General features: G+C 45.1%; 86 protein-coding genes, 1 pseudogene and 1 other annotated feature (1 of these 88 cut by a window edge). Of the genes and pseudogenes, 27 read left to right on the top strand and 60 right to left on the bottom strand.

Annotated features, from left to right (window positions below; translation table 11 throughout):
• Window positions 1–215, top strand: a 215-nt coding sequence (locus AC0YOD_RS14310) for a hypothetical protein (protein ID WP_475799967.1), incomplete at its 5' end; no start/stop codon positions are given.
• On the opposite strand, the gene AC0YOD_RS14305 is transcribed toward AC0YOD_RS14310, so the two are convergent.
• From AC0YOD_RS14305 to AC0YOD_RS14265, 9 genes are all read right to left on the bottom strand, one after another.
• Entirely contained in the window at window positions 212–1,057 is an 846-nt protein-coding gene (locus AC0YOD_RS14305) for a MetQ/NlpA family ABC transporter substrate-binding protein (protein WP_475799966.1), read from the bottom strand. The genes AC0YOD_RS14310 and AC0YOD_RS14305 overlap by 4 nt on opposite strands.
• A gap of 57 nt (window positions 1,058–1,114) precedes the next feature.
• Window positions 1,115–1,777 carry a methionine ABC transporter permease gene (locus AC0YOD_RS14300; RefSeq protein ID WP_475799965.1) on the bottom strand — a complete coding sequence of 221 codons (663 nt, stop codon included), beginning with the start codon at window positions 1,775–1,777 and terminating at the stop codon, window positions 1,115–1,117.
• Complete coding sequence (locus AC0YOD_RS14295) at window positions 1,774–2,763, bottom strand: methionine ABC transporter ATP-binding protein (RefSeq protein ID WP_475800001.1); 990 nt, start codon at window positions 2,761–2,763, stop codon at window positions 1,774–1,776. Before AC0YOD_RS14295 ends, AC0YOD_RS14300 begins: the two co-directional genes overlap by 4 nt.
• Before the next feature lie 309 nt (window positions 2,764–3,072).
• Entirely contained in the window at window positions 3,073–3,513 is a 441-nt protein-coding gene (locus tag AC0YOD_RS14290) for a hypothetical protein (protein WP_475799964.1), read from the bottom strand.
• Between the two features lie 136 nt (window positions 3,514–3,649).
• The gene (locus AC0YOD_RS14285) at window positions 3,650–6,679 is read right to left on the bottom strand and encodes an efflux RND transporter permease subunit (protein ID WP_475799963.1); all 3,030 of its coding nucleotides are present in this window, start codon (window positions 6,677–6,679) and stop codon (window positions 3,650–3,652) included.
• Window positions 6,680–6,989: 310 nt separating this feature from the next.
• Entirely contained in the window at window positions 6,990–7,484 is a 495-nt protein-coding gene (gene bcp / locus AC0YOD_RS14280; protein WP_475799962.1) for a thioredoxin-dependent thiol peroxidase, read from the bottom strand.
• A 53-nt stretch (window positions 7,485–7,537) separates the two neighbouring features.
• Window positions 7,538–8,329 (bottom strand): ABC transporter permease, encoded by a 792-nt coding sequence (locus AC0YOD_RS14275; RefSeq protein ID WP_475799961.1) that lies wholly within the window; start codon window positions 8,327–8,329, stop codon window positions 7,538–7,540.
• A gap of 5 nt (window positions 8,330–8,334) precedes the next feature.
• A complete protein-coding gene (locus AC0YOD_RS14270) occupies window positions 8,335–9,129 on the bottom strand; it encodes an ABC transporter permease (RefSeq protein WP_475799960.1) in 795 nt (264 codons plus the stop codon).
• Complete coding sequence (locus AC0YOD_RS14265) at window positions 9,126–10,151, bottom strand: ABC transporter ATP-binding protein (RefSeq protein ID WP_475799959.1); 1,026 nt, start codon at window positions 10,149–10,151, stop codon at window positions 9,126–9,128. Before AC0YOD_RS14265 ends, AC0YOD_RS14270 begins: the two co-directional genes overlap by 4 nt.
• 272 nt (window positions 10,152–10,423) lie before the next feature.
• On the opposite strand from AC0YOD_RS14265, the gene AC0YOD_RS14260 reads away from it, so the two are divergent.
• Entirely contained in the window at window positions 10,424–11,473 is a 1,050-nt protein-coding gene (locus AC0YOD_RS14260) for an LCP family protein (RefSeq protein ID WP_475799958.1), read from the top strand.
• 79 nt (window positions 11,474–11,552) lie between these two features.
• Window positions 11,553–12,866, top strand: coding sequence for a glutamate-1-semialdehyde 2,1-aminomutase (locus AC0YOD_RS14255; protein ID WP_475799957.1), 1,314 nt, complete (start codon window positions 11,553–11,555; stop codon window positions 12,864–12,866).
• A 78-nt stretch (window positions 12,867–12,944) separates the two neighbouring features.
• On the opposite strand, the gene AC0YOD_RS14250 is transcribed toward AC0YOD_RS14255, so the two are convergent.
• From AC0YOD_RS14250 to AC0YOD_RS14225, 6 genes are all read right to left on the bottom strand, one after another.
• Complete coding sequence (locus AC0YOD_RS14250) at window positions 12,945–13,799, bottom strand: inositol monophosphatase family protein (RefSeq protein ID WP_475799956.1); 855 nt, start codon at window positions 13,797–13,799, stop codon at window positions 12,945–12,947.
• A gap of 113 nt (window positions 13,800–13,912) precedes the next feature.
• Window positions 13,913–14,731 carry a sulfite exporter TauE/SafE family protein gene (locus AC0YOD_RS14245; RefSeq protein ID WP_475799955.1) on the bottom strand — a complete coding sequence of 273 codons (819 nt, stop codon included), beginning with the start codon at window positions 14,729–14,731 and terminating at the stop codon, window positions 13,913–13,915.
• Between the two features lie 110 nt (window positions 14,732–14,841).
• Window positions 14,842–15,861 carry a UV DNA damage repair endonuclease UvsE gene (gene uvsE, locus AC0YOD_RS14240; protein ID WP_475799954.1) on the bottom strand — a complete coding sequence of 340 codons (1,020 nt, stop codon included), beginning with the start codon at window positions 15,859–15,861 and terminating at the stop codon, window positions 14,842–14,844.
• A gap of 3 nt (window positions 15,862–15,864) precedes the next feature.
• Window positions 15,865–16,182: a hypothetical protein gene (locus AC0YOD_RS14235; RefSeq protein WP_475799953.1), complete on the bottom strand. Its 318-nt coding sequence runs from the start codon at window positions 16,180–16,182 to the stop codon at window positions 15,865–15,867.
• 460 nt (window positions 16,183–16,642) lie between these two features.
• Window positions 16,643–17,755 (bottom strand): D-alanine--D-alanine ligase, encoded by a 1,113-nt coding sequence (locus AC0YOD_RS14230; protein WP_475799952.1) that lies wholly within the window; start codon window positions 17,753–17,755, stop codon window positions 16,643–16,645.
• A 23-nt stretch (window positions 17,756–17,778) separates the two neighbouring features.
• Window positions 17,779–19,203 carry an amidase domain-containing protein gene (locus tag AC0YOD_RS14225; protein WP_475799951.1) on the bottom strand — a complete coding sequence of 475 codons (1,425 nt, stop codon included), beginning with the start codon at window positions 19,201–19,203 and terminating at the stop codon, window positions 17,779–17,781.
• A gap of 161 nt (window positions 19,204–19,364) precedes the next feature.
• Here AC0YOD_RS14225 and acnA point away from each other — a divergent pair, with 161 nt between their 5' ends.
• On the top strand, window positions 19,365–22,076 hold the full coding sequence (gene acnA, locus AC0YOD_RS14220) for an aconitate hydratase AcnA (protein WP_475799950.1): 2,712 nt from the start codon (window positions 19,365–19,367) through the stop codon (window positions 22,074–22,076).
• A gap of 87 nt (window positions 22,077–22,163) precedes the next feature.
• Here the strand turns inward: acnA and AC0YOD_RS14215 are convergent, their stop codons facing one another.
• A complete protein-coding gene (locus tag AC0YOD_RS14215; protein ID WP_475799949.1) occupies window positions 22,164–22,907 on the bottom strand; it encodes an IclR family transcriptional regulator in 744 nt (247 codons plus the stop codon).
• Window positions 22,908–23,156: 249 nt separating this feature from the next.
• On the opposite strand from AC0YOD_RS14215, the gene AC0YOD_RS14210 reads away from it, so the two are divergent.
• The gene (locus AC0YOD_RS14210; RefSeq protein ID WP_475799948.1) at window positions 23,157–24,212 is read left to right on the top strand and encodes an alpha/beta hydrolase; all 1,056 of its coding nucleotides are present in this window, start codon (window positions 23,157–23,159) and stop codon (window positions 24,210–24,212) included.
• 82 nt (window positions 24,213–24,294) lie between these two features.
• Window positions 24,295–25,383 (top strand): Fe-Mn family superoxide dismutase, encoded by a 1,089-nt coding sequence (locus AC0YOD_RS14205; protein WP_475799947.1) that lies wholly within the window; start codon window positions 24,295–24,297, stop codon window positions 25,381–25,383.
• 101 nt (window positions 25,384–25,484) lie between these two features.
• On the opposite strand, the gene folE is transcribed toward AC0YOD_RS14205, so the two are convergent.
• From folE to AC0YOD_RS14170, 7 genes are all read right to left on the bottom strand, one after another.
• Window positions 25,485–26,078 carry a GTP cyclohydrolase I FolE gene (folE, locus tag AC0YOD_RS14200; RefSeq protein ID WP_475799946.1) on the bottom strand — a complete coding sequence of 198 codons (594 nt, stop codon included), beginning with the start codon at window positions 26,076–26,078 and terminating at the stop codon, window positions 25,485–25,487.
• Between the two features lie 45 nt (window positions 26,079–26,123).
• Window positions 26,124–26,345, bottom strand: a complete 222-nt coding sequence (locus AC0YOD_RS14195; RefSeq protein ID WP_475799945.1) for a YneF family protein — start codon at window positions 26,343–26,345, stop codon at window positions 26,124–26,126.
• 137 nt (window positions 26,346–26,482) lie between these two features.
• Entirely contained in the window at window positions 26,483–27,679 is a 1,197-nt protein-coding gene (gene queG, locus AC0YOD_RS14190; RefSeq protein WP_475799944.1) for a tRNA epoxyqueuosine(34) reductase QueG, read from the bottom strand.
• Window positions 27,680–27,682: 3 nt separating this feature from the next.
• The gene (gene rnhA, locus AC0YOD_RS14185; protein ID WP_475799943.1) at window positions 27,683–28,117 is read right to left on the bottom strand and encodes a ribonuclease HI; all 435 of its coding nucleotides are present in this window, start codon (window positions 28,115–28,117) and stop codon (window positions 27,683–27,685) included.
• A 153-nt stretch (window positions 28,118–28,270) separates the two neighbouring features.
• Window positions 28,271–28,891 carry a signal peptidase I gene (gene lepB / locus AC0YOD_RS14180; RefSeq protein WP_475799942.1) on the bottom strand — a complete coding sequence of 207 codons (621 nt, stop codon included), beginning with the start codon at window positions 28,889–28,891 and terminating at the stop codon, window positions 28,271–28,273.
• Window positions 28,888–29,445 carry a DUF402 domain-containing protein gene (locus tag AC0YOD_RS14175; RefSeq protein WP_475799941.1) on the bottom strand — a complete coding sequence of 186 codons (558 nt, stop codon included), beginning with the start codon at window positions 29,443–29,445 and terminating at the stop codon, window positions 28,888–28,890. Before AC0YOD_RS14175 ends, lepB begins: the two co-directional genes overlap by 4 nt.
• Window positions 29,446–29,555: 110 nt before the next feature.
• Window positions 29,556–29,978, bottom strand: coding sequence for a GNAT family N-acetyltransferase (locus AC0YOD_RS14170; protein WP_475799940.1), 423 nt, complete (start codon window positions 29,976–29,978; stop codon window positions 29,556–29,558).
• A 353-nt stretch (window positions 29,979–30,331) separates the two neighbouring features.
• Between AC0YOD_RS14170 and AC0YOD_RS14165 the strand changes: the two genes are divergently transcribed.
• Together AC0YOD_RS14165 and AC0YOD_RS14160 are read left to right on the top strand one after the other, a co-directional pair.
• Window positions 30,332–30,943 (top strand): superoxide dismutase, encoded by a 612-nt coding sequence (locus AC0YOD_RS14165; protein WP_475799939.1) that lies wholly within the window; start codon window positions 30,332–30,334, stop codon window positions 30,941–30,943.
• Window positions 30,944–31,088: 145 nt separating this feature from the next.
• On the top strand, window positions 31,089–31,880 hold the full coding sequence (locus tag AC0YOD_RS14160; RefSeq protein ID WP_475799938.1) for a hypothetical protein: 792 nt from the start codon (window positions 31,089–31,091) through the stop codon (window positions 31,878–31,880).
• An 80-nt stretch (window positions 31,881–31,960) separates the two neighbouring features.
• Here the strand turns inward: AC0YOD_RS14160 and AC0YOD_RS14155 are convergent, their stop codons facing one another.
• The 8 genes from AC0YOD_RS14155 to AC0YOD_RS14120 all read right to left on the bottom strand — a co-directional run bounded on the left by AC0YOD_RS14155 (window position 31,961) and on the right by AC0YOD_RS14120 (window position 41,394).
• The gene (locus tag AC0YOD_RS14155; protein ID WP_475799937.1) at window positions 31,961–33,079 is read right to left on the bottom strand and encodes a S1C family serine protease; all 1,119 of its coding nucleotides are present in this window, start codon (window positions 33,077–33,079) and stop codon (window positions 31,961–31,963) included.
• A gap of 12 nt (window positions 33,080–33,091) precedes the next feature.
• Window positions 33,092–34,348: an FxLYD domain-containing protein gene (locus tag AC0YOD_RS14150; protein WP_475799936.1), complete on the bottom strand. Its 1,257-nt coding sequence runs from the start codon at window positions 34,346–34,348 to the stop codon at window positions 33,092–33,094.
• 164 nt (window positions 34,349–34,512) lie between these two features.
• On the bottom strand, window positions 34,513–36,183 hold the full coding sequence (locus AC0YOD_RS14145) for a ribulokinase (RefSeq protein ID WP_475799935.1): 1,671 nt from the start codon (window positions 36,181–36,183) through the stop codon (window positions 34,513–34,515).
• Between the two features lie 15 nt (window positions 36,184–36,198).
• Complete coding sequence (gene araD / locus AC0YOD_RS14140) at window positions 36,199–36,894, bottom strand: L-ribulose-5-phosphate 4-epimerase (protein ID WP_475799934.1); 696 nt, start codon at window positions 36,892–36,894, stop codon at window positions 36,199–36,201.
• A gap of 170 nt (window positions 36,895–37,064) precedes the next feature.
• Entirely contained in the window at window positions 37,065–38,174 is a 1,110-nt protein-coding gene (locus tag AC0YOD_RS14135) for a substrate-binding domain-containing protein (RefSeq protein ID WP_475799933.1), read from the bottom strand.
• 156 nt (window positions 38,175–38,330) lie between these two features.
• Entirely contained in the window at window positions 38,331–39,209 is an 879-nt protein-coding gene (gene galU / locus AC0YOD_RS14130) for a UTP--glucose-1-phosphate uridylyltransferase GalU (RefSeq protein ID WP_475799932.1), read from the bottom strand.
• Between the two features lie 122 nt (window positions 39,210–39,331).
• Window positions 39,332–40,723 (bottom strand): sensor histidine kinase, encoded by a 1,392-nt coding sequence (locus tag AC0YOD_RS14125; RefSeq protein WP_475799931.1) that lies wholly within the window; start codon window positions 40,721–40,723, stop codon window positions 39,332–39,334.
• Window positions 40,720–41,394 carry a response regulator transcription factor gene (locus tag AC0YOD_RS14120; RefSeq protein WP_475799930.1) on the bottom strand — a complete coding sequence of 225 codons (675 nt, stop codon included), beginning with the start codon at window positions 41,392–41,394 and terminating at the stop codon, window positions 40,720–40,722. The genes AC0YOD_RS14125 and AC0YOD_RS14120 overlap by 4 nt, the downstream gene beginning before the upstream one ends.
• A gap of 172 nt (window positions 41,395–41,566) precedes the next feature.
• Between AC0YOD_RS14120 and trxB the strand changes: the two genes are divergently transcribed.
• Window positions 41,567–42,508 (top strand): thioredoxin-disulfide reductase, encoded by a 942-nt coding sequence (gene trxB, locus AC0YOD_RS14115; RefSeq protein WP_475800000.1) that lies wholly within the window; start codon window positions 41,567–41,569, stop codon window positions 42,506–42,508.
• Between the two features lie 281 nt (window positions 42,509–42,789).
• Window positions 42,790–44,409, top strand: a pseudogene (locus AC0YOD_RS14110) (glycoside hydrolase family 13 protein); the annotation flags it as partial.
• A gap of 1,006 nt (window positions 44,410–45,415) precedes the next feature.
• Here the strand turns inward: AC0YOD_RS14110 and AC0YOD_RS14105 are convergent.
• From AC0YOD_RS14105 to AC0YOD_RS14070, 8 genes are all read right to left on the bottom strand, one after another.
• Window positions 45,416–46,606: a GerAB/ArcD/ProY family transporter gene (locus AC0YOD_RS14105; protein WP_475799929.1), complete on the bottom strand. Its 1,191-nt coding sequence runs from the start codon at window positions 46,604–46,606 to the stop codon at window positions 45,416–45,418.
• A gap of 20 nt (window positions 46,607–46,626) precedes the next feature.
• Window positions 46,627–46,851: a hypothetical protein gene (locus tag AC0YOD_RS14100; protein WP_475799928.1), complete on the bottom strand. Its 225-nt coding sequence runs from the start codon at window positions 46,849–46,851 to the stop codon at window positions 46,627–46,629.
• A 4-nt stretch (window positions 46,852–46,855) separates the two neighbouring features.
• On the bottom strand, window positions 46,856–48,055 hold the full coding sequence (locus AC0YOD_RS14095; protein WP_475799927.1) for a Ger(x)C family spore germination protein: 1,200 nt from the start codon (window positions 48,053–48,055) through the stop codon (window positions 46,856–46,858).
• A gap of 34 nt (window positions 48,056–48,089) precedes the next feature.
• Window positions 48,090–49,601: a spore germination protein gene (locus AC0YOD_RS14090; protein ID WP_475799999.1), complete on the bottom strand. Its 1,512-nt coding sequence runs from the start codon at window positions 49,599–49,601 to the stop codon at window positions 48,090–48,092.
• A 132-nt stretch (window positions 49,602–49,733) separates the two neighbouring features.
• A complete protein-coding gene (locus AC0YOD_RS14085) occupies window positions 49,734–51,437 on the bottom strand; it encodes an alpha-amylase family glycosyl hydrolase (RefSeq protein ID WP_475799926.1) in 1,704 nt (567 codons plus the stop codon).
• Window positions 51,438–51,441: 4 nt separating this feature from the next.
• Window positions 51,442–52,290: a sugar ABC transporter permease gene (locus AC0YOD_RS14080; RefSeq protein ID WP_475799925.1), complete on the bottom strand. Its 849-nt coding sequence runs from the start codon at window positions 52,288–52,290 to the stop codon at window positions 51,442–51,444.
• The gene (locus tag AC0YOD_RS14075) at window positions 52,287–53,600 is read right to left on the bottom strand and encodes a carbohydrate ABC transporter permease (RefSeq protein WP_475799924.1); all 1,314 of its coding nucleotides are present in this window, start codon (window positions 53,598–53,600) and stop codon (window positions 52,287–52,289) included. Before AC0YOD_RS14075 ends, AC0YOD_RS14080 begins: the two co-directional genes overlap by 4 nt.
• A 132-nt stretch (window positions 53,601–53,732) precedes the next feature.
• Window positions 53,733–55,046, bottom strand: coding sequence for a sugar ABC transporter substrate-binding protein (locus AC0YOD_RS14070; RefSeq protein WP_475799923.1), 1,314 nt, complete (start codon window positions 55,044–55,046; stop codon window positions 53,733–53,735).
• A gap of 503 nt (window positions 55,047–55,549) precedes the next feature.
• Between AC0YOD_RS14070 and AC0YOD_RS14065 the strand changes: the two genes are divergently transcribed.
• The 3 genes from AC0YOD_RS14065 (at window position 55,550) to AC0YOD_RS14055 (ending at window position 59,449) form a co-directional block, all read left to right on the top strand.
• Window positions 55,550–56,581, top strand: a complete 1,032-nt coding sequence (locus AC0YOD_RS14065) for a LacI family DNA-binding transcriptional regulator (protein WP_475799922.1) — start codon at window positions 55,550–55,552, stop codon at window positions 56,579–56,581.
• 4 nt (window positions 56,582–56,585) lie between these two features.
• On the top strand, window positions 56,586–58,568 hold the full coding sequence (locus AC0YOD_RS14060; RefSeq protein ID WP_475799921.1) for a glycoside hydrolase family 15 protein: 1,983 nt from the start codon (window positions 56,586–56,588) through the stop codon (window positions 58,566–58,568).
• Between the two features lie 440 nt (window positions 58,569–59,008).
• Window positions 59,009–59,449 carry a Dps family protein gene (locus tag AC0YOD_RS14055; protein WP_475799920.1) on the top strand — a complete coding sequence of 147 codons (441 nt, stop codon included), beginning with the start codon at window positions 59,009–59,011 and terminating at the stop codon, window positions 59,447–59,449.
• Between the two features lie 244 nt (window positions 59,450–59,693).
• Here AC0YOD_RS14055 and AC0YOD_RS14050 read toward each other — a convergent pair whose 3' ends face one another.
• From AC0YOD_RS14050 to AC0YOD_RS14000, 11 genes are all read right to left on the bottom strand, one after another.
• Window positions 59,694–59,846 carry a hypothetical protein gene (locus tag AC0YOD_RS14050; RefSeq protein WP_475799919.1) on the bottom strand — a complete coding sequence of 51 codons (153 nt, stop codon included), beginning with the start codon at window positions 59,844–59,846 and terminating at the stop codon, window positions 59,694–59,696.
• Window positions 59,847–60,354: 508 nt separating this feature from the next.
• A complete protein-coding gene (locus tag AC0YOD_RS14045) occupies window positions 60,355–63,120 on the bottom strand; it encodes an ABC transporter permease (RefSeq protein WP_475799918.1) in 2,766 nt (921 codons plus the stop codon).
• Window positions 63,117–63,800: an ABC transporter ATP-binding protein gene (locus AC0YOD_RS14040; RefSeq protein ID WP_475799917.1), complete on the bottom strand. Its 684-nt coding sequence runs from the start codon at window positions 63,798–63,800 to the stop codon at window positions 63,117–63,119. The genes AC0YOD_RS14045 and AC0YOD_RS14040 overlap by 4 nt, the downstream gene beginning before the upstream one ends.
• Window positions 63,801–63,904: 104 nt before the next feature.
• Complete coding sequence (locus tag AC0YOD_RS14035) at window positions 63,905–65,239, bottom strand: sensor histidine kinase (protein ID WP_475799916.1); 1,335 nt, start codon at window positions 65,237–65,239, stop codon at window positions 63,905–63,907.
• Window positions 65,240–65,247: 8 nt separating this feature from the next.
• Window positions 65,248–65,949 (bottom strand): winged helix-turn-helix domain-containing protein, encoded by a 702-nt coding sequence (locus AC0YOD_RS14030; protein ID WP_475799915.1) that lies wholly within the window; start codon window positions 65,947–65,949, stop codon window positions 65,248–65,250.
• A gap of 108 nt (window positions 65,950–66,057) precedes the next feature.
• Window positions 66,058–66,690: a fumarylacetoacetate hydrolase family protein gene (locus AC0YOD_RS14025; protein ID WP_475799914.1), complete on the bottom strand. Its 633-nt coding sequence runs from the start codon at window positions 66,688–66,690 to the stop codon at window positions 66,058–66,060.
• A gap of 72 nt (window positions 66,691–66,762) precedes the next feature.
• Window positions 66,763–68,697, bottom strand: coding sequence for an ABC-F family ATP-binding cassette domain-containing protein (locus AC0YOD_RS14020; RefSeq protein WP_475799913.1), 1,935 nt, complete (start codon window positions 68,695–68,697; stop codon window positions 66,763–66,765).
• 128 nt (window positions 68,698–68,825) lie between these two features.
• On the bottom strand, window positions 68,826–70,211 hold the full coding sequence (gene fumC / locus AC0YOD_RS14015; RefSeq protein ID WP_475799912.1) for a class II fumarate hydratase: 1,386 nt from the start codon (window positions 70,209–70,211) through the stop codon (window positions 68,826–68,828).
• Window positions 70,212–70,439: 228 nt separating this feature from the next.
• Window positions 70,440–70,583 (bottom strand): hypothetical protein, encoded by a 144-nt coding sequence (locus AC0YOD_RS14010; protein WP_475799911.1) that lies wholly within the window; start codon window positions 70,581–70,583, stop codon window positions 70,440–70,442.
• Window positions 70,584–70,695: 112 nt separating this feature from the next.
• Complete coding sequence (locus AC0YOD_RS14005) at window positions 70,696–71,364, bottom strand: bifunctional 2-keto-4-hydroxyglutarate aldolase/2-keto-3-deoxy-6-phosphogluconate aldolase (RefSeq protein WP_475799910.1); 669 nt, start codon at window positions 71,362–71,364, stop codon at window positions 70,696–70,698.
• Between the two features lie 96 nt (window positions 71,365–71,460).
• Window positions 71,461–71,772: a Dabb family protein gene (locus AC0YOD_RS14000; RefSeq protein ID WP_475799909.1), complete on the bottom strand. Its 312-nt coding sequence runs from the start codon at window positions 71,770–71,772 to the stop codon at window positions 71,461–71,463.
• 312 nt (window positions 71,773–72,084) lie between these two features.
• Here AC0YOD_RS14000 and AC0YOD_RS13995 point away from each other — a divergent pair, with 312 nt between their 5' ends.
• Window positions 72,085–74,157, top strand: coding sequence for an acyltransferase family protein (locus AC0YOD_RS13995; protein ID WP_475799908.1), 2,073 nt, complete (start codon window positions 72,085–72,087; stop codon window positions 74,155–74,157).
• A gap of 39 nt (window positions 74,158–74,196) precedes the next feature.
• On the opposite strand, the gene AC0YOD_RS13990 is transcribed toward AC0YOD_RS13995, so the two are convergent.
• Entirely contained in the window at window positions 74,197–75,408 is a 1,212-nt protein-coding gene (locus tag AC0YOD_RS13990) for a DUF418 domain-containing protein (RefSeq protein ID WP_475799907.1), read from the bottom strand.
• Between the two features lie 138 nt (window positions 75,409–75,546).
• Here AC0YOD_RS13990 and AC0YOD_RS13985 point away from each other — a divergent pair, with 138 nt between their 5' ends.
• Together AC0YOD_RS13985 and AC0YOD_RS13980 are read left to right on the top strand one after the other, a co-directional pair.
• The gene (locus tag AC0YOD_RS13985; RefSeq protein ID WP_475799906.1) at window positions 75,547–76,275 is read left to right on the top strand and encodes a response regulator transcription factor; all 729 of its coding nucleotides are present in this window, start codon (window positions 75,547–75,549) and stop codon (window positions 76,273–76,275) included.
• Entirely contained in the window at window positions 76,272–78,008 is a 1,737-nt protein-coding gene (locus AC0YOD_RS13980) for a sensor histidine kinase (protein ID WP_475799905.1), read from the top strand. Before AC0YOD_RS13985 ends, AC0YOD_RS13980 begins: the two co-directional genes overlap by 4 nt.
• Window positions 78,009–78,099: 91 nt before the next feature.
• Here AC0YOD_RS13980 and AC0YOD_RS13975 read toward each other — a convergent pair whose 3' ends face one another.
• Window positions 78,100–79,260, bottom strand: a complete 1,161-nt coding sequence (locus AC0YOD_RS13975; protein WP_475799998.1) for an aminotransferase class I/II-fold pyridoxal phosphate-dependent enzyme — start codon at window positions 79,258–79,260, stop codon at window positions 78,100–78,102.
• 95 nt (window positions 79,261–79,355) lie between these two features.
• Window positions 79,356–79,592, bottom strand: a binding site (T-box leader).
• A gap of 230 nt (window positions 79,593–79,822) precedes the next feature.
• Between AC0YOD_RS13975 and AC0YOD_RS13970 the strand changes: the two genes are divergently transcribed.
• A complete protein-coding gene (locus AC0YOD_RS13970; protein WP_475799904.1) occupies window positions 79,823–80,512 on the top strand; it encodes a class I SAM-dependent methyltransferase in 690 nt (229 codons plus the stop codon).
• 104 nt (window positions 80,513–80,616) lie between these two features.
• Here AC0YOD_RS13970 and AC0YOD_RS13965 read toward each other — a convergent pair whose 3' ends face one another.
• The gene (locus AC0YOD_RS13965) at window positions 80,617–81,297 is read right to left on the bottom strand and encodes an S-layer homology domain-containing protein (protein WP_475799903.1); all 681 of its coding nucleotides are present in this window, start codon (window positions 81,295–81,297) and stop codon (window positions 80,617–80,619) included.
• 209 nt (window positions 81,298–81,506) lie between these two features.
• Between AC0YOD_RS13965 and AC0YOD_RS13960 the strand changes: the two genes are divergently transcribed.
• The 6 genes from AC0YOD_RS13960 (at window position 81,507) to pstA (ending at window position 87,163) form a co-directional block, all read left to right on the top strand.
• Entirely contained in the window at window positions 81,507–82,010 is a 504-nt protein-coding gene (locus tag AC0YOD_RS13960; RefSeq protein WP_475799997.1) for an N-acetyltransferase family protein, read from the top strand.
• 94 nt (window positions 82,011–82,104) lie between these two features.
• Window positions 82,105–82,602 (top strand): DUF1648 domain-containing protein, encoded by a 498-nt coding sequence (locus tag AC0YOD_RS13955; protein WP_475799902.1) that lies wholly within the window; start codon window positions 82,105–82,107, stop codon window positions 82,600–82,602.
• A 324-nt stretch (window positions 82,603–82,926) separates the two neighbouring features.
• Window positions 82,927–84,339 (top strand): stalk domain-containing protein, encoded by a 1,413-nt coding sequence (locus AC0YOD_RS13950; RefSeq protein WP_475799901.1) that lies wholly within the window; start codon window positions 82,927–82,929, stop codon window positions 84,337–84,339.
• Between the two features lie 19 nt (window positions 84,340–84,358).
• The gene (locus AC0YOD_RS13945; protein ID WP_475799900.1) at window positions 84,359–85,222 is read left to right on the top strand and encodes a phosphate ABC transporter substrate-binding protein; all 864 of its coding nucleotides are present in this window, start codon (window positions 84,359–84,361) and stop codon (window positions 85,220–85,222) included.
• Between the two features lie 79 nt (window positions 85,223–85,301).
• Window positions 85,302–86,261, top strand: coding sequence for a phosphate ABC transporter permease subunit PstC (gene pstC, locus AC0YOD_RS13940; RefSeq protein ID WP_475799899.1), 960 nt, complete (start codon window positions 85,302–85,304; stop codon window positions 86,259–86,261).
• Window positions 86,258–87,163 carry a phosphate ABC transporter permease PstA gene (gene pstA / locus AC0YOD_RS13935; RefSeq protein WP_475799898.1) on the top strand — a complete coding sequence of 302 codons (906 nt, stop codon included), beginning with the start codon at window positions 86,258–86,260 and terminating at the stop codon, window positions 87,161–87,163. The genes pstC and pstA overlap by 4 nt, the downstream gene beginning before the upstream one ends.
• Before the next feature lie 200 nt (window positions 87,164–87,363).
• Here the strand turns inward: pstA and AC0YOD_RS13930 are convergent, their stop codons facing one another.
• Together AC0YOD_RS13930 and AC0YOD_RS13925 are read right to left on the bottom strand one after the other, a co-directional pair.
• Window positions 87,364–88,452, bottom strand: coding sequence for a YhgE/Pip domain-containing protein (locus tag AC0YOD_RS13930; protein WP_475799897.1), 1,089 nt, complete (start codon window positions 88,450–88,452; stop codon window positions 87,364–87,366).
• Window positions 88,453–88,479: 27 nt separating this feature from the next.
• Window positions 88,480–88,914 carry a MarR family winged helix-turn-helix transcriptional regulator gene (locus tag AC0YOD_RS13925; RefSeq protein ID WP_475799896.1) on the bottom strand — a complete coding sequence of 145 codons (435 nt, stop codon included), beginning with the start codon at window positions 88,912–88,914 and terminating at the stop codon, window positions 88,480–88,482.
• A gap of 168 nt (window positions 88,915–89,082) precedes the next feature.
• Between AC0YOD_RS13925 and AC0YOD_RS13920 the strand changes: the two genes are divergently transcribed.
• A complete protein-coding gene (locus tag AC0YOD_RS13920; protein WP_475799895.1) occupies window positions 89,083–89,859 on the top strand; it encodes a 3'-5' exonuclease in 777 nt (258 codons plus the stop codon).
• Between the two features lie 77 nt (window positions 89,860–89,936).
• On the opposite strand, the gene AC0YOD_RS13915 is transcribed toward AC0YOD_RS13920, so the two are convergent.
• Entirely contained in the window at window positions 89,937–91,013 is a 1,077-nt protein-coding gene (locus tag AC0YOD_RS13915; RefSeq protein ID WP_475799894.1) for a Gmad2 immunoglobulin-like domain-containing protein, read from the bottom strand.
• Between the two features lie 211 nt (window positions 91,014–91,224).
• On the opposite strand from AC0YOD_RS13915, the gene AC0YOD_RS13910 reads away from it, so the two are divergent.
• On the top strand, window positions 91,225–92,109 hold the full coding sequence (locus AC0YOD_RS13910; protein ID WP_475799893.1) for a DMT family transporter: 885 nt from the start codon (window positions 91,225–91,227) through the stop codon (window positions 92,107–92,109).
• A 130-nt stretch (window positions 92,110–92,239) separates the two neighbouring features.
• Here AC0YOD_RS13910 and AC0YOD_RS13905 read toward each other — a convergent pair whose 3' ends face one another.
• The 3 genes from AC0YOD_RS13905 to AC0YOD_RS13895 form a co-directional block, all read right to left on the bottom strand.
• Window positions 92,240–93,136, bottom strand: coding sequence for an AraC family transcriptional regulator (locus AC0YOD_RS13905; protein WP_475799892.1), 897 nt, complete (start codon window positions 93,134–93,136; stop codon window positions 92,240–92,242).
• A 162-nt stretch (window positions 93,137–93,298) separates the two neighbouring features.
• Complete coding sequence (locus AC0YOD_RS13900; protein ID WP_475799891.1) at window positions 93,299–94,654, bottom strand: GAF domain-containing sensor histidine kinase; 1,356 nt, start codon at window positions 94,652–94,654, stop codon at window positions 93,299–93,301.
• Between the two features lie 265 nt (window positions 94,655–94,919).
• The gene (locus AC0YOD_RS13895; RefSeq protein WP_475799890.1) at window positions 94,920–102,449 is read right to left on the bottom strand and encodes a pullulanase; all 7,530 of its coding nucleotides are present in this window, start codon (window positions 102,447–102,449) and stop codon (window positions 94,920–94,922) included.
• Between the two features lie 453 nt (window positions 102,450–102,902).
• Here AC0YOD_RS13895 and AC0YOD_RS13890 point away from each other — a divergent pair, with 453 nt between their 5' ends.
• Together AC0YOD_RS13890 and AC0YOD_RS13885 are read left to right on the top strand one after the other, a co-directional pair.
• A complete protein-coding gene (locus tag AC0YOD_RS13890) occupies window positions 102,903–104,234 on the top strand; it encodes a cytochrome ubiquinol oxidase subunit I (RefSeq protein WP_475799889.1) in 1,332 nt (443 codons plus the stop codon).
• A gap of 4 nt (window positions 104,235–104,238) precedes the next feature.
• Entirely contained in the window at window positions 104,239–105,288 is a 1,050-nt protein-coding gene (locus tag AC0YOD_RS13885; RefSeq protein ID WP_475799888.1) for a cytochrome d ubiquinol oxidase subunit II, read from the top strand.
• A gap of 14 nt (window positions 105,289–105,302) precedes the next feature.
• On the opposite strand, the gene AC0YOD_RS13880 is transcribed toward AC0YOD_RS13885, so the two are convergent.
• A protein-coding gene (locus tag AC0YOD_RS13880; RefSeq protein WP_475799887.1) for a bifunctional diguanylate cyclase/phosphodiesterase crosses the window boundary here: on the bottom strand, window positions 105,303–107,288 show its 3' portion. Its footprint extends 549 nt past the window's final position; 1,986 of the gene's 2,535 nt are visible here — the last part of the coding sequence; its start codon lies off the right edge, out of view — the gene reads right to left on this strand; it ends in the stop codon at window positions 105,303–105,305.

Below are 107,288 nucleotides of genomic sequence, written 5' to 3'. Positions count from 1 at the left end.
GTTTGTTGGTTTGTTGGTTTGTTGGTTTGTTGGTTTGTTGGTTTGTTGGTTTGTTGGTTTGTTGGTTTGTTGGTTTGTTGGTTTGTTGGTTTGTTGGTTTGTTGGTTTGTTGGTTTGTTAGTCCAACTCCTCAAAGAAAAAAAGCGCCTCCGCTAATTGAGCGGAGACGCTTTTTCCAATCATATATTCGCTTACGCTTAAACGCTAATGCCTAAAATGCAGGAATAGTTGCGTCGCCGTAGGTATCTTCGATGAATTTCTTCATTTCTGGTGAACGAAGTGCCGCAGCAAGCTTCTGAATAGCTTCTGAATCTTTGTTGTCTGGACGTGCAACAAGAACGTTCACATACGGTGTTTCATTGCCCTCGATGAACAAAGCATCCTTCGTTGGCACAAGACCTGCTTCAAGCGCATAGTTCGTATTGATCAGAGCAAGATCAACCTCACCAAGCACACGCGGAAGCGTCGCAGATTCTACTTCTCTTATATCAAGCTTCTTTGGATTATCCACAATGTCTGACACTGTGCCGCTTACGCCAACGCCATCCTTCAATGTTAACAAGCCGTTTGCCGCCATAAGCGCAAGCGCGCGACCGCCGTTGGATGGATCATTTGGGATAACCACTTTAGCACCTGTTTTCAGATCCTCAATTTTCGTTATCTTTTTGGAGTAAGCGCCAAAAGGCTCGATGTGAACGTCAGCAACACTAACGAGGTCATAGCCTTTATCCTTGTTGAATTGATCTAGGTAAGGCTGATGTTGAAAGAAGTTCGCATCAATATTCTTTTCATGCAATTGTGTGTTCGGTTGGATATAATCGTTGAACTCGAGAATCTCCAAGTTCACGCCTTGCTCCTTCAGCATCGGCTGAATAAATTTCAACATTTCTGCATGCGGCTTTGGTGATGCTCCAACTTTCAACGTAACCATAGACGGCGTTTCTTCGCCGGTTCCTTGGTTAACATCAGCACCGTTTGTATTGTTTTTGTCTTGACCACATGCTGTCAATGCGAACATCAGCATCATGATCACAACTGCATAGCTTGTCTTCTTCATGTTCATTCCTCCGTTACTTCTGTTATTTCTTTCTATGATGTGATAAATCAGAAAGAACTATTTTCTGCTATAGCGGCGTACGAGTACATCACCCAGCGTTTGCAGCAGTTGAACAAGGACAATAAGCAGCGCTACCGTAACAAGCATAACATCGGTTTGGAAACGCTGATAGCCATAACGAAGCGCCAAATCTCCGAGCCCGCCTCCGCCAATTACACCTGACATAGCTGTATAAGACACAAGCGTTACGGCAGTAATGGTCACTGCAGCAATTAGTCCTGGTCTTGATTCACGCAAAAGAACGCGTCTCACAATATCCCATTTGGATGCGCCCATCGCTTGAGCCGCTTCGATAACGCCTCTATCCACCTCGCGCATAGACGTTTCCACGAGCCGAGCAAAGAAAGGCGTTGCCGCCACAATTAGCGGTGGAATGGAACCTTCTACGCCAAGCGTTGTTCCGGTTATGAACTTCGTTACAGGCATAATTAAGATCATCAAAATAACGAATGGAACCGAACGCAATATGTTAACCACTACTGATAGCATACCATAAACAATTGGCTGCTGTAGCAATTGTCCACGTGAAGTCAGAAACAGAACGACGCCAAGAATCAAGCCAAATAGTATCGTAAACACCAAGGATGCTGTCATCATGTACAGCGTATCCCTCGTTGCTTCCCCTATTTCCGGCCATCGAACATTTTCAAAGCTCATCATAGTGTATCTACCTCCAGCCCTTCCTCACGCAATACAGCAATAACGTGCTCAACCTCCGCAGCATCACCAATCAACTCTACAATCAGTTGACCATATGGTGTCTGCTTCATGCGCGATACAGTACCTTGTAGAATTGCAAATTGCACCGATGTTGGCTTCACCGCATTAAAAAGAATCGGTTCATACGTCAAATCACCAATATAGGTCATGCGCAGCAAGCGGCCCTTTCGTTCACGCAGCAAACCGCTATTTGCACCACTATCGGAAACCTGTTCGACAAAATCACGAGTTACTGGATGCTCCGGCTTCAAAAATACATGAAGCACATCCCCAAGCTCAACAATTTCCCCCTGATCAATGACGGCAACACGATCACAAATAGAACGAATGACATTCATTTCATGGGTAATCAGTAAAATGGTAATGCCTAGCTTTGCATTAATATCGAGCAGCAAGCTTAGGATCGCATTCGTCGTTTGCGGGTCTAACGCCGACGTTGCCTCATCGCAAAGCAGCACGTCAGGGTTATTTGCAAGTGCTCTTGCAATGCCCACCCTTTGCTTCTGACCGCCTGAGAGCTGTGCCGGATATTTATCCCCATGCTTCTCCAACTGCACAAGCTTTAATAGCTCGTCCACACGCTTATTCAGCTCACTCTTTGAAAGCTTGGCAAGCGAAAGTGGAAAAGCGATATTCTCACGAACCGTAGACATTGAAAGCAGATTAAAATGTTGAAAAATCATACCGATACGACGCCTTTGTTTTTGCAGCTGTCCCTCTGACAAACCTGTCAGCTCGACATCACCAACGATCACGGAACCTGACGTTGGTTTTTCAAGTAAATTAACGCAGCGGAGCAATGTGCTTTTGCCCGCTCCTGAATGACCAATAATACCAAATATTTCGCCTTTTCGAACGTTCAAACTAACGTCTCGAATGGCTTCAACAGAAACAGCACCTACTCGGTAAGATTTCTTGATGTTCATTAAGCTAATCAGTTGAATAACCCCCTTTCGGACAAGCAAGAACATATTGTATAAATGTGTTAGCATCCTGTCAACAGTAATAAATTACCATTGCGTTAAATTCCAACTATTCGCATTAGTCTACTCATGTATTGTACCATTTTGAAATCCATGAAATGGTTCAAGTAATACGCCGGTATTAAGCACTACTAACATTAAAATAAACTTCTCCTATTGTTTCCACTATGTATTCATTTACTCTCTTACACTCCTTATAAACAAAAAAAGAACGTATTCAGCGATAACTGCAGAATACGTTTCCTTCTCTTTTCATTTCTTTTTCCTAACTGAATTTTTGACCAGCAAAAAGGCTAACAACACTAACATACATCCGATTACATAGGGAATTATCGTTAGCAAATCCATTTTCCCGCCCGCATATTCACCACGATATTCAGCTTTCATGTACTTATCATCATTATCTTTAATGGCAATAGCTTTGCTGACTTCAACATCTTTAATGGAATAGTAAGCTGTACCTTTTGGATAATGATTCGAGAAATTACCTCGATACGTACCTTCACGATCCGAGTATTTGGTTACCTTGCCGATTTTCTTGCTGATTAAGCTTTTATCAACCTCAAGATCAGAGATAACATAGCTGCTTCCATCATACACAACAAACTTATGCGCCCAATCTCCATATGCTGTTTGAATAAATATACTAAACCCAATTAGAAGAACGAACAGGATGCTCATTCCTTTGTTCAATTCAATCAGCCCCTTTTATTGAATAGACTAAATCGAATTCAATAATGTTGCGAGCATCCTTGTAAAAATCTTTTTTGCAAAAAGTAAAAGTAATTCTATTACGCGCCTGCGTTTCGTCGCTCTTTGCTCAGGAGCATTAAGCTGCAGCGTTTAGATTTTCTTTATTTAAGAGCTGCTTCCGTGCGCGTTTGAAATAGAGCAACTCATACATGACTGGCACGACAACAAGAGTGAGCAATGTCGAGCTAGTGAGACCGCCGATTACGACTACAGCTAGACCGCTTGAAATAATGCTTCCGCCTCCCAAACCAATAGCTAGCGGCATGAGTGCACAGATCGTAGCAATCGCAGTCATCAGAATCGGACGAAGACGAGTTCCACCCGCTTCAAGCAGCGCATCGCGAATGCTCAGCCCATGCTCAATCTGCTGCTGTACACGTTCGATCAATACGATCGCATTCGTTACAACAATTCCGATTAGCATGAGGAAGCCGATCATACTGGAAACAGATAACGGTTCGCCTACAGCCATCGTTCCGACTAAACCACCGATTAATGCAAACGGCAAGGAGAATAGTACGGCTAGCGGTGCTCTGCCTTCACGGAAGGCAATGACCATAACGATATATACCATGCCGACTGCGACCAGCATCGCCATTAGCATATCCCCAATCATTTGCTGTACATCCTCATTGCTGCCGCCGAGTGAATATTGCACACCCGCTGGCAGAGTCAATCCTTCTAACGCTTTAATTAAAGCATCATTTACTTTATTTACGTTCTTATCCGTAATCTGAGCTGATATAGTTGCATATTCTGCTCCATTTTTGTATTGCAGTGTGCTAGGCAGCTGTACTTCCTTCACATCCGCGATATCTTTCACGGTTATAAATGTCCCCATTGGAGAGAGAAGCTTTAAATTTGCAATGTCAGTCGTTGAAGCAATCGATGTACCGCTAAGCGCTAAAAATAAATCGCTAGCCTTGGAGCCATCCCCAATTCGACCTACATTCGTTTCTGTTAGGAAAGGCCGCAGCATGAAGGAAGCCTGAGCCGCGGACAAGCCGTATTTACTTGCATCCTTCTCTCTAACCTCGATAGCGATACCTTGGGTTCCGTCCTGCAAGTTGTTGCTTACGTTATCCGTACCTTGCAGATCTTGAACAGCTGTCGTAATTTGCTTTGTCGCATCTCTTATATCGTCCATTGATGATCCGGTTACGGTGACGCCAATCATTCCGCCGCCGCCCATATCATCCTTAACTAAGCTGAATTCACTGTCAGCAGGAATTTTAACTTTATCTCTCATATCGTCTATGAATACATCAAGATCAGCCTTCGAATCCAGCCCTATGAACCAAACGGCGATATTAGGCGCACCAGCATCACCGCCGAATTGCGCACCCACCGTAATATTCGTGTTCTCTACATCCTTATAAGCGCGAATAACCTCATCCATACGCTTAGATTCAGATTCAATTGTTGCAAGACTTGATCCTTTAGGCATTTCGAGTGTAGCAAAAAGGTATTTATAATCTGTTTGAGGCAGCAGGATAACCCCTACCTTGCCGGCGAAGATCGGCACAAGACTTCCGATGAAAAGCATAAAGGATACAACAAGAACAATCGCTTTATGACCTAATGACCATTGCAACACTCGCTTGTAACCGCGGCTTATCGCTGACTCCTTAGGCTCTGACAGTTTGCCATTTCTCATTAATGCCCAGGCCATTAGCGGTACAACGGTTAGCGCTACAAGCAGAGATGATAATAATGCAAAACCAACAGTCCATGCAAATGGACGGAAATAACCGCCAACCATTCCTGAAAGCAAGCCAAGCGGCGCGAAGACAGCAACCGTTGTAATCGTAGATGAGGTAATGGCTCTGCCTACCTCTGCTGTCGCCGACAAGATCAAGTCCTTGCTAATTTTCTCGCCCCTTGTTCTGCGTACAATATTCTCAATGACTACGATACTATCATCCACAACCCGACCTGTTGCTACCGCCAAACCGCCAAGCGTCATAATATTTAACGTTACATCCGTAAAATATTTGAGACAGATCATAGCGATCAGCATGGAGAGCGGAATCGAGACAATCGCAATCAACGTAGCTCTAAAGTTTCGAAGGAAGAATAGAATCAGGATGGAGGCAAACAGTGCGCCCAGCGCTCCTTCACGAGCAAGCGTGTTTACCGAATCCTTAACATCGGTAGCACGGTTATACATGATCAATGCTTTGATTTGACCATCCTTTTCGGCATTTTCATATACTTTAAGCACCTTCTCTGACACTTCTACCGTGTTGGCATCCCCGGACTTTACGATGTTCAGATTAACGCTTGCTCCTCCATTGGTCCTGTTAAGTATGCTGAGATCCTTGCCTTCTTTCACCTCTGCGATATCTGTCAATTTGACTCCGTCAGGGGTTAGATTCCATTCTTTCAATTTATCAATCGTGCGAAGATCACCCTGAACGAAAACCGGCAAATTAGTTTGATTGATTGTTGCTTCTCCAAGCGGAATGCTCAGATTATTAGCCTGCAAACCATTCGTGATTTGATCAAAAGTGATTCCTTTATCAGCCATCTTGGCAGCATCAAGAGTGATATACACACCCTCATCCTTAAGGCCAACAATTTGCACATCGCTTACACCTTCAATAGCTTGAAGATCTGGGAGCAATGAATTTTTCACAATATTCGCTAATTGTTCCTCCGTCACTCCACCTTGCGCTGTGACACTAGAATACATAATGGGCTGATTTGTAGTAGAGAAATATTTCGCCTCTGGTTTGCCCACACCCTCTGGAAGCTGAACCTCACCTAATGCTTGAGATACCTCCGCTTGCTTCTTCTTCATGTCATCATTGTAACTAAATTCGAGCTGAAGCATGGAGACGCTATTTGCGGATTGCGACGTTACACTTTTGACGCCCTCCATATTTCGCAGTACCTTCTCAAGAGGCAACGTAACCTGATTCATGACTTCATTTGGTGCAGCTCCAGGATAGACAGCAGTGACCATAATTCCTGGAAAAGCAATTTCCGGCTGCTGTTCTTGCTTAAATCCTAATGTGGCATACACGCCACCTACTGTGATCAAAATGACCAGCAGTACAATTGCTACCGGATTGCGAAGTGAAAAACTTGTAAAAAATTTCATTCTATTCTCTCCTTTTCTCTTTCAAACCATTTGTTAATCTTTCGTCTCCAATTTCTGCCTGTGGGATTTATTGTAATTTGTTTAAGCACTTCGCATAATGGTCTGCAGAATGTAGTCTTACCTAGACCTTAGTCGTGCCTTGTCGGGACTGGGGACTAGGGACTGAGAGAGAAGCTGGTATACAATTGACTCTTATAAATAAGCAAAGAGGGTATCTCCGCAGCTCTTAAGCTCTGGAAATACCCTCTTTATTCACTAACCATATTTTATATAAATGCCATCTCTTCTCTGTATGGAGAAAGACTTTGTATTACAAAGAACCCGTTGAAGCTGTGGCATGAAGTCCCTTTACAGCCTCAAGAACCTGCTCCGTATGACCCTTTACCCTCACTTTTCGCCATTCCTGAATGAGCTTCCCTTCCGCATCAATCAGAAAGGTTGACCGGACAAGTCCCATATACTCCTTGCCATAGAGCTTTTTCAATTGCCATACGCCATAGGCATCGCAAACGGCATGATCCGTATCTGCTAAAAGAAGAAAATTCAGTTCTTTCTTCTCAATAAATCGTTGATGAGATTTTACGGTGTCCATGCTGATCCCCAATATAACCGTATTGCAGCGCAGCATTTCTGCATTGGCATCACGGAAATCACATGATTCCTGTATGCATGCTGTTGTCATATCCTTTGGATAAAAATAGATGACAACATTTTTCCCGCGATAATCGCTTAATGAGACATTTTCCCCATTCGATGCTGGCAATGTAAAATTTGGTGCTGATTCCCCTATTCGCAATTCCGTCATTAGATTAATCTCCTCTTGAATGTGTTCTCTGCAGTAAATGATGACGAGCTAATCTAAGAGCCTGCTCCCCGATATTTCTTCACACCGTGATTCCACAGCAATAATCCCAATGTGAACACCGTAACACCCATAACAGGTGTCAGCAGCGCGAGCTGAGACAAATCATCCGCTTTTTTCTCAAGAAAATAGGATGCGGGGATGACGCCAACAAATGCGAATGGCAGCAGCCATGTAAGTACAAATCGAATGATCTTGTTATAAATGTTAACTGGATACCGGCCGTAGTTTTGAATATTGTACATAAGCGGTACGATACCTGTCGGTGCATCGGAATAAAATGAAATAGCGCTCAGCGCCGTATAAAGCCCTCCATAAATGAGTACAGCTCCTATGACTAGAAGAAGGAGCATAATGATATCCAAAAACTCGAAAGGCAAGCCTAGCTGAACCCAGCATATCCCCATAATAATGGTGCCGACAAATGATCCGATGAGCGATGGAGGATCAACATTTTCGAGCAGAACCTGGTATAGGCTATGTGCCGGTCTTGTCAGAACCCTGTCCATTTCTCCTTTTACAATGTAACGCTCACTGAAATTCCAAATGCTGAAGAAGGTGCTGAACACGCCATATGGAATCATAAAGAACCCATAAACAAACACAACCTCTGCCTCAGACCAGCCCCCAAGCGACTCCGTATGCTGGAACACAATTAAAATAAAGATTAGATTCATCCCTTGGAACAGGAGATCCGAGAGAACCTCGATCCAGAAATCCGCCCGGTAGGTCAGCTTTGATTTTGCGTAATTTTTAATGTATTCCCAGAACAATGATGCATATCTCATCTCTATTAACCCCCTTGCACGAACAGCCGCTTGCGAGCAGCACGCCACGTCCACCATATCGGCAATAACAATCCTACGAACCAAAGAAGCTGGATGACAAATACATGCATCGCTTCATTAAGCGGTGTACGCCCTGTAAAGACAGAGCTTGGCAAGTACGTAATCGCTTGGAACGGCAGCCATTGCATCGTTGCGGACAACCAGCCTGGGAAGAAGGCAATCGGCACCACTACTCCGGAAAATAAATCGACCATCACTCGCTTCATACGCATCATACCCTCGTTGTTTTCAACGAAAAAAGCGAATAAGCCGGTCAAAATATTTATCTGCGAATTGATTAAGAAACTAAAGAACAACATGACTAAATAAATAGCCCAGGTTGCCGGATCAGTCGGCAGTGTGACCGGGAATATAAGACAAACAATAATCATACCCGGCACCATGAACAGGAGCATACGGAACAAGCCTTCGCCGAAGCCCTGCATCATTTTCACAAGCAAATAAGAATAAGGTCTTATGAGTTGTACAGCAACACTTCCGTCGCGAATTTCATTCGCTATTTCTCGATCCAAGTTATTGAAATAAAAGGCGCGAGCCATCCAAGAGACTGCGACATAAGTGGTCATTTGGTTGACGGTAAAGCCGGCAAGCAAATCTTTGTCCCCATAAATAGCCTGCCATAAAAAATAATACGCACCTATATTAATGGCATAAATAATAATACCGCTATAATAATTAACGCGATAAGCAAGCATCATAATAAAACGAATGCGAATAAAATCAATATAAGCGCTCATCATGATTTAACCGTCTCCTCGGATGTAGACGCCGAACCTGAGGAATAGATGCTGCGGACGATATCATCCGTATTGGTTTCAAAAATTTTGATATCTCGAATCGAAGTCCCGCTTACGACACAAGCAAGCGCATCCGACACATTCACAGCATGCGGCAGCCACATTCTAGCAGTCAATTCATTTTCAACAGTCCATGAGACATCCAATGATGCCGTAAGCTGCTGCAGCTTGGCAAGCGGAGTGTGAACAGCAAATTGAAACTGAATTTCACGGCCCTTGCTCCAACGATTCTTAAGATCATCAAGACCGCCATCATAAATGATGCGACCATCATCGAGCATAATTACACGCGAGCATAATGCCTCAATGTCTTGAAGATCATGTGTCGTTAAGAGGATAGTCGTCCCCTGTTCTCTGTTCATCTGCATGAGAAAATCACGAATTTCCGTTTTTACCACGATATCAAGACCAATCGTAGGTTCATCAAGAAATAAAATAGATGGATTATGGAGCAAAGAAGCTACAATTTCACAACGCATCCGTTGACCAAGACTCAGCTTACGAACGGGACGATTTAGCAAATCACCGAGTTGAAGACGCTCAACGAGCTCATTTAATCTTTTGCGGAAATCAGGCTCAGATACCCGATATACTTTGCGTAAAAGCTGGAAGGACTCGATTACACCGATATCCCACCATAGCTGGGAACGCTGACCGAATACAACACCAATACCGTTGACGAACTTCTCACGATCCTTGAAAGGTACATAACCGTTAACCTTGATATCGCCTGATGTTGGTACCAAGATACCAGTCAGCATTTTAATCGTGGTCGATTTTCCAGCACCATTCTCACCGATATAACCGCAAATTTCGCCTTGTGGAATCTGAAAGGAAATATCTTTAACCGCAGTCACTTCATTATACTCGCGTTGAAACAAGTCTTTGAGCGCTCCGGATAAGCCTTCTCGGTTTTTCTGAACTTTAAATTGCTTTCTTAAATCTTTTACATCAATCGCTAACATGAAGGTATTCATGCTCCTCTCGCTTCGACATTTCCTAGGAAATACCGCTCTCTTTTTACTTAAAACGATAAAACTTGCTTCTGCATGTCGTTCAGCTTTATAATTTTATGATATGTAATCATACAGCACTTCACGCATTGCGTAAACGATTTCGCTTACCTAGTTTTTGTAAAGTGAAATAATGACTGTGCCTTATTGATCTCATTATAAGCGTATAAAACCATTACTCTCAAAACCATCCAACAGAACCTGAAAGGAGCGCTTCTAACCAAATGCGCACTAAGAAAAAACTCTCAAAAAAATGGAAATGGTTCTTCATCAGCCTTTCCACCATAGTAGGCGTTGTACTTGTATTCGCGATCTACTGGGGGATTGGCGTATATAATGCACTTGATAATTTCAGTAATGATAGTAAAGCAACACCTCCTGCAGAAGGCACATCAGAGGTACCTATTACTGTTCCGGAATGGGAAGGCAAGGAGCGCGTTAATATTTTGCTGCTTGGCGGGGATGTGCGAGGCGTTGAAGAGGGAACGAAGCCGCGCTCCGATTCCATGTTAGTGGCTTCATTTGATCCCGTTACAAAAAAAGCGCATCTATTTTCGATTTTGCGAGATACTTACGTTAAAATTGAAGGCTATGGACGCGGTCGAATAAATACGGCAATTACACTCGGAGATTATCCGCTTGCAATGAAAACAGCCGGCGACCTACTCGGTCTTGATATCCAATATTATGCATACACCGACTTTGAAGGCTTTAAAAGTCTGATCGATACGATGGGCGGCATCTACTTTGATGTAGAGAAGGATATGCATTACACCGATAATGCCGACGGTAATCGCTATGATATTGATTTGAAAAAGGGCTATCAACTGCTTGACGGAGATAAAGCGCTCCAATATGTGCGCTTCCGTCATGATGCTATGAGTGATTTCACTCGTACAGAGCGTCAGCGCAACTTGCTTAAAGCCGTAGCCAAAGAGCTTCAATCCACATGGAACATTGTCCGTATGGCTAAAATATTGGAAAGTGTTGAGCCATATGTAAAAATGAACATTAGTGTGTCAGACATGCTGAAGCTCGGTCAGCTAGGCGTCAAAAGCCATGTAGCCGGAACAACACAAATCCCGCCTATGGAGCTCATTCAAGAAGATCGCGTTGGCGGCGCATCTGTCATTGGAATCAGCGACGAAGACGATCTTCGTGCTTATGTTCAAGAAGTATTACAGAAGGATGATACGATTCCAGAACCTACAGAATCACCAACACCTTCTGGCAGTCCATCCAGCAATGCCGCTAACAGCAATACACAAGAGTAGCTTATAGATACACGCAGCGGCTTATGCTTGTTGCGTGTATTTTTATTCATAAATTATAAGTAAGTGGAGGTTTCTATTCATGACTACGCAAAGACCTAATTCCGAAAAGCTTTACGAAGAAGCGCTGCAGCATATTGTCGGCGGCGTTAACAGCCCTTCCCGCTCCTATAAAGCGGTTGGCGGCGGTGCTCCTGTTTTTATGAAACGCGGTGAAGGCGCCTATTTCTGGGACGTTGATGACAATCGCTACATTGACTACTTGGCTGCATACGGCCCTATTATAACTGGACATGCTCATCCCCATATTACAGATGCCATTATTCGAGCTGCTCAAAATGGCACCCTTTACGGAACGCCTACCGAACTCGAAATCAAATTGGCACGTATGCTCAAGGAAGCTATACCTTCACTTGATAAGGTTCGCTTCGTCAATTCCGGCACAGAAGCGGTAATGTCGACAATCCGCGTTGCTCGCGCCTTTACAAAACGTTCAAAGATTATTAAATTCGCTGGCTGCTACCACGGCCATTCCGATTTGGTGCTGGTAGCTGCTGGTTCTGGTCCATCAACGCTTGGCATTCCCGATAGCGCTGGCGTACCAAGCAGCATTGCTAGTGAGGTCATAACGGTACCGTTTAACGATTTGCCTGCTCTAGAAGCTGCTCTATCGCGTTGGGGCAACGAAACAGCAGCCGTTATGGTTGAGCCAATCGTTGGCAACTTCGGCATGGTCATGCCTCATGAGGGCTTCCTGGAGGGTCTCTGCAAGCTAACGCGCGAGGCTGGTGCGCTCGTTATTTATGATGAAGTCATCAGTGCTTTCCGCTTTCACTACGGCTCGGCACAAACCTATGCCGCATTCCCGGATCACCAAGCCATTGAGCCAGACTTAACGGCGCTTGGCAAAATTATCGGCGGGGGACTTCCGATTGGCGCATACGGCGGACGCCGTGAGATCATGGAGCAGGTTGCGCCTCTTGGTCCTGCTTATCAGGCTGGTACGATGGCTGGCAACCCTGCCTCTATCTCTGCAGGTATTGCTTGCTTAGAGGTGCTGCAGGAGCCTGGTATTTACGATCGAATGGATGCCCTTGCCTCAAGACTCGCAGCAGGATTATCTGAAGCAGCAAAAGAAAATGGCATACCGCTGACAATCAATCAAATCCGCGGCTCCTTCTCCGCTCATTTCTGTGATCATAAGATTACAAATTATGACGAAGCACAGGATACAGACGGTGAAATATTCGGCAGATTTTTCAAGTTGATGCTTGAGCAAGGCATTAACCTCGCCCCATCCAAATATGAGGCATGGTTCTTCACAACAGCACATACTGAAGCAGATATTGATGCAACAATCGACGCTGCTAAAATTGCTTTTTCAAAACTTAAATAGCAATGGGACAGCCGATAGATAATCAACCCGGTTAATAAAAAAGGACAGCTTCCGCTAAGCGGAATGCTGTCCTTTTGTTTATTTATTCGCTTCCGCTTCCGTAAGCGCAGCAATAAGCTCTTCTTGAATTAATCCATTTGTTGCAACTACATTTCTTACGCCCAAATCATAAGGATTCCCCAGTGTATCTCCTACGACACCGCCTGATTCCTGTATGAGAAGCGCCCCCGCTGCTAAATCCCAACTATTAAGGCCAATCTCCCAGAAACCGCTCAACCTTCCAGCAGCTACATAAGCCATATGTAATGCCGCTGAGCCTGCTATACGAAGGTTTCGAACCTGTGGAGCAATAGCTCCAATTCCCTTCAGATTTAACGGCAGCGCATAGTGATGATCAGCTGGAAGACCAGTTGCAACTAAGCTTCCGCGCAGTGTTTCATCCTTAGAAACGACCATTCGTTTGCCATGAACGTATGCGCCTTTGCCTTTTTCAGCTACAAAAAGCTCATCCTTCATGGGATCATAGACAACCCCGACAATGACCTCCCCTTTATAAGCCAGTGCGATGGACACACAGAAGAATGGAAAGCCATGCACAAAGTTCGTCGTTCCGTCTATGGGATCAACAATCCATAAGTATTCTGCATCCCGTATATTCTCCAGCGCACGTGTCGAGGCTTCTGGACCGGGTTCTACTCCTTCTTCGCCTAGAAAGGAATGATTCGGAAAATGAGTTAAAACTAAATTTTTAATGAGACGCTCTGACCCCTTGTCTACCTCAGTTACCAGATCATGCGAGGAATATTTTATATCAAGGCTTGCGTAATTTCCAAGCTTCGTCTTGATCCATTCTCCTGCTTTCGACGCGCAGTTGATAGCGACAGCAGTAAAGCTTTTCCCGCCAACAACGGAATTGTTGTTCTGATCACTCACGAGTCTTCACTCTCTCTCTTTGTGAATTGTATATTCATACATGTTCCGCCCGAGCTATAATTGGATTGGTATAATTTTCATTCCAGGTTTTGCATGTGAATAGTACAACCTTATCAAAACGATCTCAAACCTTCAATGATTAATTGTGCTGCAAGCACCAATAATGTTATTCTTAACAGCCATAACAAACCTTTCCCACTCATTTTCACCGCTATCGCTGCGCCTAGCTTGCCGCCAATCCAAGCACCAGGCACAAGTGCAAGCACAAGCAGCCAATCAATTTCTCCGAGGTAGATGTGCATGCTGCTTCCAAGTATCGACGATAAGAAAATGACGAACATCGAGGTCGCACTAGCAAGATGCGGAGGAAATTTGAACAATAACACCATAAGCGGTACAAATAATGATCCTCCGCCTATTCCAAAGAGCCCCGACATAACCCCGACGCCAAATCCAATAAGCAATACCGGAACAATCCCGTAGCTATAAGTATGAACCTGCCCTGTTGCATCGGTCATCGTGCGCTCAATTGGCCATTTTTTCGAAAACGGTTTCATATAGTCACGAGCAACCAGCAAGGAGGCCATCAGCAACATAAAGACGCCAAATATAAGCTGGAACAAACCAGCAGGCAGCAAACCTGTAAGCGCTGAGCCCAGCATCGCAGCAGGACCGCTCGTAATAAATAAGAGCCAGCCACTGCGAAAATCTACAATTTTCCGCTTTGTATACGCTAGTGTTGAGGATAGCGCTGTAACAACTAATACCGTTAATGAAATACCGACAGCTGTTGCATGTTCAATCTCACTGCCCGTCAATACGGGGCCAAGAAGCATGAGCATAGGTACTATGATAATACCTCCGCCTAGTCCCACTATGCTGCCGAACATAGCGGCTACAACACCTAACAATACAAGTAATATCCATTCCACTAAGCATTCACCTTTTTCTAATGCGTAATCATGCTGACTCGCGTTTTATAGGGAAAATGGACAACAGCACCGCCAAGGCTCATCCTGGACGGTGCTGCTATCAAACAAGCTTATATCTTTATTTCCACGCTGCCACCATCTAATACTCTAACACCTTCGCCGTTCTCTTCCATTTCTTTGAGATCGGCCATGAGCTTCAATACTGCTTTATCCTTACTCTTGGCTTCCAGCATACAATCCAAATAATCTGTCGTACGTGCAGCTTGCCGCAAAAAATCCACAAGCGGTTTTGCGTCAACAAAATCAGCATGAGCGCGAATATCGGCAGCACTCTTCGGACTAGAAGCATGAATCTTTGGAGGAAGCTGATCGGTGCTAGTGAAGCCCAAACGCTCACGTTCCTTGCGCCATGTTTCATTTATCCGAGGCCATAATTCATTGTACAGCTCGTCCTCATCGGTGTCGCCGGAATTAACCGCATGATGATGAATATCAAGCACCATCGGTACATTTACTAGCTCCGCTGCATCCAGCGTTTCGCGTACCGTAAACGTTTTATCATCATTTTCAAGAGTGATCCTGTTTCTAAGTCGCGGTGACAACTCACCAAATTGTTTGACAAACCGTTCACTAGATGCCGCTTTATCACCGTATGCCCCGCCCATATGTATATTGCATTTGGCCGCTTCATCAAGCCCCATGGCTTCAAGCATCTGAACATGATTGATTAGATCCAGCTCAGACTTCGCCAATACTTCCGGTCTAGGCGTACTGAGTACGCAGAAGTGATCGGGATGGAACGACACTCTAATGTTATTTTCCTTTACAAATTGTCCTACCTCTTGGAAGGCAGGCACTAGCGTAAGATAAGGATCCCAATCAACGAGATTCTCATGTGTAGCAAGAGGAATGATCTTGGACGAAAAGCGGTACATCCCAATTTCGCATGCTTTACATAGCTTTAGAATACGAAGCGTGCTGCGCAAATTATCCTCCGTAATTCTCTCTAGTTTCCTTAGGCCCGCTTCGCGGTCATCCAACTTGGAGAAACTTGCGAACGTCATCGTTCTAGAAGGAGTCACATTCTCCAGCTGCAAGCACATCGCAACAAAGCCAAATCTCACAATCATCGTTTAGTTTTGCTCCCCAAAAAACATTTCAAAGGCAAGTGCTGTTTGTACTCGCGCTTCTTCTTCAGTCAGTTTCCTTACTAACTCAAGCTCGACGCCTGTTACTTCCTCGCCTTGAAAATTAATTTCAGCTGTTGAAGCTGAAATACGGACGATCGCAACCGCTTCGTTCGAGAGCGTATAGGCAATTACCTTCTGGCCTACAGGATAGACACGAAAGCCGCTCTTAACCATTTTGCCCCGACCATACTCTAACAATTCATACAGCTCTTGTTCCGACTTGAACTTACATACCGAGTTAAATTCAGTTGCAAAACCCATATATTTTCCCTCCTTGAGTGAAATTTCTACCTTGTGCCTTCAAAGGAACTAACTACCGGACCTTCAAAGGGCATTTACTACCAGACCTTTAAAGGCTTTTACTACCAGACCTTAAAGGCTATTTACAACCAAACCTTAAAGGCTTTTACTGCCAGACCTTCAAAGTCCATTCACAACCAAACCTTTAAGGCTTTTCGAACCCACCCAAACCCTCCCTTCCAAGGGAGGGCCCCAAGGGTTGCACCCTCTGGACACCCGCAATTGGAGGAACGATGGAGATAAAGTGACGTTTTAGAGCCTCGTTAGTGTATGATCGCTTTCGTCCCTTGCGGGACACGCTTAACGTCCCTAATAGTTAGCTATACAGGATAAATCCCGTGTAGCTAAACAAAAAGATAGAAAATTTATTAGAGTAAATTAAACCTGAACTTGATTTAGTAACCAGTTATATTAACTTAACTTACGCTATTGTGCCGCCAGTGAAGTCTATGCGTTGCTTTTCGGTGTGGCGAGCTAGCGCTAGGTTGATTAGGGTGTCTAGAAGCTGCTTGTATGGCACTCCGGTTTCTTTCCATAGCAGCGGGTACATGCTGAATGGGGTGAAGCCCGGGAGCGTGTTTACTTCGTTGATAAAGATTTGATTGTCGTTTTTGCGAATGAAGAAGTCTACGCGGGATAGTCCTGATCCGTCGATAGCTTGGAAAGCGCGGATCGCCATTTCACGTACCGCTTCTGATACTTCAGGCGTTAGTATGGCTGGTATTTGTACAGTTGATGCTCCATCAATATATTTGGCTTTGTAATCGTAGAATTCATTGGACGGGGCAATTTCACCCGGGACAGATGCTTTGGCATCGTCATTTCCAAGCACAGCGACTTCAATCTCTCTAGCATCTACGAATTCTTCCACAATAACCTTCCTGTCGAAACGGAAGGCAAAATTAATAGCTGCAACTAGTTCCTCACGATTTCTAGCCTTGGATACACCAACGCTTGAACCTAGATTCGCTGGTTTAATAAAACAAGGATAGCCTAGGGCCACTTCGCACTCCATAATAAAGAATGGAGAATCCTTCTCCCACTGCGTGCGATTGAAATAGCGGAATACACATTGCGGCAAGCCCTCTTGCGCAAATACCTTTTTCATCAAAATCTTGTCCATCCCAACGGCAGAAGCGAGAACACCCGCACCTACGTATGGAATGTTAGCCATCTCAAAGAGACCTTGAATAGTGCCATCCTCGCCGAATGTACCATGCAATAGCGGGAATACAACGTCGACGCTGGACTCGTCGCCTGCCCCTCCTCCATTCAAGCTCGCAAACAATGGAGCGAGCGCGAAGCCTGTTTGCTTCGCCCCGCTCGATTCGTAACGTAGTTCTTCTACCGAAGCTGGACGGGCGTGAAGAACATCACCCGTAACCCATTCGCCTTGCTTCGTAATATAGAAAGGTTTAATTTCATATTTGCTGTAATCAAACTCTCCCATTACCGCAAATGCTGTTTGAAGAGAGACTTCATGCTCTCCTGATTTCCCCCCGTAAACTAAACCTACACGAACCTTGCTATTCATGGCATATCCTCCGGTATAATAAATTATAAAAGATCATTAATATGAAAAAAACGATATTTCGTTTGTTCCGTCCAAGCATAAGAATCACGATAATCCCAATAACGATGCCTGCTGGCAACCGTATTTGCATTGACTAGGGGCATACCGAAGGAATCAAAAGCGGTCACTACTGAACTATGTTGAAAGCGATGATCGCCATTCCAATCATAAGTAATGACATCGCCAAGCTGAAGCTCCTCTGCCGATTGCATGACAGTAGCACGCAGACCCGAGGTTCTCGAAGCAGTTAAGTAATTGGTCAGAGCATTAGATACGGCCCAGCTATAGCTCCACCACTCGCTCCCCTTATTGCGGCCCTTGTACCACCAGCCTGTTTCCCTTTTACCAGTATAGTTCATCGGGGCATTGCCTGCAAAGATGCACTGCGATACATAGTTTGTGCAATTCACCTCAAAAAGCTCGTAGGACGGGTTCCCCTCGTTCCACCATTTATCCGCAAATGCCGCGACCAAATCTCTCCTGTACCGAATACCCGCTGGACGGTGTTTGAATTGCGGTATTAGGTCATAATTTAAGTAAGGTGTTGAAGGTGAAGAAATATCGCCAAACATTTCTGAATAGTCGTCTACTGTCATCCAGTTGTCAGTGGACGCGCCAAAACGCGGTCTGCGCTCTGCAATAATGGGCTCAACCCGCATGATATCCCAGCCCGTACTTTGCAAGCCAAGCCAGATTCGTTCAAATTCAGATCGTTCCTCCATATAGTAACGACCTGACTGTTCCATTTTTCTTTTTATATGAAGCTTAATTAACACAGACACCTCGCTGGATGATTCATTCACCCGAATCAGCTCAGCTTTTGTCTCGCTTCCAGCTGGAATCGCCCCTCTGAGCAGATCCCGGTGACGAAGCCGTTCTAGTCTGCCTCTCAGCCGAGAGCAATGATCTCCATCCGTTACAAAATCAGTCAGGACCGCAGCATGCTGCTCTGTTTCTGCTTGGTTGTATAGGCTCACATAGCGATGCACAGCAGATTGCCAGCCTTGGAGCTTTCCAAGCTGTCTAGTTGGATCGTAATCCGATGAACGCAGCAGCGAATTGAGCTTTGAATGCCCGCGCATCTCTTCATTAGGCTGCTTGACGTTTTTATTAACGGCCATCTTCTTGCTCAGCAATCCATCCATTGATGTCGCGTCGCTTTCCTTTTGCTGACTTGATGCAAGTGGAGATGTCCCATTGTTCACAGCATTTAACACAGCCTTCTGCTGAGGCTGGCGCGGTCTTGAATCCTTTTTTGAGGCCGTTCCATTGCTCTTCTTTGTCTGACTGCTCGGTCCACGGTTACCCGTACGCGGCATCCCAATCCCTCCCAAACCATGTGGTGATGCGATAGCAGGCGGCTGACGCTTATTAACTGCTTCATTATATGAAGCCAATGTTCTTTTCATGTAATATTCGTCTCGCTCATTTTCCATAAGAAATACAGGTAGGAAGGACATAATTGGACTTTACGTAGTGGCTATTTTAAAGATATACTATGTATATAGCATTTTTTGAAATTGTGTTTCACTAGATGAAACGCAGACTATATTCAAAAAGGAGAATGACGATGTCTAATCAAAATCATTATTCTGTTCGCTCCAAACTTGACGTAGGTGACAAATCCTATGCGTACTATCGTTTAGACGGACTAGAAGCTCAAGGTTTGGGCAACATTTCAAAGCTGCCTTTCTCAATCAAAGTATTGCTGGAGGCTGCTGTTCGTCAATTTGACGGTCACGCCATTACAGCTGAACATGTAAAGCAGCTCGCAACATGGGCTGACGGACGCGTAGATAAAGAGATCCCTTTCATTCCTGCACGTATTGTACTGCAAGATTTCACCGGTGTACCCGTTGTTGTTGATTTAGCAGCAATGCGTGACACTGTGAAAAGAGCTGGCGGAGATCCAAAACAAATCAATCCGCTTGTACCTGTTGATCTGGTTATTGACCACTCCGTTATGGTTGATGCATTCGGCTCACCTGAAGCTCTTGAATACAACACTAAAATTGAATTTGAACGTAACGAAGAGCGTTATCGCTTCCTTCGCTGGGCTCAAACGGCATTCGATAACTTCCGCGCGGTTCCACCGGGCACAGGTATCGTTCACCAAGTTAACCTTGAGTACTTGGCATCTGTAGCAGCTACAAAAACAATTGACGGCGAAACTGTCGTTTATCCTGACTCCCTTGTTGGTACGGACTCCCATACAACAATGATCAATGGTCTTGGCGTTGTTGGTTGGGGCGTAGGCGGTATCGAGGCTGAAGCAGGTATGCTTGGTCAACCGCTTTACTTCGTTATGCCAGAAGTTATTGGTATCAAACTAACAGGCAAGCTGGCAGAAGGCTCCACAGCTACTGACCTTGCACTTACTGTTACTCAAATTCTTCGTAAAAAAGGCGTTGTTGGTAAATTCGTTGAGTTCTTTGGTCCTGGTTTGTCCAACATCAGTCTTGCTGACCGTGCTACAGTTGCCAACATGGCTCCTGAGTATGGCGCAACAGTTGGTTTCTTCCCTGTTGACAGCGAAACACTTAGCTTCTTGCGTCAAACTGGCCGTTCGGAAGATTTGATTGAACTTGTTGATGCTTACTACCATGAGCAAGGCATGTTCCGTACTGACGAAACGCCAGATCCAGTATTTACGGATATTGTTGAGCTTGATCTATCGACGATCGTTCCTTCGCTTGCAGGCCCTAAACGTCCACAAGACCGTGTAGAGCTTACTGCAATGAAAGAATCTTTCAATGATATCATTCGCACGCCAATCGAAAAAGGCGGCTACGGATTGAGCGATGAGAAAATCGAGCAAGTCGTAACTGTAAAACATAATGATGGCCAAGTGAGCAAAATGGGCACAGGCGCTGTTGTTATCGCTGCGATCACAAGCTGTACGAACACTTCTAACCCGAGCGTTATGGTCGGTGCCGGCCTTGTTGCTAAGAAAGCAGTAGCACTTGGACTTAAGAAGCCAGCTTATGTTAAATCATCCCTGACACCGGGCTCGCTTGTTGTAACTGATTATTTGATCAATGCTAACCTAATGGAGCCGCTTGAAGCTCTTGGCTTCCACGTTGCTGGCTACGGCTGCGCAACTTGTATCGGTAACTCCGGTCCGCTTCCAGATGAAGTAAGCAAAGCAATCATTGACAATGATATGACAGTTTCAGCTGTTCTATCCGGTAACCGTAACTTTGAAGGTCGTGTTCATGCTCAAGTAAAAGCCAACTACCTGGCATCTCCTCCGCTAGTTGTTGCTTATGCTCTAGCTGGTACGACAAACATCGATCTTACTAATGACCCAATTGGCTATACAGAAGACAACAAACCTGTATACCTGAAAGATATCTGGCCAACATCGAAAGAAATTAACGATGCCATGTCAGCAGCACTTAATCCGCAAATGTTCCGCGACAAATACGAGAATGTATTTACGCAAAACGAACGTTGGAACGCAATCTCCGTTCCAAAAGGCGAAAGCTATGAGTGGGATACAAAATCCACTTATATCCAAAACCCGCCGTTCTTTGAACAATTGGGTCCTGATCTTGATGATATTTCCGACATTCATTCGGCAAATGTTCTTGCGCTATTGGGCGATTCCGTAACAACGGATCACATCTCACCTGCAGGTAACATTACGGTAAACAGCCCAGGCGGCCAATACTTGATCGAAAATGGCGTTGAACGTCAAGACTTCAACTCATACGGCTCACGTCGTGGTAATCACGAAGTTATGATGCGCGGTACTTTCGCGAACATTCGGATTCGTAACCAAGTGGCTCCTGGCACGGAAGGCGGCGTAACAACTTACCTTCCTACAGAAGAAGTTATGTCCATCTACGATGCTTCCATGAAATATCAAAAATCCGGCAAAAACCTAGTTGTTCTAGCTGGTAAAGAATACGGAACAGGCAGCTCCCGTGACTGGGCGGCAAAAGGTACTTACCTTCTTGGCGTAAAAGCTGTAATCGCTGAAAGCTTCGAGCGTATTCACCGCTCAAATCTGGTTGGTATGGGCGTATTGCCACTCCAATTCCCAGAGGGCCAAGGCTGGAAAACACTTGGTATTACGGGTCGTGAGACTTTTGACATCGTTGGCTTGTCCAATGACGTTAAGCCAAGCGAGCAAGTTACCGTTACAGCTACTCGCGAAGATGGTACAACATTCGAATTCCCAGCAATCGTGCGCCTAGATTCCATGGTTGACGTGGATTACTATCGCAATGGCGGTATCCTTCAAACCGTGCTTCGCCAAATGATTGCTAACATGTAATAATCAGCCTTAAACAAGCAGTAAACAAAAAGCAGGCTCAGGGGATAATCCCTTGAGCCTGCTTTTTTTTGTATATTTATATAGCTGTTATACGATCATAATTCCCATTCGCTTAGCCGACTCCATCATAACAGGCGCATACTCGTTCATCGTCTCTATCGTCATCCTGCTCGCAGGACCAGAAACAGACAGAGCCGCTGCGATTTCGCCTTTCCGATTAAAGATAGGCGAGGATAATGCAGCCGCCCCCGGCTCCCTCTCCTCAAAGCTAGTCGCATAGCCCTTGGCGCAAATATCCTCCAAAAGCTCCTTATATTGATCCAAATCAATGGAATACAACCATTCCGGATGGCCAAAGATACTCTCTTGCACGACAGGATCGGAATAAGCGATCAGTACCTTGCTGGATGCCCCTGCATAAAGCGGCAATCTTACGCCAACTGGCGCTACTCGCCTAACAGGCTGGTTGCTCTGTACTGCCTGTATCCGAATTCTTTCCGAACCATCTCTTACATATATGCTGACTGTCTCCCCGAGTCGGTCACGAAGCCGTTCCATTTCAGGCAGCCATATCGTTGCTTGATCATCCGTACGCGATAAGTTGGCAGACAGTTCCCACACCTTTAGCCCTAGATGATAACGGTCTGTTGAACGATCCCGCTCAATAAAGCCTTTATCCTCCAGAGTAGCCAGCATGCGGTGTACGGTGCTTTTATGCAATCCAACATGTTCAGCTATCTCCGTCATCGCCCAATCCGTTTTGGAAGTAAAGCAAAGCAATATATCAAGTGCTCGATCCACTGCTCGAACCGTCGATTTTCCATCCTCCATGCAACCGCGCCTCCCTATCATATGGTTTCATCCAATGAAACCGATTCTCATCTAGTATAACTCATTGGCGTTCGTACCGTAAAGAAATGTTCCTTACATTACAGATATATTACAAGTGCATAACAGTATCTCGACATCAATTGACAGGCATATAGGACCGTCCTAAGATAAAAGTACTAGATAAGAACGCGCTTTCAATTATGAAGGATGAAAGAGCATCTAAAGTTGCATCCGAGGGAGGAAACCGACATGAGCACAACAACAATGACACCCTTGCCGCTAGAAGGCGGTATGACGGGGAACCTGAACCCCTTTCCTTTGGGAGATGCTAATAGTCTCTTTCAATTTCGCAAATCCAAAAGTCGTGGCAAACATCTGTTAGTTGCTTCAATTGCCGCTCTATTGGCTATGTGTCTGCTAGTTGTCATTATATTCCACGGCTATGTCGCTTGGCTGCTGGCCTACCCTTTTGTTGCTCCACTATCATCTAACCCACAGGCAGCCATTGGCCTGAGCTATGAAGATGTCATTTTCCCTAGTAAAAGCGGCAATACAACGGTCAGCGGATGGTTTATCCCAGCTGATGCGGAGGAAAGCCAATCGGATCCTTCGGCTCGTACTGTTGTTTTCAGCCATGGCTATGGTGCTAACCGTGAAGAGAATTGGGTGCCGATGTATGAGCTTTCAAAGCTGCTTCACGAATTAAATTATAATATATTGCTATTTGATTATGGATACGCCTCTAAGGAATACAAAGCACCAGCCACTGGCGGGCTCGAGGAGTCACAGCAGCTGCTGGCCGCTGTAGATTATGTGAAAAGCCGCGGCGCTGAGGATATCGTCGTCTGGGGCTTCTCAATGGGCGCTGGAACAGCACTGCAAGCAGCACTTCAAACCGATGAGATAGATGCTATGATCTTGGATAGTCTTTTTATACCAAGTCCTGAAGCGCTCTTCGATAATTTGAATCAGTTTGTTTCCTTGCCGAGGTTCTCTTTGCCGCTCATAGAATCGCTAATTCCACTCTGGACAGGAACAAGCTTCGGCTCTATCCCTGCTAGTGAGGTTATTGCAAATACTTATAAAATACCGCTTTATATTATTCATGGGACTAACGATGTGAAGGCACCTTACCAGACAGCGGAAGCCATTGCCGCAGATCAAGGCAATATGTTGTCTCGTTCATGGATTGTGCCTAATGGTCAGCACGAGATGCTGTTCCAAGTTCACCCGAAAGAATATATTCAAAGAGCAGCTCTATTCCTGAGCCAAGTGGATCAACAGCTTCAAGCGGATCGAATATAAGTAGAAAGCACGACATATCCCTTAGGGGCAACGAATACATCTAGCATAGATGAACTTGTTGTCATTAAAGGAGGCGATGGTCGTGCTTTTTGTTTATGGAACGCTCATGCCCGTGAGAGTCATGGAATTGATTCGTCATTGGAAAATGCAAGAAAAAGAACATACCGCCGTTATTTTGCAAGCCGCACCCGAGCTTGATCGTCAATACGTGCAGCTGCTCCAATCCTGGGAGCCCGTTTTTTCTCATACCGCTCATTATGCCACGCAGTGGCTAGATGAATGGCTGCCCTTCCCTTCCCGTCTGCCAGCGCATGTCGAGAATACAGTAGAAAGCTTGGTAGACGCAGCGCTTGAACAGTCGCGTACTTACGTAGATCAGCTGGCTCAGGTTATTGATCGAACAACCGCTTCACATGAAAATTCCAATATTCGAACGGTCATCACACACTCCATCCGTGAATCAAACTATTATGTCGGCTTAATGAGCGCCTATCGCCAGGCTGCTAATAGTCCTGGAAACTCCGAATATCGTGCTCAGCTTCAGCAAGTACCCATAGGCGGGCATACACTGCCCCCCCTTCCTTACGCTTATGATGCCCTTGAACCCTATATTGACGAAGAAACGATGAGAATTCATCATGATATCCATCATCAGTCCTATGTGGATGGACTTAACAAAGCGGAGTCACAGCTGCAAATCGCTAGAGATACCGGCAATTTCGATCTTGTAAAGCATTGGGAACGCGAGCTTGCGTTCAATGGGGCAGGACACTATTTGCATACGTTATTTTGGAGCAATATGTCCCCTAACGGCGGGGGGGATGCCACAAATAACATTGGTGTCCAAATTATTAATGATTTCGGCAGCTATGCTGCATTTAAAAAACAGTTCAGCGAGGCGGCAGCTAAAGTAGAAGGGGGCGGCTGGGCTATTCTCGTCTGGAGCCCGCGCAGTAGAAGACTTGAAATTTTAACTGCCGAAAAGCACCAAAATCTATCGCAGTGGGATGTCGTACCTCTGCTCGTTCTCGACGTGTGGGAACATGCTTACTATTTAAAACATCAAAATAGGCGGCCGGAGTATGTGAAGGATTGGTGGAACGTCGTCAACTGGCCTTACGTGAATGATCGATTCGAAGAGGCAAGGCGACTGGTTTGGCAGCCTTTTTGAGGCTATTTACCCCCGTAAAGCATCTATCCTATATTTAGGATGAAAATAAAAAAAGAGGTCTGCTGGGAGCCATATCCCTGCAAACCTCTTTTTTTGTTCAATTACACTTTTAACAATGTGAGAAACTCGGAACGAAGCGCCGCATTGCTGCGGAAATCACCGCGTACTGCAGACGTTACCGTCTTGCTGCCAGGCTTCTTGACGCCGCGGGCGCACATGCAAAGATGCTCACCCTCTACGACAACCATGACCCCATGCGGCTCTAACTCCTCAGTCAAAATGTCTGCAAGCTGCGAAGTAATACGCTCTTGTACTTGCAGACGCCGAGTAATTGCCTCAACAAGACGAGCAAACTTGCTTAGACCCGCTATTTTACCGCTAGGAATATAACCTACATGCACTTTTCCGAAGAACGGAGCCATATGATGCTCACATTGGCTATAGTAGACGATATCCTTTATGATCACTAGCTCCTCATGCTTCTCATCAAACGTAACGCCTAATACATCACGAGGATCAACCTCATATCCAGCAAATATCTCCTCATACATGCGAGTTACGCGCGCCGGTGTTTCAAGCAGCCCTTCACGCTCTACATCCTCGCCCATGAGTCTTAGTATTTCTTTAATATGGTGTTCGATCTGTTCTCGGTTTCTCGTTACATTGGAATTGACGTAATCCTTCAATCCTGCCATTTGCGACTTCTCCTTCCGCCCTGCTGCACCCTTGCCCTAGTTCTATTATCTACGAGGCATTTTTTGATTTTTCATCATGTGCTGTGCTTTTTGCATTTGATTCTTATTCAAATTATAACCCATTTGTTTAGCCATTTTTTGAATCATTTCAGGGTCGTTTTGCATTTTCTCAAGCTGCTTGCGCAGGTAGAATACTCCGATAAAGAAGCCCCCAACAGCTCCTGCTAGTAATGTAACGATAGGCACTACAATGTTAACCCAACTCATAAATGTCACCTAACCCTTTCCAATCTCCTGCTGTTTATAATGTTCCCATGATAGCATGTTCATCTCGTGTTCGCAATGAACTGCTTATGGCTTGTTTATATCATTTTCAAAAGCTATTTTGTACACGTAGAAAGCTCTCATCGGTCAACGTTTTCAGCTTCCTTTTCTACTGCCTGCTGTTGCTGCTCCAACTTGCTGCGATTGATCTGCTCTATCGCATTGGTTATGGCAGCCAGCGCTTCTTCATCCTGTTCTTTGCTCGCAGCATGCAATAACGCCTCTTCTGCTTCCGCTCCTCCAATTCGGGAGAGAGACCAGGCTGCTGTCCCCCGAAGCACAGGTCTCGTATCCTGCTCCAACACCCGAATCAAATCAGGCACGGCGCTGGACTCTTTGAAATTGCCAAGCCCAATAACTGCATTGCGTTGTATGGGTTTCTTGCCGCGCCATGCAGATGAAGTGCGCCCATATCTAGCTTGAAACTCCTTGTTTCCTATTGTTAGTAGTGGAATAAGCAGTGGCTTAACCAGCTCCATATCTGGCTGCAGCTCAGGCTGATGCGTCCAGTTTTTGCCCCTGTTCACTGGACAAACGGTCTGGCATGTATCACAGCCATACAAGCGGTTTCCTATTTTGCGCATGAACTCATCGGTTAACATTCCCTTGGTCTGAGTGACGAATGAGATGCACCGACTTGAATTCAATTGACCCGGACCGACCAGTGCATCTGTCGGGCAAGCATCTATACATTTCGTACAAGAGCCGCAGCCTTCCGTTATGGGCTCGTCCGGAGGCAACGGTAAGCTCGTTATCATTTCCCCCAAATAAATCCATGAGCCAAGCTCGGGGGAGATGATAGAGCAATTCTTGGCGCTCCAGCCGATGCCTGCCCGTTCTGCCACCGCTCGATCGGAAAGAGCACCAGTATCGACCATGCTCTCCGAACGCATATCTGGAACGCGTTCTCTCAGCCACGCCTCCAGCTTCGCAAGACGGTCACGCAATACGCGGTGATAGTCATCTCCCCATGCCGAACGCGACATGATTCCCCGCCTAGCACCAGGCTCAGACTTTGGCGGATTTTGCAGCTTTGAAGGATAGGCAATCGCAATCGCAATAATAGACTGAGGGTTTTCAAGCAGTAGCGACGGAGTGGTCCGCTTCTCAATGTCCGGCTCTTCAAAGCCGGATTCTCTTCCAAGCTCCCGATGCCGAATGAGTATTTGCTTAAGCGATAGAAAAGGATCGGCTGAAGCGACGCCTATTTTGTCGATGCCCAGACTCTTCGCAGCCGCCTGCATCTCTTCCTTTAATTTCAACCAACGATCTGTCATTGGCTATAACCGTTTAATAGCTTCACGAGCTAGCTCGTCACAGCGATTATTCCATTCATTGTCGCTATGGCCTTTTACCTTCACATACTCGACCTTATGCTTGCTCATAAGCTCCCAAAGCTCTTTCCACAGGTCTTGGTTCTCGACCGGTTCCTTCTTGCTGTTCTTCCACCCGTTGCGCAGCCAGCCTTTGATCCAGCCCTTCTGAAAGCAGTTCACAACATAAGCAGAATCGCTGTAAACCTTCACATTGCAAGGCTCCTTCAACAAGGCTAGTCCTTCAATAACCGCTTTGATCTCCATCCGATTATTCGTCGAATGCTTCTCACCGCCGGATATCTCCTTCCGATGCTCGCCAAAAAAAAGCACCGACCCCCAGCCCCCCGGACCTGGATTGCCGGAGCAAGCGCCGTCCGTGTAAATCATAACGTCCTTCACTTTTATCCTCCTAAAAAGTTTTGCGAATGCAAAACTTGTCTTCGTAATAAGCATAGGCCTATTTTAGCGGATGCAGTTCAGCATTGTAAGCGTATGCTAAAATTTGCTAGAGCAAATCTGTTTTTATAAGTCTGCCCTTATTTCCTATCATGACTAGTTAAGTGATCTTATTTCTTTGAACGGCCACAAAATAAAATCAGCACGCCCTCGGATCATCTCATCCGCAACCGCTTGGAATGATCGGCTGTCTAGACTGGCCCTCGCATGGCGATTATCACCCATGACAAAGTAATGCCCCGCTAATATCACTTCCGGTCCATAGCTCAAATCCTCAATCAAAGAATCCGTATACGGCTCTTCAACCAGATTACCATTTCGGTACAAATGCTTATCATGCACCTCAATTTGGTCTCCTGGAAGCCCGACTACCCTCTTCACAAGAAATTTCTTCTCTGCGGCAAGAGTGCCCGGTTGCTTTAAAATAACGACATCACCAAATTTGGGCTCACTAACTAAATATACGATTTTATTAACAAAAAGCCATTCCTTCTCCTTCAACGTCGGTTCCATGGAATGACCTTCAACCTTCGACAAATTAAATACAAACAGGTGCAAAATAAGCATGATCCCAAAAGCTATCGAAATTGTCTTCAACCAGTCCTTCAGCTCCGTTTGCCAATTCGTTTTGTTTCCGTTTGGCAAAATAGAAGATGGTTGACCGTTTTCAGCCCACTTTTTCCCATGCTCCATATCATTATTTCCATCCAAGCTCATTCATCCACCTTATCCATATATCTTAGCCATTCCTCATAGTAAAGAATTACAAGATTATCCTGAAACGGCGCTTCACCATTATCCACTCGCTGCAAAAGCGCAGCTAATCCTTCTTGCACCTTATCATCCACCATTTTCGGATAGTGATAAGCTGTCTTATGGAGCTCATATTCATCTTGATCAACAACAAATCTTTCACCATCAAGCGGACGTATGACATCCAAATCATAATCAATATAGGTTAGAACGTCCCCTTGCAAATAAGGCGGCGAGGCAAGATTGCAATAATATCGAACGCCCCCTTCTTCCATTAAAGCGACGACATTGAACCATTGTCCGGGTATAAAAAAGGAGACAGCCGGTACGCGGCTGATCCATACCTTGCCATCAGCTTCTTGGATTGGCGTTTGACGATTAATAAGTACCGTCATGGATTCACTCCTATGCTCAGGAGCGAGCAGCTCGTCTGGAATAAGCCAGTTTTGTTGCCATGTTCGATGGATATGACCGTTATGCTTAAAGCTTTTAATGACACAATGTCGATATGTTTCCATCTGTTCACCCCAGTAAAGCATATATTAATAAGAAAAGCATATCTCACCGCCAAAAGCAATGGCGATGCAGATATGCCCTGCGTACAAACTTACATGCAGTAAAGTTCGCGTTAACCGGCTACAATAGCTAGTTTCTGAAAAGATTTGATAAAGTCGTTTGCAACGTACCCCATCGACTCATACAACGGCAGAACCGGCTCATTGTGCTCGTCCGCGGTAATTAGTATCTTTGTAACATGACGTTGCTCGAAGCGCTGACGCAAAGCTTGAACAAGCGCTTTGCCTATTCCCTTCCGTTGATGGAGAGAAGAGACTGCAATACGATAATAATAACCTTTGTTATTATCAATTGTACCGATAATCATGCCAACAATCTCTGAATGTTCGACAGCGACTAGAACTAAATCACTATCCCATGACAATTGGCGGGCAAATGCTTCCATTGTTTGTTCATAACACTCTTCGGTAAGAACATCCTCTAGTAAAGCGGTAATCAGTCGGTAATCGGACAACTGGAAGGAACGAACATTCATTAAAATTACACCTTCTATACCATGTCATAGTCCTGCATTATGAATATATTACGACAAATTTTAACGAAATCCTGCTTGAATCTTTAATATTCCTTAAAAAAGTTAAAGAAATCATCGATTTACTCTTGAAAGCGCTTATATTTAAGCGCTTTCATTCATTTAATCGCTTTTTTTGTAAATTTTATGTATCGAACTTGTGGTTTTGTATAATTAATGGAACTCAGAGAAATGCTATTTTAGGTTATGTCAAATGCACCGTTCCCTGGCGACTTTTGAAACAATAATGTTGATTTATTCGATCGGATAAGGGATAATAGAATGGAATAACTACATATTATAGGAGGCTGTTAAACATGGCACATCAACTACCAGCTTTGCCGTACGCGCACAACGCACTTGAGCCGCATATCGATGCGACTACTATGGAAATTCACCACGGCCGTCACCATAATGCATACGTGACTAACCTTAATGCAGCTTTGGAGTCCGCTCCAGAATTGCAAAGCAAATCAATCGATGAACTAATCTCTGATCTTGCAAGCGTTCCTGAAGCTATCCGTACTGCTGTTCGTAACAACGGTGGCGGACATGCTAACCACAGCTTGTTCTGGGAAACAATCGCACCAAATGCTGGCGGAGCACCAACTGGCGCTCTTGCAGCAGCAATCGACAGCGAGCTTGGCGGCTATGAAGCATTCAAAGCTGACTTCGCTAAAGCTGCAACAACTCGCTTCGGCAGCGGCTGGGCTTTCCTAGCAGTTGCAAACGGCAAATTGAAAGTATACAGCTTGCCTAACCAAGACAGCCCAATCATGGAAGGCGAAACGCCAATCCTTGGTTTGGATGTTTGGGAGCACGCTTACTACCTGAACTACCAAAACAAACGCCCTGACTATATCGCGGCGTTCTGGAACGTAGTTAACTGGGATGAAGTTGGCAAACGTTACGAAGCAGCTGTAAAATAATAGTTTTTCATTAAGCAGCGCTGTCCTCTAATAGAGGCAGCGCTGTTTTTTTGTGTACCTTCTCCGCACACCGATAGGCATTGACCGCATAGGATACATAAGGATAAATGCCTAATCTGTTTCTTGAAGGAGACTGAGTGCTTGCATGGAAAATACTTATACCAACGAGCAACAATATCTCGTTAATCCTTATCAAAATGCGCGTACCAGCCGTGATTGCGGCTGCGGCGGTCCGCGAATGTTAATGCCTGGTATGCCCGGTGGTCCCGGTATGCCTGGTGGTCCCGGTATGCCGGGCGGTCCGGGCGGTGGCTTTGGCCCGGGCGGTCCGGGTGGCGGCTTCGGCCCTGGCGGTCCGGGCGGTGGCTTTGGCCCGGGCGGTCCGGGTGGCGGCTTCGGCCCTGGCGGTCCGGGCGGTGGCTTTGGCCCGGGCGGTCCGGGCGGCGGATTCGGCCCGGGCGGTCCAGGCGGTGGCTTTGGCCCTGGTGGTCCAGGCGGTGGCTTTGGCCCTGGCGGTCCAGGCGGTGGATTCGGCCCGGGCGGCCCAGGTTTTCCACCGCCACGTCCACCATTTCCGATATTTCCAATATTCCCGCTGCCGCTCCCTTTCCCTCCAGGTCCACAATCGTCAGTAACAGTCTTCATTAATGGTGGAATATCATTCCCGAATGTAACGCAAGCTTACCGTATACCATTCCGTCCCGGATTAACAATCTATCAAGCGCTCGCTGAAACCGGTACTGTTCGTTTCGACAATAATGGTCAAATCATAGCGGTCAGCGGGATTCCGATTGGCGGGAATATTAGCTTCCAGCTTCAATTGAATGGGCGCGTCATTCCCTCAACATTGCTTAGCTTCCCTCTTCAACGAAATGACACCCTCACACTTCAGCTCTTTTTCACACCATTCCCTCGTCAAGAAGAAAACGAAGCTTGAGCTTGCATGACCAAATAAAAGCGAGAAGAATTTGTCCCCCCCCGGACGATTTCTTCTCGCTTTTTATTTACATATCTCTGTTACTTAATAGCCTTGCCTTTGCCGCTTAGCAGCTTGAGCTGATCATTCTCATAACCAACCTCATACGTTACTTGATATTTGCTAAGCACGTATTCTCCGTCAACCCGCTCATCCACCGAAATAACCGCAATGACTAACGCATTGCCATTACTGCCATCCTTGACATGCATATTATCAATGACAACGTTGCGGGTAGCTAAATAACCCTCACGGAATTTTTCATAGGTTTTATTTTCCTTCCAGCTTCCGCCTAGCAGCGAATAAGCATACACATAATCAGCGTTATTCAAGCTATCATAGAAGTGCGTGACGAGATAGCCTGCGAATTCTTCGACTGAAGCTTCATTCCCAGGAGCAGTTACATCATCTGTCGCCTCCAAATCCGGCAGCTCCTTCATCGGCTCCTTCGACCACGCCTCCACGATCTCTATTACATTAATGATCGGAATGCTAAAACCTATTGAGCCTTGCTCGTAGCCTGCTGAATTGATCCCGAGCACTTCACCTGTTTTCTGATCTACGAGCGGACCACCGCTATTTCCAGACGTAATAGGTGCAGAGATTTGATATAAATCAGAATAAAAATACGGCTCAATTTCAAAACTTCTGCCCAAACCGCTAATGATGCCTGTCGTAACCGTATTTTGTAAGCCAAGCGGACTTCCGACAGCAAGCACATCATCACCAACTGCCGCCTTCTCTTCACGCACAACTTGTAAAGGGGTTGTACCTGCCAAATCAGGGACACGAACGACAGCTACATCCGTATCCGAGCTAATGCCAATAACCTCACCGGCAAGCTCACGCGCATCCGCTGTTTTTATTTTCACCTTGCGAGAACCAGCAACCACATGTGCATTCGTAATTAAATCCCCATCTAAATTATAAAGAAAACCAGATCCTTGTGTTCCATTCTCCGTCTCAATCATGACGACCAGCTTCTGTGTTTCAAAAATAATATCCTTAAGCGTCTTCGCCTTTTTCGCCTCGGCAACAGCAAGCAGCGGCTTTTCCGTTAGCCTGCTCGGAATTTCGGTATGAACGATATAAATACCGCCCACACCCCCGCATATGATTGCAAGTGAGGCGATGAAGCTAAGCCATGCTCGTTTACTCATCTTCTCGCCCCCTTAATCTAGATACCAAGTCGTAGGATCAACGACTACTGTTGTATTTTCATCCTGAACACCCTTCACTGTCGCTTTGAAGCTCATCTTCTCTCCCGGTTCCACGTACTCCGGAGTGGCAGTCGCTTCGCCGAAGCCCACTTTATTACCTGTTTTATCAAATACCGTATACTGCACTTTTATTGAATAAATAGCTCTAGTAGCCACATTTCGCAGCTCAGCTTCTATATTAAGATCCCCCAGCTCATCAAGCTTCGATTCAATCTTCACAACCTCGACGGCTGCTGTCTGGTTTTTTAAATCCTCAGCCGCTGCCTTTTGCATCGCTTGCTCCAGTCGCTGCTGTTCAGATTTCTCGTATTGTGTCTGAGAACCTTTTATCTTTTTTTCCAGAGCTATCAATCGATCATCGCCATTTGCAAAAGTAAGAGCTTTGTCGATTACTGCTAATGCTTCGGAATAGTTTTTCTTCTTAAGCAGCTCCTCCCCTTCTTTTAAGCAAATGTTAACAATTCGCTCAACAATATCGGCTCTTACCGCTGCTGCTTCTTCGCTATTCAAATGGCTTGCAATGCTTAGCTTTGTCGCAAGCTCATCCACTGTTTCAAGCCCAACCAGCTCATCCGTCAGCTTCATAACACCAAATTTATTATTTATAGCCTTCAAAGACTCTCTAGCCTTCTTATAAATGGGCTCTGTATGACCCTTCAGCTCGTCTTTGATCTGCTCAAGCGCATGCTCCGATTCACTCAAGCTCTGGCTATGCTCTTCAAGTGCTTTGACCGCTTCGTTAAGCAAATTCTCCAGCTCCGCTGCGTGAGCGATTACATCCATGTCCTTCCCAATCGCGACATATGCCGGACGCGCCTCGGCGGCTTCCTTCAGTTTCACGAGCGCCTCGTCATACTTTCCTGCAAGCGCAGCTTCCTTTGCCTCATTTTGCAGTCGAAGCACTCTATCATTTATCCCCATTTCATATCTATAGTAAGTAAATACAGAAGCAGCCATAACGATCGCCAGCACGCTGGGCGTCAACCATGACCAGACTGACCCACGCTTGCCTCGCTTCTTCCGAAGTCTATTAGATGGAAATCCTATTAATTCTGGTTCAGCAGATGCTGCGGCAGACTCCGACAACTCAACAGGTAACATAGCATCTGATGCCGCTATAGCAGGCTCATCAGCAGACAGCTGTCTACCGCATTGGCTGCAATAGATCGCATCATCCGACCGTTTTTTCTCGCAATGATGGCAATACAATTCCGTTCAACTCCCAACTAAAGCTCTCTCTATGTACATATCTATCTATTTACACATCTATCTATTCTATATTAAAAAGTAAATGTTCTCTATTTTTTATTAATGGGAAATGTATACTTCAAAAAAAAGAGCACAGTCTATTCGACTATGCCCCTCATTTTATATTATGACTGCTCTTCTTTGATCGCTTTCAGACGTTTCATAACATCATTAGCGCCGCGTCCGTAGTAGTCATGAAGCAAATTGTATTCTGCATAAAGCTTCTCATACACAGCTACATTTTCAGGAATTGGCTTGAACGTTTCTTCACGTACGCGTGCCATCTTCTGCGCCGCATCTACGATGTTGTCAAAGCCGCCCTTCTCTGCGCCAGCAGCAACCGCGCCAAACATCGCTGCGCCAAGCGCAGGCGTTTGCTTAGAAGCAGCTACTTTGATCTCACGGTTCGTTACGTCCGCATAAATCTGCATAAGAAGTGCATTCTTCTGCGGCAAACCTCCACAAGCATACAATTCATTCACTTCTACGCCGTTATTATGGAATGCATCAACAATTTTCCTTGTACCAAATGCAGTTGACTCTAGCAAAGCGCGATAGATTTCCCACGGCTTAGTAAGCAATGTCAAACCAACAAGCGTACCGGTTAGATCTGTATCCACCAATACCGAGCGGTTACCGTTCCACCAGTCCAAAGCCAGCAGCCCGGATTGACCGACCTTCAACTCATTTGCTTTGCGTGTCAAATAGACGTGCACATTCTCGCCGGCTTCCTCTGCTTCTTTCAGCACGTATGCCGGAACTGCTTCTTCAACATACCATTCGAAGATATCTCCTACTGCAGATTGACCCGCTTCATAACCGTAATATCCAGGGATGATTCCGTCTTCCACGACGCCGCACATGCCTTCCACTTCCTTCTCCTCCGTACCAAGAAGCATGTGGCAAATCGACGTCCCCATTGCCATAACAAGCTTGCCTGGCGTTACAACACCTACACCCGGTACAGCCGCATGTGCATCTACATTGCCGACGGCAATAGCTGTTCCAGCCGTTAGACCGATGCGAGCTGCCATATCAGCTGTCAAATCACCAGCTTTGGAGCCTAGAGGAACAACTTCCCCGCGCAGCTTCGTTTCCGTTAGGTTCTCAAGGTCTGGATGCAGCGCTTTGAAAAACGCCTTGCTCGGGTAGCCATCTTGCTTATGCCACATTCCTTTGTAGCCTGCTGTACAGCTATTGCGAACAATATTGCCAGTCAATTGTCCAATGACCCAGTCCGTTGCTTCTACAAATTTATCAGCCGTATTATAAATTTCAGGTGCTTCATTCAAAATTTGAAAAGCTTTCGCCATCATCCATTCCGATGAAATCTTGCCTCCGTAGCGCGGTACCCATTTCTCGCCGCGTTCCGCCGCCAGCTCATTAATCAGATTTGCCTCATCCTGTGCTGCATGATGCTTCCAAAGCTTCACCCAGCTATTTGGATTGTCTTTGTATGCATCCTGTACGCAAAGCGGTTGTCCAGCTTCATCAATAGGAAGCATGGTGCACGCTGTAAAGTCGATACCTAGACCAATAACATCAGCAGGATTAATGCCTGATTCCTTCATCACTGCAGGAACAGACAGCTCAAGCACCTCAATATAATCAAGCGGATGCTGAAGCGCCCAATCATGCTCCAGCTTAATACCGGAGACCGGAAGCTTCTCATCAATGACATGATGGGTATAAGGGGTAACATGCTCCGCTACCTCTGCACCATTAGATAGATCAACAAGAACGGCACGACCGGATTGTGTGCCATAGTCTACACCTATTGCATACTTTTTGCTCATTTCTCGAAGTCCTCCTTATTTTTGGCCATAATAGGCATTTGCACCATGCTTGCGTAAATAATGGCGGTCAAGTAAATCTTGATCCATCGGCTGAACATTAGGGTTTAATTGGAAGGTGTGCAGTGCCATTTTCGCACATTCCTCAAGAACAACAGCGTTATGCACTGCTGTATGAGGATCTTTGCCCCAGCAAAAAGGAGCGTGGCTGTTCACAAGCACTGACGGCACTTGATTAGGATCAATGCCTTTGGACTTGAATGTTTCTACGATTACATTACCTGTCTCATGCTCGTATGCGCCTTTAATTTCCGCTTCCGTCATTGCACGTGTACATGGCACTTCGCCGTAGAAATAATCGCCATGCGTCGTTCCAAGCGCCGGTATTGCACGACCTGCTTGCGCCCAGCTTGTCGCCCAAGGTGAATGGGTGTGCACGATACCGCCAATTGCAGGAAAAGCTTTATACAATAAGACATGGGTTGCTGTGTCCGATGATGGACGCAGATTGCCTTCAACGACATTGCCCTCTAGATCAACAACGACCATCTGATCCGCCCGGAGCTCCTCGTAAGGTACACCGCTCGGCTTAATAACCGCAAGTCCTGACTCTCTATCCATACCGCTTACATTTCCCCAAGTAAATGTGACAAGTCCGTATTTTGGAAGATCCATATTGGCTTCCCAAACCGCCTGCTTCAACGATTCCAACATGTAATCGTTCGCTCCCCTCAAGTTGCTTCCATTTCATGTCCGCTCCCAGAATCACTTATACGGACATCATTAAATATTTTACTTAGTTTTATTATAAGTTGTACGTACAAGTGTGTCACGTATTTTTTGTAAATAATTCTTTAAAAATAAATGCAAGCTTTAAGCTCGCGCTATATTCTAGGAGACTGTGTAGATTCCCTTATGACAAGCTCAGGATCATAAACCTTGTCCTGAGTCAATCGACGCTGCTGCTTCTCCACCATGCTGAGCAGCAGAGCTACAGCATCCTCGCCCATTTCTGTTTTGGGATGAGCAACGGTCGTCAGCTTCACTTCCGTCGCGGTTGCCAGGTTAGAGTCATCGAATCCAATAATCGATAGATCCTCCGGTACAGCGAGTCCAATCTGCCGCACGATATCCAGCATCCTCACTGCAAGCTCGTCATTGTAGCAAATGATAGCTGTCGGCCGTTGACCATGCTCGCGCAGCAGCATATCCGATAAGGCTTGTGCAGGCTTGGCCCCTTTCTCTTCAGAAGAGTAGCGCAGAAGATAATCTGGGGGAACGGTCAAGCCGTGCTCACGGTGAGCTCTTAGAAAGCCCCGCATCCGATGCACGCCTTGAAAATCATCGGTTTTGAAAAAACCGGCAATACGACTATGGCCTAACTTAATGAGATGCTCCGCAGCTCGAAATCCGCCCAGTTCATCGTCTACGCGAAGACAAGGCGCATCGACATCACTATATCTTTCATTCAACATAATATAAGGAATTTTCAGCGCTTCAAGCGCCAAAAAGTAATTGAAATTCGGGTTTCCTTCCGCGCTCTTAGTAGGCTCGATAATGAGACCTGTAAGCGGCTCGCGCAGCATAGATTCCAAGCTGTCCTTTTCCTTGTCCTTCTCATTGTCCGTGCTCGCAAGCAGAAGTCTTGCCCCTACAGCCCGCAGGCTGGATTCAACCCCTCTAACAATCGTCGGGAAAATATAATCTGAAATATGTGTCGTGATCATTCCGATAGTCATCCCCTGCGAGGTGTTGCGCCGCTCGGCGACAGACTGATCCGATACAAAGGTTCCTTTGCCCTGTGCGCGATAGAGCCAGCCTTCCTGCTCCAAATCACCCAGCGCCTGCCGCACCGTTTGACGGCTCATTTCAAATTGCTTTCCGATCTCATTTTCTGATGGCAGCTTATCATGCGGCTTGAATTGCGCAGTGACAATCCAAGACAAAATTTGTTGCTTTAACTGCATATATTTGGGCGTTTGTTGTTCCTTCACACCGCACCTCAATCCGTTAGTTGTATGCCTAGTAGTATAGCATAATCAAAACTTGTACGTACATGATCGATTAACTTCTTCAAGCCACTCACACTTATCTACCGCTTATAAAAAGAAAGAACCGCCCGAAGGCGGCTCTCTTCCACAATATTTAATTTATAAGTGCGTTTCCTTCAATCTCTCTATCAGGTAACGTCTCACATCATCACCAAGATCAGCCCGCTCAAGAGCAAAATCGATGGTCGCCTGCACGAAGCCCAGCTTGTCACCAACATCATGGCGTCGGCCATCAAAGCGGAATGCCGATAAGGATGCGATACGATTCAATTCCTGCAAGCTGTCCGTTAGTTGGATCTCTCCACCCTTGCCAGGTACTGCCCGCTCCAGTAAATCGAAAATAGCAGGACTCAGCACGTAGCGGCCAACAACCGCAAAATTAGAAGGTGCTTGTCCAGGCGCCGGCTTCTCAATAATGTCCTTCACCCGGGATACCTGCTGTCCAGCTTCAATGTCAACAATACCGTATTTGTGGGTTTGATCCCACGGTACCTCCATAACCGCTACAACAGAAGTATCCTGCTGCTCATATACATCCATCATTTGGCGCAGGCATGGCGGATTAGATTTCAAAATATCATCACCAAGCAGCACCGCGAAAGGTTCATCCGCTATAAAGCGCTTAGCACATAATACGGCGTGGCCAAGGCCTAGCGGCTCTCTTTGACGCACATAATAAATATCGGCAAGCTGTGATATTTTACGAACCATCTCCAGCATTTCTTCATTATGCCGTGCTTCAAGCTCCATCTCCAGCTCAGCAGACTTGTCAAAATGGTCTTCGATGGCTCGCTTATTTCTGCCGGTTACTATAATGATACTTTCAATACCGGATTGCACCGCTTCTTCTACTATATATTGAATGGCTGGTTTATCTATAATCGGAAGCATTTCCTTCGGCTGCGCTTTTGTAGCCGGCAGGAACCGCGTTCCTAATCCCCCAGCAGGAATAATTGCTTTTCTTATTCGCTTCTCCATTATATGACTCCCCCCATTTTGCACATTATGCTTTCCTTCCATCATAACCTCTCCACCCTGAATTATCCAATGAAGTAATGAAGAAATTGGGGTTGCTACGCTCATATATGGAGATTTAACACTTATAAAGACATCTTTTGAAGCGGCAGCCGGATGGTAAAGCATGCCCCTGCTTGCTCCTCATTACTTGGATCTAGTGAAATAGTACCTCCATGAATGTTAACGATTTTTTGAGCAATAGATAGACCTAGTCCGCTTCCGCCTTGGCTTCTGTCCCTTGACATATCTCCTTTATAAAATCGTTCAAACACGCGCTCACGCTCCTCAGGGCTAATCCCAATCCCCGTATCGGATAAGCGAACGACTGCAAAACCGTCCTGCTCCGTCAAGGAGAAGGAAATCTTACCGTTCTCAGGCGTAAACTTCATGCTATTGGCAAGCAGATTAATCCACACCTGACCGAGCTGATCCTGGTCCGCTAAAATAATGGTTTCCTCCATTAAAAGCTCAACCGTCTGACTTTTGGCTAACCAATGCGGCTCGCACGCAATAACGACATCTCGCAATTGGCTATCTAATCGATAGGCCTTAGGATGAAAAGGATGCTGCTGCGAATCCAGTGATGCCAAATTAAGCAGGTTTTCACTCAAGCGCGATAATCTTGTGCTTTCTTGTTTTATGATGTTGATATAATGCTCCCGTTCTACATCCGTAACCTCTTCGCTTCTCAGTGCTTCTGCAAATCCACCTATCGAGGTAAGCGGCGATTGAATCTCATGCGACACATTAGAAACAAAATCTTGACGCATGGCTTCAATCTGTGACAAGCTAATCGCCATCTGATTCATGCTTGCTGCAAGCTCATCCAGCTCCCCGCCTCGTTTTACCGGCAAGCGGACGTTGAAATCGCCCTCTGCTATTTGCTTCGCCGCATTCGTCATACGTTTAAGCGGTCTCACTAAATAACGAGCAGCTATTAGTATAAGAAGAGATCCAACCACTAGCAGCGTAAAGAGCAGGGTAACAGCTGTCCAAATGAAGTTGCTGTTTTGCGGAAAATCATTCGACTTCACGAACAAAGCCCATCTCTCATTGCCGAACTGAACCATTTTGCCAATGGCTGGAGGTGATGGCGGACCTTCTCCGTCTCTCTCAAATCGATCAAGCCTTACCGTTTCGCCATTAAACACTCTGGATAAGAGCATATAATTGAGCTGATCTACCATAGCTTCGCTTTTCTCCCCCACAGTAACTAGACGATTCGAGCTGCTTACAGCAACTATGGACAGCCCTTGCAGCTTCGACATTTCCTCTAAAAACTTCTGCATGGAGGCAGGTTTGGATACCGCATACAGCTGCTCAATCCGATCGATTGAATTGCCCATTTGATCAGACAACTGTCCCCTAGCACCCTGTTTAAACAATTGATTTGTGAAAAGAAAGGCAACGGCAATGCTCACAAGAACAATAATGAGAAAGGTTGCTGTTATACGAACGTATAGACTGCGGATCATGCCCACTCCTCCAATCGATAGCCAAGTCCACGAATGGTTACAATACGGAAGCGATATGGTTCCTCAGGAAAGCGATCCCGCAATCTTTTGATATGTACATCAACGGTTCGTTCATCGCCCTCATAGTCGATTCCCCACAGCTGTTCAATCAGCTGATCCCGCGAGAAGGTTTTCCCTGGATAGCTGCCCAGCTTAAAAAGCAGCTCAAACTCCTTAGGCGGCAACGTAACCGTATCTCCTCTGGCAGACATATGAAAGTCCGTTTGATTCATGACTAGTTCTCCGAATTCAACCGTTTGGGAAGCGGCAATCCGGTATCTTTTGAGCAATGCCTTCACCCTAACAATCAGCTCAGGCGGATCAAACGGCTTGACCACATAATCATCTGCTCCCAGCTCAAAGCCCTTCACCTTCTGCGAAGTCTCCCCTTTTGCCGTCAGCATCAGCAAAGGAATATCATAGCTTGCGCGAATAGCCGAGCATAATGCCCATCCATCCATTCGGGGCATCATTACATCAATAATCGCAAGGTCAGGACGAACACTCTCCAGTTTCTCTAATGCATCTATACCATCTGCAACGCCAATAACCTGATAACCCTCGCGCTTCAAAAAAAGACTGACCAGCTCGCGAATGTTGGAATCATCGTCTGCTACTAAAATTTTTGGCATATCCTGTTCCTCCAGTTGTGCTTTAAAAAAGTTATGATGAAATGATTTCTTCAATCATACAGCACCAACATGAACATCACATGAACAATATTGACATTAGATCCAGTTTGTAATAATTTTAAACTAGTATTCATTACACTCATTTAACAATCGAATGGAGGATATATATATGATCTACAAAACGATTATTATCGGAACTGGTCCCGCTGGTCTAACATCAGCTATTTATCTCGCTCGCGCTAACATGGAGCCGCTCGTTATTGAAGGCTGGCAGCCGGGTGGTCAGCTTACTACGACAACTGAGGTTGAGAACTTCCCGGGTTTCCCTGAGGGAATTTTGGGCAGTGAATTGATGTCTAACATGCGTAAACAAGCTCAACGCTTTGGTGCGAAATTCAAGACTGGTTCTGTAAAAAGCGTCGACTTCAGCAAACGTCCTTACACGCTTGATGTTGAAGGTATCGGCGAGCTTCAAGCCGAGTCAATCATTATCTCAACTGGCGCATCGGCGAAATATTTGGGTATTCCCGGCGAGCAAGAAAATATCGGACGCGGCGTAAGCACTTGCGCTACTTGCGATGGTTTCTTCTTCCGCGGCAAAAAAATTATCGTTGTCGGCGGCGGCGATTCCGCTATGGAAGAAGCCGTGTTCCTTACACGCTTTGCTTCTGAGGTTCGTCTCGTTCACCGTCGTGATGATCTGCGCGCTTCAAAAATCATGCAGGACCGTGCTCGCGCCAACGAAAAAATTACGTGGAGCCTTAACCGTACACCACTTGAGGTAACTGCGACAGGCATGGGCTTGCAAGGGTTGAAAGTACGCAATAATGAAACAGGTGAAGAAGAGCTGCTGGAAACAGATGGTGTCTTCATTACTATCGGCCATACACCTAATACTGCTTTCCTCGGCGGTCAAATCGACACGGATGAGCAAGGCTACATTATTGTGAAACCAGGAACTTCGGAGACGAACATCCCAGGCGTATACGCATGCGGCGACGTTCAGGACCGCAACTACCGTCAGGCGATTACAGCTGCAGGCAGCGGATGTATGGCTGCTCTTGATTGTGAGCGTTACTTGGAATCACAAGTGCATGAAACGGTTAAAGCTTAATTTTTTTCTAAAAAGCTCTAGTACAATTCATGCAAATTAGTTATAATTATTTTGTTGAGAGATACAATATAAAGGCAATGTTACCAAAACCATATGTTCATAATGGACCTCGTTTTCGAGACCTGAACATTTTTGGGAAAAAGGTACAACCTCGGCTTTCGAGAGCAGAGGTTGTGCCTTTTTTCGCGTTTCAAGCGAAATCTCCTCTCTCTAGAATTCCGGCATCTTCCATCAACAGTAAAAGATTAGTATCATACCAATCTCTGAGGAGCGATGAAAGCATGTTATTAGAAGCCATTTATCACAGACCAAAGCAAAACTGGGCTTATGCCTACGATGGTAAGACGCTTCACCTTCGATTACGCACCAAAAAAGACGATATCTCTGCAGTATCCGCAATTGTCGGTGATAAGTACGCATGGGAACAAACGATAACAACAGTTGCGATGCGTATTTTATCTTCTGATGCCTTATTCGACTATTGGGAAATCGCCGTTATTCCTCCTTTCCGCCGTCTCCGCTATGCGTTTCAACTAACTAGCGGCGCAGAAACGATATGGCTGACAGACAAAGGCTTTGAGCTAAAGCTTCCCGAAAATTCCAATACAATGTTTGATTTCCCTTATATTAATCCAATCGACGTATTTACGCCCCCAGCATGGGTTAAGGACGCGGTATTCTATCAAATATTCCCTGAACGTTTTGCGAATGGCGATCCATCTCTTGATCCAGAAAATGTTGAGCCTTGGGGCGGTGTGCCAACACCTAAAAACTTTTTTGGCGGAGATCTTCAAGGTGTTATCAATCATTTGGATCACATCGCTGAGCTCGGCATCAACGCCGTCTATTTCACACCTCTGTTTGAGGCTACAACCAATCATAAATATGATACCGAGGACTATATGAAGGTGGATGTTCATTTTGGTACGAACGAGAAGCTGAAGGAACTGGTTGAAGCTTGCCACGCTCGCGGCATTCGCGTGCTGCTGGACGCCGTATTCAATCATTCCGGCAAAACATTCCCGCCATTCGTAGATGCTCAGAAAAATGGCCAAAGCTCCAAATATGCGGATTGGTTTCATGTTCGGGAATGGCCTTTGCAGGTCATTGACGGCATTCCTACTTATGAGACATTTGCGTTCGAGCCTCTTATGCCCAAGCTGAACACCGAGCATCCAGAAGTGAAGCAATATTTATTCGATGTAGCGCGGTACTGGATTGAGGAGATTGGCATTGATGGCTGGAGGCTGGATGTTGCAAATGAGGTAGATCATCAGTTTTGGCGCGAGTTCCGCCAAACCGTGAAATCCGTAAGCGCAGAAGCTTATATTTTGGGGGAAATTTGGCATGACTCCATCATGTGGCTGCAGGGTGACCAATTCGATGCCGTCATGAACTATCCGTTCACGAACGCCGTGCTGGACTTCTTCGCCTACCAAACGATTGATGCAAAGACATTCGCGAATGCAATCGGTGCCCAGATCGCTGCTTTCCCGCAGCAGGTTACAGAGAGTGCCTTTAATTTGCTCGACAGCCATGATACGCCTAGACTGCTCACGATCTGTGACGATAATACCGAAGCAATGAAGCTTTCTGCTTTGTTCCAGCTGACCTATCCGGGGACGCCTTGTATTTATTATGGCGACGAGGTAGGCATTAACGGCGGGGGAGATCCTGAATGCCGCAAATGCATGGTCTGGGACCCAGCCGAGCAAAACTTAGAGCTGCTTCACTTCTATAAGGAAGCTATCAGTCTTCGCCACACTCATACCTCTCTTCGCAGCGCCGATATTCGCTTCGTTGCCGCCGACAATGTAGGTGGCACGCTCGTCTACGAACGCCGTGACGGTGATGAGCGCTTACTGATCGCAATGAATGCGCGAGGAGAAGCAGCAGATTTAACCTTTAAGATTGAGGCTACGCCGACGGACAATGGTATTTCAGAACCGCAAACTGTAGTTTTTCAAAGATACGCTAACGCTTTGAAAGAAACCGCTGTTATCGCTTCCAGTACCTTTGATTCTGCAAGTGCGAGTGCAAGTGCAAGTGCAAGTGCAAGTGCAAATGAAATTATAAATACAAATGCAAGTGCAAATTCAAATTCAAATGCAAATACAAATTCAAATTCAAATTCAAATGCAATTACCATGACTTCAAGTACCGCAACAACTAACACACTTGTCTCTTCAGGAGTCGAGATATCTCGCTGGTCTACGCTCCTCTCGAGCGACAGCAAGACAGGTCTAGATTCCGATCTCGATGCGGTTAAATCCAGTGATGGTTTACTAAGCAATGCTGAAGGTGAACTGCAGCTTACTCTACCCGCTTATGGTTTCATCGTGTTGAAACAAACTAAGGTGTAATGTAATGCCTTAAGATGATTAGCTTTTTCACTTCAAACTAACTCAAATCCCCAGGCCGGAATAGAGCTAGAAACTAGCTCTATTCTGGCTTCTTATGCCTCCAAATGACCTTTGGGGCGGCATATCCGATCAAATAGAGCTAAATTTTAGCTCTATTCTCAATAAACTAACCATATTCGCCTCATTAGAGCTAGAAACTAGCTCTATTCTGGCTCCTTTCACCGCCAAATGACCTCTCGGCGCCATATCTGATCAAATAGAGCTAGAATTTAGCTCTATTCTCAATAAACTAACCATATTCGCCTCATTAGAGCTAGAAACTAGCTCTATTCCGGCTCCTTACACCGCCAAATGACCTCTCGGCGGCATATCCGATCAAATAGAGCTAGAATTCAGCTCTATTCTCAATAAACTAACCATATTCGCCTCATTAGAGCTAGAAACTAGCTCTATTCACAAATCCTACCGCCGCTGCTGGCGCTATTACGTGAAAAGTTAAAACTCCACAATACTAGTACAATAATCAGCAATTAGAAATTGGAAATCATGAATTTGTTACCCTTCCGCCTGCTCCTGTTTCTGCTTCTGACCTTGCCCCTTCAGCCTGCTCCTGCTCCTGTGTCTGCTTCTGGCCTTGTCCCTTCTGCTTGCCAAACCGCTGCTTTATCCAATGAACACCATAGATGATGATCATTAACACCAATAGCTCTGTCACTTCCCACAACGCCCATCCTGGAGCGAGGCTCGAGAAAAACACGACATCTGATGAAATAAAGTAGGAAAATCCGTACAGAAGCAGCAATATGGGAAAGGTCAGCACACGATGATCTTTGAGCCCAAACAGAATTTTCAAGCCATGACATAAGGCATAGATGGTGATTACGCATTTGAAGTAGGTTGATAATAAGTAGCTAATAACCAATATAGCCTCCAACCGCTGAAGAAAGTTGCCTATATTTATTTTTTTCGCCATAGCGTAAGTGGAGTATATTTGATGCTCCGTCATATAAGAACCCAGCACTAGTATGGATAATACAATTAAAATCATACTCATGATTCCACCAATAATGACAGCGCTCAGAAAGCTTCTATACATAGCTTTATCCTTCTCTATTAATGGAAACAGCATCAAAAATACCGTTAACTGACAGAATGGAAAAGCGATCTCGTAAAAAGCGCCCCTGGCAATATCCGCTGCGCTGTGACTGAATACAGGAAGTATTCTCGCAGGGTCCACTTCTGAAAAAAGCAGAACAACCAATAGAACAAACAATAAAATAAAGATGGCGAAAAAAACCTGCCCCGTTCGCGCTATGACTGGGAAGCCTGTTCTAACGGCAATGAGCGTAATCAGTCCGAACAAAAGCAGAACAATCAGCATTGGTGTTTCCGGCATCATTTGTGTCGTCATGAAATCACTAACTATCCGGACTTGTGCGCCCCCTTTCGCGAAAATATGAATGAGAAACAACAAGGAAAAAATACCGCCTACGAACCGACCGAGTACTTGGCGGTGTATATCGACAATGGTTTTTCCGGGAAATTGCTTGCCAAACCAGTAGATGAGCGAGGCAACTCCAACACCTATGCAAAGTCCTATTATCACTGAGATCCATGCGTCCTGCTCTGCCATACTCGTTGTAAGAGAAGGCAGATACCACATAATATCGCCGACGATGAAAAAAATAAGAAGCACCTTCATTTGCTTGACGGTGATGTTTTGCCCAACATTCATACTGATTCCTCGCTCCCCCGCTATAGTCCCAAGGCTTTTATGATAGGACCGTAAATAATTTGCAATACAACCATCGGACTCTGAATCTTAGCTTCATTCATGGCGAAGAAGCTAAGAACAGCTCCTCCTAGAAAGATGACGGAATAAAAACCAACATCCTTCACACAGCCCTCCTTTATGAGCGGTACGATATCACGTGCGATCGCGTAAACCAAGCAGAGAAAAAGCACAAAAACAGCGGTCATGAAATCACTCCTTTATATAATTTTGAAAGGAATCATTTGTCGTTCCAATTTTATGAATTTGAACTTCTACATCGTATTTAACTTTGAGCCCCTTAAACGTTTCACTCCAATTCCCCTTCATTTTGTTCCAATCGCGAGGATGTGATTGATAAAGAGCTTGTCCGAAACCAAAAATATCAAAGCCATATTTTTTCTGAACGTGTACGACAACGTCATTCATTAAAGTGATCATATTCTTCTCTGCTTCATTCTCTAGAAGTCTAATCGTCTCGGGCTTCTTCAGATCAATTCTGCACTCCACATCTGCCACCGAACTCACGTTTTTCATTTTAACGCTAATGACCGGCTCCCCATTCACCATATCCGCCTTCACCTTCGTATTATTTAGTGAGGTTTCCAGCACAATGTAGCCGCCTTCTGGGCATGCCAGATGTCCTGCAGAGCTTTGTACATTATTCATCAAATAGTTAAAACCCTTGCTTTGATCCTCGTTAAGCCATCCCTTCAGCTTGTCCTTCCGGAATACGGCCAGCCCGCGAAACTTGGATTGAGCACCGGGATCTATGACCTGTATATTTTCCAGTTCCCCCCCTTTTTTGCGAGCGCCAGCTACCTCTACACCAGTTAATACAGGATTAAGTCCCTCCGTAACCAATTCTTCAACAAGCTTTTCTATGGATACTGTAGTCGTAGGCGCCCATGTTTTTGCAGAAGCATCCAGTGTAGAAAAAAGGTTTTCTGCAGGAATTTTCTCCAATGAGGTTAACATCTTAAGCACATCGAGCCCCGAGCTCCCCCGAGCTACCATGAGATAGAAATCTGTTCTAGTCTCTGGATTTCTCCAGAACATGTCCAGTACATCTGCTATACCTTCTCTGGCCAGCGATTCACCTAGAACGACAATTCGGATATGAGCAGAATAAATTTTCCGCGGGCTCGTTTCCGTTAGCTTTCGAAACGCTTCGAATATGGTAGGTGCCGTTGCTTCATAAAGTGTAACAGGGGAAATACCGCTGCTGCTCGTTCTTATAGATACCTCCCCCGGTAAGACCACCTGAACCGCTACACGATATTGCCCTTCGATCTTATCAATGGATGTTCCCATTTGGATGCCTAGCTGATCAAGCTCTCTTCTATCCCAGCAGCCAGTAAGAAGGGATATCGAGCAAGCTATTGCCATGCATAGCGCAATGGCTCTTCTCATATCAGTCACTCCCCATCCCTAGCATTCATTCATTTTATTTATTCGTTTTCTTCATTGGCTTTTGACGAATTGGATTGCGATTTCCCGTAACGGACGGTCTTCTTATCATCCGAGTCCATGGCAAACGAACAAGGGTATCCTTCTGATCACTCCAGACAAATGGGGAGAATGACTGCATGTAAGGAACACCAAAGGAATACAGCGTGTTCAAGTGAATAACAAGCAAGACCACACCAATAAATAGACCTAGCAAACCAAAGGATGCACCCAAGCCCATAAGCCCAAAGCGAATCATGCGCACAGATATTGATAAATTGACCGCGGGAATGACAAAGCTGGAAATAGCCGTAATGGAGACGATAATAACCATCCCCGCAGATACGATCCCAGCTTCAACAGCTGCCTGCCCAATGACGAGCGTACCTACTATTGATACAGCTTGCCCTACCGTTTTGGGCATTCGCACGCCAGCTTCCCGCAATATTTCAAACGTTACCTCCATCAGCATCGCCTCAACAAAGGCTGGGAATGGTACGCCCTCACGCTGTGCAGCTAGATTAATAAGCAGTGCGGTAGGAAGCATCTCTTGATGAAAGGTCGTAATCGCAATATAGACAGCAGGTGCAAGCATCGTGATTAGAAAGGCTACATACCTTAGAAATCGCAGCAGTGTGCTTACATCAGCGCGTTGATAGTAGTCTTCAGACGATTGAAAAAACTGTACGAATAATGCCGGAACAAGCAGTACGAACGGTGTGCCATCCACCAAAATCGCAATCTTACCTTCCAGCAGGCCTGCAGCAATCGCATCGGGTCGTTCCGTGTTATAAACCGTGGGAAAAGGTGAATATCCCTTCTCTTGTATAAACTCCTCGATATAACCGCTCTCCAGAATACCGTCAATATCAATTTCGCCCAGTCTGCGGAAAACCTCATCGACCAATCTCTTCTCCGCAATCTCATTCAAATACATGACTGCAACATTCGTTTGCGTTACCGTGCCGATCGTTTTCTCAACCATCCATAGCTGCGGATCTTTGATTTTTCGTCTTATCAACGCTGTATTTGTTCGAATATTTTCTGTAAAAGCTTCCATCGGGCCTCGTACAACACCTTGCGAGGTCGGCTCACTCACGCTGCGATCCTTCCAGCCTCCCGCGCCGATCGTTAGACATTTGGAGCAATCCTCAAGCATGAGAATGGCAGCACCCGACAACAAGCTTGCGAACAAAACATTAAATTGCTCAACTACACTGATATCACCAGCTGCGAGTACAGTATCTTTCAAATAATGAAGGGTATCGATACCAGATTGCTGAAAGAATCGTGTGTGTTTTTGCTGATCGGATACAAGAAAATCAAGAATTAACTGATGAATAACAGTGGAGTCTGTTAAGCCGTCTATATATAGGAGTACACCGTGCCAGCCTTGGCTGCCCGTCATGCTTTTAATGACAAGATCATTACTATCGCCTAGCTTCTGCTTTATATAGTTCACATTTTTATTTAGCTGCTTATATAGTTGCTGCGCCTCGGAATTTGCCATGACTGACCACCTTGTGCTGACATAATTATGTATTTTGTCCAAATTGCCGGCTTGTATGCTCATAATATTTCCAGTCCTCCTGAACAATAAAAAAAGGGAATCATCCTATTTGGACGATCCCCTCTTTGCAAGCTATTTTAAAATAACAGTACTATAGGCCGGCAGCGTTAGCTTGCTTCCTTCCAGTGAGCTATCAGTACTGGTTGAATGTATAAGCTTACTAAACTCTCCGTAAGTCTCTGATTTCTTTAGGTCTGTCGACTGCTGATCACCAGATAGATTATGCACCACGAGTACACGTTCCTTCTGCGTAACACGAATGTAGACACTGAGCTTAGACTCAGCGGGCTCCAGCTGAAATTCAGCTATCCCTCCATCTCGCAGTGCAGGCTCTTCATTCCGCCATTTAATTAGCTCACGGTAGTGGTTCAGCATAGAATGCTCATCTGCCGACTGCGCTTCAACCGATACTGCACCAGCCGTTGCATTATGACGTGAAGGCTCCCAAGACGTTTGGCCTTCCCCGCCTGCAGGATTGCTGTACCAGAGCATTGGCTCACGGATGAATTCATCCGGTTTAGCTCCTTGCATCCCCAGCTCCTCTCCATAATAGATATATGGCGTCCCTGGAATCGTAAGCAGCATCGCCGCTGCCATCTTAGCATGCGACTCATTGCCAGTCAGTGCTGTCATCACCCGGTTCTGATCATGATTGCTCAGAAAAGGAGCATCAACAAAGGTGCCGTTTGATGATTTCTCATATACCCCGTATGCGCGCCCGAGCGAGAAGGCAAAATCAGCATCTCGCTCACCGCTTGCCGCACCAAGGATACGGCTAGCTAAATCGAAATCAAAGGCGGAATCAAATGCCTTGTCAAAATAGGGAGCAATAACAGCCAACGAATCCCAAACCTCACCGATCAAATAGACATCCGGCTTCACTGTTACCATGCCTGCACGAAATTCCTGCCACCATGCTTTATTTTTCGCTTGGGTATCTGCTGTCTTCTCAGTTGAGGCGAAATCACCATAAATATGCTTGGCAGCATCGAGACGGAAGCCATCTAAACCCAGCTCCAGCCAATACTGACCGATCGCAATCATTTCCCCGCGAACCTTCGGTTCATCGAAATTAAAGTCAGGCATTCCTTCCCAGAAAACCCCCAAGTATTTCGAGTTTCCATTAGCATGCCAAGGATTACCTCCTGTTGCACCGTCCGCTTTCACATTCTCGTCAGCGTTCACGATCGTATACCAGTTTCGGTAAGGACTATTTTCGTCGGATATCGCAGCTTTAAACCACGGATGTTCTGTGCTGGAATGGTTAACGACAAGATCCATAATCACTTTAATATCTCGCTTATGCGCTTCAGCAAGCAATCTCTTCAAATCATCAAGCGTGCCATATTCTGCATTTACATGATAATAGTCTGTCGTGTCGTAGCCATGGTAGCTCGGTGAGCTATTAATGGGCATTAGCCAAATGCCGCCAATACCAAGCTCCTTCAAATAATCGAGCTTTGCGGTTACGCCATTCAAATCGCCAATTCCATCTCCATTCGTATCATAGAAGGAGCGGACAAAAATCTCATAAAATACGGTGCCTGGTTGTTCATCAACAGCGTAGGCTGCACCCGAGGGTGCTGCAATAGGATCACTCTCGTTTTTGTTGATTTCAACCGTATTCTGAGGCTCTTTATTCGAATCCTTTTCCTCATTCGCGTTGCCCGTACAGCCTGCAATCAGCATGAGTGCGGTAAGCAAAAGAGCCGCGGCAAGCCGCGACCCTCTTCTCTTTTGTACAACTATCCTTGTTAATCGCTTAGCCTTGTTCATGGCCTCACCCTTTGGATGCGCCGGACATAAGTCCTTGCACAAGAAATTTTTGCAGGAAAACAAACAGAATGGTTATTGGAATGGTAATCATGACAGCCCCAGCAGCGAACATCGTGAAGTTACTGTTCTGGTAGGAGCTTACGAGATCCCACATACCGACCGCAAGTGTCCAATTTTCTTTGGAACGAAGTACAAGTCTTGCAAAGATAAAGTCAACCCACGCTCCAGTGAAGGTTGTCAGTGCTACGTAGATGAGAATTGGCCTGCCTAGCGGAATCATAATGCGTGTGAAAATTTGCATATGATTGGCTCCATCGATTCGTGCCGATTCATCGAGGCTGCGTGGAATGGTATCAAAAAAACCTTTGATAACGAATCCGTTAAACAATACAGATCCCGCGGAATACACAATGATGATTGCAGCATGCGTATCTAGTAAGTTTAATTGCAGCAAGAAGATGTAGACTGGAATCAAGCTCATGAAGCCCGGGAACATACCGAGCACTAACAGCCATGAGAGTATCGTTTGACGCCCTTTGAAGCGGAAACGAGATAGGGCATACATACATAACGTAGATAGAAGCGTTGAGATAATCATCGTAAAGAAGGCTATCTTCAATGTATTCACGTACCATCTTCCGAACATGAATACTTTTGAATCAAATAATTCTTTATAATGCAGCAACGTAAATGTCTTTGGAATAAAATCTGCACTATAAAGACTAGTACCCGGCCTAAAGGAAGATAGCAAAACCCATAGTGCAGGATAGATACAGCATATCGCTAATATAACGAGTATGATGTAGCTGAACGTCAAACGCAGAAAGCTCGATTTCCGACCCCCGTTACTCATTGGATCATGTCCTCCTCTTTGAACGACTTCGTGCGGCGGTAATTGAAGATAGAGAAAGATGCGATCAGGATAAAGATGATAATACCGATTGCTGAAGCCATATTAAACTGGCTATTATTTAACGTTAATTTGTACAACCACGTGACAAGCAAATCCGTGCTGCCTGCATATTGATAGTCACCGTTAAGCGGTTCACCATTCGTGAGCAAGAATATAAGGTTAAAGTTATTGATATTTCCTGCAAATTGCGTAATTAGAATCGGTGCAGTTGCGAATAAAACAAATGGCAATGTAACGATCCGGAATTTTTGATAAGCGGAAGCACCATCAACATCAGCTGCTTCATATAGATCTTTTGGAATAGCGGTAAGTACCCCTAGAATGAGTACCATTGACACCGGAATACCGACCCACATATTCACGATAATTGCTGTGATCTTCGCCATCGTTGGATCCGTAAGCCACGGAAGCTTCCCTAATCCAAAATAGGATAAGTATTCATTGATCGGTCCAAATTGGCCATTAAATAGGTTTCGCATAATGAGCAATGAAATAAGCTGTGGGATCGCATATGGCAAAATGAATATCGTTCTCCACAGTTTTTTGAAGCGAACATCCTTCTGTTCAATGAGCAGCGCTACGAGTATCCCGCCAAAATAACAGGTTACTGTTGCTGCGATAGCCCAAATGATGGTCCATGTAAATACACCAAAAAATGTGCGGCTCCATGTTTTTAACGTCAATAAATCTAGAAAGGTTTGGAAACCGACCCAGTCGACGAGCTTGGCTGGCGGAATATGTTGAGGCATCGAGTAATTCGTAAATGAGAGCAATACCATGAAAATAATTGGCATAACGGTAAGAAACAAAACGCCCATAGCCGGAATAAATAGAAGCAAATAAGGAAATTTATTATTTCCGATATGTTTTAACGTTTCCTTAAACGTAGCAGACGATTGACCATTGTCTCTTATTTCTCCCGTACGATACGCGTCGCGGATATTCATCACATAAAAAACGATAACAACGGCCAATAAAAGTATAGTAATTAATCCATCGATCAATAAAAATATGGAGTGATCGCCCATTACAGTCTGATAAAGCTTGCCTACCTTCACCATCTTCGTAGGCTCTTCCCCTAGCGTAATAATTCCCCAAATGGCATGTGCCAAATTCGGTATGAAATATCCAAGCGATACCGCTTCAATGCAAATCAGAATGAGACCTTTAATATATTGCCGATTATAAAGCTGCCCCAGTCCCATGAACAGAACAGACAAAACGGCCGCGGTGTTTCGACGATGATTCATACCGCTTGGCTCCCTTCCATGGTCTTCACCCGCCAAAGTTCATTCGGCGGGTGATCCATCGTTCATCATGTATTAATCAATCCTAGATCCTAGATAATCATTGCGATTGCGTAATTGAGAATAATCTCTTTATTACTTCGTGCTACCAGCATTTTTATCTTTAACTTGCTGTGCAGCGTTGTCTAGTGCTGTTTTTACATCTGCGTTTTTGTTCCAGATATCTGCAAGTGCTGCAGCAGCTGGATCCCATACGTTAGACATTTCAGGAATCGAAGGCATAGCTACTGAATTAACAAATTGTGCAGCGAAGCCGCTTGAGATTTCATCCGCTTTGAATGCTGGATCTTCCATAGCTTCTTTGTTAGCAGGGATAGCGCCAGTTGCTGCGAAATCTTTTAGCTGGCTATCTTTGGAAGATAGGAATGATGCGAACAATTTAGAAGCATTCGGGTATTTCGTGAACGCATTTACATACCAGCCTTTAACGCCTGACAATGAAATTGGTGCTTTGCCGTTAATAGTTGGAAGCGGCGCTACGCCAAAGTTAATGTTAAGATTTTTGAAATCGCCGACTTTCCAAGGGCCAGTAATGGTCATGGCAAGCGATTTGTCAGCAAATTTACCTTGGATAATATCAGCCGATGCATCACCAGAATTAACAGGCAGAATGCTTTTCAGTGATTGGAAGTATTTCAAGCCTTCTACAGCGCCATCATTGTTCAGACCAAGATCCGCTGGGTTCTCACCGTTATCACCGAAAATATAACCGCCAGTTGCGGAGAAGAAGATGTAATTGAAGTAGAAGTTAGACGGTTCCCACATCAATGTGTATTTGTTTTTTGCCGTGTCGTTAAACGTTTTAGCTAGCTCGATAATTTCATCGAAAGTAGCTGGAGGCGTTGGAACAAGATCCTTATTGTAGAACAAGCCGTAAGTTTCAACGGAACGCGGGTAACCATAAAGGATACCGCCTGAAGTAACAGCGTTTACAGCTGCTTCCACATTATCGTTTTTCGTTTGCTCTTCGTAAAAGTCATTCGGCATTACTAGACCTGCCGTAATAGCTTTACCAAGGTTATCATGCGGGAAGGTTACAACGTCTGCACCGATCATTGCAGGACCGTCTGTTACCAAGCGACCAACTTGGTCAGGCGATTCAACTTCTTCAATTTTTACAGGAATGTTGTATTTAGCTGTAAATTCTTTCGCAAGCTCTTCAAGAACTGCACGTTGGTTTTTACTGTCCCATACAAGCAATGTTGCGCCTTCTTCTGGAACGATTTCACCAGTATCTTCAACTACAGGCTCTTCAGTAGGTGCATTTGTTGTTGTATTAGATGGAGCATTTGTTGCATTACCAGTTTTATTTCCTCCGTTATTTGTACCACCACATGCTGAGATAACAAACAAGGCAACGATTAATGACATTACAAACCACTTTTTCATGCTAAAAGATCCCCTCCATAATGTGTATTAGATATCTCATTTGAATAAAAACGCATTTACAATTCCTGAAGTTCGTTCTCCTACGAGTTGTTCGATTACCTTATACAAGGCTATTGCTCTTCGCTTTTCATGAAGCATAATCGAAGTTCAATCATGCTCATTTAAGGAGCGCAAACGTTTGTACAAGTTACGAAGGAGAATGTCATGAATTCGGTTTATTTCCCGTTTCACGTTTGGATCCGATGATGTGATTGTAGTGGAAGCGCTCTATTCGTGTTTTCATCATACAACAGCGATATCAGTTTGTTAAAACGTTTGCACAGTTCAAAATATTGGGAAAAGAAAGCGTTATCTTCATTTTCCGTCGTTTCTCTCTCTCTGGATCAGTTTTTTATCATTTGTGCAAAGCATTCTAAAGATATATATTTACAATTAGACAATTAGTTGCACTGGTATGATGCATAAATGCACAAGGAATTACGCGAGGGAGGCTCAATATATATATGGTCACTATTAAAGATATTGCAAAAGCCGCTGGAGTGTCTCCATCTACGGTTTCCAGGGTAGTTTCCAATCACCCTCGAATTAGCAAAGCTACGACCTTAAAGGTAAAAAGAATAATGGAGGAAATGGGCTACCATCCAAATATGATGGCAAAAAGCCTTGTCTCCAAAACAACTCAAACGCTCGCTATTATGCTGCCCCGTCCTGCTGAGGAGTTATTTCAGGACTTTTTCTTCGGAGAGTTGCTTCGCGGCATTTTGACACAATCCACTCGTGCGGGCTACGATATGCTCCTAACAGCAGCAACCTCACCTAGCGATGAGTCAGAGACGGTATCAAGACTCGTATTTGGACGTCGTGTAGACGGCATTATATTGTTATCATCCCGCGTTAATGACCCCTTAATTGAACTGCTGAACAAGCATAATTTCCCTACAGTATTAATTGGACGTACAGATGAAGGTCATCCTAATATATTGTCCGTTGATAACGATAATGAACAAGCAGCCTATGATGCAACACAGCACTTGATTATTCAAGGTCATGAAAGGATCGGCTTTGTTAGCGGACCTCCTTCACTAACGGTTTCCTATGACCGTATTCGAGGCTATCGCAAGGCTATGAATGATGCAGGCTTGACGATGCGCAACGAATGGATAGTAGAGGGTGAGCTCCTGCAGCAAAGCGGCTATCGCGCAATGTCTTTTATGATGAGTCTGCCTGAGCGGCCAACTGGTTTAGTCGTCATTGACGATGTAGTTGGCTTTGGCGTATTGCGCGGCTTAACGGAGCTTGGTTATAAGGTTCCCGACGATCTTAGCCTCGTGAGCTTCAATAATATTGCGCTGTCTGAGCTTGCGACTCCCCCTATCAGCTCCATTGATATCGGGACCTATCAGCTTGGCTACACCGCTTCACAAATGCTTATAAAACTTATTCAAGAAGATAGCGTGCATCAGACCCGCATGATTATTCCTCATCGGTTGATCGTTCGTGAATCTTCTATACAAGCTATTTCCAAGAGGAGCTGACGGAATGTCGAACAAAAAACCCTTTTTAGTGGACGCTATCATAGGTAACTCCAGATTTCTAGCCTCACTCGGCCGTACCGGAAAAATGTATCGCATGTGGTGGCCTAATATTGATATGCCTCAGCATGTTGATGCTATTCGTACAGGTATACAATTTGAAAACTCAGTCTTATCATGGTTTGATGAGGCTGGGGAATGGTCGCATGAAGCGGCCTACGTCCCAAAAACGAATACTTTAAGCATAAAGGCTGCTTCCCAGCAGTCCTCTATCGCTATTGAAAGCTTACACTTAGCCGTTCCCGGTCAAGATATTCTATTGCGTGAATATACATTCACCAATGTAAGCGATCAGCCTGCTTCCTTCTCTTTTGTACTGCATTCCTCTTTGCTTGTAAGCGAGAATAAGCTTTACAATACAGTCTTGTTCAATGAAGCTGACGATGCATTGGTTCACTTCCGCCATAAGTACTATTTTGCTGTCTCAAGCGCAAACGTATGCACTGGTTTTCATGCAGGATTAAGCTGGGATGCTGTTCAGAGCGGTGAGCTTTACGGAAACGTCATTGATATGAAGCCAGACAGCGCAATGAAATGGAAGATTAATGAGCTGGCAGCCGGTGAATCTGTAACGATTCCCGTATACATTACTGCTGGGTACAATGAAGAAAGCGTACTGCAAGAAATGCGGACTGCTAAGAGCAAGACAAGTGCGGAATGGATTATACAAACATCAGCTTATTGGAGTGAATATCTAGCTGCGGCAACGCCTTGTCCAATTGATGATCCTATTATTTCAGATCTATATGAGCGTTCTCTTCTCATGTTCAAGCTCATGTCTGATGAGGAAACAGGCAGCATCATCGCTGCGCCTGAGTTCGATGAAAACTTCTCACGCTGCGGAGGATATTCCTTCTGCTGGGGCCGAGATGCGGCATTCATTACGACAGCGCTTGATAAAGCAGGACTTAACGCTCTCTCCGACCGTTTTTATGCTTGGACACTATCAGCTCAATCCCCCGACGGCTCTTGGCAGCAGCGCCATTATCATGATGGCAGCCTAGCACCTTCATGGGGTCTTCAAATTGATGAAGGCTCATCGATTATATGGGGAATGTGGCAGCATTACTTAGAGAACAAGGACAGCCAATTCGCTGATCAAGTATGGCCTGCTGTAGAGAAAGGCGCTTCCTTCCTCATGAGCTTCATCGATGAAGAAAGCGGACTTCCTAAGCCAAGCATCGATTTATGGGAGGAACGGCAAGCTTCGCATACGTATTCTTCCGCAGCTGTATACGGCGGCTTGACAGCTGCCGCAAACTTCGCAGAGCTTGCTGGAAAGACGGCATTAGCGAAGCAATGGAATGCAGCGGCTGAGAGAATATCTTTCGCCTTAGTAGAGCATTGCTGGAATGAGGAAAGCGGCAGCTTCTATCGCGGTCTTAACATATCCGTTTATGCCGATAAATATGAACGTGACACGGCTGCAGGAGCTGAAGGCTTTATAACTCAAACTAGCAAAGGCTACAACAAATATATACTAAGGCATGACCCAATCATCGATGTCAGCTTGCTTGGAATAGCCGTTCCGTTCGGAGCTGTGCCAGCCGAGCACGAGTATATGCTTCGCACTGCTGATACAGTGGAAGCTGCGCTAACGGTGCCTGGAGTAGGCGGGATTTTACGCTATGAGGATGATAACTATATCGGCGGAAATCCTTGGATTCTCACCACGCTATGGCTTGCGCACTATCGCATTCAGACCGGCAGCATTAATGAAGCTAAGCAGTTGCTTCAATGGGCGCTTGATCATCGCACAGAGTTGGGCTTGCTTCCTGAGCAGATCGACAAACATACCGGAGAAACAGCATGGGTTGTTCCGCTTACCTGGTCACATGCCATGTTTATCTTAACGATTTTCATGCTGGCAGAGGCAGAGAAAACGGAAATTCCTCGAGATGCACAAGATGCACAAACCATTAAAAGCTAACGTTCACTCCTTTCTTTTTCTATATAAGTGTTTACTGTACAATCTTTATAAGTGTGTATTTTACAACCACTGATTCTCTTTATAAATCGCATTAATATTTACACAGAAAGCTTATGAACATAAACCAACAGTTAATGGGTGATTCCCTGGCTGTTGGTTTTTTATGTTCCCATTTGTTTTGTTCTCGTCCCTTTTGGGTAAAAGAATAGAAGAAGCCAATGAAGCAAATTGGTATATCGTATAGTTTGTAATCTTGGTACTCGGATTTGGAGCTGAGATTTTTGCGAGGCAGTACGGTATGTGACTTGACAATCAACTCTTTATTTGTAATAATTATAAATAAGGAATTAGTCTAAAGTTGAATATTAGGAGAAATCCTAATCATCTTGTATTCACTCCCTGCTTATAGCACAGACTATCATCAGAAAGGATGATTATGAATGACTACTGTACCCCAACATTTAAACAAACAAATTGCGAACTGGAGCGTATTGTACATTAAGCTTCACAACTACCATTGGTACGTGAAGGGCTCCCAATTTTTCACACTACATGTGAAATTCCAAGAATTTTATGAAGAAGCCGCTCTTCATGTCGACGAGCTGGCAGAGCGTTTACTTGCCTTGAAAGGTAAACCTGTCGCAACGATGAAAGAGTTCCTGTCCAGTTCAAGCATTAAAGAAGCAACTGGCAAGGAAGATGCAGAGAAAATGGTTGATCAGCTCATTGCTGACTTCACTACTCTCATCGGCGAACTTAAGGAAGGTATGGAAGACGCAGAGAAATCTGGCGATGAAACAACCGCTGATATGCTTCTCGCTATTCATACCACGCTTGAGAAACATGTATGGATGCTGAGCGCATTTAACAACGTAAAATAACAATTGAAGTAAGAGTTACTAGTGACTCTGATTTGGCAATACCGTCGTAAAATTTGAAACAGCAGCTCATTCCTCCTATGAGGGTGAGCTGCTGTTTCCTCTTCTTTTGTGAAACATCCCTAACGTCACACATAATTTTGACAAGTCGTCTACCTACACGGTAGCTGTATCCATAAAACATAAACTTAAATCCAAACCTGTACCTATTCCTATTTCTAAACCTAAACCTATATCTACGCATACATCAACCTGTTCGCTTACCTTTACCCATGCTCACTTGTCCAACAAGCCCGCTAATTCCACCAAACCCATATTTGCACCTATATACACCTACACCACCCTTACCTGTACACTTACCTTTACCTTTACCTTTACCTTTACCTTTACCCTTACTCACTTGTCCAACAAAGTTCACGAATTCCACTACACCCATAGTGTACAAGCTACTTAAAGAAACGTTAGTTTTAACATTTGAAACTAATTATAAATCTTAGCAAGATATTGGTGTGTTAGCTGCATAATTTGAAATTATTATGCCCTTTTGAGCATCATACTAGCTCAGTTACTTAAGTTAGTTTCAAGTTCTGATACTAGGCAAGATTTGGTTGGTTCATAGAGTGAATTAGTTTCATACAGTAATCTTAAATCCTGTTCTTGAAACCTACTTCTTGAAATCTAATTCTAAAATCTAAAACAGCACGTTAGTGTCACACAGTGATCTTAAATCTTGTTTTTGAAACCTAATTCTGAAATCTAATTCTAAAATCTAAAACAGCACGTCCGTATATGAGTCCACACATGTGAGCATAGAAGATTACCAATAGTTAAAGAGTTGTTCACTGACGAATCAGCCTAGCATGGCATAGGCGAAGGATACCCTACTCATTTCATAGGCAGAAGATACCCTACTCATTCCCCATACGAAGCGCATCCGCCGCTTTAAGCTTTAAAGCAGCCCGGGACGGGGCTATATTAATGAGCAAGGATGTGACTAATAAGCCTGCAATAATCGGAACTAGTATCTCTAATGGGTAGTTGACCGTTAGCGGTTCCTCATAGACTCTTAGGTCTTCCTTCATAAATTCCACAAATATACGCGCGCCAGACGAGCCAACACCCCATCCTACCAACAAGCCCAATGCGCTTATAATGAAGCCCTCGATGAAAAACATCCAAAATATGTGCTTGCCAGGCAACCCAATACAGCGCATCATCGCCACTTGCTTGCTTCGCTCGCGTACCGCCCTAAACTGAATAACTGCAAGTCCCATCAAACCAATACAAGCTGAAATAACAGTAAATCCTATAAACCCATTTCCGATCTGCTTGTTCATTAGCTGCGCAGCCGTTTGTTTCAGATAAGGCACTTGAAAAGTAAGCACGCCATGTATCGCTAATCTTTCTTCTAGCGCTAGCGACAGCTTAGTATCTTTATAATCAAAACGAAATAGTGTAAAACCTAGCGCCGTATGATGAGGCCATTTGAAGCCATATGGCCGAAGTTCCTCTACAACCTTTTCATTCAAAAACATTCCGCCGTAAAAATCATTTACGTTCGTCGCACCCGTTGATATAAAGCCTGCGATAATAAAAGATTTTTCTGCAATCGCCTTCACTGGATCATCCTCTTCACGAGTAAGCATTTTCCCCTCATATATGGGCAGCGTTATCTTATCGCCAGCCTTCAGCAGCTGTATTTCATCTTGAAACAACGGGTCATCCATCATGTAAAAATGCGGCAAAATAATATAAGTCGGATCATCCAGCACTTTCTGCCAGGCAGCCTCGTCGCTGTTGAACTCAGATGATCTAGCGAGCAGCTCCAAGCCGCCATGCTTCACAATTTCCGTTGTAACTGGAATAGCTGCCTGTGCGATTCCACGTTCTCTCACTTTTAGCATAAAAGGCTCCACACTCATGGTCCCCGTCACATGCTCTTTAATAAAAGAATCATTCGCAACAGCCTTCTCTATCTTCGCTTTTTCTTCCACTGATTGATAGGTAGCATAGCCGCCAAAGCCCATAACCGTTTGAGTGGTTCTGTCCACACTCCCCATAGCAAGTATCAATTGCATCAGACAAGTCATAAACGTAATGACCAGCATAACAAGTGCGAATAAAAGTGCTATTGTATACGTTCTGCCCGTGTGCCTGCGAGGATATTTAACGGCAAGCATGACAGAAATGGAAGGCAGTCCAATAAAGCGAAGCATCTTCTGCATTGGCTTATCGATATGTCCCAAAACTTTTAACGCAATAAACAACACGGTAAAGCATGTGATCAGCCATGTTATACCAATGAGCAGCATATTACTGCTGTTCATTTCCGGAGCATCAATAAATGCAAAGTAAAAATGAATACATGCAGACGATATCCCTACGGCAAAAACCATCCAAAAGAGAAAGCTCTTTTTCTTTACAATCTGCACCGCACCGCCATCATCCGATGTGCCACGCAACGCTTCGACAATTTGAAATTTGCTTGCTCGACGTGCGGCAATGAAAGAGATCATAACCAGAAAGAATAAAATAATTAAAAATACAGCAGCTATGCTTCCTAATGATACATAAGGATTAATCGGTATTGTATTACCTGACATCCGCGACAGCTCTTCAGAATAGGTCCCATAGAGCACATCGACAAGAACATAGCCGCCAATGATCCCAATTAACGTGCCAAGCAATGCACTCAACAAGGAAAGAAGAAAAGCTTCAACGAGAAATATGGCTGATACTTTTCCTTTCGAAAATCCGATAGCCCGCAGAATGCCATACATCGATTGCCTCGACTCACCAATCATAACCAGCACCTGCCGCATAAACAGCATACTGGATGCTATCGCAACGAGACTGATCATACCGATGATAATGACAAAGTTCATTTGCTCAAGCTTGTTCTTCGCATCCATTTTCAAATAATTCACTTGAAATGGAAGCTCAGACAGTACAAACATCCCGTACAAATCTACCGCTGTTTCCGTCGAACCAACGAGAATCGCTTCATAGCTATCTCCCTGTTGATGAGACATTTCTCGAACCGTACGTTCACTTCCGATAACTGAACCTATGTACGTATTATTTTCTAAGTATCCTGTCAGTCCGCGTTGCTCAACTACATCGCGTATACGGAAAAGCTTAGCACCATCATCTGTTGGTATAGTTACGGTGTCACCAATACTAACCCCTAAAATGCCAGCTATTTGGCGGTTAATAATGAGCTCATCATCAGCCAAACCACCCTTCCAAAGCTCGGCTCCCTTCGGATCGAAATCAGCTGCATCCTCCAGCGAAAAGCCGATCAGCAAGATGTTGGTCAATGCTGCTTGATCCAGACCGCCCTTGGCATCTGAAATCAACGCAGCTTCTGTCTTTACATATGGTAAGATAGTATAGTTTCTATTCACAGAGCCTGTATAATCTTTCAGAATCGCAATTTCATCAGGAGAGAAGCCTTTTGTATCCAGATTTTCAGGCGTAATTTTCCAATTAATAGGCCCCAAATGCATCTCGATCCATTCTGCTCCGCTGTGCTTCACCGATTCATAGTTGACCACGCTTATAGCAATCAGCATGGCTCCTATCGCTCCTGCAATAATCGTAAGCATCGTCTGCTTCCATTGCTTCTTTAAATGACCAAATGCCATCCGCCATACTAAGCTGGAATTAATCATAGCAGTACGCCTCCGCCTTGCATGACACGACCGTTTTGCATGCGAATCGTACGTGAGGTTCGACTCGCTATTCTAGGATCATGCGTGACAATCACGACCGTAGTGCCATGATGGCGATTCAGCATCTCCAGCATACCGATGATTTGCTCCGCCGTATCGGTATCTAAAGCTCCTGTAGGCTCATCCGCCCATATGATATCCGGCTTCCCGGCAATCGCCCTGGCAATTGCAACACGCTGGTTTTGACCGCCGGAAAGCTTGGAAGGATAGCTTTCCGCTTTCTCTGCAAGCCCCACCTCTTTCAATGCCTCAAGCGCTCTCGTTCGCGCTTTATTGGCAGACATGCCTGATGCGATGAGAGGCAGCGCCGTATTTTCCCAAGCGTTCAGCACCGGTACCAGATGATAAGATTGAAATACAAAGCCCATTCTAGCAAGACGCAGCTTTGCAATCTGCTTATCATTCCACAGATGAATCGGCGCGTCTCCAATCCATACTTCTCCGCTGTCACTGGATTCGATCCCAGCTAATATGTGCAATAAAGTTGTTTTGCCACAGCCGGATGGCCCCGTAATCGAAACCATCTCCCCTTTCAAAATAGTGAGCTCAATATCCCGAATTGCCTTTACAGTTGCCTCGCCAACGCCATATGACTTCGTTAACCCTCTTACTTTAATCATCTAACTTCACCTCTTGTTCCATTGAATGCCCTAACTTTAGCAAACCGATATGCATTCTTGATGGAGCAAATATGCAGAACCTGTGCAGATTACTATTCATAAGCCTATTCAACCATAATTGGTAATCCCAGTGTAAAAGCAGCCCCTTCTCCAAACCGACTGCTTACCGTTAGCGATCCCTTATGGGCAATGGCGAATTGCTTGGCTATCGCGAGACCTAAACCTAATCCCGCACCTCTTTTCCTAGCATCAACATATGATTTACCGCGGTAGAACCGATCAAATACGAAGGCCAGCTCTTCCTCTTCAATTCCCCACCCGTCGTCTCCTATTGTCACACGGGCTTGTCCCTCAGCTAAGATAACTTCAATACGTAATTCATTACGAGCATGCCCAATCGCATTGCCTATGAGATTAATAATAATTTGCCTGATTCGAGTCTCATCCCCATAAATCCGTACATCATCCTTCAATGCCAGATTCGTCTTGATTATCCTATCCTCCGTACCAACGACGAGCGTCTCCGTAACAGCAGCAACCAGCTCTGTTAATGAAAACCAAGCCTTATTGAGCGGCAAGTGGTCGGATTCCGCGAGCGACAATTCTTGAAGATCTCGAACAAGTTTCGTCAAACGAAGGGTCTCGTCATGAAGGGATACGATTTTCGCCAGAGGAAGCGGCTGTCCGTCCCCTATGGCATTATCCAGCTGTGTGCGCATAATCGCGATCGGTGTACGCAGCTCATGCGCGATATCTGCAACCATCGTTCTCCTCACCGTTTCCAGTCTTTCAACTCTCAAAACGAGCTCATCAACAGCCTGTAACGCTGTGTTAAACTCGCCGCTGTAGCTGTTGCTGCTGCTGATTGGGACAGTTGAAATTGGAGCTTTTTCAGAGCTTTTATGCGCAAGCCTCTCCCATATAGCCTTTCCAGCAGCCCGCTCCATTCGTTCCTTATATCGCTTCGATCCCCTTAATCGCCACAGTCCCACGGCGTAAACAAGGCAAGCTAGAATGACCGGTACACCAAAGATCATATAGCTCATGAACGGGTGTTTGGAGAGGGTTGTCTCGGTGTAGCCCACAACAGCTCCATTTGTCAGCACGGAAATTTTTCTGCCCCGCTGTTCGCTCTGCTGCTGGGGGTTCGATGCCGCGACATTCCTTTCCCCATCGCTGCTATAAATGTTTATCGAGAGTGACTTATTCCGCGCTGCCATGTATCGATCCGCCTTAAGCTTGGCATCTAAACCCTCCCAACTGCCTTTCATTTCATAATATAATTTGGCATACCCATTCCAAAACAGCTCCGCCGACGCTTGTTCTTTTCTAAAGGAGCTTTGTGCGAGACCAAGCGCGCATGACCATGCGATAAGAAAAGCTAAACCCGTTATCACGAGCAGCTTCAAATGAGCCCCATACCTCTTTATCTCTTTCATGTCCTAGACTACACTCCCTCTGCGAAGCGATAGCCTACACCATAGACCGTCTGAATAAGAGATCGTTCTTCCTCAAAGTTCTCCAGCTTACGCCGCAAATTACGAATATGAGAATCAAGCGTTCGCTCATAGCCGAGAAAGCCATCGCCTAATGCCTCATCCATTAAATGCGTGCGCGTAAACACTCTGCCCGGGTTCGACGCAAGCTTCCATAGCAGCAAAAACTCGGTACGAGTCAGCTCAAGCTTCTGTCCATCCAGCATCGCCAAAAAACGAGCCTGATCCAGTAAAAGCGGTCCTCTTCGAATCACTAACTCATTCAAAACTTGTTCCGCAGGGTCATCCGACTTGCCTGCTCTGCGCATAACTGCTTTAATTCGCGCACTTAGCTCCCGCAAACCAAACGGCTTCGTCAAATAATCATCTGCGCCAAGCTCAAGTGCCAGCACCTTATCGAATTCATCACCCTTAGCCGTTACCATAATAAACGGCAGCTTCCACCGCTTCTCGTTCAGCTTACATATATCTATTCCGCTAGCTCCGCCAGGCAGCATCCAATCGACCAATAGTAAATCAGGACGTACTTTAGCAATAAGAAGCTCCGCTTCACTTAATGTTGAAGCGCCGTACACTTCTACCGATTCCTTACGTAAAAAATCCGAGCATTCCAAAAGCAGCTGTTGTTCGTCCTCTATCCATACGATTCTCACAATCTACTCACTCTCCCATGAGCAAATTGTGACACAAAAAAACAGTTCTTCCAAGTGTACGGAAGAACTGTTCATAAAAAAGATTCTATTACAAGATAGATTAGATGCTTAAGCAAGCTTTACGCTGCAGCTGCCGATAGGCGTTCCTGCCCATACGGCTTGCAACTGGTCACCATCATGAAGCGCAGCTACACCCGCTGGTGTTCCGGTATAAATAATGTCGCCGACGTCTAGACCGTAATGCTGGCCAACATACTCAACGAGCTGAGAGACATTAAACAGCATGTCAGCAGCAAGCCCCCGCTGAGCTTCCTCGTCGTTGCGAAGCAGTACAAACTCATTCTCTGCAAGCGCAGCTGCTCCCGGATAAGGAAGCCAATTGCTGAGCGGTGCGGAGTTCTTGAAGCCTTTGGCAGCAAGCCATGGCTGGCCCTTTGCCTTCAGCTTAGATTGTACATCGCGAAGCGTCAAGTCAAGCCCAAGTGCCATCGCATCGATACATTGCTCCGTATCCATCCCCGGCTCGTAAGCTTTCCCAATCCGCAAGACGATCTCCAGCTCAAAATGCACCTCGCCCACATTGCCCGGAAGCGCAATAGCTTGACCATTCATCGGAATGACCGCATGCGAAGGCTTCGTAAATACGAGCGGCTCCTCAGGAACTTCATTGCCCAGCTCCAGCGCGTGAAGCTTGTAGTTGCGTCCGATGCAATAAATATTGCGAATATCCGTTGTACTCATTTATGTTGCAGCTCCTCTCAAAATTAGCGAGCCCTATCAAGCTCGTGCACTTTTATCAAAAAAGGCTTCTCTTTACTTCTGAGCAGCAATTTTTTCTGCCAGTTCGTTAAGCTCCGCCCAGCGGTCCATCAGCGCTTCAAGCTTCGCTTCAAGTTCGCCCTGCTCCAGCATCAGCTCTTGCAAGCGTGCGGAATCATTGCTTGCCGCCTCCATGCTTGCCGCGACCCCGTTCAGCTTTGCTTCCATTGCTGAAATCTTATCGTCAATTTCCTCGTATTCCTTCTGTTCCTTGTAGGACATTTTGAGCACGGGCTCTTTCACTGCTGGTTTAGCAGCTGGCGCAGCTGCGACATTTGTTGAAGCTGTGCTTGATTTTGCCGAAGAAGCAGCTGCTGAAGCAAGTTTGCCTTGTTTTTCAACATAAGCCTGATAGTCCGTATAGTTGCCGGTGTGGTGAGTAATTCGGCCATCTCCCTCAAATGCGACAATCTTATCGACTGTGCGATCCAGGAAATAGCGATCATGAGATACAACGAACACAACGCCTGGGAAATCATCTAAATAATCTTCAAGAACCGTCAATGTGGAAATATCGAGATCATTCGTCGGCTCATCAAGCAGCAGCACGTTAGGCGCATTCATGAGCACGCGCAGCAGCTGCAATCGACGTTTCTCTCCTCCAGATAGCTTTGCGATCGGCGTCCACTGCATCGTTGGCGAGAACAAGAAACGCTCCAGCATTTGTCCAGCCGATATAAGTGATCCATCTGCTGTTTTCACCTGCTCCGCATCTTCACGGATGTATTCGATGACACGCATCGTTTGATCCATCTCTTCATGCTCCTGTGAGAACCAGCCTAGCTTTACCGTAGCTCCTAGATCCACTGTTCCCTCATCCGGTATCAATTTTCCAGCAATGAGTTTCATTAACGTCGATTTTCCGCTGCCGTTGCGGCCAACGATACCGACGCGATCCTCCGGCACACCGATATAATTAAAATCACGGATAAGCGTTCGATCGCCATAGCGCTTCGTAACGCCTTCCATCTCTACAATTTTTTTGCCGAGTCTGGTAGAAGCAACTGACACTTCCAATTTACCGCCCGCTTGCTTAGGAGCATCTGCCTTCAATGCTTCAAAACGATCGATACGCGCCTTCTGTTTCGTCGTTCTTGCTTTTGCTCCTTTGCGAATCCATGCGAGTTCATTTCGAAGCAAGCTTTGACGCTTCGACTCTGTAGACGACTCTCGTTCTTCCCGCTCCAGCTTCAGCTCTAGAAAGCGGCTGTAATTGGCTTGATAGAAATGAGCTTGGCCTTTATCAAGCTCGATTACCCGATTACTTACACGATCAAGGAAATAGCGATCATGCGTAATCATGAGCAATGCTCCTCTGCGCTTCTGAAGCATACCCTCCAGCCAAGCAACAGAGTCGTTATCGATATGGTTGGTAGGCTCATCCAAGATAAGCACATCTGATGGAAGCAGCAGCGCAGCTGCCATAGCAACCCGTTTGCGTTGACCGCCAGAGAGTGTCTCTACCTTTGCTTCATAGTCATAAATGCCGAGCTTGGTTAGCGCCATTTTAGCGTCGCTCTCGAGCTGCCATGCATCAAATTCTGACATCAGCTCGTTTGCCTTCATCAGCTTATCTTGAACCGCTAGATCATTAGGGTTCAATTCAATAGCTTCCATTGCAGACGTATATGCACGTACCGCGCGAGCCTGCGGGGAATCGCCGCCGAGCACATGCTCCAGCGTTGTTTCATTAGGAGCAAAGGTAGGGTCCTGAGCAAGCATCCGAACCGTGACGCGATTACCGATTGAAACCTTGCCGGAATCAGCAGGCTCCAGCCCTGCAATTACCTTCAGAAACGTTGACTTTCCTGTACCGTTCACGCCAATGATGCCGACCTTGTCGCCATCCTCCACGCCAAAGGTTACATTTTCGAACAATACTTTCTCGCCATAGCTTTTTGTTATATTTTCAACCGATAATAAATGCATGAGTCAAACCTACTTTTTTGGATGATATAGTCTTTATCACAATCACTCGTATCATACCACAAATAAAGGGGCCAGCGCTTTGTCTTCATCAGACGGGCGCCAGCCCCTACTCTTTTGCAACTGATTTATTAGCGTTTGCCGATCATATTCTCAGGACGAACAAACTCATCGAATTGCTCTGAAGTTAGCAAGCCGCTCGCAATAGCCGACTCCTTCAGTGTAAGTCCTTTTTTGTGAGCATTCTTCGCAATCGCTGCTGCGTTCTCATATCCGATATGAGGATTAAGAGCTGTAACCAGCATAAGTGATTGATCCAAATTACGTTTGATTGCCACTTCGTTCGGCTCGATGCCGATCGCGCAATTGTCGTTGAATGAAATCATGCCATCAGCCATCAAAGCTACTGATTGCAGGAAGTTATAAATAATTACCGGTTTGAACACGTTAAGCTCAAAGTTACCTTGGCTTGCCGCCATCGAAATCGCTGTATCATTTCCGATAACCTGACATACTGCCATCGTCAAAGCTTCGCTTTGTGTTGGATTTACTTTACCTGGCATAATGGAGCTGCCCGGCTCGTTCTCTGGAATAGAAATTTCGCCGATTCCACAACGCGGGCCGCTTGCCAGCCATCTTACGTCATTGGCAATTTTCATCAAATCAGCAGCAAGTGCCTTTACAGCGCCATGCGTATATACGATTTGATCATGGCTTGTAAGCGAGTGGAATTTATTCGCTGCCGTTACAAAGCTTTTGCCTGTAAGAGCCGTTACTTCCTCCGCAACCGCAACTGCGAAATCAGGATGTGCATTAAGACCTGTTCCTACAGCTGTACCGCCAAGTGCAAGATCACGCATCGTATCTACGCTTTGTACAAGCATCGCGCGTGTTCTGTCCAGCATGGAGTACCAGCCGCTAATCTCTTGACCAAGCGTAATAGGTGTAGCATCCTGAAGATGCGTACGGCCAATTTTCACAAGGTCATTGAACTTCTCTGCTTTCGCGCGAAGTGTGCCGTTCAGCAGATCAATCGCCGGAAGCAAACGATCTTCAAGCGCAATAACGCCTGCGATATGCATAGCTGCAGGGAAAGTGTCATTCGAGCTTTGTGAACGATTCACGTCGTCATTCGGGTGAATGCGTACTTCGCTGCCGCGTTCTGCAAGCAATGTATTGGAACGATTAGCGATAACCTCATTCACGTTCATATTTGTTTGTGTGCCGCTGCCTGTTTGCCATACGACAAGCGGGAAGTGCTCGTCCCATTTGCCACCTACGATCTCGTCTACCACTTCACCGATAATAGCTGATTTTGCCGCATCCAAAACGCCTAGCTTCGCGTTTGCTTGAGCAGATGCTTTCTTGATATAAGCCATAGCATAGACGACTTCAATCGGCATACGCTCTCCGCTAATTTTAAAGTTTTGCAAGCTTCGTTGTGTTTGTGCACCCCATAGCTTATCTGCAGGAACCTGAATTTCACCCATTGTATCCTTCTCAATACGATAATCCATTAAATGAACGACTCCTTTAATCAATTAATTAGTACTCTAACATCCTGTTTCTGTTATAACGCTAATTCCGCCCAGAATCAAGCGAATGAAGCCTAAAACTATAATTAGAGACGGTCAGTTGTGACATTTATACGCGATTGGGACGTTGCAGCGTCCCTTCCATTTCTTCCACTTCTATAAATACAGCTCGTTCTAAGGGCTGGTTATTCGGCGTATGTTTCGCAAGCATTAGCTTCCCTTGCAAGGAATGAAACAGCATGCATCCCACACATTAGCGTCAGTCATGCCGTACAAATAATAGACATTTTCCCGTTCATTCACGAGTATATATGGATCACGAATACGAATCTGATCTCGATTAAATAGCGGCATGTACCTTATTTTCCCCTAAGAACAATTTATAAAAGTGGTTGATCGAAACCGTTAACAGCCTCATATAAAAATACCCCGATAGAGTTTGCGCTCTATCAGGGTATGGAATGAATTAAAGTCCTTTTGCTTCGCGATATGCTGCGATGTATGCCGCCGCTTTCTTCTCAATTAGTGAGAAGTCGCCAGTCTTAACGGCATCCTTCGTTAGATCGGAACCAATACCGACCGCTACCGCGCCCGCTTTGATCCAATCCTTCAGATTATCGAGCGACACTCCGCCAGTAGGCATAACATTCGCCTGAGGCAACGGTCCTTTAATAGAAGGAATAACGCTAGGTGAGTATAGATTGCCTGGGAAAAGCTTCACGATATCAACGCCCAGTTCAAGCGCGCTTTGAATCTCATGAATCGTCATCGTTCCCGGCATAACCGGAATGGAATAACGGTTGCATAGCTTTATCGTATCAGGGTTAAGCGCTGGAGCAACCACGTATTCTGCTCCTGCCAATATAGCAGCGCGGGCCGTTTCCGGATCGAGCACCGTGCCTACACCAATGATTGCATAGTTATCCGCATCAGGCGCTGCGGAGCTTGAATATTCCTTCGACAGCTGTTCAATTGCACGAAGCGCGAACGGCACCGTCATCGTAATTTCTATCGCCTTAATTCCGCCCTTAATCGCATGGCGAGCCATGTCTGCTACTTCCTCTGCGGAGTCCGCGCGCAATACCGCCACAACGCCCGCATCCGCTAGCTGCTGCAACACTCTAAGCTTTTTCATCTGCTAGTCCCTCTTCCCATTTCGTTCATATTTGTTCGAAAATGTTCTATCTATACCGTATTATATGATGATTATATTAAATCTTCAATGCTTCTCTTATTTTGCATAATCGATTTCTAGAAACTTCTCGACTTCCTTCTCCCAACGCTCACTGACGAACTGAACATGAAGCGGATGCACATTATAAGCTTCGTAATCGGCTCCATTCGCAAACTCCATAGCGAAGCCGTAGCTAAAATCATTTTTAACACTTACTTGCTTATATACATGAAAGTTCGTTACAGTAGGAATGGAAGAAAGAATGCGCTTACCATCTTCCAAAAACAAACGCTCCGCCTCTGAATCCCTCTCATGCTTCAAGCTGAAAATAACGGAATGCAAGATCCACTCTTTGGATTGCTCTGACATGTTTATCGCTCCCTTTTCTCATCCATCTGGAAACCTAGCAGCATGAATGATCCATAATAGTAGTCGCTCGTTTAAAATACCATATAAAAGCGTCGTTGTAACCCATTTGATACCGATTTGTAACCCGTCTGTTACGACTTTTCATCGTTTCAAGCCCTATAATTAGTTATACAACGATTTAACATCCAGAGGGGCTGAACATCATTTTTACCATCGGTATTATTTTCAACAATCATCGCTTATCTCACTTTCTTCGTCAAACCCGCCTTGCAGCGAATCTCCCTGTCTCTTTAAGTCTAGGAGGATGTCACCATGCCTAAGCCGATCAAAAGCAGCAGTCGTTACATGCCGGGACTAGATGGTCTACGAGCCATTGCCGTTCTTGCTGTTATCGCCTATCATCTAAACCTTGACTGGGTTCCAGGCGGGTTGCTTGGTGTTACCATGTTCTTTGTTCTCTCTGGGTATCTCATCACAGACATTTTGCTAAAGCAGCTTGGTCAAAATAAACAATTGGATCTAAAAACTTTTTTCATACGGCGCGCTAGACGATTGCTTCCCGCGATGTTTACCATGATCGCACTCGTTTCCATATGGCTATGGATTAGTGATGCGGGGAGACTCCTTACACTAAAAGGAGATATCGGCTCAGCCTTACTATACATAAGCAACTGGTGGCTCATTTTTCATAAGGTTTCCTATTTCGAGAGCTTCGGCCCTCCCTCCCCGTTTGGCCATTTATGGTCTCTGGCGGTAGAGGAGCAGTTCTATCTCTTATGGCCTTTGCTGCTTGCACTCATCGTACGGTTTGTTCCAAAACGTGGTAAACTCGCCTTGTTGACACTTGCAGCAGCAGCCCTATCCGCCGCTGCAATGGCGGTGCTGTATCAGCCCGGGGCTGATCCCAGCCGAATCTACTATGGCACAGATACAAGAGCCTTCGCTCTTCTAATCGGTGCAGCGCTTGCTATCGTATGGCCCAGCTGGAAGCTGTCTGAGGCACTATCCACTCGAAGCCGTTTCACTTTAGATGCGATCGGAACTATTGGTTTAGCAATCATTTTGGTTATGATAAACCGGACGGGTGAATACAGCTCATTTCTTTATCAAGGCGGTATGGTATTGCTCGCCGTCGCTACCGCTATTGTAGTCGCTGCTCTGGCACATCCTGCAAGCAGACTCTCTCGGATCATCGGAAGTAAAGTTCTTACCTGGATTGGTGTTCGATCCTATGGCATATACTTGTATCATTATCCGATTATCGTATTAACGACACCAACAGCTGAGATTGGCGAATTCCAACCAGTACGAGTCATCATTCAAATAGCTTTAACCTTTATTTTAGCTGAACTGTCTTGGCGATTTGTGGAGGAGCCAATCCGCCATGGTAAGCTGGATAAGGCAGCGGGCATGATTAAACGGCTATTCATTCAACAAATGCGTAAACCTAAAATGGTAAAAAATATAGCTTATCTCGCAGCTATGGTTCTTATCTTTTCCGTCATGTTCTTCGTGAACGGCGAAAATTTACAGTCTGCTAATAGAGACGATAATGACATCACTGCCGTAGCACCTGGTCCTTCCAATGAAACCGTCGCTCCGCCCCAGGATGAGACGCAAGGAACGACTGGGCAAGAAGGCGATGGGGGCGACAAGCAACCCATAGATAACGAGCAGGAGAAGCCTCCTGCACCAACAGAACAGCCGAATAAAGCGGATCCGCCCTCCGATCAAGACTCCAAAAAACCGGATGATTTATCGACAGATCAATCGAAAAATCCAGATTCTGAGGAAACGGTCACCCCGCCACCTGCAACAGAAGAACCTGTGAAGGATAAACCAGTGACCACTGTACCGCCGCAGGAGGAAGTGACGCCTACGCCAACTCCTACATCGAAGCCTTCGACGCCAATCGTTCAAGGCGGCATCAGTGTAATCGGCGACTCAGTCATTCTGAACGTAGCGCCTTATTTGGAGGAAGCACTTCCGGGGATCATCGTTGACGGCAAAGTAGGTAGACAGCTATCGCAAGCCATCGAAGTTATTGAAGAAATGAAAAAGAATAATAAGCTTGGCGGTACGGTTATTCTTCAGCTTGGAACAAACGGAGCATTCACAACCAAACAGATGGATAAACTGCTCACCGCTATCAGTACAGAGCGACATATTATCTTGGTCAACGCCCGTGTTCCTCGCAAATGGCAGGATACCGTAAATAAAATGCTGGCAGAAACAGCTGCTAATGAAGAAAATGTTACATTAGTTGATTGGTATACGAAAAGCAAAGGAAAAGAAGATTTCTTCAATCATGACGGCGTCCACTTGAAGACAACTGGAGCGAAGTATTATGCTGATATGCTCATGGAAGCGATCAATAAGAGTTAAAAGAAAAGACAGCGATTATCGCTGTCTTTTCTTTATCATTCAACCAGCATCCAAATCTACGCCTTTAATGACCTTACTCCTTGCTTCAGCCCGCCCACTTAGTGTCCAATTGGTCCACATCCGCATCAATCTTTCGATAGGTCCATTTTTCACAACACTAAGCATATAGCGGGAGGTTGCTGCTTGAATGGCATAAATAAGTAAGGCGAGTAATAATCCGTTCACCACGCCTATTTTACCGAACCAGCCTGCCCCATATCCATAAAAGATCGTTGTACAAATGACCGTTTGCATCAAATAGTTAGTCAACGACATTCTTCCAACCGCTTCGAAAGCCGAGACGATGATGGAATTCTTCCCTAAAGCGGACAGCATGACGGCAAATACAAAGATATATCCGAAGGCTAAAAGCTGGGCACCGAGTGTGTAGAAAATTCCTCCAAACGCCCAATCCTCATTCCAGACGCTAATGCTTTTGAACAAAACGCCTACAGGCAGACAAATCACTCCAAGCCTGACGTACCTCCCTCGTTCCTGCCTCGGATTATGGAACCATTGCTTACGTGCAGCGGCTAGCCCGAATAGGAACATCGGAGCAAGCAGAAGCGGGGTAATAAGGAGCATCAGAGCGAGTATAATATCTGACTGCTCATACGGCTTCTCGTTTTGACGAAAATCTTTGATTTCCTTATACGTTCCGCTGGTGTAAATAGGAATAGACTGCTCCACATATTCCGTCATCATGTTCGCATCTTTCGGCGACATCTCATTCCTGCCATAACCGGCGGATGCCAATAAGACGCTTAATATAACAGCCCAAATGATGAGCGTTTTCGGCTTCCTTTTTATAAATAGAAACAGTACAAATCCCATCAGGCCATAAGCCAGTAAAATATCACCCTCCCACAGAAACATACTATGCATAAGTCCTAGCCCCATTAAAATAGAAAAACGTCGTACGAGCGAACGCCACGGCTTCAGCCCCTTCTGCACGAGACCGTCTCTCAGCTTGTATAAGCTATATCCGAACAAGAACATAAAAATCGGCATAAAGCTTTCTTCCACCATCACTTTCAACACGGCATGCGCGACGTTATCCAGTCCTGATGGATTGAAAAATGCCATTTCATCCATCCCGTACAAGCCATACTGAAAAATCAACATATTTGCTATTAAAATACCTAGTAAACTAAAGCCTCGAATCGCGTCAATAACACGAACCCGGCCTCCTTGTTCCAATCCATTTATCATGACAATCACCTCGTCTCTAATCTTAATGAGCCCACTTGAACAGTGAAGAAACAAGGGTATAACAGCAGCTTAATTTTTTCCTTTTTTGTTAAACTGCTGTTAAGGTTTGTATGGTAGCATAGCAAAGGGTGATGAAAAATGATTATGAATAAAATTGTTATCGTAGATGATGAGCCTTCCATAGTGAAAATGCTCCAGCTTGTCCTGCGAAAGGAAGGCTTTCAACAGGTTTTCACAGCCGGAACCTGCCAAGAAGCACTGGATGCCATCGCCCTCAACGGAGCCGATATTATCCTGCTTGATGTGATGCTCCCAGACGGTAACGGATTTGAGCTTTGTTCGAAAATTCGGCTGTTAGGCAATCCTCATATATTCTTTCTAACTGCTAAAGCTTCCGATCTTGATATCCTTACCGGCTTTGCAATGGGCGGTGATGACTATATAACCAAGCCATTCAATCCGCTAGAGATTGCGGCGAGGATTAAAGCGCGGCTCCGTCGTCTTGATGAAATAGGAAGCTCTGCTCCTTCAACTAATCCAGCACATGCACTGCCTATATTCAGCTATGGCCGTTTTCAATTAAATGAAGCAGCCGGAGAGCTGCTCGTCGATCATGAGCCTGTCGCCTGCCCAGCACAAGTATTCCAGCTGCTGCTGCATTTCTGCAAGCATCCCGGCATTGTCTTCTCCAAGGGCCAGCTCTATGAGGCAGTTTGGGGCATTGACGGGCTTGGTGATGATAATACGGTCATGGTTCATATTCGGCGCATACGCGAGAGAATCGAAGTCGACCCCAGCATGCCGACGCATCTGCTAACTGTTCGCGGATTAGGCTATAAATTAGCCAAGGAGCCAATCAGCCTATGAGGGTACAGCGGCGAATGGCCTTTCATTTTACCTACCAATTAATTATTTATTCCATCCTTATATTTTTGGCAATTATGGTGCTCTTACTTATCATTATTAATAAAATCGGAAATGAAGAGCTAAAAAGAAACTTCCCTTCGGGCGCACTTTCATCTATCGTTGCTGAGTCCTATATCGATAATAAGAACGTTAAAGTCCCCTCGCACTGGAAAAAGCTTATTAAAGAGCGCCATGTATGGGTTCAGGTATTGGACATCAAGGGCAACGTCATCGTGTCAGAAAACACAGGTTCAGATCTGCCAAGCTCCTATTCTGTAACACAGCTGCTAAAGATTCAGCAAACGAAGAAATACGGCCCTTATACGGTCGAAACGGAGCTTGATCAAAGCTATGCATCACCAATGCTCTACCTTCTCGGTTATGAAAACCCGCAGCTGGATATGCTTGCGACTTGGTACGAGGCCTATCAGCAAGACGGTCTCGTTGCCGATGCGAAGATGCCTCTCCTGCTGGATCAACTGCGACAAAGCAACAGCTATCTCGTTGTTGCCGATCAAAACGGAAAGAGCGTCCAAATCATTGGCGATCATGCGCCATCCGACAACACTTATGAACCGCTTGAAATTTTAGCGATACAGCAATCACCTGGTGGTTTTGATACGAATATCATCGTATATCAGCCCCAAGGCAGCAGCCTAACATGGATTATGCATACTCCAAACAAGCCTGGTGAGGTCTTCGGTCAACCCTTTTTCAAAGAAGCGCTGTGGGTATTCATTTGGGTTGCAGCTGCTACTCTACTGCTGTCGCTTGCGATATCCGCATGGCATGGCTATCGTTATGGGCAGCCTCTCATTCTATTTGCAGGATGGTTTGAACGAATGGAACAAGGATTGTATGACGAAGTACTTACACCAAAGGATCGCAAGAGGGTGTTTCGCCGAAATGGCAAGCTGCGCACTCGCTATCGACTCTATCGCGAGGTTATTCATGCCTTTTACCAAATGGCAGAGAAGCTCGCGCAAACGGAGAAGGATCGCCTTAAGCTTGAGAAAACACGCGAGGAATGGATGAGCGGCATTTCACATGATTTACGTACGCCCCTCTCAACGATCCAAGGCTATGCTTACATTTTGGAAGACATGCCGACAGATTGGGACCATCAAGAGCTTCAGGAAATGGGTAAAATGATTCGCGAAAAAAGTGACTATATGCTGGAGCTGATGACCGACTTCTCACATGTCTTTCAACTCAAGCAGCCCGAAGCGCAAATGGACCGTGAAGAGCTGGAGCTGGGTGAGCTTGTGCGCAGATCCATCTTAAAATATGTGAATGATGCAACCCTCAGCGCTGTGGAATTCCATTATGAAGAAGCTGAACTTCCTATTACCGTAATTGGAAACGAAAAGTGGCTGCAGCGGCTCATGGACAATCTACTTTCAAATGCTGTGAAGCATAACTCGCCCGGCATAACCGTCACGGCAGCATGTGGAATGTTTAATGATGAGGCCTTCATTCACGTATCCGATAATGGAAATGGCATGGATGAGACAACGCTGCAGAAGCTTTTCGAGAGATATTACCGCGGCACGAATACCGAAGAATCCACGGTAGGAACAGGTCTTGGCATGAGTATCGCAAAAATGATTGTAGAGGCACATAATGGACGAATCGAGGTTCGCTCCCAGCTTGGGGAGGGTACCGACATTATGATTATTTTCCCGAGCAAGTAATACATGGGCTGTGCTTCAATGATTTTAACCTGCCTCTATTAAGGGCTGAAAGCAAGGGAGCCTCCTATGGCTCCCTTATTTAGTATGCAGCTTAACTATTCGCCTTCAAGCAGCGGTCTATGCGATCAAGCGCCTCTGTGAGTCTGGATACAGAGGATGCGTAGGAGCAGCGAATAAAGCCTTCCCCTCCTAAACCGAATACATGCCCCGGAACCGTTGCAACCTTAGCATCCGTAAGCAGCTTTTGTGCAAAAGCATCAGAGTCTAATCCGGTATGCGCAATCGACGGGAATGCATAAAAAGCACCCCTAGGCTCATGACATGGCAGCCCGATATCCTGAAGCCCCCGCACGAACATCCGTCTGCGCTGAGCGTATGACTCCATCATCATTTTCATTTCTTCCATACCGTTTCGGAGCGACTCTACTGCCGCGATCTGACCTAGAATCGGCGCACACATCACGGTGTACTGATGAATTTTCAGCATAGCTGCAATAAGCTCTGGATGTCCGCATGCATAACCAATCCTCCAGCCTGTCATAGCAAATGCCTTGGAGAAACCGCTGATCAGCAATGTTCGGTCCTTCATTCCCGGCAAAGAAGCGAAGCTCACATGCTTCTGGTCATAGGTTAGTTCCGCATAGATCTCATCCGAAATGACAATCAGATTATGCTCCTCCACGATTTGCGCAATCGGCAGCCAATCCTCATAAGTCATGATGCCGCCCGTCGGATTGTTGGGATAATTGACAATGATGACTTTTGAACGCGGCGTAATTTGAGCCCGCAAAGCCTGAGCCGTCAGCTTGAAGTGATCCTTCGCATACGTTTCAACCTCAACAACCTTGCCGCCATTTAACTGCGCAATAGGAGAATAAGCAATATAGCTAGGTACCGGCACAATAATCTCATCGCCAGTTGTAATTAAAGTCCGCAGTGCAAGGTCGATCGCTTCACTGCCTCCCACCGTAACAATAATCTCATTCGAAGGCTCATATTTCACTTGAAAGCCGTTATATAAATAATTTGCTATCTCTTCTCTAAGCTCAAGCAGACCAGCATTTGGCGTATAAGACGTTTTTCCAAGCTCAAGAGCGCGCACGCATGCGCTCCTAACAAGTTCAGGTGTTACAAAATCAGGTTCCCCTACGCCTAGTGAAATAATATCCTTGTTTCCTTCCGCCAGACTAAAAAACTTCCGAATGCCCGAAGGCGGAATTTGCTTTACAGTTGGTGATATCATCTCACTCATTGACCAAGTTTTCACTGTAGAACCCCCTAAAATTTTTGTAGTCACATTCTGTCTAGCCAGTTCGCTTGAAAACAAAAAAAAGAGACCCATCCCTATAAAGGGACGAGTCTCCACCCGTGTTACCACCCTAGTTTCACGCCTAAACGTGACACTCCGCTCATGTATCAAACAATACATGTTCCTTATAACGCTGGAATTGCGGCAGAGCTTACTCAAATTCAGCCTGCTTCTCGGAGATGGCTTTCCATTAACGCCTGAACATTGGTTTTCAGCTGCCCCAACTCTCTGTTCGATCAGTCGTATAACGTACTCTTTCTCGTCATCGATTTTGTAGCTATTTGATTGGTTATCATTTCATCCGTGAGGATAATCATTTAATAATTTCACCAATAATAACATCAAAAACTGGAGAGCACAATACCCATTTTTTTGTTAATAAGAAGTCGTTGTCTTATAGTTTTAAACTATTAATTATATTTGTTTTATATATTTCCTTAATTAGCGGAATGGCAGTAATATACAGATTAAGTAAATGACCAAACAAAAACAAGGAGGTCCCATTATGAGTGAAATTTTGAAAAAACAATTCGATGCCGGAGCCGAGAATTATGATATTCAGCGTCGTCATTTGATCCCCTGCTTCGATGATTTCTACGGGATAGCAACCGATTGGGTCAACTGCGAAAACGACGCTCCGCGTATTTTGGACTTAGGTGCTGGAACAGGACTTTTTTCTTCTTATGTTCTCAAAAAATATCCGAATGCTGCTATTACCTTGATTGATTTAAGCGATGAAATGCTAAAGCAGGCTCGCACCCGCTTTGCCGATAATCCCGCTTTCAATTATATTAATGCAGACTATTTGAAATATGATTATACCGGAAAATATGATGCCGTTATCTCTTCCTTATCCATACATCATCTGCCTCACCCTGCAAAGAGAGAGCTATTTCGCGTCATTCATGACCTGCTGACAGATGGGGGTGTTTTTGTTAACGCTGATCAGGCTGCAGGCACATCCGCCTTCTTCGAGCGAGCTAATATGCAGCAATGGGAAGACTCCGTCAGCAGGACTGATCTCTCAACGAAAAATATTGAAGCGTCAATGGAACGAAGAAAGCTAGATATTAACGCAACCGCCGAGGATCAATTGAATTGGCTGCGGGAAGCGGGTTTTGTTGAAGCCGATTGCATTTACAAAAATTATGCTTTTGCTGTTTTTGCCGCTATTAAGAAAAAATCGAACACATAGAACAAAATAGTTGTTGTGTGATATTATGCAAAAAAAGAAGCTGAACAGACCGTTTAATCACCTTCTGTTCAGCTTCTTTTTTTCTGTTTGTTGACTTGTTGATCTTATTCGCTCGCTTCACTCTCAGCAGCTGCATGGTTTCTGTGGAACTCTAAGAAATTATTGGCTTCATACAAGATGGATGCAGCTTCTGCCCGAGTCAACACATGAGTTGGATCAAAGTTTCCTGCTTCATCTAACGCTGTAAACCTGTATAGTAGCGAACGCTGAATCGTACCTTGATAGGCGACATCGATATCATCCATATCCGCAATGTGTATGTACATTTTGATTAATGGATATTGTCCTGTTGCTTCAACCGCCTGAATAAGATAATGAACGAACTGCTCTTTCGTTAGTGGCGCGCTTGGATCGATATCTGCTGGAATATCTACACCGTTATAATGAGCACTAATGAAATCCTGCGCATACCAAGCCTCATTTTTCACCTTCGAGAACAGACCCTCAGCAGTAGGTGCGATATTAAAATCGATTGCCGCAAGACTGATTTGCGTCGTTCTTACGATTAGAGAAATACCTTGTGCAGCTGTAAGCTCCTCTTCTGGACCGAATTCCATATCGCTCCCCCCTTTTATAATGCCTTGCCCCTGCAGGGCTTCAATCTTCTGTTTGTTGCTTGTATTAGCTATATCTGTGAAAGGAGCAGCCGCGAGGGCCTCAGTTGCAAATGATGTCGATAACATCACAGCGATCGCTGCAATTGCCGTCCCCCATCGTTTTTTCATGGTTGTTTTCGCCTCCTGCTTCTTTTTGTATGCTCACTATTTCGAACGAGGATGAGGTTTGAAAGGTTGCATGCACTAGTCCAGTATGTTCTTGAGAGGCGGATGCTCTGTATATTAGGATTGTTTTAGAACGTTTTATACTGCTATCATAAGGTTTATAAGATAGCCTTCAGATCAAATATAGATGATAGGTGGTAAATAAATTGGATATGATCATTCGCAAGCTGGGGCATGATGACATAGCAGAGGTGCATGCTTTAATGTTAGACGTCGTGTCACGTCTTCCACAGTCCGATCTGTATGCGACAGACGATGAGGAATACCTGCACTCGCTTATTCGTGATAGAGGAGAAATATATGGGGCCTACAAAAATGATCGCCTACTCGCCTACTCGGTTATAGCATTCCCAGGCTTTGAGGCCGATAATCTAGCCAGAGAGTTCGGCGTACCTCAAAATGAACTTCTTCGTGTAGCCTCACTAAATGGAACAGTCGTACATGAGTCTGCTCGCGGTCAAGGCTTGCAGCTATATTTTCACAATCTGCGAGAGGAACAAGCACGCGCATACGGCTGCTTGCATTTATACTCAACGGTTCATCCAGATAATCATGCCAGCCGCAAAAATTTAGAGGCGCATGGGTTCACGCTTCAATTTACAAAACCGATGTATGGCGGCATGCCTCGTCACTGTTACGCCAAACGTTTAACCTAGTAAACTATAAATGATATAATTGTTACCAAATTAGGGGTTTTTTCGTATAATCAAATAGGTATGCAATTATTCATTGATTGGCGGTGCTGCTCCTATGGTAGAAAGACCTGTCCTCTCCATCCCAAAAACAAGTACAGAAAAATGGCATGATTTGATCTCCATCCTTATTCTACTTTTCTCCATTGTGTATCTGATCCTTAAATGGTCCGATTTGCCTGCCACAATAGCTATTCATTATAATGGCAGCGGCGTTGCTGATGGCTGGGGAGGCAAGGGGACGATGGTCATGTTCCCCATTTTGCTGCTGCTCTTCTACGTCGGTTTTACCCTTTTACGAAAAGTACCTCCGCATCACTTTAATTATCCTATAGCCATTACAGAGCAAAATGCACCGCATAAGTACAAACTGTCAATTCTTCTAATCAGTTGGATGAAGCTTGAAGTGGTCGCTCTCTTCGGATATTTAAACTGGGCCTTTGTTCAAAATGCTCTCGGACACTCATCCGGGCTTGGCATCTGGCTGCTGCCAGTGAGCTTGGTCATCATCTTCGGTACGATTATTATTTTGCTGATTAAAATGATGAAAAAATAGAATAAAACGATAAAAAAAACCTTAAAGGATCTGTATACGGATCTTTTAAGGTTTTTTTTATTTTGCGTTTACAAATCAAATGATCTCATCATACTTCAGTCCTTGTGTAAAAAGGCCTATTCTCTAGGCTTTTTCTGCTTTTCCCACCCTTTTCTCTTAGACCAAAAAGGTTACTACATTTACATTTTCTTTATATTTTATAAATATTGGGATAATAATTCACTGTTAATATCAGGGAGAAATGATTCATCCATACGAAATACATCTAGTACAGTTTGCAAACTGATTAAAAAATATCCCAAACCAGAAAGGTGATCCTACTCCATGCAAATGAAAAAAGCAATGGTAATCTCCATGATCGCAGCGGCTATAAGCGCAACAGCAGTTACTCCGGTACTCGCACAAACAGCTTCAAACCAGCAGGTGCTGCAAATCGGTAATACAACATTTATCGTAAACGCAAACCCTTCGGCTATTCGGACCCTTTCAGATGCTGGTGCTGCACTCGCTTCAGTCCGCGACATCGTAAATGCTGTTGGTGCAACGCTTCATATTAATAGCGATGGCACAATTGTCGTTAAGCTAGGTTCTACGACTATTAAGCTTAAATCCGCTTCAAAATCGATCACAGTGAACGGTACAGCAACTGCTCTACAGCATGCCGTTAAAACAGTAAGCAACACTGCCTTTATTGAGCCGGCAACATTCGTAAAGGCATTAGGCGGTACATACTCCACTGATGCAGAAAACCCAACTATTTCTACTATTCAAATGCTTAACGATGCTGAGCAAGCGATCTGGATCAGCTCTTCCCAACTGCTCGTATCCAATACAGGCAACGCAGGCCGTGAAGATTATTTAGTAGATGCAGCTACTGGAAAATATGAGCTGCTGCTCGCTTCTTCCGATACTTCCGATCTTATTCTTTCGCCAGATGGAAGCAGAGTCGCTTACTCCGATGCTGACGGCGTTGTGTTCGCGATTGATCTGAACTCGAAGAAATCAACTCAAATCAGCAAGGACACTTCCATTAAAAATGAGCTGCAATGGTCCAAAGACGGCTCGTCCCTGTTCTTCTTGCAAGGAGATAAGAACTCTGTTATCGCCAAAATCAATGCAGCAGACGGCGTTGTAACTAAAGTACTTGATGATAAAGTCGATTATAAAGCAAACTTGGATGTGTCTGCAGACGGCACTAAATTTACTTTCTCCGTTAATAAACAACCGAAAGTAACAGCTGACAGCTCCAAGGATGTAGAGCTTGACGATGTTGTCATTGATGCAACAGGTACAGAAGCACAAATTTTCTACTACAGCATTTTATCAGGCGATAGCAAACCCGTGCAGCTGACAAAAGATGCTAGTGATAAAGTCTTCCTTACAATCGCCGCTGACGGCTCCAAAGTTACTTATGTCTCCGTTAGTGCAGACGATGCAAGCGTTGGCACTTTGGTTTCCGTAGACAACGCAGGAAAAGCAATCAGCACAATCTTTGCAGATAAGGACATCTATCAATTGGTTCAATCCGGCGGCAAGCTTTACGCACTAACAGCTGACGGTGACAGCACGAACGCTATCTATGAGATTGATATGACAAGCGGTTTAAGCAAGCTTCTTCAAAAAGTGTCTGACAGCGCATCTGACTTGAGCGTTTCCAGTGATGGTCAACTCGCAGTTCTTATTGACGGACAACTCGCAGTTTCAGCAAATGGAAATTGGAAAAATATCACTAACTAATTAATGGAGGTTATTCCTAATGAAATGGTTCAAACAAATGACAATCGCTGCGCTTATTGCTGTAATTGGCTTTAGCTCAGTGCCTGCTTCAACTCCAGCAGCCGAAGCTGCAAGCAAACTAAGCGGCAAAATCGTAATCAATGGCTCATCGGCTCTACTTCCTCTTACTCTTCAAGCATCCAATGAATTTAAAAAGCTGCACCCGAAAGTAAAAATCTCTGCATCTGCTGCCGGCTCCATTACAGGACCTCAAGCGGTTCGCAAAGGCATTGCTGACATCGGCGCTGTAGACTGGGATGCATCTGTAGATGTTCCTGGCTTCAAGAAGTTTGATGGTCAAGTTGCTCACAAAGTGGCGGTTATCCCTTTCGCAGCCGTTGTGAACAAGAACGTAACTGCTACAAACCTGACAACAAAAGATTTGCAAGGTATCTTCTCCGGTAAAATTAAAAACTGGAAAGAAGTTGGCGGCAAGGACGCTGACATTATCGTTGTAAACCGTACTTTCGGTTCAGGCACACGCGTTAATTTCCAAGACAAAGCGCTTGCAGGTACGGATTTCATGACTAAAGGCGACAATTACAAGGAAGTTAAAACAAGCGGCGACATGAAAACAACAATCGAAACGACTCCGAATGCAATTGGTTATATGGACCTTGCATATGTAACAGACAAAATGACTGCTGTGAAAATCAATGACATCTCTCCAACAGAAGCTAATGTAATCAACGGTAAATATAAAGTTTGGGGCTACGGCTACTATATGACTAAAGGCCAACCAACTGGCGCTACTAAAGCTTTCATCGAATACGTGCAAAGCGACAAGTTCCAAAATGGTTCCCTTAAAAAGCTTAAATTCATTCCAATCTCCGCAATGAAGTAAAAAAACAGTAAGAAGAAGCGGTCGGCTGGCGCAACCAAGCGCACAGGCCGGCCGTTTTCGACGGAAGGAGCCGAATATTATGTTGGAGTCACCCCCTGCAAGGCAGCAATCCATTTCCAGCGAGCTTGGCAATGCCATACTGGCTGGAAGCAGCAAACCATTTGACAGAAGATCTCGCCTTTTTTTCACGAACCGCATGTTTCGCTATCTATGCATAGCTGCTGCAGGCTTTGTTTGTCTCATTCTCTTTCTTATCCTGGGGCTCATGTTTCGTACCGGTGTTTTGACATTTGGTCAAATTTCTTTTGCGGACTTCTTCTTCTCTACAGAATGGAATCCTGAGAATGAACAATATGGCGCACTTATTTTCATATTTGGCACCTTCACTTTGACTGCCTTGACGCTGCTCATTTGCGTACCGTTATCTTTAATAATCGCCATATTCTTATCCGTATTCGTACCGCCATGGCTCAAAAATATGCTTCGTCCTGTGCTCGACCTGCTCGTCGGCATTCCTTCCGTCGTATATGGCTACTTAGGACTAACTGTCCTTATTCCTTTAATTCGTGACGTAACGGGAAGCGGCATGGGTGACGGCGTGCTAGCAGCTGCCCTAGTACTGACTATTATGGTTTTGCCCACGGTTAGCCGTATTAGCGATGATGCCATCAGCGCAGTTCCAGCCAAATTCAGTGATGCTTCCTATGCACTAGGCGCTACTCGCTTCCAAACCGTATGGCGTGTGCTTATCCCATCTGCCAAAAGCGGGATTATGTATGCGGTTATTCTTGGCATGGCACGCGCAGTCGGTGAGACGATGGCTGTCGTTATGGTAATCGGCAATACACCGCAGCTGGCAGACAGCTTGCTAAAGCCTACTTCCGTGCTGACAAGCAACATTGTTATGCAAATTTCCAATGTTCCATTTGACTCTACATGGAACTACGCGCTTTACTTGATGGGCTTCCTTCTACTTATCATTTCCTTGCTGATGATCGTTGCCATTCGCTTTATTCAAAGAAAGGGGTCGCAAGCATGAAACCAGCTATAAGCAACCCAGCAATCAATCCCTTCAGCGGTAAAAGAGGACTCAACCGCGTCAAAGACCGATTCTTCACAAGTCTTGTCTGGACCATTGGCGTTCTCATTATCGCTTTTATAATCGGCTTGCTCTATCTTATCCTGCAAGATGGTCTTCCTAAGCTCACATGGGATTTTCTATTTGGACTCCCTAGTGAAATCGAGGAAGGGGGGGGTATTGGACCGACCCTGCTCAACTCCTTTTATATTTTGTTCATATCGCTAGTCATTGCGATTCCGCTTGGCATGGCTGCAGGCATTTACTTAGCAGAATTCGCACCTGACAATAAGCTGATCGGCTTTGTACGAATATGTGTAGAGGGTCTTGCATCCGTTCCTTCCATCATATTCGGTCTGTTCGGTATCGCCTTGTTTGTCGAATATTTCGAGATCGGTCTTACCATCCTCGGCGGCGGGGTCAGCCTAGCCTTCCTTAACCTGCCCGTTCTCACAAGGGTTACGGAGGAATCCATTCGCTCCGTTCCGAAGGAGCTGAAGAGCGCATCCTTCGCACTCGGTGCAACTCATCTGCAAACCATTACACGAGCACTTATCCCCGCAGCGCTAACTGGCATCATCACGGGTATCTGTCTAGTTGCCGGCCGTGCATTTGGCGAGAGCGCCGTTATTATTCTGACAGCTGGCGTAACAACATCTGGTGAAATGTGGGATTTCAGTTTATTCTCCCCTGGCGCTACGCTTGCCGTCCATCTCTGGTACGTACAATCCGAAGCTATTGTCGGTGATGCGCAGGAAATTGCTCAAAAAGCTGCCGCAGTCCTCGTATTCGTCGTGCTGCTTATTAATCTCCTCTTCCGTATTCCGCTATGGCTTAAGGCTCGCAGTACGAAACGGTCTTAATTCAACCCTCCTCTCTTTTACAAATGAATCCATACAAAAAAATGGCGACCAGCTTGGTCGCCATTTTTATTTTTCACATGTATAATCCTGTGTAAATAAATAGATAGATCAAAGATTCGTTTACCGAACAGGTTTTCATACATGGAGGATTTAGAGGATGGATGCGGGATAAACAAATCAGTTAGTTGAACACTGGATTCTTAATGAGAAGCCGCTTGAGCGCGTGGAGTAATTAGCGTATCTTTTTTCGTTAAAGCCAACCGTAGGACACTGAGCCCCCATGCTACAACAGCAATAACGAGTAAATGGATGGCATACGCCGTAATCGACCCCCCGCCATAAACCAAATGCATCGCTCCTGATACTCCATTTTGGACAGGAAGAAATGCGCCTACATGCTGGTACAACGGTGCGAGCATGGAAGATGGAATAATATTTCCTGCCGTCATGAGCTGTAAGGATACGAGGAATACGTTAAATAGCGCTCCTGCGTCAGCAAATAAACTAAAAGCCAGTTGTGTCACACAAATGCAGGCAGCAAACACAACCATCTCAAAACCCCATAGTTTCAAAAAGGAGCTGTCAACGTGTACAAATGCCTTGGCTAACAGAGTAACAACAAGAGGTCCTACTACTGCGACACCAGCCATCACAATCTGTCTCCCAAAAAATATGTTCCATTTGCCATGCTCCTGCCTCATCATGCGTGAAGCGAGATTAAACTGTATACTCATCGTCATCATCGCAATAAAAGGAATAAAGCCTAGAATTGTTGGAAGCATAGAGGTAGAAAAGTCGGCTACCTTATTCGTTTTTATTAATTCAGAGGGTATGGATAATTGCTTAAGCTCAGGTACAATTTGAACATTTATTTGACTGGTAATTTGCGATGCGATACTCTCCATAATCGATTTAACCATCTCAGCGTTTCGATCGTTTACGTAATAAGTAAGCTTTGCACGCTCACCGCCTTCAACAGCGTTACCCAAAGCTTGTGGAATGACGATGACCATTTCCGTACCGCCCTCATTCATCTCCTCCAAAGCTTCCTTCAGTGATGCTTTGGACTCCGTTTGAAAGGGCACGTTAGCAGCAATATAATCGGATATGGATACTGCTTGCTGATCTCCTTCATTCACCAGTGCGACGTTTAGTTTATCAATCCGATCCGTTGCTCCTTTGTAGCCTGTCATCCAAAGCATTAAAAACACAATGGGGACAAAGAATGCAAATACGAGACCAATTCGGGTATATTTCATTTTCAAAAATGATGCTGCTGCTGTTATCATGCTATCCATCCCTTATTCTTGATTCTATTATTCTTTCTCTAATAAGTTTTTGTTCAATTTGTTTATAATGCTAATAAAAAGCTCTAACTCTTCAGACGAAATGTTTTTAGCAGCCTGTTCGTGAACCCTTTCGACTACAGGGATAAGCTGTTTCACGATATCCTGTCCAGCGCTCGTCAAGTGAAGGACAAACGCTCTCCGATCGTTTGGGTCGGCCACTCTCTTCAGTAATTCACGCGACTCTATTTTATCAACTATCTTTCCAATTGTAGCCTGGTCTTTAGACAAATGATCAGCCAACGCCTTTTGACTAATGCCATCGTTAATGAATAGTTTAACCATCAATGCGTACTGCTCTGGCGTAATGTTAAAATCTTTCGTGTACTGAGACATTACTTTCTTTTGCGTCGAAGCTGTTCGATGCAATAAATAGCCTAGTGATTGCAAGTCATAATCAAACATGGATTAACCTCCTCGATAATAAGCTCACATATAGTATGTACACTTATTATATGTATACTTATATTTTTCGTCAACTTCAGTTAAGGCAACTGCCATATTGTAGTTTCCTTCTAGATACCTTTTTCTGATAGAATGGATAACACAGGCTATTTATCGGAGGTAACGATTTTGGATTATATTATATTGGATATTGAATTTAACGGCCGCAAGTTTGCAAGTGATTTACCTATGGAAGTGATAGAGATTGGTGCGGTTCGTCTGAATAGCTCTTTAGAACAAACGGATGAATTTTCAGCCCTCGTCAAACCCATCTACTTTTCAAAACTTAATAGCTTTATACGTAAGAAAACAGGCATACCTCAGGAAGACATTGACGTGGCAAAACGTTTTCCTAAAGTCATTACCGATTTCACAGCATGGCTGAAAAAAAGCGACACTTTTCTTCTCTTTACTTGGGGCGGCGAGGATTTGAAGCGCATCGTTTATGATACTCGGATGCACAAGCTGGATGACAGCTTTTGGATGAAAGCCGATTATTTCGATTTATTAAAAGGCTATATTCGCTTTAAAAATGTAACGAATGACGTTAGTGTCGAAGGCGCTCTGCTTGATCTTGAAATATCAGCTGAGGGCTCCGCACATCGTGCACTTGATGATGCTCGTATGACAGCTGAAGTATTTCGGAAAATTTTCAACGAGCTCGATTTCGACCTTAAGCAACAGTTCAAAGATACGTACACAAATGCGAAGGAACGAAGAATGGTCAAAAATGCGATTCGTTCGATGACCGCTCAGAAGATCATTCCTCAGTGGGAAATTTTCGCTAAGCGTTATTTGGAAGGAAAAGAATCCTTCGAGGATATGAGAAAGGTTGCTGAGCTTCAGCAATATTTCGATGCAGAGCTGGAGAAGCTGTCCAACTCTACAGCTGGACAAGCTGGATAGACGACTCGTTTATTGTACGTAGTTGGCTCATAAAGGACCGTCATATTGGATCAATCCAATGTGGCGGTCCTTTCTTCTTATCTAGAAGCTGTCAGAGGGATTGTGAGGGTATGGATGCTTGGCACGCTGCCGTCTGTTGGTGTTGGCTCGAAGAGTACGAGCGCATAGGCGGTTATTGGCTTCTCCTTAATGACGACAGTCATGCTAAACCTGCCCCAAGCTGGACTGCCGGCATTTGCTAGTGTGGAGGATTGCAAAATAGACAATCCCTTCTCCAGCACCTCATAGCCTACGATGCCCTGAAACACACTCGCCTCACCTGCAACATTATAATGACCTGCAGCTATTTTTTTCACGCCAACATTACGAAAAATTCGTTTCGGGGGGAAGGAGCTTTCCGCTAACAATCTCTGTTTCAGCTTCAAGAGCTCTTCTTTAGACGGGTAAGGAGATGAGAGCGTGAGTGCGTAATCAATCGTCCGAATGGCGAGGCGCAGCTGTCCTGCTTTCACCTGAGCATCCGCAAGATAATACCAATACACCGAATTGCGCGGGGTTTCTTTTAGAAGATTCTCATAATAATGGATCACTTTGCGAAAATAATACGGATAGGTATCCTCCGCAAGCTTTAATCCCTCTAAGCTCCAACGGTAAACTTCTACTTTATATGCTTTTCCCGCAGCGTGAACCCATAAAGCAAGCTCATGTATCCCATCCTTCCCATTGCTAGAGAGGCTAGCTATATCTTCCACCTCCAGCTTGCTGAAGAGGGTTCCTCTAGCGATCACCTCCGATAAAGTCCCATCAGACCAATTCAGTAAATTTAGCTCTGACCACAGTCCATCAATATGCCATCCTAAAATAATCGTTTGCCCGTCTCCTCCCGTAATAGGAGCTGCCGACAAATGAGTTAACTGAGAGCCATTTCCCTTCTGCCTTGCTATAGAGCTCCACTTACCGTCTATCTCTTTGAGTATGATGAGCCATAACTCACCCTGCTCTTCATAAACAGCAATCATTTCATTGGTACCATCGCCGTCAGCATCCGTTAATATATAGGCAGAACGCTCATCAGGAAGCTTAGCAAGCTTGGCATGAGACGGAAGGGAGTCCCTCCAACCTTCCAAATGATTCATATGCGGATTAAAGCTCATCGGCTTTCCTCCTTACTTCACGGTCTATTATTTAGAAGCCTATGCCATATTTCCGAAAAAATGCTCTCTCCCGTCCTCTCTTATCCATTCGCATTCTAGGTGTTGGCTCTTACAGGTAAATATAACAATTGCGAACCTCTCAAGAGTTATAGTACGATTACTTGCGGACGCGGGGTCGTTACATTAAACATAGTATTGGAGTCATGCAGCAATGAATCGTAACACAAAACCGCTTGCAACATTTGAGATGCTCTACATAATCGGTATTATTGCAATATCCTTCTCATCTATTTTCGTTCGATGGTCGAGTGCAGATGTATCTGTTATTGCCATGTATCGTTTATACCTGACCAATTTACTCATGCTTCCGCTCGTTTGGAAGTATCGAACTGAACTTTTCCAGTTAACCGCACGGCAATGGCGATTGCTGGCTGCTTCCGGCATTATGCTGGCTCTTCATTTTCTACTGTGGATGAGTTCGCTGCGATTAACAACAGTTGCCAGCTCTACCGTTATTCTAACGCTGGAGCCCGTTATCGTTATGCTAGGCTCATACTGGCTTTTCCGTACGAAAGCAAACAAGATGATGGTAGCAGGCATGAGTATCGCGATGGTCGGCTCCATCATTATCGGCTCAGGAGACTTCAAGCTCTCCGGGGATGCACTGCTTGGTGATATTTTATCCTTTCTAGGCGCAGCTGCTGTTGCCATTCACATGATGATCGGCAAGCAGCTTCGGAAGGATATGAGCGCTTTCTCTTATAACTTTTGGGTGTTCTTCATAGCAGCAACTGCGCTTGCCCTTTACAACTTGGCACGCGGTTATTCCTTCACAGGCTACAGTGCAAAGGAATGGGGCATCTTCCTCCTGCTCGCTATCGTCCCAACACTATTTGGTCATTACCTGTTTAACTGGCTGCTCAAGCATATGAGCGCCGCAGCCGTATCCATGTCGGTACTGGGAGAACCGGTCATTGCATCTGTTCTAGCCTGGATGCTTCTTAAGGAAGCGCTGACGGCATACCAACTAGCAGCTGGACTGTTAATTCTCTTTGGGGTCTGGCTATTCATTCGTCATGGCAAGGAAAAAGAATAAAGTATGGCTAACCCTTACCCAATTGACCAATTAATACCATCAAATAGCATGTTACAAGCTGAAATTCAATAGTAAAAAAAATACAAACAAGGTCGCCCTCAACTAAGGCGACCTTGTTCTCTCTATACGGTTAAGCTGTTTTTCTTATCGCAAACCATAGTTCAACGTAACTAAGCCCATCTCTTCCACCATAGATTTCGAATTCCATTTCATCAACCTGCTCATAGCCTACTGTTGGCAGCCATTCCGAATAAAATCGTCGGTATAACGTCTCGATGGTATCATCGAATTTATCCCAAGTGAATAGTTCAGAGGGGAATATAGCCCACGTTTGTGCTGGAATCGCTATTGTTGAATAGCCGTTTATTTGACTGGATGCGCTCTTAAATGCACACAGCGAATATGGAAAAGTATCATTTTCGGTTTTTCTATAGCTGCAAGCCCCATGTACTTTGTACAAATCCTCGCTCACAAAAGAAGGCAAATCACCCGCATTGGCAGCAAGTCTCTCCACTTCCCCATTGCTGTGGCATTCCTGCCAAAATTGTGCCGGTGAATGCGGTTCTTCGCCGCCTCCGTTGTTTTGAAACACTCTTTCGATTCCAAATACTTGGAAAGCTTCTTTCGTTTCGATACGATAATTCATCGCTTCCGCTCCTTTAATTGAAATAAGGAAGGAAAGTCGAGGATAGGCTTTGAGCGCAATCCCTTCTTGCCTTGCTATTGCCGGATTGACACCATGCAGCGATTGAAAAGCTCTCGCGAAGGAAACCGGGGATTCATAGCCATACTTAAGGGCAATAGCAATAACTTTCGCATCGCTATTTTGTAATTCAATTGCCGCACAGGTTAGTCGTCTACGCCGTATATATTCCGCAAGAGTCACATTTGTTATGAATGAGAACATTCTTTGGAACTGATGCGACGAACAGCATGCTTTACGGGCAACCTCGGGCAATTTAATCTCACCGGTTAAATTCGTTTCAATGTAATCCATTGCTAGATTCATTCTCGCAAGCCAATCCATCTGATTCCCTCCTTTCAATCGAAGTATAGAGCAGTGACAGCAGCGTATCGCAACTATTTGTGCACAACTAAGTTGTCCCTTCATAGCTGCTTCTTATCATTCAACTAAAATTTGCTTCCGCGCCAATGGAGTGAAAGTTCAGCCATTTAACATCTCTCAAGATCATTCATGTTGCTTTACATTCACTTTGAACGCAAATCGGCTACCATCCTCATTGGATTCCACAAGCCATATGCTCCCACCCATTAGTTCCGCAAGCTGCTTGCAGATAGACAATCCCAAACCAGCGCCAGCGTATCTTCCCGGGGTATCCTTTTCGTGAATTTGGGAGAAGGCCTTGAATAAGCGCTCCTTCTGATTCTCTGGTATGCCAATGCCTGTATCTTTCACTTCGACCATCAATTCGATCGTATCTCCTTGGGTAAAACGCATTTGAACGTTAATGGAAATGTAGCCTTGCTGAGTGAATTTAAGCGCGTTTCCGATCAAATTGGAGAGTATCTGTCGAATTTTATTACTATCGCCCATGACAAGGGTATCTGCCCCCGAATCAAACTCTGCGTATACGCTCAGATCCTTGCTCGATGCCTCAGCTGCGAACAGCTGCATGACATGATCTACGTTCTCGCGGATACTAAACAAATCGTATTCCAGTTCTATTGTTCCAGCCTCTATTTTCGAATAGTCCAATATATGATCCATCATTAACAGCAGACTGCTGCCACTCTTTTTTATTACATCTACATAATTGGCTTGCTCCAATGACAAATCTGTAGAATGAAGTAAGTCAGCCATACCTAACACACCATTCATCGGCGTACGAATTTCATGGCTAAGTACCGCCAAGAGATTTGATTTTTCGGTTAGCAGCTTATCTGCTATTATTTCAGCTGTTTTCAGGTTTTGAATATTTGTTTCCAGCTCTAATAATGTGGAAAAGAAATCTGACAATGAAAGAAGCAATTCAACATCTCTCTGCTGATATTGATAAAATTCATGATCAAAAGCGCAGAGAGAACCGAAGATTTTTCCATCTTCCGATTTAATTGGAACACCCAAAAAAGAGCATCCTCCCACATATGGCGTGGCATCCATATCTTTGGTGAGAGCGTGTGTCATATTATTATCTATAATCAGTGGACCCTGCGCATGCTCAGTAACAAGAGCACAGTATGAATCTTGATTTGCAACGACAAGTCCTTCTCCAAGAATTATTTTACTGCGATTAAATGCCTTAATGACTTTCGTTGACCTCTCGTCTAAATTTGCAATACAAAAAGTATTCGCCGGCATCATTTTACTAGCTGTATCCATAACTCTTGCAGCCGATTCATAGAGCTTATCGGAAATAATGGACATGACATCTATAAATTCTGTTTTTAAGATATCGTCGTTCTCCTTTAGTGTTTCATTAGTAATCGTATAATTTCCCTCTTTCTGGAACGAAATTTCAGGGACAATTGAACAATCAATCATTACCCAAATGACGAGTTTGAAAAACGCTAAAAAATACTCCAATTGCTTCTATAAAAAACAAACATTTTCCGCATATAGTTATAGTAAAAGAAATAAACAAAACAAAATTTGGGGTCATCATAATTATATAACAAAAACTAGAAGACAGAGGCATTCGTTGATATATAGATCTATTTTATTTCCCCCCCTTCTTTCTTTAAATCTACTAGGTCCATAACCAAAAAAACGGCTGTCCCAAAAGGTCTGAATTGACCTTGAGGTACAGCCGCTTTTTCTTTTTAGAGCATTTCTCCTGAAATAGATTTCCCTATTTGCCCAACAAGTTGTAGATGACCTTCGCGCTTTCTGCTCGAGTCATCTTACCCCTTGGCATAAAGCTGCCTTCCGGTGTTCCTTGAACGAGTCCGAGCTCAGCTGCTGCGGCAACCGATGCCAATGCCCAACTGCTGATGTCTTCACTATCCGTAAAGACAAGTTGCTCAGCAACCGTCTCACTGGCCGTACCCTTCTTCACTTCATACGCACGGATGATCATAACCGCCATTTCTTCGCGGCTAATGCTATCATTTGGAGCGAAGGCTTTGTCGGTTCGTCCTTTGACGATCCCCAGCTTAACAGCTGTCGCTACGTAAGGGGAATACCATTTGTCTGTGCTGACATCCGCAAAGCTCGCTTTTCCTTCCGGCTTGATCTCAAGCGCTCGAATTAACATCGCTGCAAATTCTGCGCGCGTTACATTCGCTTTCGGCGCAAATTGCGTATCACTAATGCCCGTTACGATATGCTTCGCCGCCAATGCTTTAATGGCAGAGGAAGCCCAGTGGTCTGCCCCTACATCCGCAAACGCCTTATTCCATTCAAGTACAGCGTATTTACTGAAATGGAATACTTCTGCCGTCATGGCATCCTCTTTCAATATTCCGCCGATGTACGCCAGCTTACCGTCATCGCCAACATAATAGATTCCGATAAGCTCCCTGTTCGCAGCTTTGTCGATATTGAAAGTTAGCGTGATCGGTTTCTCAAATTTCGTTAACGATGTAACCTTGCCATCCTTCGCAACGAGACTCAGCTTGAACTCATATACGATTGATGCTGCTTTTAGATCGCCGTTATTACCCTTATCCAACAAAGCAGCTGCAGCCGAAGCAGCTATCGGCTTCGCTTCAAATAAAATATGCGAACCATCTGCTGCGCTGACTCCTGACAATGCTGCAACAGCAGCAAGCACCTCATTAGGCAATCTGACCGTCAACCCGTCTAGGCTCAGCTCTAGATCATTTTTACCTAGTATGGAAGCGGCTTTAAGCGGTAATTGAACGAGCGTTTTTCCCGCCGCCACTCCTAGGGATACGATGCCATTCACGCCATTTTGCAGGCTGCTCTCCGAAATAATCTGTGGATCTGTGTTTGTTGAAGGCGTGCCCGTACTTGGTCCTGGGTTTGTTCCTGTGCTTGAAACTCCGCTAAGAATAATCGTACCGCCAGCATCTCTGCTCGGCAATTCCAATGTCACTTGTTGATTAGCGGATACGGCAAAGGTTTTACCGCTGTATTCATCCTTTGCAGTCGTGCCTGCTGCAAACGGCACTTGGATGGTGACGGACTGTGCAGCTTCTGCTGTATTAATAATGGTTACGACATTCTCGCCGCCATAAGCTTTATTAAATGCTAGGAATGCTAACTCATCTGAACCTGCCAGCTTCGTACGCGTTCCCTTGGAGTAAATTTTAGAAAACTTAGCTCTAATATTGAGCAATTTCGTATAGTGCTCATGAAGCGCTTGCTCTGCAGTCAGCTGATCCCACGGCATATCTCCGCGATTTTCGCTAAACTGTCCTTCGCTCATATTTCCTGCATGGGCTCCCGAACGTCCAAGCTCTTCACCGTAATAAATCACAGGCTGTCCTTTTGCCGTAATTTGAAGCGCAGCTGCAACTTTCAGCTTGCCCTTGTCTCCACCTACTTGATGAGATAAGAATCCATCTTCGTCATGGCTGCTTAGGAACTGACCCATCATGCTCGTGTTATCCAGCTTCATCTCACGATCAGCCAAGTAGGCATCAACGGAATCAATTTTACCGTTTGCAAAATCTCTTGCCTGATTTTTAAAGCCGAAATCGAGCAAACTGTCCATTTGTCCGCTGCGAAGAAGACCGGCATCGCCGTCTACCGTTGCGCCGAATTGCTCTCCGATCATTTTAAAGCTAGGATCAATTGCCGTGAGCGCATTTTTGAATGCTTTCCATGTCGTGCTCTCAACATGCTTGACTGTATCCACGCGGAAATAATCAATGGTATCTCCACGCTCCGTTCTTGCATTGTTTAACCAACCTGTCTGCCACTCGATAATTTGATCACGGACTGCAGGATCCTCCGTTTTCAAATCAGGAAGTCCATCCAGTTCACCCTTAATAGGATTAACATCCGCACTCAAGCCATTCGTTCTCAGCATGCCATTAAAGCGGTCTTTATCCTCCTGCGTTACACCCGGTATGCTATCCGTTCCCTTCAAGCCGTAGCCCACATGATTCAAGACGACATCGACCATTATTTTTATACCATTGTCATGAGCCTTCTCAATAAGCTCCTTAAAGGTATTCATATCACCAAGATGCTCGTCGAGCTTCGTGAAATCTTTAGCCCAATAGCCATGGTAACCGTATTGCTTGCCATTCCAGCTTGCACCGTTGTTAAAATCGATATTATCAACAACCGGAGTAATCCATAGCGTATTAATGCCAAGCTCCTTCAAGTAGTCCAGCTTATCGATCATACCTCTGAAGTCGCCGCCATGATAGGCTTCGAGATGCGTTTTATCCACATCCGCATTATTCGTTGCATCGCCATCAGCAAATCGATCTGTCAGAGCGAAATAGATACGAGCCTCATCCCAATCAAAATCAAGATCTCCAGCATATGTTCTCGCCTTAACATGAATTGATCCGGTATAACTATGCTTATTGCCATACACGTCTACAAGTGTAATTGGAATTTGCTTCACACCCGCTGTAACACTATCCTTCACTGCAATAGATTGAGCCATCAGCTCCGTATCGAAATCAACCACTGCCGGTCCGCCTAACGCTGTCAGATCCAAATATCCGCTTCTAAATGCAACCTCTTCCGATATGCCCGCAGCCTGAACGGACAGCACTGCATTCTCGTTAGAAGAGATGGTGCCTGGATTGACAGAAGCAGATATTGTTATTGCTGGCTGCCTGTATGTCACCACTGACTTACCGTCTAGCGCGTTGTTCGGATCCAACTGTTCAATGGTGTCTCCGTCTTTCGTCACGAGGAAGCTATATTCATATTCTCCAACTGCTGCATGAGCAAGGGTATAGGTATATAGTTCCTTAGCTGCATCATAAACCATATCGTATTCCACACCATTTACCTTCACTTTTACACCTGTGATACTATCCATTTGTCCCTTCTTGAACAAAGCATCATCCCGGTATAGGAAGGTAATGTCCCCGTCTTCCAAATGAGGTCCATTAATGGACGGGTATAGGTCCAGCTTGCTAATCATGCTGTTAACATTTACTTTTGTATAAGCAGCTCCTGGTGTTAACGGAATGACACGATCATCACCAATGTCCTGCTTCGCCGTATCCCAATCTTCCCCTTTGCGCAAAACAAAACCGACGCCAACCGCTTCCGGTGCAACTTCGATCATAGCGGTTGCAACACCATTTTCAATTTTGTCAAAAAGCTTTATGCCATCCTTCGCTCCCGTGTTCCATGTCCAAATGTTCCAATCCTTATAATTGCCGTCCGGCCTAATATAATTGAATTGTACATAACGCTTGGAAGCCTCGGTTGTCACTTTGACCGCAATAGTAGCGGTTTTGCCTCCATACGTAGCCGTAATCGTTGTTGTACCAGCACCAACTGCTGTTACTCGGCCACTAGCAGAGACCTTTGCTACCGCCGGTTTTTCTGAAGAATAGGCGGCTGCGCCTGTTACTTTTTTCTTGCTTCCGTCGTTGTATTTCGCATATACGACCGTCTCATGAACCTCTCCCACTTGAAGGGAATAGCTTGCACTATTCAATTCCAGAGCTGTAAGCTCCGCTGCAGAAGCTTCCATTTTGATAATTACTGCTGTTAACGGCTGAAGCTTAATGGAGCTTGCTGTCAGTTCAAATCCTGATGGAGCAGCTACCGCTGTAATTCCAGCCTCATCATCATCTGCGAGTACCGTTCCGGAAGTTAAATCCTCCGTCAAAGTAATCGTTCTTTCCGTGCTGTCCGCATTCATAAACACATAATAATTGCCCGTACCATCTGTTGCTTTGTTTTTGTAGCCGATAAGAAGATCGCTTGCTTTCACTTCCGGCGCTTGAACCAGTGTCACATTGGAATTAACCATATCCATGTCGCCCAGTCTGAATGCATTTGTATACTTCCTTAGCTGTATCAAACCCGCCGTATAATCCTTTGTTACGATATTGACTGGATATAGCTCCGCATTGGTCGCCTTCTCCCAATCAAAACGATTAATCGCATCGGAGGAATCGTAGGAATCATGTACAAAATAACCAAATCCTACACCATTCTCGTCTAGAAGCTCATGGTATTTCTGTTCAGGAATTCCCGGAGCGAGCCACTGCTTCGTTCTTCCATATTCCTGACCTGCATGCAAGAATGCTGTTCCTTGTGAGGTTAAAACCAGCATATTCCCGAGTCTGACTCGTTTATGAATTTCTAAATCATTGGCCGCTATTGCCGGGTTCTTCTTGATTGATTGCGCGATAACATCATACAGAGGAAGATTGTCATGCGCCTCAATATATTGCACCATATCGCCCGGGTCATCTGCCGGTGTGTTGCTAGGCTGTGCTTTAATATTATTAAAGATCGTATTTATGCTTCTTGCGCCGCCTGTAATAAACCTTGGCTCCCCTTCTGAGCCATAACCTGATTTCAATTCATTACGGATCTCATCAGAGAAGACGCCGACACTATCCGTTTTATTCATCCAATCCTGATCAGCACCTTTGCCTGTCAATGATGAATCGGATGCCGCTCCTCCGAACGTTCTCCAACCTTCTCCGATAAACAAGGCTTTCGGATTGATGCTAGCTGCTGCATCGTATGCATTCTGAATGGAATCATATGTCGCATCGCCCATCATATCAAAGCGCATACCGTCAATCTTGTACTCATCAAACCAATACTTAACGGAATCTACCATCAGCTTCTCTGCCATCTTGTGGCTGGTCGCCAAGTTATTTCCGAAGCCGCCTATATTGTTGCCATTCGCATCTTGGAATGCATAGTAGTTCGGAACAATATCATTTAAGAAATCTGCTTTTGCCATATGGGTATAGACAACATCCAGCAACACACCCATACCTGCTTCATGAATAGCATCAATCAAGCCCTTCAGCTCTTTCACACGCTGCTCTGGCTGCTTAGCATTCTCTGAATAAGCACCATCCGGTGAGAAATAGCTATGCGGATCATAACCCCAGTTGTATTCATTATTTTCCGTAGAATAATCCATCTCACGCTCAGTCATATTGGCTTCATCCCCGTAATACCAAGCCATAACAGGAAGCAATTGAATATGAGTTACACCAAGTGATTTGATATATTCCAGCTTATCTATAAAAGCGCTATAAGAGCCCCATCTCGCATTCAGGTCTCCCGAAATAGTCGGATCGGAGGTGAAGTCCCTAATATGCGCTTCCCAAACGATTGCGTCCTCTCTTTGCTCATAGCCTTCAATATCAGCAAAACCATAATCCTTATTCGGATCGGTTTCGTTCAAATCAACGATCGCTGCTTTACCTACATTATCCCCATCCGGCCCCGTTTCACCTTTGGAATTCACTCTGAATTCCGCCATCGATTTCGCATACGGATCGAGTACTCTCTTGGTAATACCGTCATTTGTAACCTCGTATTGATAGAAATAGCCTTTAAGGTCGGCAACACCCGGAAGATTAGAATCACCTGGTGCAAGGCTTGCAGACCAAACGCCCTTCTCGCCCATTACCAATGCCACACTGCCTATTAGCTGCGTCGAATCGTTCTTATCATACAGATTTGCTATGACAGAGCTGGCTTTCGGTGCCCATAGCTTTAAGACTGCGCTTCCTGCTTTATATGTCGCTCCAAGATCATCGCCTTCGTAATTGTACATTTCGTCCATCATTCGCCAGCCCTTGCTGGCTTCGACGGTTTTCCCCGAGTAGGTGACGGTTAGAGGCGTGTTGTCTAACGGAATAGCTGCCTCTACTTCAATACTAGTGTCGCTTTTTATGATGACTCCATTAACAGCTATCTCATCACCATTTTTATCTTTTATGATAATCGCTTTTTTAAGAGACTCAGCTTCTAGCCCCGCTGTCATTGTAAACCCAAGCAGAAGCTTATGTTCGGATAAAATCTCTGCAGATAACAGGCCGACTGGCACCTCGCCATAAGGAGACACATAAACCGTGTTATCACCTTCATTTATCCACAGTTGATTATATTTTTTCAGCAGATTAAAAGCTTTATCGCCGCCGTCTTTGATATCCAAAGTTGGATTTAGAACAATCATGCCTAGTGATTCGGCATTTTCTTTTAGTGGAATATCGACGTATGCGCCATAACGATCTACATTTTGTTCCGGAAATGCAGTTGCGCCTTTAGGCCATCCCGTAGATGGGGCAGCAACATCTCCCCACAGCCAAAGACCATATGCACTCTGATTTTTATCCTCCCTCGTATAATGGACACGCACCGTATCTTTCGGCAAATTGACAGGTATAAAGTAACTAACCGTATCCGAGCCTTCTTTGATCCATACTTCGTTTATTTTAGTAGAGCTTAAAACCGCTGCTTTATCTCCCGCTTCCTTTGATCCCGTTTGTCTATTAACGACTAGGAAACCAACTTTAGACGCTTTGTCAGCTAGATTAATATCAACATAAGCGCCAAAGCTATCAATCTTGCCGGCTTCGAAAGGCGTTGCGCCTGAGGACCAGTTAGTGGAAGGTACTTTAACATCATCCCACAGCCACAAGCCCTGATTTTCATAGTTCCCATCGACTCTGTTGTAGTGCACACGCAGATGGTTCGCTGGTACCGGATCAGAGTCAGGTTCTACTGGCACTGTGAATTGTGCCTCAATGGTATGATCATTTGCGTTGTATTTAAACGTAACCGGAAGATTCGCCGGCAAGACTAGCGGTTTATTATCTTGCGGATAAGCCATATCATCCCAGCTTGTTCCGAGCAAGATCTTAAATTCATAGGATCCTTTCGGCACATCTTTCGTAATCGAGTAAATGCTGTCAAAATCAGCATCCTCCATCACACTTAACGCTTGTTCCGGCTTCCAGTCATCTGAATCGCCAATAGCCTTCTGCAGATTGCCAACAATTCTCGGCAGCTTACTTGCAGCTATAGGGCTGTAATAGGTAGAATCGGCAATACGATGCGTATTGTGATTATAGTAAAAGGTAACTTCTGTACTTTCGGCTAACTCCAGTACAATGTTGCCCCCATTTTCCACACCTTTTACATTGGTATAATTGCTGAATCCGTAATTCTCGTTCCAATTCCCTCCTACCGCTACTTTATATTCATGTTTGCCAGGGGGTAAAACTCCTTTAAAGGTATAATAGCCATTTCCGTTGTCAGTCATCTCCGTTGCTGCAGCTGCAGGGTCCCAGTCAACGCTGTTACCCAAATCCGTTTGTAAATCACCAACTATCACGACTTTCGTAGACGCAGCAGCGTTTACATGTACCGGAGTTATGCCAAGTGTCGTCCATACCATCGCAAGCATGATTAAAATCGCTAGCATTCTTCTTCGCTTTAATGCAAAATCCATTCGTTGAAACCTCCTCAAATCATCGTTTATTCACTAGCTATATGTTACGAGTTATGTATTTCGGCATTTGCCGATTCCTGTTGTTTAGATTCTCTTTGTTTCTTATGCATAAGCGCAACTATTTATGCAAGCGTTTGCACAAATGGTTAAAAAAATGGTCCGAAAGACATAACACCCCTTTTCACGGTTAATTATGAGCGGATTAATAGTTGGAAGCGTTTACTTGACTTCATATTAATACCAGAAATAAAGTATTGTCAAATATTTTTATCGAACATTTGCCTTTTCCACAAATTTTTACTCTATTTTTTATCAAATGACATCGTTTGCACATTATAGAATACGCTCGTTCGATATGAAATAAATTAAAGGAATTATTTCTGCACATAATTTCCAGAAGCAGTATCCATACTAAAGACTCTCTAACTATTGCATGAGGAAGGTGCTGGAAATATGGATAGCGTTGTTTTAGCTAGATCTCTATTTGGGACTTCGATGGCTTTTCACATTATTTTTGCAACGCTAGGCGTTGGCGTGCCTCTTATGATCGTATTTGCGGAGATCTTGGCTGCTATTACTAAAAATCCTGATTATTCGGTTATGGCCAAAAGATGGACGAAAGCGCAGGCCATTTTGCTTGGCGTTGCCATACCCTCAGGAACCATTGTCGGTGTCATGCTTTCTCTGCTTTGGCCCGGGTTTATGGAAATTGTCGGACAAGTGATTTCAGTCCCTTTCCAAATTGAGATTTGGGCATTTTTTCTAGAAGCATTATTCATGTCTATCTACATCTATGCGGCAGACCGTCTATCTCGGAAGCTTAGAATTTTCAGCGTTATTATGGTCTCTCTGGGCTCTGCCTCTTCTGCTGTACTCATAACGAATGTTCATGCATGGATGAATACACCTGCCGGCTTCGATATCGTGAATGGTGTCGTTACGAATGTTAATCAGATAAAGGCTGTTTTCAATCCTAGCTTTGCTGTTACAGCCATTCATGTCGTCGCCTCTGCCTTCATGACGGGTGCTTTCTGTATAGGCTCCATTGCTGCTTACAAGCTGCTAAAGCGCGGTCAGCCTGAGCGTGAGCGCGTCTATCACCGCAAATGTCTGCAGCTAGCACTTATGGTCGGCTTTATATGCTCCCTTGCGACGGCACTTAATGGACATCTTACGGCTCAAATGCTCCACAACTATTTGCCGCTAAAGCTCGCGGCAGCGGAGGGCTTATTTGAAACAACGGATTATGCTCCGCTAGAAATTTTCGGCACGACGAATATCGAGGAGCAGCGGGTAGAGAACGGGATTCAAATACCTTGGGCGCTTAGCTTCTTGGCAACGAATCGGTTTGATGGAGTCGTACGAGGACTGAATGATTTTCCGCGAGAGCTTTGGCCCCCCATGTTTATCCATACGCTCTTTAATGTGATGGTCATGATTGGCGGAGGCTTGCTCACTATTTCCTTCATCGCATTGTTTATTACTTTCGTTCGAAAGAGAGCTACACCGAAATGGTTGTTATTTGTCCTGTTATTTTGCGGCCCCTTGTCTCTAATCGGTATTGAAACGGGCTGGATTTTCAGTTGTACCGGCAGGCAGCCATGGGTCATCAGCGGTGTACAGCTGACAGCCGATGCAGCCACAAAATCAGAGGATATCGGCATTTTATTCGCCCTCTTTATTGGGCTCTATGCCATGCTGATGACGATTACTATCTTGGTCATGCGATTCTATTTCAGCAAACGGCCGATCGGCCAAGAATTAGCGACACAGGAAGGAAGGTAGCGACATGGACAACGCAACGATTGCCGTCTCCATTCTGTGGGCGTTTATATTTGCCTATGCCATACTCGGTTCCGTTGATTTTGGAGCAGGCTTTTGGGCGCTTATGTTTGACCGCAACGCGAGTACGAGAGCTTCACAGATTGCCAACCGCTATCTCTCCCCTTCGTGGGAGGTTACCAACGTCTTTCTCGTGCTCATCGCCGTAGCGCTTGTTGGCTTCTTTCCAAAGGCAGCTTTCTGGTATGGAACCGTGTTAATCGTACCGGTCAGTCTTGTCCTGCTTCTTCTAACCGTCCGAAGCAGCTTTATGGTATACAGTTATTCCACAAGCCGTTACAGCCGTATGCTGCGCTGGATATCCGGCTTGACAGGGGTACTCATACCCGGTCTGTTGCTCAGTGTGCTGCCCATATCTCTAGGAGGCTTCGTTGAAGTAACGGGTGATGCTCAGCCTCATTTGTTATTTGGCAAGCTGTTAAGCTCGCCTACCGAATATGCCCATTTGGCCTTCGGTATCACTTCCGAGCTGTTTCTTGCAGCGCTCTTCTTATCTGACTATGCTCATGAGGCAGACGACACATCAACTTACCGCGTCTATCGGAAAGCTGCCAAATGGCTGGGGCCGCTTACTCTCGCAACCGCCGTGCTTGCTACCTATACGATGGCACCCGAAGCAGAATGGATCGTTAGCCGAATCGGGGAGCAATGGCCTTGGTTTCTTGCTTCCATCATTTCCTTCGGCATCGGCTACAGCGCTTTATGGTGGAAGCAAAAGGCTGGTCTGCCTGGACGGCCGCGACTTGCCGTTACCTTTGTAATCGGGCAATACTTTCTCGCCAGTATGGGGTATGGGATCGCTCATCTGCCTTACTTGCTCCACCCTTATTTAACGATAGACCAAGCGGTTACAAATCCCCATACCTTCCATGCCTTGCTTATCTCCTACGGTATCGGAATAGCTGTGCTCGCACCAGGGTTCTACATGTTCTGGCGGCTATTTCTTAAAGATAAGAAGTATATCGGAAAAGAACCGGATGGGGAACCAAAAGCTTGATTACCTTTCTGGAGCTATACTTGTGTTAGTTCGTCTGTTTCCATCTGCTGATTAAGCAGAATCATTCGTTCAAACACATTCGCTGGAAGCGGCTTGCTCATGTAGAAGCCCTGCATCTCATCTGAGCCGCGTTCCAGCAAAAAGTTATACTCATCCTTAGTCTCCACACCCTCAGATACAACCGTCATCCCTAAATTGTGAGCCAGTCTGATAAAAGCTGTAGCAATGGTTTGATTATCCTTATTGGATTCAATGTCATGAATAAAGGATTTATCAATTTTTAGAGTATCCACCTCGAATTTCATGAGAAAAGCTAGACTAGAATAGCCCGTCCCAAAATCATCGACTGAGACATGAATACCTCTTTTCTTAAGATTTCGCAGCGTATCATTAATCGTCGATTCGTTGTCGATCAGCACACTTTCCGTTATTTCTATCTCCAGCCATTGCTCGCTTAGTCCTGTTTCAAGAAGAATGTCATCAATGCATTTCATCAAGCAGCTCTCAAATTGCTTTCCTGATACATTAACAGCTATTCGCATTGGCGGGTAATCCGCGTCCTGCCAAGCCTTATTTTGCGTGCAGGCCTCTCTCAGCGCCCACTCCCCAATAGGGATAATGAGCCCCGTCTCCTCAGCAATAGAGATAAATTTATCCGGCGGTATTTGTCCCAGTGTCTCATGATTCCAGCGAATAAGCGCCTCGCTCCCCACTACCACGCCGCTCCTTGCATCTACACGCGGCTGATAGTGAAGCTCGAACTCTCCATTTTCCAAGGCGCGGTGAAGATCCGTTTCAATTCTCATACGTTCGTTTGTACGGATCATCATATCAGGATGATAGAGCTTAACGTTGTTTTTGCCCTTCCTCTTCGCTTCATACATAGCCATATCTGCACATTTAATCAGCGTTTCTGCATCCGTATCATCATCAGGATAATAAGCAACTCCGATGCTGACAGTAACATGTATCTCCTGTTCAAGAACAGTGAAGGGTTTTCTAAGATCGCCTAGTATTCCCTCTGCAACGCTAAGAGACCGCTCCTTAGTGGAATCCAGCAAAAGAACGATAAACTCGTCGCCCGCTATGCGAGCCACCGTTTCTTTCTCCCGAACACAAGCTTGCAGCCTTTGTCCGACCAGTTGGATTAACAAATCCCCAGCATGATGGCCGAGCGAATCATTTACAATTTTGAACCGATCCATATCAACAAATAAAACAGCAAATTGATGGCCCGCCAGCTCCGCACTTAGCTGTGCTTCTTTCATCCGGTCCACTAGCAGTCTCCGATTTGGGAGATTCGTTAACGTATCATAATAAGCCAAATTAATTTGATCCATCATGCGATTAAAGGCTAGTCCCAAATCACCGATTTCATTATCAGCTTGAAAATCCGTCCGAACCTGAAGATTGCCTCGCTCACCCTCTTGCATCAGCATTCTCAGCTTGCCAAGCGGTTTGCCTACTCCTCGTTGCACAAGAAATCCAACGCAAAATGCAGCACCAAGACAACAGAGCAGAGAAAGCCAGACAGAATGAATAAACATATGACGCATGGGAGCAAGCAGCTCCTCTTTTGGATAATAGCCAATAATAGACCAGCCTGAGACATTTGAATGGTGAAAAGAATAATTTTGCATAACGCCTTGGTCATCTTTAGCGTAGAAATTTCCAGAATGACTGTCCGCCCCGCTAAGCTCACTCGGTAACACAACATTGTATGGCATTTCTATCCTGTCTTCATTTGTTGCATATATGATGCTCCCTTGGCTGCTCACAATATCATATCCGCCGCTTTCGCCCAATTTAAAGCCGGCTAAAGCCTTTTTTAAATTTTTGCTCGGTATTTCAAACAGCAGTACACCTAATACTTTTTGACTCGAATAGGGACTTCTCACCGTTTGAGCAATAGCGAACATTGGCTCCATAGCCCCCATACTGACAAAGCCTTCTTTTCTCGTATCCAAATATACGGTGCCTCCACTAGGGGCAAGCATTTT

The organism is Paenibacillus sp. J31P13 (assembly GCF_056269295.1).
Note: the sequence above shows the minus strand (reverse complement) of the source record. Positions and strands in the feature narration are given on the sequence as shown.

Bases quoted from the DNA above. Each gene is read 5' to 3' on its own strand.
- AC0YOD_RS13905 (WP_475799892.1), bottom strand. From the start codon at position 93,136: ATGGATTGGCTTGCGAGAATGAATCTAGCAATGGATTACATTGAAACG.
- AC0YOD_RS13975 (WP_475799998.1), bottom strand. From the start codon at position 79,260: ATGAGTGAGATGATATCACCAACTGTAAAGCAAATTCCGCCTTCGGGC.
- AC0YOD_RS13930 (WP_475799897.1), bottom strand. From the start codon at position 88,452: ATGATAACAGCAGCAGCATCATTTTTGAAAATGAAATATACCCGAATT.
- AC0YOD_RS14070 (WP_475799923.1), bottom strand. From the start codon at position 55,046: ATGAAAAAGTGGTTTGTAATGTCATTAATCGTTGCCTTGTTTGTTATC.
- AC0YOD_RS13955 (WP_475799902.1), top strand. From the start codon at position 82,105: ATGGTAGAAAGACCTGTCCTCTCCATCCCAAAAACAAGTACAGAAAAA.
- AC0YOD_RS14085 (WP_475799926.1), bottom strand. From the start codon at position 51,437: ATGAACAAGGCTAAGCGATTAACAAGGATAGTTGTACAAAAGAGAAGA.
- fumC (WP_475799912.1), bottom strand. From the start codon at position 70,211: ATGGATTATCGTATTGAGAAGGATACAATGGGTGAAATTCAGGTTCCT.
- AC0YOD_RS13970 (WP_475799904.1), top strand. From the start codon at position 79,823: ATGAGTGAAATTTTGAAAAAACAATTCGATGCCGGAGCCGAGAATTAT.
- AC0YOD_RS13890 (WP_475799889.1), top strand. From the start codon at position 102,903: ATGGATAGCGTTGTTTTAGCTAGATCTCTATTTGGGACTTCGATGGCT.
- AC0YOD_RS14155 (WP_475799937.1), bottom strand. From the start codon at position 33,079: ATGAGTAAACGAGCATGGCTTAGCTTCATCGCCTCACTTGCAATCATA.
- AC0YOD_RS14045 (WP_475799918.1), bottom strand. From the start codon at position 63,120: ATGATTAATTCCAGCTTAGTATGGCGGATGGCATTTGGTCATTTAAAG.
- AC0YOD_RS14125 (WP_475799931.1), bottom strand. From the start codon at position 40,723: ATGATCCGCAGTCTATACGTTCGTATAACAGCAACCTTTCTCATTATT.
- AC0YOD_RS14145 (WP_475799935.1), bottom strand. From the start codon at position 36,183: ATGAGCAAAAAGTATGCAATAGGTGTAGACTATGGCACACAATCCGGT.
- pstC (WP_475799899.1), top strand. From the start codon at position 85,302: ATGTTGGAGTCACCCCCTGCAAGGCAGCAATCCATTTCCAGCGAGCTT.
- AC0YOD_RS13895 (WP_475799890.1), bottom strand. From the start codon at position 102,449: ATGGATTTTGCATTAAAGCGAAGAAGAATGCTAGCGATTTTAATCATG.
- AC0YOD_RS14260 (WP_475799958.1), top strand. From the start codon at position 10,424: ATGCGCACTAAGAAAAAACTCTCAAAAAAATGGAAATGGTTCTTCATC.
- AC0YOD_RS14295 (WP_475800001.1), bottom strand. From the start codon at position 2,763: ATGAACATCAAGAAATCTTACCGAGTAGGTGCTGTTTCTGTTGAAGCC.
- AC0YOD_RS14165 (WP_475799939.1), top strand. From the start codon at position 30,332: ATGGCACATCAACTACCAGCTTTGCCGTACGCGCACAACGCACTTGAG.
- AC0YOD_RS14160 (WP_475799938.1), top strand. From the start codon at position 31,089: ATGGAAAATACTTATACCAACGAGCAACAATATCTCGTTAATCCTTAT.
- AC0YOD_RS14025 (WP_475799914.1), bottom strand. From the start codon at position 66,690: ATGAGTACAACGGATATTCGCAATATTTATTGCATCGGACGCAACTAC.
- queG (WP_475799944.1), bottom strand. From the start codon at position 27,679: ATGACAGATCGTTGGTTGAAATTAAAGGAAGAGATGCAGGCGGCTGCG.
- AC0YOD_RS14010 (WP_475799911.1), bottom strand. From the start codon at position 70,583: ATGCCGCTATTTAATCGAGATCAGATTCGTATTCGTGATCCATATATA.
- AC0YOD_RS13925 (WP_475799896.1), bottom strand. From the start codon at position 88,914: ATGTTTGATTATGACTTGCAATCACTAGGCTATTTATTGCATCGAACA.
- AC0YOD_RS14060 (WP_475799921.1), top strand. From the start codon at position 56,586: ATGTCGAACAAAAAACCCTTTTTAGTGGACGCTATCATAGGTAACTCC.
- AC0YOD_RS14170 (WP_475799940.1), bottom strand. From the start codon at position 29,978: ATGAATGTTCGTTCCTTCCAGTTGTCCGATTACCGACTGATTACCGCT.
- AC0YOD_RS14055 (WP_475799920.1), top strand. From the start codon at position 59,009: ATGACTACTGTACCCCAACATTTAAACAAACAAATTGCGAACTGGAGC.
- AC0YOD_RS14255 (WP_475799957.1), top strand. From the start codon at position 11,553: ATGACTACGCAAAGACCTAATTCCGAAAAGCTTTACGAAGAAGCGCTG.
- lepB (WP_475799942.1), bottom strand. From the start codon at position 28,891: ATGAGCTTGGATGGAAATAATGATATGGAGCATGGGAAAAAGTGGGCT.
- AC0YOD_RS14105 (WP_475799929.1), bottom strand. From the start codon at position 46,606: ATGAATGTTGGGCAAAACATCACCGTCAAGCAAATGAAGGTGCTTCTT.
- AC0YOD_RS14275 (WP_475799961.1), bottom strand. From the start codon at position 8,329: ATGAGATATGCATCATTGTTCTGGGAATACATTAAAAATTACGCAAAA.
- AC0YOD_RS13990 (WP_475799907.1), bottom strand. From the start codon at position 75,408: ATGATAAATGGATTGGAACAAGGAGGCCGGGTTCGTGTTATTGACGCG.
- acnA (WP_475799950.1), top strand. From the start codon at position 19,365: ATGTCTAATCAAAATCATTATTCTGTTCGCTCCAAACTTGACGTAGGT.
- folE (WP_475799946.1), bottom strand. From the start codon at position 26,078: ATGGCAGGATTGAAGGATTACGTCAATTCCAATGTAACGAGAAACCGA.
- AC0YOD_RS13965 (WP_475799903.1), bottom strand. From the start codon at position 81,297: ATGAAAAAACGATGGGGGACGGCAATTGCAGCGATCGCTGTGATGTTA.
- AC0YOD_RS13910 (WP_475799893.1), top strand. From the start codon at position 91,225: ATGAATCGTAACACAAAACCGCTTGCAACATTTGAGATGCTCTACATA.
- AC0YOD_RS14065 (WP_475799922.1), top strand. From the start codon at position 55,550: ATGGTCACTATTAAAGATATTGCAAAAGCCGCTGGAGTGTCTCCATCT.
- galU (WP_475799932.1), bottom strand. From the start codon at position 39,209: ATGGAGAAGCGAATAAGAAAAGCAATTATTCCTGCTGGGGGATTAGGA.
- uvsE (WP_475799954.1), bottom strand. From the start codon at position 15,861: ATGATTGTGAGATTTGGCTTTGTTGCGATGTGCTTGCAGCTGGAGAAT.
- AC0YOD_RS14225 (WP_475799951.1), bottom strand. From the start codon at position 19,203: ATGAAAAGAACATTGGCTTCATATAATGAAGCAGTTAATAAGCGTCAG.
- araD (WP_475799934.1), bottom strand. From the start codon at position 36,894: ATGTTGGAATCGTTGAAGCAGGCGGTTTGGGAAGCCAATATGGATCTT.
- AC0YOD_RS14090 (WP_475799999.1), bottom strand. From the start codon at position 49,601: ATGGCAAATTCCGAGGCGCAGCAACTATATAAGCAGCTAAATAAAAAT.
- AC0YOD_RS14100 (WP_475799928.1), bottom strand. From the start codon at position 46,851: ATGACCGCTGTTTTTGTGCTTTTTCTCTGCTTGGTTTACGCGATCGCA.
- bcp (WP_475799962.1), bottom strand. From the start codon at position 7,484: ATGACGGAATTGCGAATAGGGGAATCAGCACCAAATTTTACATTGCCA.
- AC0YOD_RS13985 (WP_475799906.1), top strand. From the start codon at position 75,547: ATGATTATGAATAAAATTGTTATCGTAGATGATGAGCCTTCCATAGTG.
- AC0YOD_RS13945 (WP_475799900.1), top strand. From the start codon at position 84,359: ATGAAATGGTTCAAACAAATGACAATCGCTGCGCTTATTGCTGTAATT.
- AC0YOD_RS14235 (WP_475799953.1), bottom strand. From the start codon at position 16,182: ATGGGTTTTGCAACTGAATTTAACTCGGTATGTAAGTTCAAGTCGGAA.
- AC0YOD_RS14005 (WP_475799910.1), bottom strand. From the start codon at position 71,364: ATGAAAAAGCTTAGAGTGTTGCAGCAGCTAGCGGATGCGGGCGTTGTG.
- AC0YOD_RS14195 (WP_475799945.1), bottom strand. From the start codon at position 26,345: ATGAGTTGGGTTAACATTGTAGTGCCTATCGTTACATTACTAGCAGGA.
- AC0YOD_RS14080 (WP_475799925.1), bottom strand. From the start codon at position 52,290: ATGAGTAACGGGGGTCGGAAATCGAGCTTTCTGCGTTTGACGTTCAGC.
- AC0YOD_RS14095 (WP_475799927.1), bottom strand. From the start codon at position 48,055: ATGAGAAGAGCCATTGCGCTATGCATGGCAATAGCTTGCTCGATATCC.
- AC0YOD_RS14230 (WP_475799952.1), bottom strand. From the start codon at position 17,755: ATGAATAGCAAGGTTCGTGTAGGTTTAGTTTACGGGGGGAAATCAGGA.
- AC0YOD_RS13960 (WP_475799997.1), top strand. From the start codon at position 81,507: ATGATCATTCGCAAGCTGGGGCATGATGACATAGCAGAGGTGCATGCT.
- AC0YOD_RS14175 (WP_475799941.1), bottom strand. From the start codon at position 29,445: ATGGAAACATATCGACATTGTGTCATTAAAAGCTTTAAGCATAACGGT.
- AC0YOD_RS14300 (WP_475799965.1), bottom strand. From the start codon at position 1,777: ATGATGAGCTTTGAAAATGTTCGATGGCCGGAAATAGGGGAAGCAACG.
- AC0YOD_RS14020 (WP_475799913.1), bottom strand. From the start codon at position 68,697: ATGCATTTATTATCGGTTGAAAATATAACAAAAAGCTATGGCGAGAAA.
- AC0YOD_RS14040 (WP_475799917.1), bottom strand. From the start codon at position 63,800: ATGATTAAAGTAAGAGGGTTAACGAAGTCATATGGCGTTGGCGAGGCA.
- AC0YOD_RS14305 (WP_475799966.1), bottom strand. From the start codon at position 1,057: ATGAAGAAGACAAGCTATGCAGTTGTGATCATGATGCTGATGTTCGCA.
- AC0YOD_RS14210 (WP_475799948.1), top strand. From the start codon at position 23,157: ATGAGCACAACAACAATGACACCCTTGCCGCTAGAAGGCGGTATGACG.
- AC0YOD_RS14120 (WP_475799930.1), bottom strand. From the start codon at position 41,394: ATGCCAAAAATTTTAGTAGCAGACGATGATTCCAACATTCGCGAGCTG.
- AC0YOD_RS14285 (WP_475799963.1), bottom strand. From the start codon at position 6,679: ATGAAATTTTTTACAAGTTTTTCACTTCGCAATCCGGTAGCAATTGTA.
- AC0YOD_RS14035 (WP_475799916.1), bottom strand. From the start codon at position 65,239: ATGAAAGAGATAAAGAGGTATGGGGCTCATTTGAAGCTGCTCGTGATA.
- AC0YOD_RS14265 (WP_475799959.1), bottom strand. From the start codon at position 10,151: ATGTTAGCGATTGATGTAAAAGATTTAAGAAAGCAATTTAAAGTTCAG.
- AC0YOD_RS14215 (WP_475799949.1), bottom strand. From the start codon at position 22,907: ATGGAGGATGGAAAATCGACGGTTCGAGCAGTGGATCGAGCACTTGAT.
- AC0YOD_RS13885 (WP_475799888.1), top strand. From the start codon at position 104,239: ATGGACAACGCAACGATTGCCGTCTCCATTCTGTGGGCGTTTATATTT.
- AC0YOD_RS13980 (WP_475799905.1), top strand. From the start codon at position 76,272: ATGAGGGTACAGCGGCGAATGGCCTTTCATTTTACCTACCAATTAATT.
- pstA (WP_475799898.1), top strand. From the start codon at position 86,258: ATGAAACCAGCTATAAGCAACCCAGCAATCAATCCCTTCAGCGGTAAA.
- AC0YOD_RS13950 (WP_475799901.1), top strand. From the start codon at position 82,927: ATGCAAATGAAAAAAGCAATGGTAATCTCCATGATCGCAGCGGCTATA.
- AC0YOD_RS13995 (WP_475799908.1), top strand. From the start codon at position 72,085: ATGCCTAAGCCGATCAAAAGCAGCAGTCGTTACATGCCGGGACTAGAT.
- AC0YOD_RS14000 (WP_475799909.1), bottom strand. From the start codon at position 71,772: ATGTCAGAGCAATCCAAAGAGTGGATCTTGCATTCCGTTATTTTCAGC.
- AC0YOD_RS14270 (WP_475799960.1), bottom strand. From the start codon at position 9,129: ATGATGAGCGCTTATATTGATTTTATTCGCATTCGTTTTATTATGATG.
- AC0YOD_RS13915 (WP_475799894.1), bottom strand. From the start codon at position 91,013: ATGAGCTTTAATCCGCATATGAATCATTTGGAAGGTTGGAGGGACTCC.
- AC0YOD_RS14075 (WP_475799924.1), bottom strand. From the start codon at position 53,600: ATGAATCATCGTCGAAACACCGCGGCCGTTTTGTCTGTTCTGTTCATG.